The sequence below is a fragment of the Cytobacillus solani genome, assembly GCF_001420595.1.
Lineage (GTDB): Bacteria > Bacillota > Bacilli > Bacillales > Cytobacillaceae > Cytobacillus > Cytobacillus solani.
In genome coordinates this window covers 2,567,415-2,682,757 of sequence record NZ_LJIX01000006.1, presented here as the reverse complement: position 1 = coordinate 2,682,757, position 115,343 = coordinate 2,567,415, and the positions used below count along the sequence as shown (strand labels likewise).

The window sequence follows — 115,343 nt, the reverse complement described above, 5'->3', positions numbered from 1 at the left end:
TACGTACGAGGGGATCTATATGAATTGTGGAAAGAAGAATTGAAGGCAGCTGATAATCCTGTTCAGGCATGGGAGAACATTGTCACAAATCCTGAAAAGCGAAATAGATATGTGAAGGCAAGAGGGAAAGGGGGGTTTGTCCGTGGAAGCTGGAAGGAGCTTTGTCAATTAATTGCAGCGTCTACCATATATACAATCAAAAAATATGGACCTGACAGGATTGTCGGATTCAGTCCAATTCCAGCGATGTCGATGATTAGTTATTCTGGCGGAACAAGATTTCTATCACTAATTGGCGGAACGATTCTAAGTTTCTATGATTGGTATGCGGATTTGCCGCCAGCTTCTCCCCAAGTATGGGGCGATCAAACGGATGTTCCAGAGAGTGGTGATTGGTACAACACGAAATACTTCATTATCTGGGGGACAAATATCCCGCAAACGAGAACGCCAGACGCGCATTTTATGGTGGAATCCCGCTACAACGGTACGAAAGTTGTCGGAGTGAGTCCAGACTACGCTGAATACGATAAATTTGCCGATATCTGGCTGCCAGCAAAGCCTGGTACAGATGGGGCACTTGCTATGGCAATGACCCATGTCATTTTAAAGGAATTTTATGTAGATAAAGAAACACCATATTTTAATGATTATGCCAAGCAGTATACAGATCTTCCGTTTCTAGTCATTTTAGATAGGAAGGAAGGAGAATTTCGTTCCGACCGCTTTTTAAGAGCTTCCGATATTGAAACGAATCATGAGCTCGGTGAATGGAAAACAGTCGTTTGGGATGAAAAGACGAATCAAATGGTTATTCCTACAGGCAGTCAAGGCTTTCGCTGGGATAGCGGCAATAAGTGGAACCTTGATTTGAAGAGTGAAGACGGGCAAGAAATTAATCCAAAGCTTAGCTTCCTTAAAGATTCAGATCAAGTCGTCATGGTAGATTTCCCTTATTTTGCTGAAAAAGAAGGCGGAAAGGTCGGCCGAGGAGTACCTGTGAAGGTGATTACAGATCAGTTTGGCAATGAAATGACTGTTACAACTGTTTATGATTTAATGATGGCACATACAGGAATTAATCGTGGGCTTGAAGGTAATTATCCTGATGATTATAACGATCCAGATAAGCCGTATACACCCGCTTGGCAGGAGAGTATTACTGGTGTGAAGAAGGAACATGTCATTCAAGTTGCAAGAGAATTTGCCGCTAATGCCGAACAGACAAATGGAAAATCAATGATTGCGATGGGTGGCGGGACGAATCACTGGTTCCACAGTGATCAAATCTATCGTTCCATTTTAAATCTTATTTTATTGACAGGTTCTCAAGGGGTAAATGGGGGTGGCTGGGCTCATTATGTTGGACAAGAGAAGGTACGTCCAATTGAAGGCTTTTCCCAAATTGCCTTTGCAAATGATTGGGTAAAATCACCTCGGTTTATGAACGGTACATCATTTTTCTATTTTGCAACAGAGCAGTTTAGATATGAATATTTAGCTGATGGTGAGAAGAATGAGTGGGGTGGAAAATATAGCAATATGCATCCTGCTGATTTCAATGCAATGTCAGCACGGTTAGGCTGGCTGCCAAGTTTCCCACAGTGGACACAGAATTCACTAGAAGTGATGAAGGAAGCACGGGAAAAATATAAAGACGATGACCAAGCGATTATAAAGGATGTTGCTAAACAAATTTCGGATGGAAAAATAAATTATGCAATCGAAAACCCAAATGATCCACGGAACTTTCCTCACATTTTCTTTAACTGGCGCTCAAACCTTCTTGGAGACAGTGGAAAAGGACATGAATATTTTGTTAAGCATTTAATTGGTGCTGATGACTCAGTCCTGACAGATACGGAAAATTCTTGGCAGCCAGAGAAGATTAAAATTGATGAAAAGCCACCTGAAGGAAAGACCGATTTATTTATTGCAATGGATTTTCGGATGACAAGCTCGGGGCTGTTTTCCGATATTATTTTACCAGCTGCAACATGGTACGAGAAATTTGATATTAGTACGACAGACCTCCATCCATTTGTTCATCCTTTTAATGCGGCAATCTCACCGCCATGGGAAACCAAGAGCGATTGGGATGCTTTTAGAGAAATTACGAAGGAATTTTCCGAGCTTGCTAAGGTGCATCTTCCTGCACAGGAAGATCTAGTGATGTCCCCGTTGGCGCATGATACGGTCAATGAAATTGCACAGCCGATGGGTAAAGTGAAGGATTGGCGAAATGGGGAAGTGGAAGCGATTCCTGGGAAAACGATGTCAAATTTGAACATCGTCAAACGTGATTACCCTAATGTATACAATATGTGGACTACGGTCGGGCCAAATATTCGAAATGGGTACGGAACAAAAGGCGTAAAGGTGAATGGAGAGAAGGCATATCAAGAATTATTAAATCGTCTTGGTGTTTCTAAGCGTGAGGGGGTTGGCAAAGGACATCCAGATCTTTATTCGGATAAACAAGCAATTAATGCTATTCTCCTCATGTCAGGTGCCACAAATGGAAAAAGAGCTGTTGAAGGCTGGAAGTCCATGGAGGAAAAGACTGGGAAAAAGCTTGGTCATATCTCAGAGGCGCGTGAAGAGGAAGATTATACTTTAGATGCCTTAAGTGTTCAGCCTCTTCAAACGATATCAACCCCGGTTTGGAGCGGACTAGAAAATGATAATCGACGCTATTCACCGTTTACAGTGAATAAGGAATACAATATTCCTTGGCATACACTGACAGGCCGCCAAAGCTTTTATATTGATCATGAAGTGATGCTGGATTATGGCGAAGGGCTTCCATTATATTTGCCACCTGTAAATTTATCGCCATTTTTAAAAGGGGAAAAAGAAGTGGAGAACAAAGGGAAATCCTTAACACTCCGCTACATGACGCCACACCAAAAATGGGGCATTCATACAATGTTTACTGATACAAATCAAATGGTTCAGCTATTCCGCGGCTGGCAGGTTGTATGGCTAAATGAAAAGGACGCTGCTTCCGCAGGAATTAAAGACAATGATTGGATTGAAGTATATAACCGAAATGGTGTCGTAGCAGCAAGGGCAATCCTAACATACCGTCTTCCACGCGGTGTTGCCTACATGTATCATGCGCAGGATCGAACGATGGGAGTACCCGGAAACACGATCAACAAAAAACGCGGAGGTACTCATAATAGTGTGACACGAATTAATCCGAAGGCGACACATATGATTGGCGGGTATTCCCAGCTAAGCTATGGATTTAACTACTATGGCCCGACGGGAAGCAACCGAGACACAATGACCGTGATCCGTCCGTTGAAGGAGGTCGATTGGCTTGAGAATTAAAGCTCAAGTAGCGATGGTGATGCACCTGGATAAATGTATTGGCTGTCATACTTGTTCAGTGACATGCAAGAACACATGGACAAACCGCCCTGGCATGGAATATGTCTGGTATAACAATGTGGAAACTCGCCCAGGACCAGGCTACCCGAAGGAATGGGAAAATACAGACCGCTACAAAGGCGGATGGACGTTAAGAAATGGACAGCTGCATTTACGCGCAGGCGGACCTGTATCAAAGCTAGCAAATATTTTCTACAATCCGAATATGGCAACGATCGATGATTTTTACGAGCCATGGACATATGACTTTGAGCATCTTCATAAAGCTCCCAAAAAGGAGAATTTACCAGTTGCACGTCCTAAGTCAATGATTACCGGTAAATATATCGATAAGCCAGAATGGGGATCAAATTGGGATGATGACCTCGCAGGCGGCAGTGAAATTGTGCCGATGGATCCAAATGTGCAAAAGCTGCAGGAACATATTGCGATGGAATATGAGAAAACATTCATGATGTATTTGCCGCGGATATGCGAGCATTGCTTGAATCCATCCTGTGTTGCTTCTTGTCCATCGGGGGCGCTTTATAAAAGAGATGAAGACGGGATTGTCCTTGTAGATCAAGATGCTTGCCGAGGGTGGCGATTCTGCATGAACGGCTGCCCGTATCATAAGGTGTACTACAATTGGAATACACATAAAGCAGAGAAATGTAATTTCTGTTATCCAAGAACTGAAGCGGGGCTTCCGACAGTTTGTTCAGAAACATGTGTGGGACGGATTCGTTATATAGGTGTTGTGCTATATGATGCGGATCGTGTAAAGGAAGCGGCATCTGTTGAAGATCCTAAGGATTTATATGAGGCACAACTATCAGTTTTCCTCGATCCTAATGATCCAGATGTGATTGAAAAAGCGCGTGAAGCAGGCATTAATGAGAGTTGGATCAAAAGTGCGCAGGAGTCACCAATTTATAAAATGGCCATGAAGTGGAAGATTGCTTTGCCGCTCCATCCTGAATATCGCACACTCCCAATGGTTTGGTACGTTCCGCCGCTTAGTCCAATTATGAATCATATTACAAATGAGCAAGATTTAAGCATGGATGGCTATATTCCTGCGGTAGATGATATGAGGATTCCGATGGAATATTTAGCTTCGTTATTATCAGCTGATGATACGAGTGTTATTCGCAGGGTTCTGCTAAAGATGGCTGCGATGCGCGTTCATATGCGAGCGAAAACGGTCGGAGGTATGGATGAAATGAAGGCGAGCAAGCTGCTTCAGGAAGCTGGAACAACTATGGAAGAATTAGAAGATATGGCACGTTTACTAGGCGTAGCAAAATACAATGAACGGTTCGTTATTCCGACTGGAAGACGTGAAATGGATGATAACTTACATTATCGTCAAGGAGCATGCAGTATCGAAGGGTTAGCGCCTGCTGAAGGCATGGTGACGTATCCGTATGAAAGAAGTGATCTTGGATGAAAGAAGAACTAGCAGAAATACTTGTTGTTACTTCACGCTTCCTGGATTATCCTGATCAACAGTTTTATCAGGAATGTTCAAGCTTGGATACTTACTTAAATACTTTCATCACTGCTGAAGAAATGCAAAAGGAAATGTATCAGCGGTTAAAACCACTTTTTTCCTTAGGATTAAAGGATTTACAGGAACTCTATGTGGAGACCTTTGATTATAAGGAGAAAACGGGATTGTATTTAACAGCTCAAGAATTAGGTGATAGCAGAAGACGCGGGGATGCGTTAATTCGCTTACAAAAATTAATTGCTGATTTAGGATTTGAAAAGGTAGGAATAGAATTGACGGACTATATTCCGATGCTGATGGAGCTACTGGCTGTAGCTCCTGAAAACGAGGAAATTCGCCACTTAAAACGGAGACTTGCTTATGCGATCCATCGAATCTTTTCACAGGTTTCAAGCAGCAACCCATACTTTCAAATTTTTGATTCATTAATGACTCATGTCTTTGAGGCACCGAGTTCAGAAGAGATTGCTCGATTGCTCAACGAACGGGAGGAAGCCGATTTAGATGAACTGCCTTACCCGATGCTCTATCGCTAATCGCTGTAATCATATGAATGAAATCTATTAAGGAGGACAGACATGGGATTTTTTTGGTGGGGGATTTTTCCTTATATTGTCGGTACGATTTTAGTCGTTGCTTCTGTTTATCGCTTTGTCTTTCGCGGGACAAGCTGGCATGCACCATCTACAGAAATTTTTGAAAAAAAATGGTTAAGGATCGGTTCATTGCTTTTTCATTGGGGAATACTCTTAGCCTTTATAGGGCATGTAATGGGAGTTTTGATCCCGATTGAATTTTATGAGTCAATTGGTGTGACTGACCATCTTTATCATTTTGGAGCAATTGCAGGTGGAGGAATTGCGGGTCTAATGGTTGTTATTGGTTTGATTATCCTGCTGATTCGTAAGTTTTCAAACCCAAGAGTGAAAGTGCATGCATCATTTGCTGACTATTTTACAGTAATCTGGCTAATTGTCGTTGCTGGTTTAGGTACGTATATGACTCTTGTTTATAATACGACGGTTGTGGCATATGAATATCGGGTAACAATTGGTCCTTGGTTCAGAAGCCTATTTACCCTCCAGCCTGAGTATGAGCTGATGACTGGAGTACCATTATTGTTCCAATTACATGTGTTATCGTCATTCATCTTATTTGCAGCTATTCCTTTTACACAGCTGATCCATATGTTTAGTTTTCCGGGCCGTTATCCTGCTCGTGCACCACAGCAGTATCGGGCACGTGACGGATATAAGAACAGCCGTCCGTAAAAAAATCACTTTCCGTTTTGGAAAGTGATTTTTTTTAATGCTTTTTATTAAATTGAGAGCAACTGCGAAGTTTTATCGAGCATTTCTTAAAATTTATCGTGTCATCATAGATTGATTAAGCATTTTTATTGATTGGTAATATCACTAAACATAGCCACATGCTTTTTTGGATGACCGGAATCGTCCTTAAGTGTACTGATCGTTAGCCATTCTAAATAGGTTTCGCCATTTTTTCGTTTGTTCCAGATTTCTCCTTGCCAATACCCAAATTCATCAATTTCTTTCCACATATGTTTGTAAAATTCCTTATCATGCTTACCCGAATGCAAGATATTTGGTGTTTTGCCGACAGCTTCATCCAGTGTGAAACCAGTCACTTTTGTAAAAGCTGGATTAACCTGCTGAATAATACCATTTAAATCAGTGACCATTATTCCTTGACCAGTGCTTTCCACAATTTGATTGGCAAGACTCAATTTGTCTTGGTAATAAAGCCAAACAACAAGAATTGTACTTGCTAATGCAAATTCAGATAGGGACATGAACCCAATGGCATAGTGACCAGTCCAATTGTGCAAAATGGTTAAAATGATTGGAGGGAAGAAGCCTCCTAGTCCACCCATTGCAGATACGATTCCATTGACAATACCTGCTTGCTTTGAAAAATAAAGCGGGACAAGCTTGAAAATAACTCCATTTCCTATACCAGCACAAATAGCTACTGCCAAGCAGCCAACTGTGTAAATGGGAAGGGAGGGTGTAAAGGATAATAAGAATCCAGCAAAGGTAAGGCCAGAAAAGACAACTACTAAAATTAAAAAGGAATTAAACTTGTCACCTAACCATCCCCCAATAGGACGGAGAAAAGTTGCTAGAGCGATAAAACCTGCTGTTCTAAAGCCTGCATCCACTTTCTCTAATCCAAAATGGTTAACTAGAAAGTTTGGAAGGTAAATCGTAAACGCAACAAATGATCCAAATGTAATGAAATAAAATAGGCTAAGCAGCCAAAGCTTTGGATTTTTATATACACTTTTAAATTGCTGTGAAAAAACAGCATGAACTTTTTTCTCTTTGCGGTCGCCAAGTGTGAAGTTTAATAGTGCCACTAAAATTAATAAGATGATATAAAATTGAATCGTTAATCTCCAGCCAAATGAATCAGCAAGAACGGGTGCTAAAAACGATGTTAGAGCCGTCCCAATATTACCCGCCCCATAAATACCATTTACAAAGCCGTGCTTTTCCTTCGGATAATATTTAGGAAGAGAGGTGACTCCTACTGAAAAGACGGCACCTCCAATTCCGACGAGCAAACCGCCAAGAATCAACATGAAAAATGAATTGGCTAAACTAATGATAATGACAGGCAAGATAAGGATGATAAAACTAATCGTAAAGATTATTCTTGCTCCATATCTGTTTGTCCAGAATCCAATTGGTATTCGAAGGAGTGATCCCAGAATAACAGGTGTAGCTGTTACTAAGGTCATTTGATTGGCTGTAAGTGTAATATCAGCAGAAATGTAGGGCATTAAAGATGAGAGAATGACCCAGACCATAAAGCCAAGAACAAGGCTGGATGTTTGTAATGTTAACTGGAAATTTCCTTTCTGCATGATAAGCTCCTTTCTATTCAATACTATTTGTAGTTTGTGTTTATAGACGCTTTTCATACTTATAACCGTTTTACCCATATAATACACATAAAATAAAAAAATGCTTACTCCACAGTCGGAATAAGCAAAGATGTTTAAAATGTATTATAGACATTTTCACATTCAACAGCTAATGGCTCGTAAAAACAATGCAGTTTAAATCGACCAACGAGTGGTTGGTTGTACCAAGTAGGTGGACAATCCCCGGGAGGACGGAAATACCATAAAGCATATTTTGCTGGCCAAGGCCTTTCTCCTCTTACTGCACGACGAGCTAAACGTCTCTCACTTTCCCTTGGTCTTTGATAAAAATATCCTTTTTGAACTGCTTCAAATGCATGTGGCTGATAGACCATATCTGGAATCGTCCTTAAACCTTTGAAATCAGAACAATTTGCTCGTATTCTGTTTATTCCTACTGCGCCAACAAGCATCATCCCTTGAACTCCTTCACCTTCAGCCTCAGCCCGAAGCAATCTTGCTAACAAATCAATATCTGCTTGTTTATGTGCGACAACTGCCATTTAATCACCACCATTGATGTTATACAGTTAGCATATTGTCGAGGATACAAAATGATGTTTGTCTAAGAACTAGTTCTTCAAAATAGCTGCTTCTAGTTCGATCTCTACATTTCCTTTTAATGCACGTGAAATCATACATGAAGTTTCAGCTTTCTGAGCAAGCTTTAGCGCAAGCTCAGAGTCCTCGTCAGTCGCATCTTTTTTAAGAACAATGACTGGACGGTGAATAATTTTTTTATAGGTAATAATGCCTTTAGTCACATCAACAACACCAACCGACTCCATCGTTAAATCAACTTTTTCCAGTTTGCTTCGCTCCATCATTGCAGCTAACGTAATGATGTAACAAGTCGCTGCAGCTCCAAGCAGCATTTCATCTGGATTTGTTCCTATTCCCGGTCCATCCATTTCAGGTGGGATGGAAACCTTTGTTTTCAATTGTCCTGATTCAATATCACCAACATCATTGCGCAAACCAGGCCAATGAGCCTTTAAATGAAATAGATGTTCTGCCATGTAAATTCCTCCTTTTTTTAACTATAAACGATTTTCAAAAAAACTTCGCTTTATAAAGTATTCTTTAATCTACTGCGAATATCAATATTATGCATGAAAGAGCGATTCATGTTAATCTAGTATTCTAATAGATTTTTTATAAGGAGTATTTCAACAATGAAATTTGTTTCATGGAATGTTAATGGACTTAGAGCCTGCGTGAAGAAGGGCTTTTTAGATTATTTTAATAAAATTGATGCAGATATTTTCTGTATTCAGGAGTCAAAGCTGCAGGAAGGGCAGATCGTGTTAGAGCTAGAAGGGTATCATCAATTTTGGAATTATGCGTTGAAAAAAGGATATTCAGGAACGGCTGTTTTTACGAAGAAAAAACCAATTTCTGTTAAGTATGGAGTAGGGGAAATAGAGAGTGAAAATGAAGGCAGAATTATTACGCTTGAGTTTGAAGACTTTTACCTAGTTAATGTGTATACACCGAATTCGCAGAGGGATCTAGCCCGACTCTCTTATCGATTGGAATGGGAAGAAGAGCTTCGAACATATCTTCAAGAGCTTGATCAATTAAAACCAGTTGTATATTGCGGGGATTTAAATGTCGCTCATAATGAGATAGATTTAAAAAATGCAAAATCTAATCATGGAAATTCTGGATTTACAACAGAAGAACGGGAGAAAATGACGACACTACTGAATTCTGGTTTTGTTGATTCTTTCAGATATGTTTATCCTGATGCTGAAGGTGCTTATACTTGGTGGTCCTATATGATGAAAGTAAGAGAGAGGAATATCGGCTGGCGGATTGATTATTTCATCGTTTCTGAACGATTAAAAAATTCGATACAAGCGGCTGAAATTCACAGTGAAGTCATGGGGAGTGACCACTGCCCTGTTGTATTGGAAATGGATATTTAGGAATTCGTCGTAAGCAAAAAGAAAAGACATCATATGGTGCCTTTTCTTTTTTTGTTTAATTTAAATACTAAAATTTAGTTTTGTGCATCTTTCAAGTGGGCCGTTTCTCATTATAAAATAGGATAAGACAATCAGAAGACAAGAAATGCCAGCTAAAATATGAACAAACGCAAGATGCTCGTTATTCACGAATTCGATGAATGGGATAATTTCCCCTAAAGCTATATAGGAGATGGCAAGGACGAGAAGAAATGTTGCACCGATCATTGTTCGTACTGTACCAAAGTAGAACCAGAAGCTGCTAACAAATAATCCGATACCGAAAAGAATGATCCCCCATAATAAATCGATCCAAGGATAAAGAAGGGGACTACCGCCTTTAACTAAATCGCCCATATGAATTAATGAAGTCGATATAATCCCCTGATTAGATAAATAATCAGTAAGGTAATAGAAAAAATTTAAGATGAATGTGGTCATTAGTAGAAATAATCCAATGTTTGCAATAGTGCTGAGTAAAAACTGTTTTCTCGTACCGCCTAAAGAAAGCGTGTATTTATATGCTTTTGTATAAGCTAAGAAAGGGTAGTATATATACAAGCTATAATAAGGTCCAAAGCTTGCGCCAATTGTAAAAGTATCGTGTGATGACAATATCTTGCCTATAATTAGATAGACAATGGATAGGACCACGGTGGCCCCAGTCAAAATATAAAATTGGATACGCAAATCTTCGAAAATGACACGAAATGGTCCTTTAAATGTATTCATTTACGTTTTGCCTCCTTATTTCTCTTTGTAATATTAACTAGATAGTCCTGTAGAGGTGCTTTCTCAATATTGATATTCATCTGGGCTGCCGTTGAAATCCATTCCTCATTGAACGGTTCATCTAACATGACACTTAGCTGATTGCCTAATTTGCGCTGTTCTAGGATTCTGCTTCGAGCGGTTAGAGGTTCAATTGAAGAGGCATCACCAGTTAATAAGATTCCGAGCATTTTCATATGCTCTGTCTCATCATAATGGGTAATCGTTTGTTTATCTACAATAGCAATTTTTTCACAAATCGGTTCTATTTCATCAATATGGTGGGAAGATAAAATAAATAAACGTGGATGCTCTTCATGCGTATCAAGCAGGGCATCGTAAAAAACCTTTCTCATATATGCATCGAGACCATTCGTCGGTTCATCCATGATTGTAATGGGGGACTTACTTGCTAATCCAATCACCATCGTTGTCATCGTCTGCATCCCTTTCGAAAAACTTTTTATTTTTTTTCTTCTTGGCAATTCGAACCTTTCAACGAGCTCTTCTGCTAAATCTTGATCCCAGTTCTCATTGAAATACGAAGCGAACCGAAGTGCATCGTTCACGTTCCAAAACTCAGAAAAGGGGTGATTTTCTTGCAAATAGCTAATATATTTCATGCCGTCGCTATTATTATAAGGTGAAAGATTTTTCACGAGTATTTGGCCTGTATCAGGTTTTTCTTGTCCGGAAAGCAATTTCATTAACGTTGTTTTCCCTGCACCATTTCTGCCCCATAAGCCGACAATGATTGGTTCTTCCTCAAGTAAATTGACATTTGTTAGCGCAGGTGTATGCCCATATGAAAATGATAAATCCTTTACATTAATCATTTGAGTCCTCCTTAATAAAATGAATAATCTCCTCTTCCGTTAAATGAATCCGCTTAGCTTCATCTAACATTGGCTGAATATACTGCTTATAAAAATCCTGTTTGCGTTTAGCAAGCAACATCTTTTTGGCACCTTCTGCAACAAACATACCAACACCCCTTTGTTTAAATACAAGGCCAGCATCAACAAGAATCGCTAAACCTTTTTGTGCAGTTGCTCGATTGATCTGATAGAACTTTGAAAGCTCAGTTGTCGAAACGACTTGATCTCCTTCTTTTAACTGTCCATCAACGATATCATCAGCAATCATATCTGCAATTTGCTGGAAAATTGGTTTTGAATCATCAAAAGTAGACTTCACATTTCTCTCCTTCTTTTCATTTATTGTTGATCGGTTGATTACTTGTGTAATCAACTATAACATAAATGGAACTAAATTGAAAACTTTTTTTACAGAAAAATAGAAATTGGGTGTGGAAGGTTGATTTAGGAGGAGGCAAGGTCTTTTTGCTTAAGGGGAATCGAATTTATTTTAGGAAAAGTAGGAAAGCTCACTCATGAATTCTTCTGGTTCCATGATGCGAATAGGCTGTTATTTTCCTGCTTCCGAGAGGTAAATAAATTTTCATGCGTTCACGATGGACGATATACAGACGCTTTTGTTTCGACAAATACTGGTTTTACTTTACTAGAGTGAAAGAGAACCCTTGCATAATGAACTCCACTATTTTAAAACAATAATAGTCGGTTAATTTTCAGAATAGTCATTGTATTAATGGTGAAAATATGTTAGGTTTTTATAAACGAAGTAAAAACTTCATAAAATTAAAATATAAAGTACAAACTGCGTTTCGGGGTGAAAAAAGAAAAGATTATTATGAAAAACGAGATGTTGCCACTTTTTTATTAAGTCAGGGGGAAGTTAGATTGAAAGAATATGTACAACTACTAAAACCGGAAATGAACGAACTATTTACACACTTACATCAAAATCCTGAACTTAGCTGGAAGGAATATAAGACAACGGAGCATTTAAAGAGTTTTTTAGAAGAAAAAGGCTTTCAAGTACAAACTTTCGCAGATTGTCCAGGACTTGTTGCAGAAGTGGGGGAAGGCAGCCCTTGTGTGGCATTAAGGGCAGATATGGATGCACTATGGCAGGAAGTGGACGGTAAATTTCAGGCGATACATTCCTGTGGTCATGATGCCCATATGACAATGGGGATGGGTGCAATTCTCCTTCTTCAAAAAATCGGTTTTCCAGCAAATGGGAAACTTAAATTTATCTTTCAGCCAGCTGAAGAAAAAGGCACCGGCGCATTGAAGATGATCGACCTAGGTGTAGTAGATGATGTGGATTATTTATACAGTGTCCATCTTAGACCGATTCAAGAGCTTCATAATGGGTATGCCTCTGCGGCTATTTATCATGGGGCAGCTAGATTTTTGACAGGAGAAATCATTGGGGAGGACGCACATGGAGCACGTCCCCACCTTGGTCAGAATGCGATTGAAATTGGTGCTTCACTTATTCATGAAATAAATAATATCCATTTAGATCCAATGGTGCCTCACTCAGCGAAAATGACGAAATTTCATGCAGGTAGTGACTCTGGGAATATTATTCCAGGAAAGGCAGCTTTTAGCCTAGATTTACGTGCGCAAACGAATGAAGTAATCAATGAATTGACTGAAAAAATCTTAAATATAACAGAATCCTTAGCAAAATTATATGGAGTAACAATTACATTAGAGACGGGAGCAAACGTTGCAGCAGCACACGTTAATCTGGAAGCAGTTAGTTTTATGGAAAAAGCCATCACCGAGGTGCTCGGAGAAGAACATTTGACCCCTCCGATTATTTCGAGCGGGGGCGAAGATTTCCATTTTTACACATTAAAGAAACCTCATATAAAAGCAACCATGCTTGGCTTGGGGTGTGATTTACAGCCAGGCCTTCATCATCCCAAAATGACCTTTAATATAGAAGCCATATACGCTGGAATGGAAATACTGGCAAAAACGCTCATACTCACTTTGGAAGAAAATCGTGAAAATCGAATGGAGGAGTCACGGTGAATTCGGAAATTGAGATTAGGATTTTAAAAACAGCAGCTGATATGAATCTTATTCAAAAATTGGAGCGTGAGATTTGGAATATGGATCCACTTCCGGTTCATCAAACCATCACGGCTTCGCAAAATGGCGGTCTGCTGCTTGGTGCATTTCTAGAAAATGAGCTGATTGGTTTCAGCTATGGTTTTGCAGGATTTCAAAAAGGCAAAGGATATTTATGTTCGCATATGCTTGGCATTGATCCGAAGCATCGAGATAAAGGAATTGGCGCTCTGTTAAAAGAGAACCAAAAAAGATTTGCATCAGAGCTTGGGTATGACTTAATTACTTGGACATTTGATCCGCTTGAAAGTAGAAATGCTTATTTAAATCTATCTAAATTACATGCTATTTGTTCCACTTATGTTGAAAATTGTTACGGGGAGATGGAAGATAACTTGAATAACGGACTTCCATCGGATCGATTAAAGGTAGAATGGTGGATTACTAGCTCACATGTTAAAGAACCAAATGTCATTGAATATAGGAAAAAGCATAGCCCTTTTCAGTGGCGAAAGACAGAGGAGGGTTTTCCGGAACTTGTACCATGTGAAGATATAGAGTTAATTCCTGAGAGTAGAGACGAACCGATCCTCGTCCCCATCCCGGCAAATTTTCAAACAATTAAAAAGCAGAATCATCAGCTTGCTTTGAATTGGCGCTTAACGATAAGAAAAGTTTTGCCATTACTATTTGCTAAAGATTATGCGATGGTTAGTTTATTGAAAGAAAAAAAGGAACTAGTCCATTATTATGTATTGGTTCCAAGAGAGAAACTCAAATTTTAATAATGGATAAAGGTGGTTATGATGGTGAAAGTGACAGAAGTTGTTTTACGTCAGATGAAAATGAGAATGAAATCCCCGTTTACAACAAGCTTTGGAACATTCCAGGATAAAGAATTTCTTTTACTAGAAGCGAAGGATGAAAACGGTCTAAGCGGATGGGGGGAATCTGTAGCCTTCCATTCCCCTTGGTATAATGAAGAAACGTTAAAAACGAATTGGCATATGCTTGAAGACTTTATTATTCCCCATCTATTAAATAAAGAAATCTCACACCCTGACGATGTGTCAGGCATGCTTTCAACCATACGGAAAAACAATATGGCAAAATCCACATTTGAAGGGGCTGTCTGGGAATTATATGCCAAGCAAAAGGGGATTCCCCTTGCAAAAGCACTCGGAGGATCGAAAAGCCAAATTGACGTTGGGATTAGCATTGGCATACAAAATACGTTCGATGACTTGCTGAGTCTTATTGAAGAATATGTAAATGAAGGCTACAAGCGAATGAAGGTGAAGATCAAGCCAGGCTGGGACGTAGAGGTTATGAGAGAGGTCAGAAAGCACTTTCCAAAGGTTCCTCTTATGGCTGATGCTAATTCTGCTTACCGACTGAAGGACATTTCTTTATTAAAACAACTGGATGAATTTGATCTTATGATGATTGAACAGCCGTTAGCCTCGGATGATATTATAAACCATGCTGTCCTGCAAAGAGAAATCAGTACGCCGATATGTTTAGATGAAAGCATTCATTCCTATGAAGATGCCAGAAAAGCAATTGAATTAGGCAGCTGCAAAATTATCAATATAAAAATTGGCCGAGTTGGTGGGTTAACAGAGGCAAAGAGAATTCATGATCTTTGTCAAGAACTTGGTATACCGGTATGGTGCGGCGGGATGCTTGAGGCTGGTATCGGACGTGCCCATAATATTGCTTTAACTACTCTTTCTAACTTTATCATGCCAGGTGATACAGCAGCATCCTCAAGATATTGGGAAAAGGATATAATTGAACCAGAAGTTGTGGTCGAAAACGGAATGATTACAATACCGGAAATGCCTGGTATCGGTTATGACCCCAATTTGGAAACGATTAAGCAATTTACTGTTTTTGAGAAGACGTATTCTTAATATCAAAGAGAAGGATAGAGAGGAATACTCTGCCGATCCTGGCTCTAGCTAATGAGATTTCTCCAGTCTTTGGTATGTTAATGTTCATTTTATAATTAGGAAAAATCTATAATACGGCAGTTGGCATGTTATATGCATTCACCGCAAGATTTGTAAAGAGAGAAAGCCAAAAGTTCAATTTATTCGTTACTGTATTTGTTTTTGCTGGTTTCGGTGCCAGCTTCATCGGCTTTATTACATTAGTCAGTACTGTTTATCCTCTAACAGGGTACTTAGGCTTTATCCATTCTTTATTCCTGGATAATGAAGATAAGAAAAGGGAAGCATATAGATTCTGAGATTAATATGACATAAAATAATATCAGTCCAAGGCTGTTCCAAGAAGGAATCTATGGACAGCCTTTTATGTTGTAATTTCTCCTGACTATCGGCTCTGAAACGCGACTTTTAGACCAAGACTAATATAGATGACTCCTACAATCCTGCTGCTCCAATGGCCAATCCAGGATATTCGCTTAACTAAGCGACTTAAAAGCTGTATACTCATTGCTACTATCGTTGTGTAAATTGCTCCTAATAGTACGAAGATCAATCCAAGAATCAAAAACTGTAGAAAAGATGAGCCTTGCTCCGGATGAACAAATTGCGGCAAGAATGACAGAAAAAATAGTGCTGTCTTTGGATTTAAAACTTCTATGAAGATTGCTTGGCTATAAGTATTTGACGTTTTCTTCTGAGAGTCATTTGGTAATTGAAGATCTGTTGGCTTTTCTAAAATCGCCCTTAACCCTAGGTAAATTAAGTAGACTGCTCCAATAATTTTTACGAAATTAAAAGCAAGTGATGAAGTCATCAATATGGCTGAGAGTCCAATTGCAGCAAATAGTGTATGAATAATATCCCCAGTGGCGATTCCAAGACCTGCAATAATTCCTGCTTTACGGCCACTTTGTGCTGTACGAGTGGCGATAAGTATAACGGCTGGACCGGGTATTAAAAATAAACCAATAACAATAACTATGAATGTACTTAACGTAGAAAGAGTGAACAATTTAATCTCCTCCAGTCGGTATTTCGAATGTTGGGAATATTGTATCAGTAAATTCTTGATTACGTAACCGATTATGATAAGCAAAAATTTATTTTTGAATAATCGAGAGTAGTATATATACTGAATTTGGTGTAGAAAGAATGTTTTACTTGAAAAATAGAAGGATGCGTAGTAATATGTACAAAGTGATCACAATTAATATAATATAACCTGTATAACCTCAAGAATATGGCTTGAGGGTCTCTACCAGGAACCTTAAAAATCCTGATTACAGAAAATGAATGAATCATTTTTTGTAATCTGGATTTTTTTGTTTTCTAAAAAAGACCTTCAAGCCTATTTCTTTTAGATTCCATTAGAAAGGATGAGTAATAGATTATGAATTTGAAAATCTTTATTTTAGCCTTATCCACTGTTGCAGTTGGGTTGGTTGAATTAGTCGTAGGCGGGATCTTGCCGACGATCGCTGATGATTTTAACATTTCATTAAGCGCTGCCGGACAGCTGATTACCGTGTTTGCTCTAATATATGCTATTGCCGGACCTGTTCTGCTTGTATTAACGAGTAAAGTAGAGCGTAAGAAACTATATCTAACTTCTTTATTTATCTTTTTCCTTGGTAATGTACTAACATATTTCAGTCCTAATTTTACCTTTATGATGATCGCAAGGGTGCTAACCGCAACAAGTACTGCATTAATCGTTGTACTTTCTCTAACGATTGCAGCGAAAGTTGTTGCTCCAGCTCACCGTGCAAAGGCTCTTGGGCTTATTTATATGGGAATTAGTTCGTCACTTGTGCTTGGTGTACCATTAGGTATCTTAATTTCAAATACATTTGGATGGCGTATCATATTCCTTGGAATCGCCGTATTATCAATTGGATCAATGGTGTTGATTTCCCTATTTTTGGAGCGTATTCCTGGGGAAAAAACGATTCCACTTACACAACAATTAAAAGCAGTTGCCAGTGCAAAACTTGGCAGTGCTCATCTGGCAACCTTATTTATGCTTGCCGGACATTATACACTTTATGCTTATTTCACGCCATTTTTGGAAACAAATCTTCATTTAAATTCGAATTGGATTAGTATTTGCTATTTTGTATTTGGAATCGCAGCTGTAAGTGGAGGAGCATTTGGTGGAACACTTTCTGATTGGATTGGTCCACATAAAAGTATTATCATTGTCATCAGTGCATTCGCTATCGTTTTAAGCTTATTGCCATTTACGACTTTCTCACTTGCCTTATTCATACCAGTGATGATGGTTTGGGCTGCATTAAGTTGGAGCCTCGCCCCACCGCAGCAAAGCTATTTGATTCAAACGGATCCTGTAACGTCAGACATCCAGCAAAGCTTTAATAATTCCGCATTGCAAATCGGGATTTCTCTAGGATCGGCAATTGGCGGAATCGTGTTAAACCAAACCGGCACCGTTTCAAGTACGGCCTGGTTTGGAAGTGTCATTGTTATTATCGCCTTACTATGTGCTGTATTTTCTTTGACAAGACCTACAATGGCAAGGGAAAACACAACTGCCGCCTAGACTTTCCTATCGTCTGATGTTAGATTAGAAGAATATGGATGGTGAAATACAACTCATGGAAAAAGTGCTTAATGACTACAAGCATATAGAGATCATGTATCTATTTACCAATGAGTCAGTTCTGGACTTTTACCCGAAATTTGGTTTTAAAAGAACAGATGAAACGCTTTATAGTGTAGAAGTGCAGCCGAGAAGGAATAGTAATCCACCTAAAATTCGAGATTTAATTTTTATTTACGAATGTACTAAAAGAAGGCAACCTTCATCTCATTTCGAAACGAAAGAGAATGAAGAACTGTATATGTTTTACGCAATGAAGGTCTTCGCAGAGGATGTGTACTACCTGGAGCAGGAATCGGCTATTGTTATCAACGAGACGGAAGGCACAACTCTTCATCTTTATGATGTGATCTCTAGTAAGCAAGTAAATCTAGAGAGGATAATAGATCAATTGAGTACAGATACGACATCGAAAGCAGTATTTCATTTTACACCCGATCTTGCTGGCGTTCATAAGGAGAAATCTGAAAACGAAAATGTTCTTTTTATTAGGAACACTGGCAATCTTGAATTTCCTATGTATTTTAAACATCCAATTACCGCACAGGCATAACAAAGTAATCTCTGAACTTGAAAATCTATAGATAGTTGTAAAAAGTTGTACCAAAATTTTCAATTTATTTTCTCCGCTGATAGTAAAAATCGGCTAACATTAGAGCAGGGGGGAAAATATGTTAGCTAATATTGGTGTACCTAGTTTAGTTCTAGTGGTTAATATTATTCTTTTGATTGTTGGCTTATTTATTCTGTATTTAGTAGTTTCAACAGCAGTCAGAACTGGTATTAACAAGTCTGTGGTTGGTCAATTAATCGAAAAAAAGTATGGAGTCGAAGAGAACAAAAAATCATTTCTTGATCGTGATTTAAATAATGATAAGTAGACCGGTTTATTAAGCTAGCTAAGCTAGCCTTGCTACACATAGAATCTAAGCTGCCATTATAGGTAGCTTTTTTTGAACCAAAATTAAAGAGTAGGTATTAAAAAGAGTAGGAATTATTTGTTTCTAATAATAAATAAATGTAGGAAATCAAGTGTTTGAAGATTTCCAATTTTACCTTTAACATTTAAGGGTAAAATATAAGGTTGTTCCATGAAGGATTAAAGAACTCGTTTGTTGAAGTTATTGTACTTAAGGGGAGGTCAATCATAAAGAGGATTAGAATTAGGGGACAAGGCAAGAGAAAAAATAAAAAAACATTCCCTTCATTATTACATAGATGAATTATCTCAAGTTAGAGAAAAGACCTTAACATTCCTTAAATCGAAAAAGGATATCTGGTTATTTGAAGAAAACTGCTGGGGGAATGGTGTTCCTTATAATAATTACTACCTCTGGTTTCACGTGATGGAAGATGAGATTAGCCATCGCGGTCAGATTAGAACCATTAAACGGTTACTTAAAAACGAGTTGATTTCATAGTTTAACTGTTAAGGGAAGAAAGGAAAAGAGGTAGTATTATGAAAAGTTATTATGCTATTTTCTTTTGTTTAGCAATCACATTACATAATCTAGAAGAAGCATTATGGCTCCCTCAATGGTCTCAAATAGGATTTTTTATACAAAAGCCTGTCACACCAAATGAATTTCATTTTGCAGTACTTATCATTACTTCACTTGCCTATTTAATTACTTTTCTTTATTTAAGTTTTCCTGATGCAAATCTATTAAAATGGGCATTTATTGGATTTTTGGGCTCTATGATTTTTAATGCCATTTTTCCACATTTGATTGCTACCATTTTTTTGAAAACTTATGCTCCGGGTCTTGTTACAGCCTTATTATTAAATATACCTATTAATACCGTCATCCTTTATAAATTACAAACGTCAAAGCATATTACGATAAAGGAAGTTCTGATTTCTACAATTGTTGTAGGAATTCTATTAATAGCAATGATTCCTCTTTTGTTTACACTTGGAAACAACATAATCAATTATTAATTTTATTTAAACTACATTAATGTTTAACAGAGCATAATAAAGATTAGAATAATTTTTAATATTTAAGAACGCGCCTTTTTTAAAAAGAATCATTTAATCGAGGAAGATTAACAAGAAAAATTGAATCCTTATGGTTATGATAGTATGGTGTTTGTGAAAGATTATTCGTTAAACTAACTTGGCAGGATATTTTTTAAATTATATTTAATGGGAGGTCAGACTATGAGAATAAAAGGTTTCGGTGGAATTTTTTTGAGATCAAAAGATATTGATGCATTAAAAAATTGGTATAAAGAAACACTAGGAATTTCGATGGGAGATTGGAATGGAACTGTCATCAAACCAGATGCTGACAACGAAACGATCTTTTCTTTCTTTAATGAAGAAAGTGATTATTTTCCTGAAGAACAATCTGTAATGTTAAATTTTCAAGTAGAAGAAATTGAAGCTTGGATGGAGCATTTCAACAGAATTGGAATACCTCTTCTTAAAGAGCCTGAAAAAAGCGAGTATGGAACATTTATTTGGATTTCTGATCCAGAAGGGAGATGGATTGAAATTTGGGAGAAAAAATCACTTAATTAAAAATTGATACACTATTCACTTCTTATGCTAACGTGGACGTTAATTAAAGAAGAATTAAATGTTTTTTAGTTTGAGAACTTTTTTTAGTTATTCAACAAAAGGTCGCGATTGATGAACAAGAAGTAAAGGAGTGTTTTTAGTCCCAGATGATGGGGAATCATACTTATTTTAAGAATTTAAACAGGCAGACAAAATTTCTGCCTGTTTTTTTAATGCCTATTATTTGTTAGAATTTTCTACTAAAATGAGTAAAGAATACTCTTTGATAAATTGGAGATTGGAGTTAAAGGATAGAATGGCTATAGTAATAAGATTTATCGTCGAAATTTTACTTAGTGTTTGGTAGATTAGTGGAATGCGGCTGTAAATAAAAGGATTTTAATGTAGAAAAAGCGAAATAAAAATAGATTATATATTTAATGGAGGGAAGGGAATGAATCAACCACTTTTGAAAGGGATGGAAGGTGTATTTATACCTGTCAAGGATCCTAAATTATCATCAAAATGGTATGAAGAAAATCTTGGATTTAAATTAATCTATCTTGAGGAAGAGGCTGCCGTGATGAAGATTGCGGAAGAGTCCCAAACGGTAGTATGTCTTGTGCGAACGAATAACCATCAGCCAATGAAATTTCCTGAAAATGACTTTGGTGTTGGTAAATACTATAACTTTATTCCTCGAGACATTGATGTGACATACAGAGTGTTACTTGAACAAGGTGTCAAAGTGAATCCGATTGGTGGAGAAGGATATACTAAGTTTTTCACTTTTTATGACCCTGACGGAAATCCATTAGGTGTATGCCAATGAATTGCACTGGTGTCTAAGTTATTTAGAATAAACAGCTCTCGTGAAATTTTAAAACTTTTGAGGTAGGGATTAGCATATGAGCTATCTAAAATTTTTTGTTATTCAAGCTGCTAGCATAATCTTACTCTTTTTTCTTGCTGCCCTACCGTTATACCTATACAACATGGACGGGAGGTTGATTTTTCAGCCTCTTGAAATTCCTAATGAAATTGCAAATTTCATTATTGGGTTATTTACTGGTGAATCTTATTTTTATATGCAAGGGGACAGAAGGAGATTTTTATTAAGTGATCTTTCGAGTTTCTTTCTCTCTTCTTACTTTTATTTATCAATATCATTGCTCATCGTTATCATATTATCCTTTATTCTTGGAATTTGGTTTTGGAAAAAAAGTGAGAAATGGGTTTATTCTGCTTTAGGTTTTATCGGGATTATTCCTGATTTTATCCTTGTGCTCTTACTTCAATTATTAATTACATATATTTATAAAAAAACAGGAGTTAAAGTATTAAAGGTAGCATCATTATCGATGGATGATCCAGCTATCTTTTTACCGATATTTACTCTTTCTATCTTGCCATTATTTTATTTGATTCGGACATTGAATGATAAAACATATGAGGTTTTAACAGAAGATTATATTTTAACAGCAAAAGCGAAAGGATTAACGAAAAGATATATTTATTTAAACCATGTAATTAGCAATGTCCTTCCTTTCTTAAAAGCTGATTTGTATAAAATTGTAGGAATATCACTTAGCAATCTTTTTATTATTGAGTATTTATATAATACAAGAGGATTGACTGAAATTCTATTCGAATATCCCAATAACTTTGGTTATCAATATAATTTAGTTGTGATTACACTTTTGTCTTTCTTTGTATTATACATTGTAACTCTATTGACAATTATACTTTTTATCTTCTTAGTAGAGAGGATTTTTATAAATGGGTAGATTGAATGTAAAGTTAATCATTGGCCTCATTATGATCAGTTTTTTCTTGCTGATCGCTGTCTTTGGTCCTATTTTTGCTCCTTATAAAGTAGATGAACTAGCAGAAGTAAAATATAACTCTACAGAAGAAGGAAGAACGCTATCCGCTCCTCCATTTCCTCCTTCTAAGGAACATCTCTTTGGAACAGACCAATGGGGGTATGATATTCTGACACTGCTATTGTATGGTGCGAAATATACTATTTTTACAGTAATTATCGTAGCTTTATTAAGAGTGATAATTGGGGGTTCTCTTGGTATTTTTGTTGCATTAAATCAGAATTCTCTAAACTTTCCAGCGAAAAGTGCTAAGTTGAAAATCAATATATTTAGCGGGTTTCCAGTCTTTATTATTCTTTATTTCATTTTAATCAGGATCAATATTGAGCCAGTTTTGAGCCCACTCACATTAAGTGCTATAGTTGGCACCTTAATGGTTATTTTGGGTGTGATAGGTGTTTATGAAAACGTCTACAGCAAAACAATGGAATTGCAAAAAAAATTATATATTACTGCTTCCCAATCGTTGGGAGGGAACAAAATACATATTGCGAAACAACATATTCTTCCTAGCCTTAAAAGTCAAATGTACATTATTTTTATGAATGAAGTAATACAAGTTCTTCATTTGATTGGTCAATTAGGGATCTTCAATTTGTTTTTTGGCGGTACTTTCATTCGGATGGATCCGCCTGTCTTTATTTCGATTACCAAAGAATGGGCTGGGCTAATTGGACAGTTCCGCTCAACCATATATTATTATCAATGGATACTTTTCTTTCCATTGATAAGTTATTTATTATTGCTATTTTCTTTATATTTAGTTTCACAAGGGATCATTCAACAAGAAAAAGTAAATCAGAGGAAGAATCCAATATTATAGTAAGAATTCTTTTTCTATAAGAATCTCGTAAATATACTATGTATTTACAGTTAGTTTAATCAAGATTTACTTTTAATAAATGGTATAAAGTGGTTTTGGATGCAATTTAAAAATAATAAATTAGACAAAAATAATACTGAGAATTTTATGTCATTAACTAGTTTGCAACAAGAAATGATAAATTAATTTTTTGATTATGCCTATTTGATTATAGCTTCGAGGGGGTTTATTAAAGAAAATGAATGAAAAAACATATTTAAGTATAGAAGAGATTATTTCATTACCAACCTTATCAGGTACAAATATAAGTGGTGATGGCAAAAACGTAGCATTTGTCAAGAAGACAGCTAACTGGAAAGACAATAAATATAGGAATCATGTATGGATATATGAAAAAGATAAGGGGCAGTGTTACCCATTAACAACTAGGGATATAGATAGTACATATCCATTATGGTCTCCAGATTCTAGAGATATCGCATACCTTAGCCCAGTTGGTGACGGGGATAATAAGAAAAATCAGATCTTTGTTAAGTCAATAGATGGTTATAGTGGGGTTCAAATTACTGATGAGAAAGAAGGGGTCAGTAAATTCAAATGGGAGCCAACTGGCAAGGGTTTTTATTATGTTGCACAGTCAAAAGAATCTGAGGCGATAAAGAAACGTAAGGAACTATATGGAGATTTCCATCATATAGGTAAGGAATACCAGAATGATTGTTTATATTACATTGAAATAGAAAAAGTGATACAAAATGATAAATATCAACACCAAGAAAGTTTTGATAGAGCTGGTGAAGATAAAGATGACCACGAAAATAGCGTTGTTTATCAACTAACTGATGGTAATGATTTTCATATCCTAGAATTTGATATTTCAAATGATGGGAATAAGGTTGTATTTATGGCTACACCAAGCCCAAATATGGGAGATTATATAAATGGAGATCTATACATACTAGATATTAAAGCTGGAGAGCTACAAAAGATGAATATAGATAAGTTGTTGGGAGGGAGCATTTGCATTTCTCCTGAAGGTAGCAAAATTTGTTATTCAGCAAGTATAAGGGAGAAGGATTACTATAAGACCCATATACAAGACAGTACACTAGAGATATATGATATTAATAATGGAGAGCTAATTCAGCATTTAACAGATTTTGATAGTACGGTTATTCCATTACGGTGGACAGCTAAAGGAATTTTAATTAGATGGCAGAATAAAACTAATTATCATATTGGGTTGTTATCTGAGAATGGCACTGTGGAAATGTTAAGCGAAAAAGTAGATAGCTTCATAATGGATGCTTCTATAACAAGGGATGGAAATCATATATCCTATAATATGGCTATAACAAATGAAACCTTTGAAATCTATTTAGACGATAAAAAAATAACGAATGAAAATAGCTTTTTCAAAGGAAAGCTTATAAGTAACAGGGAAGTAATCTCATGGCAAAGTAGTGATGGTCTTGAAATAGAGGGAGTTTTAACAACCCCAGTAGAGTTTGACGCAAATAAAAAATATCCCTTATTAGTGGTAATCCATGGTGGTCCGGCTTGGGCATCCTTTCCAATATTTTCAGACTGTTTTAATGAGAAATATCCTATTGAACAGTTTATCGAAAAAGGCTTTATCGTTTTAGAACCAAACTATAGGGGGAGTTCTGGGTATGGGAATGAATTCTTAAAAGCAAACTATAGGAAATTGGGAATTGCTGACTACGATGATGTTATATCTGGAGTGGATAAACTAGTTGACAGAGGGATTGCAGATAAAGATAGAGTAGGCGTTATGGGATGGAGCAACGGTGGATATATATCAGCTTTCTGTTCTACATTTAGTAGTAGATTTAAAGCTATTTCAGTTGGAGGTGGAATTACTAATTGGAGTACCCATTATGTAAATACAGATATCCCTTACTTTATTAGGATGTATTTAGGAAATAATCCATGGAATGATCCAGAGATATATACTAAAACATCACCAATGACATATATTAAATCAGCCTGTACTCCCACTTTAATCCAACATGGTGAAAAGGATGCAAGAATTCCAACTCCAAATGCATATGAGCTATATCAAGGATTAAGGGATATGGAAGTTGATACAGAATTAATTATATTTAAAGGAATGGCATATAGTTCTGACCATCCAGGAATGAATGTGGCTATTATGAAGCAAAATTTGATGTGGTTTTCACACTATATTCTTGGAGAAAGTAAGAAAGATTTTAGGGTTTTATGATTAATAAATAGATATCCTCACAGGATACATTAGGATGAAACAGTCTTCATAAGGAAGCTTTTTTTCTTATTCCACTAAATTATCTGTAGTCTACTTGACCTTATAATTTCTGTCTAACTTAGTGTAGCCGATCCAAAGGTTTGGTATAAAAAGAAGGACTTGAAATAAAGAAATTGAAGAGCGGGACAACTAATGGGATATTATATACTATCTTTTTAATGATTCTTTATTAAAACAAATTTGTTGTAAAACAACCAATCATACTTTCTACGGAGGTGCACAATGATATATATTGAAACATCAAGATTGCATTTACGCGACTGGGAAGAAACTGATTTAGAGCCATTTAGGCGATTAAATAGGGATGTAAAAGTTATGAAGTATTTTCCTAAAACCTTATCAGCCGAAGAAACAAATAAGTTTTATCAATCAATTGTATCTGAATTTAACGAATGCGGATTTGGGTTATATGCCGTAGAGGAAAAGGAAAATAAAGAATTTATGGGGTTTATAGGATTCCATAGGGCAATATTCGAGGCTGATTTTACACCATGTATAGAAATTGGCTGGCGACTAAAAAAAGAAGCATGGGGAAAAGGATATGCAACAGAGGGTGCCGGAGCATGTTTGCACTACGGATTTAATGAATTGGGGTTTCGTGATGTATACAGTTTTACAGCAGAAATTAATAAGCCTTCGATAAATGTAATGAAAAAAATCGGTTTGAGTTTTATAAATAATTTTGATCATCCCAAAGTTGAAAAGAATAGTCCATTAAATAAGCATGTTCTATATTATATAAATCAATAAAACTGCTGAAATTTAAATATATTATTTTAACTTTTAAACTCAATCGTATGGCACATATGGCATATTGGCCGAATCAATGAAATGACTATGAATAAATTGGTCGCAAATGATCAGCAAATTCTTTTCACTGACAGCTGGCAAGAAAAAATGAATAATGAATTCTCTCATTCAGATAATGATATGACCTTTGAAGACATTGCTAAGTTAAGTGCAACAATCAATTTTGATTCATTTCTTGCATATAGGGAAGCTGTAGGAAGGCAAACACGGAACATCATTTCTAAAATGGTTGTTGGTCAATTTAAAATGAAGGTTGACCATAGCGGTATTAAACGATTGTTTGATGAAAATGCAGTTTTACTAGAATCACAATGGTTAGCCGAGTACTTGAGTAAAAAAACGATTGCCGGATTAATAAGCTGAAATTGAAATGATAATCACAAGTCAATGGCAATATATATGAGAATACATACCGTTAATGCCTACAGACTCCGCAATCCTAATAAAGGACTTTTTCCCTGAAAGGAATGTTAAGGATATGCTTCTACCAGGTATTGGATATGGTAGAAATGCGAAGGTTTTCATTGAAAACGGTATAAAAGTTACAGGTATTGAGATTTCAAAAACAGCAATTGATTTGGCAAGGGAAAATGGGCTTGATAGTAGAATTTTTCATGGTTCAGTAACTGACATGCCTTTTGATGATAAACTTTACAATGGTATATTCTCCCATGATTCACTTATTGAATAAGCATGAGAGAGAAGTTTATTAAAGATTGCTATAATCACTTAAAGCCAAATGGATATATGATTTTTACGACTGTTTCAAAAAAAGCCCCAATGTTTGGTAAGGGCAAACTATTGGATAAAAGACTATTTTGAGATAATGGAAGTTGTAAAAATGTTTTTTATGATTCTGACTCCATCAAACAAGAATTTGGACTGATAGAGATCTCAGAAATTGACGAGCAAAGTAAGGACATGAAAAATAAACCTCCAATGAATTTTATAATGATAAAATGTAAAAAAAGATAATAGGTCTTCCTTCTTCTATTTTATGAACAAAATCAGGATTAGCCTATCTATAACCTGGGATATCATCCTTAATTTCAGACCATTTATATGTAAAGGCTAATATAAATTCCGAAGGTCATGGTTACAACTAAAGTCGTAGGAAGTTTGGGACTTTTCTATGAAGTTATTTATTTGTCTAAATGATAACCTTAATTTCAAGGAGGTCTTAAAATGATACTAGGATTATATGAAGCACATTTACCAGTAAGTGATTTAAAACGTTCAATTGAATATTACAAAGGACTTGGTTTGGAATTATCCCATAGTCATGATGACAGCTTGGCGTTCTTATGGATTGAAAAGAATAAAAGTTGGTTGGGGCTATGGGAAACAAACAAAGTTGAACTTGAATATCACCCTTCTATAAAGCACATAGCTTTTCAAGTTTCTTTAAATGGGTTAAAAAATTCTGTTGCTTGGTTGAATGAAAAAGGATATGAACCCAGAGAGGCATTTGGCTTTAAACCAGTTGAACCATTTGTAATGGCACATAATGGCATGGCTCATGCCAAAATCCACTTTAATGACCCAGATGGGAACAGTTTAGAATTTATATGTAAACTTGAAAACCCTAAAAATATGTCAAAGCGTATGTATTTAAGTGAATGGGAACAGTTAAACGAATTAAATTAGTACCCCATCGCCAATTTCTTATTAACAAATGCTTTTTAGGAATAAAAGTGTAGTCTACATACAGTAAAAGGAACTACCGTAGGGCGCAACCCTTGTACAAGGAATTTTGTTTATTAGTTATGATTTGAACAGGGTCTGAATCCATGAAGGCCTTGTGTAATAATATGCAGCTTATTCTAAAAAATGGCGCTATCCTGGAACTGGTATGCTCCCCTTATAGTAGACACATTTAAAAAGGCGCATTAATCTGTCTACTAGGAGGGGGTATTTTTTATGGAGAAAAAAGCAGAGACTTATGATATATCGTTTAAGAAAAAAGCGTTGGATTTATATCATCAAAAGAAGAATTATTCAGCTGTTTCCAGAGAATTAAACATTCATCGAAAAAACATACAACGGTGGGTTAAACAGTTTAATGTAGATGGAATTGTGGCCTTAGAGAGAAACGCAGAAGAAAAAGTGGGTCTGGTAAAGTCTCTTCATCTACTATTGAAAATCCTCAAAAGAAAATAAAGCGATTAGAAGCTGAGAACGAACTATTAAAAAAGCTTTTAAAGATGTGAAAGGGGGACTTGATTTAGAACCTAGTATTCTATTTCAAATCATTGATGATTTATCAAATCATTCTATACAACTGCTTTGCCATCTGGCTAAAGTATCAAGAAGTGGATACTACAATTGGGTAAAGCGTAAAGCATTTCCTTCGGAAAGGCAGATAGAGGATGAGATGCTAAAGCAGAAAATAATAGAATGCCATCAGAAATATAAGGGCATCTATGGCTATAGAAGAATACAAATTTGGTTAAAGAGGACCTATGATATTCACATTAATCACAAAAAAGTTCAACGGATACTAAGTGAACTAGGTATTAAAGCCATTATCAGGAAGAAACGAATTTATTACGGAAAGAAAGAACCCTATCTTATTTCGAATAATTATTTAAATAGAGCTTTTTACGCTTCTCGCCCTAATGAAAAGTGGGTAACTGATATTACGTACCTCATTTTCAATGGACAGAAACTATACTTGTCTGCCATCAAAGACCTATATAATAACGAAGTTGTTGCGTACCAAATTAGTAGACGCAATGATTATAAAATAGTCTTGGATACTCTAAAAAAAGCCATAAAAGGAAGGAATGTAAAGGGAATCCTTCTCCATAGTGATCAAGGATACCAATACACGTCCCATAACTATAATCAGCTACTTACAAGAAATAAAATGAAAGCTAGTATGTCTAGAAAGGGCAACTGTTGGGATAACGCTAGTATGGAAAATTTCTTTAGTCATTTAAAAACAGAATGTTTTAACCTGCATTCTTTTAAAACTTCACAAGAGGTTAGAAGGGCTATTAAAGACTACATTCTCTTTTATAACCACGAAAGGTTTCAAAACAAGCTAAACAACCTGACTCCTATCGAATATAGAAGTTAGGCTTTTTAACTGCGCTTATTTTTTGTGTCTACTTGACAGGGGTCAGATCAGAACAATGATTAGCGCTCCTTTTTCATTTTTGGGCCAAATAGTTGAATAAGACATTATAAGATAAACCCGAAAGAATTGTTTCTGTTGTAAAATATGGAGAGATAAAAAAGGGGAGATTTAAGTGCATATTAGAAACTCAGCAAAAGCTATTATCATTAAGGATGCCAAGATTTTACTAACAAAAAATCAAGATAATGAGGGGTACTTTTATCTTTTCCCTGGTGGAGGACAAGAACACGGAGAAACACTTCATAACGCTTTAATAAGAGAGTGTATTGAAGAGGTTGGACAGCAAATAGAAATCGGAGAACTTCTCCATATTCGTGAGTATATTGGTAAAAACCACGAGCATTCTTCATTTGATTTTAATGTTCACCAAGTTGAATATTATTTTGTTTGTAGACTCAAAAATGAAATGAATAACTACATAAAACCTACTAAACCTGATAGCTACCAAGTTGGGATTGAATGGATACATATTAATGATTTGCTTCAATACAGATTATATCTAAAAGAGTTTAGAAAATATATAGTGAAACATTTTTTTGATGAAAAATCTCCAGTTTATTTAGGGGATATTAATTGAAACCTTGTTCCACCACGGGTACTTTCTTGTAATAAGGATCAGTGCTTTTTTAATTTTAACGCCATTTAATGGAGTGTGAGTCTTTTAAGTTGTTAACTCTCATAATAAAATAGGCTGACGAGTTGTATTTGTAACTTATCAGCTTTTATATTAAAATCTTTCTAATGTAATATCCATGTTTATACTGAAAGCAGCCTTATTGCCGTCGGCTGCTGTAATCATTAAAGAAGAGGGGCCAGCTTTTTCAGTTTCACCTGCAATATATATCCCATTCACTGTTGTTCGTCCAGCGCCGTCTGTGATAATTCCACCTTTTTCATCCACTAGGCAATTTAATTGTTCAGCAAATTGATTCGGTCGGTAAAAACTTGGAACAACAAAGCCACCACTTCGTAGGATGTTTTCACCTGATTCTAATTCAATGCTTTCTAAATGACCATTATCTCCATGTAATTTTTTAATAACTTCACCAAAAACTTTAATCTTTTTACTCGCAAAGTCATTTCGCACTTTATTGGATAGTTGATGACCATTTGTAAAAACAATTAAATCTTTTGACCAATTAAAAACCAATTTAGTCATATGAATAATGTGTTCATCATCTTCTGCAATGATAGCTAACGGCTGGTCTCTCAGCTCCCAACCATCACAATAAGGACAGCTGAATAGACTTTTACCGTAATATTGTTTAATCTGTGATAAGGGGAATTCTTCTTGAATACCTGTGGCTAACATAATTTTTTCTGCTATAAATGATCTATTGTTCGATGTATTGACTAAAAATACATCATTTTTGACATCTTTAATTACCTCCGTAACTGTCTCATTCCAAATTGATACAGAAGGATAAGATTCTAAATCTTTAGTTGCTATATCTTTAAATTCTTGCGGTTTAATTCCATCCCTTGTTAAAAACCCATGTGACTCATGAGTTACACGATTTCGATTTGTTCCATTATCAAATAGGGCAACCTTTCTACGCGCTCTCCCTAAAGTTAAGGTTGCACTTAATCCGGCTGGCCCTGCACCAATTACAATACAATCATATTTATCCATCAATTATTATCCTCTCTTATCTATAATGCATATTATAGAGTTTTAATATCTGTAATTTAGATATAAGACATTATGATTAATATAGATGTTTTTATTCATTTTGTTAACCAGATCTACTATTCTTTTATGATTCTAGTCGTTACTAATGTTAACTTAAAATGACAATTCTTATTACGGACTTAATATATCTATAATATCCACTTTAGTATTTAATGTCAAATACTAAGATTATTCAATAGACAGCTGCAATTCTGCTGCAAGAATTACACTCTTTCTTTATGTTAAAGTTCAGATTGTGTAATAACTTAGGTAAGTAATGCCTTATATACCTATATATCAAATAGTAAACAGGATTTTGGAGCTAGTATAGAAGTATGGACACATTTTAGTTAAGTCCTTATCCTAGAAATTAAGAGAGGACGTGTCCGTTATGAAACAAAAACGTTACAATCAAGAATTCAAAGAAACGATTGTTGAACTTTATCGTGCTGGTACTCCCGTCAACCAGCTTGCTAGCGAATATGGTGTCTCAGAAGTAACTATTTATAAATGGATTAAAGTGCATTCTCCTATTGGGGGAAATGAGTCATTAACACCCGCTGAAATCGCAGCTATTCAAAAAGAAAATTTACGTTTAAAACAAGAGGTAGAAATATTAAAAAAGGCTATGACCATATTCGCGAAAAAGTAATGGATCAAGAAATTATCGAACATATCAATGAAGAAAAGGCACACTATCCTGTTCAAACCATGTGTCGTGTATTAAAGTTGCCTAAAAGTACTTATTATCAAGCTGCCCATAAAATGCCTTCGGCCTATCAAATAGAAAATGAGGAAATAACCAAACGTATCCGAGAAATCCATAAAGCAAGTAAGGGTCGTTATGGAGCTCCTAAAATTCATTACTTATTGCGTAAAGAAGGATTTCAGGTGAGCATCAAACGTGTACAACGCTTAATGAAACAGGCTGGAGTTCGTTCTATTATTGTTAAAAAATATCGTCCTGCATCATTTTAAAGTCTTATAGAAGAACGTGAAAACAGATTAGAGCAGGATTTTCAAACAACCTCTATTAATGAGAAATGGGTAGCTGATATTACATATATTCACACACATAAAGATGGCTGGTGTTACTTAGCTTCAGTGCTAGACCTTCATTCTAAGAAAATCGTAGGATATAACTTTGCCCGACAAATGACGGTTGAATTGGTTACACAAGCACTAGACAATGCCATTCAAAATCAAGACCCTAATGAAGGGGTTATTTTGCATACGGATTTAGGCACACAATATACGAGTGAAGCATTCCAAAAGCAGTTAAAGCAACATGGATTCATTCAATCGTTTAGTCGAAAAGGTTGTCCGTATGACAATGCATGTATGGAATCATTTCATGCAACATTGAAAAAAGAAGAGGTTTATAGGAACCGATATCTGGACTTTGAAACTGCAAAAGTAGCCTTATTTACTTACATTGAAAGCTGGTACAACCGAAAGCGAATTCATGGCGCAATAAACTATTTAATACCAGATGAAGTAGAAACATTATGCCGAGCAGCATAAGGAATGGGACTTAACTTTTTTATGTCCAAGATATTGACTTAGATCCATTTCTTAATGCAACTATAGAAATTATAAATAGGATCATAAAAAACATTAGGACTGGTTTACTGTAATGGTGATATGTTTTAAAAGTTTTTTTAGAGAAGAACTGTCAATTCATGAGATTCAAGTAGCTATGGATAACGGAGAAATAACTTCAAAAGAATTAGTTATGTATTATTTGTATAGAATTGCAAAGTATGACCAGAATGGACCAAAAATTAATTCCATGCTTGAAATAAATCCTGAAGCGATATTTATTGCAGAAGGACTAGATAATGAAAGGAAATTAAAAGGCGTTAGGGGGCCATTACACGGCATTCCGGTTGTCCTGAAAGACAATATAGAAACAAAGGATTCCATGCATACGAGGCGGGAACCATTGCATTAGAAAACCATTTAGCTAGACAGGATGCATTTATTGTGAAAAAACTTCGTGAGGCAGGAGCTGTTATATTAGGTAAGGCAAACATGACAGAATTAGCAAATGGAATGTCTAGTGAAATGTGGGCAGGATACAGTTCAAGAGGCGGACAAACATTAAACCCATATGGGGATCCAACACTTTTTGTTGGTGGTTCAAGTTCAGGGTTCGCAGTGGCAGTTGCTTCGAATTTTTCAGTTTTATCGGTAGGAACTGAAACGGATGCCTCCATTCTCAGTCCTGCAATTCAAAACTCAGTCGTTGGCATTAAACCCACTGTTGGTTTAATAAGCCGCAGTGGTATTATCCCTTTTACATATTCTCAGGATACAGCAGGACCGTACCTTTCAGTTAAAGAACTATATTTTTCGAATTTTTTCTTTCCTTCTCTTGAAACAGTTATATTAGGAAATTGGGATCTATGTTTTCCTGTATATAGTAAGAAAAAAGACGGATTTAAGAAGTGTAAGGAGATTATTGAACGAAATCAATTATTTATTAGAGAGTAATCTCCTTAATAAAGTACGAATTTAGAAATGAATACTTTAAATGATGTTCTCTGGAACTATTGTTTTTCTATTCAAGAAAAGGGGCGTTTTTCTGAAATAAGGAAAGCGTCTTTCTTCATGAAAAGGGCCAGATTGTTAAACAACGCCTTTTAAGAAAAATGGGTATCTATGTTAATGTTTAGAAGAGATTGTGGAGAAATGTACTTAAAGTAAAGTACAGTTAGTACAATAAGCAATTATTTATCGAACAATTATTTCAATAGAAAAAAGGGATATGTGGAATTTATAGAATACTTTTAATCAGCTTATAAAATTTTGTAGTCAGGAGTTAATTTAATTGGAACTTATGCACGAAGGATGCAGATCCTTCAAATCATTACTACCAGAGTTTTTAACTACTTTAGTAGCTAAGGGAGAAGATTCATGACTCATAATGAGGTTGCTGAAATATGCGAAGCTTATTTACTTCCACTAGTATCAGAGTTGTATGAGTTGGAAGGTTATGAAACAAGTCTAATTAATGCTCATGCAGGAGGGCGGAATGTCGTTTATAACTGTGAGAAAGAGGGCGCTAGTGCAAAAATACTCAGAATCACCTATTTAAATGACAGGAGCCGAGAGGATCTGTTGGGCGAAGTTGAATATATCCAATATTTATTCGAGCATGGCGGTAATGTCTCGAATGTGATCAGCTCCAGGAAGGGAAATCTAGTGGAAGAGATCACTCATAATAATCACACCTTTTTTGTCTGCCTGTTCGAAAAGGCTAGGGGAAAAAGGCTGGTTGAAAATCATTATCAATATCGCGAAGGAGTTCCTATTACGGAATACTATTATAACTGCGGTAAAGTTCTGGGTAAGCTGCACCAATTGTCGAAAGGCTATGCTCCCGTCCATCGCCGGTATAGTTTCTTTGATAAATACAATGTAGAGTATATCGATAAACTGATACCTGGTACGTTATCACTGCTTAAGGAGAAGATGGTAGAGCTCCTTAAAACTTTAGAACGATTGGACAAGAACTCTGAGACTTTCGGGATGGTACATTTTGATTATAGTGATGGTAATTATATGATTGACTTTGATACCGGACAAATCACTGTATTTGATTTCGATAATTCATGTTTTTGTTGGTATATGTATGACTTGGCAAATCTCTGGACACTCGGAATGGGCTGGATACAATTTGAGCCAGACGCCGGTAAACGAAAAAACTTTATGAATGATTATTTCAGAACAGTACTCGTGGGATACACATCCGAGACCAAAATCGAAGATTCGATGTTGGATAAATTGTCTTTATTCATCCAAATAATCCTCATAGAGAATATTGTAGATGCATTCGAGGTAATGCGGAACAACGGTGAAGAGACGAAGTGTGATGAGAGGCTGGCATATTGCATAAAATGCCTTGAAGATGATATCCCGTATTTTGGGTTTTTCCATGAAGTTTTCACATGTGAAGAACCATTTGAGTATGAGGCACGAAATATTTAGTCTTTTTGTAGCAGCCTTTGATTTGAATATTTTTTCAAAATGGATTCTTTTTATTTATCATAAAATGCCGGTTTATAAGGTGTGTTTGTACAAACTTTATTTTAAAGCGACATGAGCGCTTTTTTCTTTTTAAAGTAACAGAAAGAGTTTAATGAGGAATTATATTTCCGATAGAGGTGATGGTTTGATGTTTGATCAATCCCCATATGTTTGTCGTGTGGAATGGGGTAAACGAGGTGCAAGAGAAGCAGCTGAACGTGGCGATATTATTATAATCGTTGATGTTCTAAGTTTTTCAACAACAGTTATATCTGCTTTAAACAATGGAGCAATAATATATCCTTATCCTCCTAATTTAGACGGGAAAGAATACGCTGACAAATTGGGGGCTGAATATATTTTAGGAAGAGCAGAGGCAGCTAAAATAGGAAAACCCACATTATCACCAGTTTCCTTTAATAAAGAACATACAAAAAGGAAGTATGTTTTGTCTTCACTTAATGGTGCATTTTGCACCTGGGTTGCATCTAAGGTTCCCGCACTATTGATTGGTTCTTTACTGAATGCCTCATCAGTGGCATTAGTTGCAAATCAATTAAGATTACAAACTCAAGCAAATATTACTGTCGTCCCTTGTGGTGAACAATGGAGTAACGTAAGAGAATTTGAAGATACTCTTCGACCATCAATTGAAGATTATTTAGGTGCTGGTGCTATTCTATCTTACTTAGAAGGGGAAAAATCACCCGAAGCAGAAGTTTGTATTGGTGCATTCCATAATACAAAACAAAAAATAGATGCATTGATTTGGGAAGGTGGAAGTGGAAGAGAACTGCGTGAACGAGGATTTGAAGCTGATGTAAAGCATAGTAGTCAATTAAATGTTTATCAAACAGTGCCAATATTACATAAAGATCATTTTGTGGTTTCATCATGACAAAGTCTTTCTTCAAACAAACCTGCGCTTAAATGAAATATTATGAAATAATGTATTTAAGCTAGCGGGCAGTTGTCACGAAGAAGGAATATTGGTTTATAGTGAAGAATAGGGAAGAATTATAATGTTGTGGGGAGTGAGAAAATGATGAACAATAATGAAATTATAGGTTCTAAAAATATCCCTTTTAGATTGATTGAGCAAAAAGAAGAAACAACTAACTTAGTTATTGTGTTACCAGGAGCGGGTTACACAACACAAGCTCCATTGTTACACTTTACATCTGGGTTATTTTACAATAAAGGTTTTGATGTATTACACATTAACTATATATTTAGTAGGCAAGAAATGTCTGTTCTAAATGAAAGGGATTTTGCAAGAGATGTACAACTAGCAATCGACAACGCAATTAAGGACAAGAAATACAGTAATTATTATGTAGTGGCTAAATCAATCGGAACTAAAGCTTTGAGTTATCTGCTCGATCATACAATGTTGAAAGATGCTAAAGTAGTATGGTTGACTCCATTACTACAAAATGATGTCGTATTTAATGCAATGGTTAACAGTGATCATAAAGGACTTTGTATTTTTGGAGAAAAAGATCATTTTTGTTTTATTGTGGAACGCTTTGAAAAATTGAAAACTAATCAAAATCTTATATTAAAAGTGGTTGATGGTGGAAATCACAGTTTAGAGCTTGATAAAGAACCCATAACATCTATTGAAATATTAAAAAGTGTAATTTCTGATATAAATGAATTTTAAAACTAACGGGGGCGAAGGGGTATTGCTGTTTTTTGTTGAAGCAATTCAACTATCGGTCAGGTTAATTCAAGTAGAGAATAGTACTATTTATGTTGAATATGTCCTTTTTATTAATTGGCGAGATTGTGGAAAAATTTATGTTAAAATTAAATCAGATTAAAAAGTGATTGGAGATTAAAACATGGGGTTATTCATGGGAATTATTCGTATTGTACTACCTGTCGTAATAGTGGGAGGGATTGCAGTGTTTGTAGTTAAAAGGCTCAAACATAAATATGACCAAGGGAACCTAGGTAAGAATAAATCAAAGGGCGCTCAAGATTTATTAGATAGTTTAATACCACTGGGAATGCTTTTTGGTAGTGCTATCGGTGTAATTTTTAACATGTTTTTCTCAACCTCTCTACTTTTTACAGTTAGTTTAGGAGCTGGAATAGGCTTATTATTTGGATGTGTTGCTTATGGAATTTACAGTAAGAAAAGAACCAATCATTCATAAATAGCTACCTTCCAGAAACTGGAGCTTTCCTAGAGTTAAGGATTAGCGCTTATTTTCATTTAATGGCCATATAATGGAATAATTTCAAGTAATTCTACCATTTATGAATATGACCGATAAAATATCAGTTCAGCTTTACCTAATAGGATAACCATGCCAATAATGAACTCTAAGGTGGTTGCTTTTTTTATCAAAATACACTAAAATAGATAAAATTAATCAGTGAGAAAGGAGGCAAAAAGTAATGGAAACTGTTTTCAGAAGTATAGCACTAGAAGTAAAGTCATTTTTACAATTAGGAGATTTACGTACCACGGGATTAGTCTGTCCTTTTTTAAGTAAACTTCATATGGAAAACAGTTTCCGGAAACTTTTTGTCTTTTTATTTTAGGTTTATAGAAGACAATATAATTGTTAGTGCATTCTGAATAAAACTAAACAATTACTAGATGCCGGTTTTCGCCGGTGTCTTTTTTTGTTCTAAAGGAGAAAAGATTGAGTTGAGTATGTATACAAGGCCTCTTATTGGATGAGAGGTATGAAAAGTTAGCTAGAAAGATGTCGTTAGAAAGGGTGAGGCCAGTGCTTAAAAAACTTAGGCAATATAGAAACGTTTCAGTGTTCCAGGCGCTTCTGAATTGAATTTTAAAAAATTTAGAAGCGAGGAATCTCTATATGGAAAATCAAAGAATATTAAACAAATCATTTCTTTTCATATTTATTAGCAACTTTTTAATTTTTATTGGATTTGAAATGTTGCTTCCTATTTTACCGGCTTATATGATTAGCCTTGATGCGTCACCCATTCAAATAGGTTTAGTGACAACGTTATTCACGATAGGAGCTGTATTAATCAGACCTTTTGTGGGATACTTTCTAATTGATAACAAACGGAAAGCTTTAGCCATCGGTGCTAGTGCATTATTAATGATAATTACCCTTGTTTATCCTTTTCTTAACATTATTTGGATGTTGCTATTGTTACGATTTTTTCATGGTACTGCATGGGGCGTATCAACAACTGTCAATAGTACAATAGCAGTCGACTCGATTCCTAAGTCACGCTTAGGAGAAGGATTAGGGTATTTCTCTATTTCAACAACAGTCGGGGCGATTATTGCACAGAGTTTAGGTATCTTTATATATGGCTTTTATTCTTTTGACATTGTAATTTGGTCATCAGTTATACTAAGCCTATTAGCGTTCATTGCACTTTTATTCGTAAATTCGCACGCCCCGATAAAGAAAGAGAAAGAACCATTTCGTTTTTTTGAAATGATTTTTGAAAAAAGCGTATGGTTCCCAGCATTACTGACGGTCATTACAACACTTGGTTTTGGAGCGATTATTACGTTCTTAGTTGTTTTTGGAGAACAACAGAACTTGGATAATGTTTTTCTGTTTTTTCTTGTCAATGCGACAGTCTCAACTTTGCTACGTCCGTATACAGGAAAATGGTATGATAGAAAAGGACCTTGGTCTATTATCATAGTGTCTGCCATTTTAGGATTTTTATCTTTAGTTGTGTTGTCTTTTGCAACTAACGATTTTCATCTTATTATCGCGGCGATTTTATTTGGAGCAGGTTATGGAACGGTTATGCCATGTCTACAAACACTGGCGGTTCAAAATGTAAGTGAAGAAAAAAGTGGCGCAGCTAACGCAACCTTTTTTTCTAGCTTCGACGTCGGTGTTGGAGTTAGCGCATTCATATTCGGTATTTTAGCTGAATGGATTAGTTTAGAGATGATTTTTCGGATTGCTAGTTTTAGCTTTCTTGTTGTTGCTGTTTTAGTCTATAAGGATTATTTAAATAAAAAAAATAAATAGACTTAAAAACGAATCCACTACTTCTGTGATACTATGAGGTGGATTTGTTTTTATAACTTAAATCACACAAATCTTCATCAGGCAAAATTATATATTGAAGATTGTAGACTTGTTGTTAAAAACTTTTTACGAATGAAATTATTAACTTTTGATCTTCAACAATCGGGAGTGCTCATAATGAACCGAGCAATTTAATGAGCTATGGTTCTGCTTGTTTTTCACTTTAGTTCATTAACCAAAGAATTTTCGATAGAAAGGAAACTGGAAGTGCTCAAAACATTAGGGTTAAAAATTCTTGATGGGACACCAAATTACTATGTTATTGAGGACATCGGAAGGATATCCTCAATAATACACTTTGAAAAACTTCTGCAAGAGATGATGGAATATGTAACAGAGAAGGGGACTCAATCTGTATCAATCGTCTTAAACGAAAAAGAGGCTGTGAACACTGATTATCTTGATCTACTTGAAGATTTCGATTTTTGGCAGCAGGAAACACAATATTTTTATAAACGAGATCTGTCTTCTTTTAAAGAACACAGAGGGATACTAGAAAAGGTTGGGGTTCAACACTTCACACACTTTCCTTGCACTTTCTTAAAAAATTGGAGCTACTTATTATATAGGGGCAACTGGACATAAAAATATTCCTATGCAGCGCATCTTTCAGGCGAATGGTTGTCAATTGTTCGAAAAGAAATTCACCTATAGATTGAAAGGACATTCTATTTGAACTGCTGTAGAATCAAACCTGGCTTTTTCCGCATAATTGTAATTGCTTTCGATCATCTCACTAAATTTTAAAACTTCAGCAATAGGGCGTAATTCTGTAGTAAGAATTACGCTCTTTTTTTATATAGGCTCTGTTAAAGGTAATTGTTGATATTTGATTACTCCTCGAATTCTTAGTATAATTATCGAAAGAACATACATTCGGTGAGGTGAGAAGGTTGAGTAAAGCGTTCAATAATCTACTAAAACATATCGATGGTTTGTCGCACACAGAAAAAGAACGTATTTTTCAATGGGTTAAACGCTATGTTGAACCTTCTTCATCTGTTGGTGGTCGTCTTATCAATGAAATGAGGGAAACTCGTTTCAACGAAGGATTTGAATGCCCTCATTGTGCTTCTGAACACGTTGTTAGGTTTGGAAAATATAATGGTCGCCAACGCTACCGTTGTAAGTGTTGCAGTAAGACATTCACAGACACAACCAATACTGTTCTTTACCGAACAAGAAAAGGCAATGAATGGATTACATTTGTGGATTGTATGTTCAAAGGTTATTCGCTACGAAAATCTGCCGAAATCGTAGGGGTTACTTGGGTTACACTTTTTTATTGGAGACACAAACTATTAAGTGCCTTGAAACAATTGGATTTTGAGCAATTTGAAGGTATCGTTGAAGTTGACGAAACCTATTTCTTATACTCTGAAAAAGGTAAGCGATGCATTTCTGACCGCAAACCTCGTAAGCGTGGAGGAAAATCTAAACATAGAGGAATTAGCCACGAACAGGTCTGCGTACTTGTTGCCAGAGACCGAACCAAGGCAACCGTCTCCAAAGTCGCTTGTATGGGTCGTGTTGTGAAAACTAAGGTCGATAATATGATTGGCTCTAAACTATCGACTGAAAATGTACTTGTAACAGACGCTTGGAGAGCTTATAAAACCTACGCAAGGGAAAAAGGAATAGAACATTATCGAATTAGATCAAATGATGGAAAGCACGTTATTAAAGGCTTATACCACATTCAGAATGTAAATGGACTTCATTCTCGGATGAAACAGTGGTTAGACCGCTTTAAAGGTGTGGCTACAAAATATCTCGATAATTACCTGTCTTGGTTTTTGTTCATTGATAGTCGTAGTAATGAAAGCACTAAACACAATATCAAAGAATTCTTGTTATCATCATTTGTATTTGAAATGACAGATACTTATGATACCTTACGTTTGTCTAAATTCAATATATAAAGGTTGGGGAAGTAGGATGAATGCTAATAAGAACATTTCACAGAGCTTAAAGATAAGACCTTTAACTATAAATGATTATAAAACTGTCTTAAAATGGAGCAAGGATGACTCTTTTTGCTCAGCTAATGGATGGGACTTAAATAGAAGTCCTGAAGAACTATATAGTTGGTGGCTCAAATGTGTTAATAATGTAGCTGAAGATTTTATCAGAATGGGAATAGAGCTTAACGAGAAATTAATTGGATATGCAGATTTAGCCTGTATTAAAGATAATACTGCTGAGTTAGGTATTGCAATTGGCGAAAGTGGGTTGTGGGGTAAAGGGCTTGGATATAATTCTGCCATATGTATGATGGAGTATGCCTCAAAGAAATTAGGAATTACAACTTTTAACGCAGAAACACACGAAGCCAATGTTCGTTCACGAAAAATGCTTCAAAAGATAGGATTTAAAGAAATTAGTAGATTAGGTAGCGAAGAATATTTAGGGATGAACAGCCAACTAATACAATACAAACTAAATTTATAACGGGGAAAACTCAGTTTAGAGGTTCCCCCATATTTCTTTCTAAAATCAACATTAAAATTTAACAGAGCCTTTATATAAAGGGCCATTTAATGGAGGAAGAATCTCAAGGAAAATTAAATACTTATGGTATCAATAGTATGGTTTTTATGAAAACATGTACTAAAACTTGAGGATGGTTAGTTTAATAAAATTAATTTATTTAGTAATATATAGAAAATCGGAGTGTGATTAAAGAAAAATTTTAAGAGGTGATACAGTAATAATGACTACAAATAAAAAATCAAGTGAAAGAATGAAGTTGAATGGTCCCGAGCAGGTAGCAGAATTTATGAACAACCTTGAACATCCACTTAAAGAAGAAATAGAAGAAGTTCGACATATCATTTTAAGTACTGATGATAAAATTACTGAACATATTAAATGGAATGCCCCTAGCTTCTGTTTTGAAGGTGAAGATCGAATTACATTTAATCTTCATGGAAAAGGATATATTCGACTTGTATTTCATTGTGGTGCTAAGGTAAAAGACCGAATGAACAATGAACCTCTAATTGTAGATCATAGTAGTATATTAGAATGGAAAGCAGCCGATAGAGCTATAATGAAATTTACTGATAAAAATGACGTTAAAGCTAAAGAAGAAAAACTTAGAGAAGTGATAACCATGTGGCTTAAAGTTATTTAAGATGGGTGATGCCTCTTCTTCCACTAACGGGTAGCTTTAGTTTAAGAGGGTATAAGTGATTTTAGGAATGATGAAATATTTTGGAATGCTATTAATTGGCGCGTTTGTTCAAGAACGCGTCTTTTATATTAAGGGTTTTAATGGAGGAAGAACCTCAAGATTATTGAATCCTTATGGTAATGATAGTATGGAGTTTGTGCAAGATTGTAATTAAATTATCGAACACATTTGTTCAATAACTGTTGCTTATTTAAAGTAATAATATTAATATTTCAATATACATAGAAATTCTATATACATAAAATAACTAAGTATTAATAAATTAATTTAATCTATTTTGAAAAGGGGGAGAGCTATGAAATAAATAAAGTTTTTTGTAGAACTTATTAGATTAATAAATAAAAATCTCCATTAATAAATAAACAATGAATTCTTAGGAGGCTTTATATGCGAAACATTCCGACACATATTGCAATTATGATGGATGGAAATGGTAGATGGGGAAAAAGTAGAGGACTAACCAGAAGTCAAGGTCATTTTGCTGGTTCCAAAGCAATGGAAAATATTATTGATGCCTCTTTAGAAATAGGAATAAGAATATTAACGTTATATGCGTTTTCTACCGAAAATTGGACACGGCCAAAAGAAGAAGTAAATTATCTTATGGATTTACCTGCAAGGTATTTAAATGAAAAATTACCTGAGTTTATGAGAAAGGGTATAAAAGTTATCATATCGGGTGAAATTGATGGCTTACCAATACATACTAGAGAAGCAGTAAAAGCAGCTGTAAGTAAAACATCAAATAATAGTAAACTAACCATAAATTTCGCTTTAAATTATGGAGGCAGAAATGAAATATTATTTGCAGTTAAATCTATAGTTAAAGATTTTAATAATGCTAAAATAACACCAGAAGATATTAGTGAGAATATTTTAGAAAATTATCTTTATACAAGCGGACTTGCAGACCCAGATATCATTATTCGTACCGGAGGTGAAAAGAGAATTAGCAACTTTTTATTATGGCAAGCTTCAAAGTCTGAAATTTGGTTTACTGATACTTTTTTCCCCGATTTCAACAAACAAATGCTCATTCAAGCAATAAATGAGGTTAATCAAAGAAAGTTGCTTAATAGGAATTAAATCATAGTTGCTATGGTAGCTTTTTCTAAATTAGTTAACAACGAGCAAATTAAGAATTGGTTGCGGGATAATACAGATCAAAAACGAGTTGTAAACTTAAATTATGAACATAGCGATTATATATGGATCCTCCAGAGTAAATTCGTGTTGGAAATAAGAACTTAGTTATGTGAGGAAGCATTATATTAAAAAATTTCCGGAGGGATAATATGAGAACTTTCATATATATGGTAAGACATGGAGATTCACCAAAAGAAGGAAATGATAGAACAAGATGCTTAACTGAAAAAGGAAAATTAGACGCTCAAAGAATAGCAGATGCTTTAAAGGATGAAGGGATTAACACTGTTATCTCAAGTTCATACACTCGTTCAATTTTAACTATTGAGCAGTTAGCTACACAAATAGGACAAGAAGTTTTAGTGTTTGAAGACTTAAAAGAGAGAATTTTTTCTGATGAGGAAAAGAGAATACCTGATAAAGAATTAATTCCTTTATTGGAAAAATCGTATTTAGACCCAAATTTTGCTTTAGATGGTGGAGAATCAAATACCGATTGTCAAAAAAGAGCTATAACAGTTTTAAAAGAGATATTAAATACTTATAAGGGGCAAAAAGTAGTAATTGGCACTCACGGAGCAGTCATGACCCTGATGATGGGGTACTATGATTTAAACTATGATTTGACTTTTTTACATAGTACATCTAAACCTGATATTTATAGAATGGAGTTTAATGGACAGGAATTAGTTGAGGTTAATAGACTATGGGAAATATCATAGTATAAATATTAAACACATTTCTCTGTAATCTTTAGGTTGTTTAATCTTCAATATCGGAGTATCGTCATTTACACAATATAAATATTATTGACAAGCACTTTTAATGAGATATAATATTTTAAAAATAAAGAAAACACTGTGAATAATAGTAGTATGGAGTCAAAGTTGTTCAGAGAGCTATCGGTTGCTGAGAAGGTAGTCAACAAAACTCCCTAAGTCGCTTATGAGTGGTCAGACTGAAATTAAGTAGGTTTGAACGGATAGACTTCGTTAACATGTAACAAGATTATTTGTTTTTAACAATAGACAAATTAATTAGAGTGGTACCGCGTTAGGTTAAGCCTATCGTCTCTATGGAGACGATGGGCTTTTTATATTTATTAAAAAGGAGGGTTAATGAGCTTTCCAGGCTTATTAAAAGGTACATTAAGACTAAAAACAGGAGTGATAAATGATGAAATTCGATAAAATGTATTATTCAATTCATACTGACAGGTTATATTTGAGGCTATTTGAAAAGAATGATGCAGATAAGGTTAGAGAATTATGTAATAATTTCAATATTTATAAAAGTACACTTTACTTGCCATATCCATATACTTTAAACGATGCATTGGTATGGATGGAAAACCATAAGAAAAACTTCGATGAAGATCATTCATATGAGTTTGCTATCACCGATAAAGAAAGAGGAGATATATTAGGAGCAATTTCATTATCTAATAATCAAAAGTTTAAAAATGGAGAAATCGCTTATTGGATTGGTGAAGAATATTGGAGTAAGGGTTATGGTACAGAAGCTGCGAAAGCATTAATAAATTTTGCATTTATAGAAAAGAAATTACATAAGGTATTTGCACGTTATTTTAAATCCAATCCAGCGTCAGGTAGAATTATGGAAAAGATCGGTATGAAACAGGAGGGTTTATTGAAAGATCAGGTAGTAAAAGATGGAAAATATGAAGACTTAATTTATTACGGAATAATAAATCCGTATGAAAGTGACAAAGAACAAACTTAATAGATGTGCTATAAATTTAACAATATCTTGGGTAATTAGATTATGAATTAGTACACATTTGTTTAGCCAATGTTAATGATATTAGTTTATTTAGATCAATGTTTTTATTTGAAAGAAAAGCTCAACAAAAAAATATAAATAGGTTATTCTGCTCTATATATAGTTATTTTATTTTTAAACAAGGAAAAAAACGTTAGAAAACGAATTATAAATATATTGATAATCATGTTTTTTCGAAAGGAGATTAAAGATGAAAGAACGACATATTATTCTATTCAAGCAATTAGAAGCTTACCGAGAAGAAACTCTCCATTGTCTGAAAGATATAAGTGCAGAAGCAGCGGAAATAGTCCCAAATAATTTCAAAAATAATATTAGATGGAATATGGGGCATATTTATCTGGATCAATACCTATGGATTGAGGCTTTAACAAAGAAGAAAACACAGGTCCCAGATATTTTTCGCAATTGGTTTAGTTATGGAACAACGCCGGCTCATTTTTCAGCGGAAACCCCTTCTTATAAAGAACTTAAAAAATTGCTGAAAGAACAACCGGCAAAATTGAAGGAGAACTATGGACATGTTTTAGAAGAAGAGTATCCTCCTACTGAAATGGGTATACGAACAATCGAGCAGGTGTTAATTCGAACGATCTTCCATGAAGGAATGCATTTACAAGCCATTAACGATATTAAAAAGTGTTTATAATAGAAAGAAGAGATTGAACAATGAAAGTAATTTATTTTTCTCAGCTGCCATTGGCAGCTTTTTTTAAATTTTTTGGTACGAAGGATTAATTAAAAACGAAGATACTTTGAAAACCGAAACGAATAATGAGGAACCAATTGAAGCTATCATTCAATATAGAACAGAATTTAGTTATCCATTTTTCATAGATTTATATTGAACTAAACGGGTGCGCTTTTTAAACAAGAAATAATTGATTTTTAGGTTCAAGGATAATCTGAGTTATTCGATTAATGGCCGCATTTCTGAGCAAGAAATGCGCTCTTTTTAATGAATTGGGCAAGATTCTTGGACACCGTCATTAATGATAATTGGATATTTATGGTAAAAAATAAAATGGTTACGGAATACATAAAAGCTAACGGGCAGTTGAAGAAGAAACTTTTGATAGGAATTACCGTCTATATAATAAAGGGGAGAATGTGATGATACAAAGATTATTTTATGTTTTGATTACATTAAATTTATTTACTATTACAGGATGCTCTAATAATGGAGAAACAACAAAAGTAACAATTGACAGTATTGATGCCGAAGAAGTTTTAACATTAGATCCTGATGCTGATATTTTTCAGTATGATGGAGTAATCTACAAGACTGATATTGACTGGGTCGAAGAACTAACTTTAACAAAAGACGTTCAAATCGGTAAAATAAAATCAAGAAATGATGCTAATACAGTCTTCAAAGATGAAATGTCGAATAAACTTCCTATTGGTGCAAAGATATACTCTGCCAAGGATAGAGGAGATATTTTAATCGTTGAATCCAATGGAGAAATTTTGAAATACCTTGCAATCGTTGAAGGGTAATCAATTTATATATTCTTCAATAATCGGGAGCAATTCTGCAGGAATTACGCACTTCTTTATGTAAATGGACATAATCTTGAATGATTGGAAGATAATAGAAAGAAAATTAAAATATTTCAAGGAATTACAATTAAGTAATTGATTTTTAATGAATAAGTTGATATAATTTTCACAATATTATGGAAGGGAGTGAGAATACGCAATGACAAATTTCATGAAGATAACCTTGGAAATTAAATTTATTGCCTCTCACTCATACGGTTTAAATTAGTTAGAAGTTGGTTGATTTGACCTATGATTAGAGCTTGGGCAATTCAAAGCACAGGCTTTTGTTATGAATTAAACATTTTAAGCCACAGGGTTATGTAAAATAATTCTGTGGTTTTTTTGTTTGATTTAAATATCAAAAATTTAATTCCAGTTGGTATTTTCAAAATTTTAATGGATGTAAACAAATGAATTTACAAACACTCGATTGGATGATTTTTTTAAACTCATTTTGAAAGCTATCAAAAACAGTTATTTGAATTACACAGATTAAGTACAAATAGACGATATTGAGAAAAAAATTGAACAAGAACTGATGCTATTTTGGTAATAAGGAGTTGTCTGTTTTATGTTAAAATTAAAATACCTTTTTGACAATGTGAATTTAGCAGAAATGTTATTGGGAAATTGGGAATATGATAAAGAATCTATTGATTTATTTAAATATTATAGAATATCTTCAAATGCTATTTATCCTTTTCAAGCCCGAGGCAAGACACAAATGTTAAGATTTTCTCCAAAATCTGAGAAGTGGCAGGATAATATTCTAGCAGAACTTGAGTTTATTACTTATCTGCGTACTAAAAAGTATGGCGTTTTAGAAACAGTTGTGTCAAAAAATGGGGAAGAACTTGTTGAAGCACAAACTCCATGGGGCGATTACTTTGCTTCTGTATTTAAACGTGTGGCAGGTGTACAGCTTAACAAGACCGATTTAAGTGATAGCATCATCTTCAATTATGGAAAAGCATTAGGAAAACTTCATCAGTTATCTAGTGAGTATAATCCAATTAAAAACAAGCGATGGTCATACAGTGACGTGTTAAATTGGATTCAAACTGTTCTAATTGACTTTCCAAATGAAACATCAGCTTTAATGGAAACAAAATTACTGCAAGACTATTTTGACTCTATTCCTATCACCAAAAACAATTTTGGACTGATTCATTATGATTTTGAATATGATAATGTATTCTATGATGAAAAGTCTCAATCTTGTAACATTATTGATTTTGACGATGCCATGTATCACTGGTATGCAGTAGATATTGAGCAAGCTCTATATAGCTTGCAAGATTGTATTCCAGCTGAAATGTTTCAGCAAAAACAACAATGCTTTTTGGACGGATATCGTACCGAATATGAACTTTCAGCTGATATGATGTCTTTATTACCAGCTTGTAGACGTTTTGCTAATTTATATGGTTATGTTCGTGTATTAAGATCTGTAGAGGAAAAGTGGGAAAATGAACCTGAATGGTTAGTAAATTTGAGAGAGAAATTGAAAGAGGCTATGAAAAATGAATCTTCTTGTTTTGGATTGGATATTTAATTTTAGGAGTTTGCGAATAGTTTAAAGTCTTATTCAAGAATAGGGCGCAATTCTATTATTAGAATTACTATCTTTTATAAAAAGGACAAAATGTTAAGTAAAACCTAGATTTTTAAACGTTTTTATTGTTATATTTTATAGCTAGTAAGTATCTTACATTAAATATTAAACAATTATATTTTTAACCCCGTCCTAATTTTAGAACGGGGTTAGCCTTGATTAAGGATAATATTAAATATATTTTCCACTCTGGGGTGGAAGTGATGTTTTGGATAATGAAATAATTCTCCATCTAATCAACTCCTACATGTCGATTGGTATTTTATATAATTTTTTTTATATTTATATCAATCATTTGATTCTTGTTATTGTTGCCGAACTTACTAGGAACAAAATTGAAAACAGTTAAAGTATAGAAGGAAGATAAATTGCAAAAGATAACCCTTAAGACATACAAAATGGTGGGGTTGGGTTGAAGTATGACAGTTGAAGAAGGCATGAAACAAACGGAAAATGCATACGAACTGCTAATTAAAGTGAATAATTTAATGTCCGAAGCAGTCGTTAACGCTTATATGTTTACATGGGAATGGTGGTTTGGGGTTGGATTATTTATTATTCCATGGATAGTTTGGTTTCTGTTTAGAGATAAGGAAAGTACGGGTCGGCTTCTAATTGGAGGCTTTGTAACCATCATTATATCACTAATTATTGATCTTATAGCCTTGGCTTATGGGCTGTGGTCTTACCCGATGAAATTTTCACCAATAGCTCCACTATTATTTCTCCCTTATCATTTTGCTTTAGATCCGGTTGCAATCATGTTTGTTATTCAAATTAAACCAAGAACTAATCCACTTTTAAAAGGTTTAATATTTGCTGCAATTGCAGCCTTCGGGGGTATGAATTTTTTTGCAATGATTGATTATTACAATCCAAAAGGATGGTCCACGATTTATGACTTTTTTATTTTTCTATCCACTTTCTTAATAGCGTATGGGTTCAGCAACATGGATAGTTTTAAAAAATTAACAGATCGCTCTTGAATGATGGGAAGTTATTCTAAAAGAGCCTTCGTTTTGTTCAGTATTGGATGGCATTTCTGCAATATTTAAGATCTAATATAGTCTAGTATATGACTACGCTCTTTCGTTAAATGGTGCTTTCCTAGTATAAGGATTGGCGCTCCAATAGTATGGTATTTCGCAACGTCATTAAGTTTATGTTATAAAAAAACACCTCCGAAATTGGATGGTGTAAAAGTAAAAAAATGCATGTAACTATCGTTCATCGTTAGAGCTTAATCGAGTTTCCTCTTTTACTAGTAAGGATGTCAAACAGGTCAACATATCATTAATATCAATTTCACGAATGGTCAATGCTGGATAAAAACGAAGAAGATTAGCCCTCCAACTCGAACCAACCAAAAACCCTGATTGAAACAGATTCCGATGAATTCCTGATAAATGTTCTGTGCCAAGAGTATCATTAAACTCTGCAACAAGCATCATTCCAACACCTCTAACTTCCTGAATCAAATGACTGACATTAGATATTTCAATCAATTTACGTTTGAATTGTTCACCCAACAATGCACTTTTATTTATTAATTGTTCCTGCTGAAGAACTTTAATCACTTCAAGAGCAACTGCACTACCCAAGGCATCATTTTGATGTGATTGTGCGTAAACGAAGCCTGTGCCGTATACTCTTTTAGCAATATTACTGGAAAGTACAGCTACACTAACCGGGTAACCATTTCCTATACCCTTACCAATAGCCACCATATCTGGAACAATGTCGTAATGCTCGAAACCAAACCAGCGACCAGTACGGCCAATGCCAGTAGTCACTTCATTAGCAATAATTATTCCTTCTTGTCCCTTTATCCTCTTAACAATATTTTTTATAAGTCCTTTTGGAGGTAATTTGGCCATTCCTGATGTATTACCTGGCTCAAATACGAACCCTCCTATGTCATCAAATGGGATTTTTTTTAATATTTCGCAGTCAGGATTACATGTTTCTACAAAAGTGCAACCCTTACATAGGCTCAAGTCAAAAGAAAACCATTCATTGTCTGCTTTTTTGCTAGCAGACCCAAGTGCACTTAAATATGACCCTGACATGGTAAGTAATAGAGGCTTTGCCATGATCCTTTTGGCCATTTGAACGACTAGTTCGACAGCTTCACTCCCTGAGCTAAGGAAAATACATTTTCCATTAGGAAGTGATGTAATACCAAGTATTTTTTCTGCAGCTTCTTCGACGATTCTGCTTTTATACTGATACCCAAGATGCATTATATTCTGTAACTGCTCATAGATTACACCATTAATATGTGGATGACTATGTCCAAGAACGGTACTCCATACTCCTGCTTCGAAATCAATAATCTTGTTACCTTGTTCATCGTATAAGTAGCAGTTTTCTCCCCTCACAATGTATGTATCATACACCTCATATCCAGTAGAGTTAAATACATATCTCATTTCTACACCGCCTTTTATGGTTAATAATTCCATTAGAATTTATAATTACCTTTTGTAAATTATGAATAATTCTTGAATTATTTTTTTACTGAAGGAACAGTGTTCATGGGCATTTAATGCTGCCCATGAAAATCGCAAATTAAATCCGCCTTTAAGGTTTGCTGGTTTATGCCAGCTTTTTATTTCCGTATGGAATAGTTGATGAAACTATACCGTAATATCTACCATAATCGGGCGATAGAGTTGAATACCTTGTGGATCGGAAACGGCTAATTATTATCGACTATCGGAGCATGTAAGTGAAAAAGAAAAGTGATTGAGCTAGAATATTTGTAAGTACATTACATATGAAAGTAGGTAACAAAATGAAAACCGAAAAAGAAAAAATGTTGGATGGAGAAATGTATAATCCAGCTGATGCAGTCCTGTTGAAGGAACGTAAGGAAGCAAGACGAAAGGTTAGGATTTATAATCAAACTTTAGAAACTGAAGGAGAAAAGCGAACTGAATTATTAAAGGAATTACTCGGTTCAACTGGGGAAAACGTATATATGGAGCCAAATATACGCTTTGATTATGGTTATAATACACATGTAGGTGAAAACTTTTTTGCAAACTTTGATTGTACCATCTTAGATGTATGTGAAGTACGTTTTGGGGATAATTGTATGCTTGCGCCTGGGGTACAGATATATACTGCAGCACATCCACTTCATCCCATTGAACGTAATTCAGGTAAAGAATATGCAAAACCGATTGCTATTGGAAACAATGTGTGGATTGGTGGGAGCGCAGTAATAAATCCTGGAGTAACGGTTGGAAACAATGTCGTTATCGCTTCCGGTGCTGTAGTTACTAAAGATGTACCAGATAACGTTGTAGTTGGTGGTAATCCAGCAAAAATCATAAAATATATTGAAATATAATTTTCACTTTAAGATCTGGCTGCCAAATCAGGCAGCTTTTTCTTATTGAACTATCGGAGCAGTTTTGTTTAGGAAATTTGTGAAGGTGAAGTATTGCTCTTAAACTTTCGGGGGGTTGTAGTGAAAGGGAAATAATGGATTTTATGATAAAGATCATATTGTGTCATTCATTAAACGGTGCAATTCCAAAAATTGCACTCTATTTTTATTAAAAGGGGTATTTAATAGAATAAGGCCTTATGAAAGTAATAAAATTCAAATTATTACGGAACGAAAAGACAGATTGAATACTAAAAGCAAAGGAGGTGGAAGAATAGTTCTAACAATTTCTTTGCTTTTAGTGCTATTACTTTGAATTATTACTTATTTTTTTTACAACTTTTGCCGGCACTCCTGCAACAACAGTGTTTTCTGGAATATCCTTAGTCACCATAGCTCCTGCTGCAACAACAGAGTTGTCGCCAATCGAAACGCCAGGTAGTATAGTTGAGTTTGACCCAATCCACACATTTTTGCCAATTATGTCTGGAGAGGGGGATGTCGTGTTTCTTGTTTCTAATGATAAACCATGATTAAGTGTTGCAATCGTGACATTCATACCGATCATTGAACAGTCTCCAATAGTGATTCCACCTCTATCTTGGAAGGAACACCCTGTGTTTAAAAACACGTTTTTTCCGATGGAGATATTTTTGCCAAAGTCATATCCAAAACATGGCTAATCTTTGTGAATTGGAAGCTGAAATGGATTGGGTTGAATCGACAGTAATCTGTATGGAATATCTTGAAAGTAATTATTTATTTTTTTCGATGATGTTGGCGAGTGAAGGAGCAAGATATTTTCGCAGCAGGTTTGTTCAACATAATATCGAAGAGTTCAAAAAAGACGTGGATGTGACTAAAGGCAAAAATCTCGGTCAAAACGAAGAGATAGTTGCCGAATTTGTTGCAAATGCTTACGTAGGTGTAGTGGAATGGTGGTTAAAAAATGACATGCCCTATCCACCACAGGAAATGGCAGAAAAAGTGGGGGATTTATTAGACAGGATTATATAGATTGATCGCATAAAAAATCTCTCATATGTATTATAGAATGAAGAGGATAATGTGACTTTGGTCTTCAATAAATATGGTGTATGTGAAGGGTTGCTCATAAACGATCGGGGAGTTAGTTAAGGAAAAATAAGCAAATTTTCATCCGTGTTTCTATTATCGTTGTTCTATTATTTTACACTTTCCTGTAACAGTATTATGTTAGAGACACAAAATAATAATGTAAGTGAATGTAAGTTTTATGAACGGTATGGGTTCATTATTGGTGGATTTGACAAACTTGTCTACAAAGGCATCAATTAGCTAACTGAAGAAGTTGCGATATTTTGGTATTTAATATTTGAATAGTCCCTTAGCGATGGAGTCGTTACGATTAGGATAACGATCTTTCATATGTGGCGCTTTTCCTAAGTTAGAAGGCGTCTATTTTATATGTCCATACACGTTAAGGGAATAGATTTTGTTACGGTAAAGTTTGATTCTGAGAATTTATACTTATATTAAAAGGTGCGATACTTCAATAACGAAGTATCGTTTTTCGTATTTAACTATATGACAGCATTAGTTGAATATCCAAATACCGATCAGGCTGTTTTTTATTATTCAACAAACAGGGCAGAATTTTGGAATAAAATAGGCGTTTTTCTAATTTATTATTGACTAAACGTTCAGTCAATAATAAAATTAATTTGAATTATAAAATATTGACGAGATGAGGTGTTCGAGTGGATTTATATTATGAGGTTAAAGGACGTGGAAAACCTCTGGTTCTTATTCATAGTGGTGGTTCAGATATCCGTGACTGGACTTATATTGCTCCAGTTTTGTCAAAACATTTTTTGGTGATTACCTTTGATGGCAGGGGTGCCGGAAAGTCTCCTTCTCTCTTACAGCCTGTTAATTATGTTGAGGATTTAAGAATGCTCTTGGAACACCTGAAGATAGAGAATGCAGTAATTATTGGGCATTCCATGGGTGGCCAAATAGCTACTGAATTTTCGCTAACTTACCCGGATAAAGTATCTGAGCTTATATTAATTGCTCCTGGACTAACAGGATTTAATTACTCAAAAGAATTTCAAAATAGTATGAAAGAAGTTAGTGAAGCTGCACCGAATGTTGAAAAGATGGTTCAATTAGCGCTTGCTGTACCAACCAACCGCATTGTGATGAACAGCACACATCGTGAATTAATGATTGATATGATTCGCCAACATATAATAAATACATTTGAGTGGCAATCCTTTGAGATCATTTGGTCTGATCCACCTTCTATAGAAAGGCTTGGAAGTATTAAAGCGAATACGCTTTTCATAATTGGAACAGAGGATATTCCGGATAATTATGCGGTTGCTGAATCGTTCAAGCTGGTTCCTAACATAGAATTTACTGAAATTGCAGGAGCCGACCATATGGTGACATTAACACATCCGGAACAAGTGTCTCAATCGATAATCAAATTTTTAAAGGGATGAAGTGCTATGCCACGAACAGTAGAAGAAAACGAGCGTATTCGTCATTTATCCAAGGAGAAAATCCTTGAAACTGCGATGGGGTTATTTATAAAAAAAGGCTATCATACAACTTCAATAAGTGAAGTCGCCTCACACGCTGGTGTCTCTAAAGGTTTGCTTTACAATTATTTTAAAGGGAAAGAGGAACTTCTTGCATATATGATCAGTTCTAGAGTTACTGGAGTAAGTGAAGTTATGAGTAATGCAATAAGATTTGAAAGACCTGAAGACCAACTAAAATATATTATTGAACATGCACTAGATCATGTTTATGAAAATCCGGCAGAGTTTCGGTTTTATTTAAATTTGCAAACACAGCCGGAGGAAGATGAGCTATTAAATAAATACAGTAAAGTGCTTATAGAAGAAAATGCAAATCAGTTTGAAATTCAATGCAAGATTTTTGAAAAGTTAGGAATCGAAGAGCCAAGAAAACGGTCATTGTATTTTTCATCCACCCTTCACGGGGTCATGCTAATGATAATCTCCTACCCTAAAAATTTCCCTTTAAATGAAATAAAGAAGCAGATAGTTAGGGAGTTCTGCTAACAACCATAACTGCAGTTGTTGATCTCAAGAAGTCACATAACTAATCGAGATAATTATTGGACACGAGCCTATAACATCTCTTTTGAAAACAACTTACTAAAAGAGGACATTTTAACTAACGGGTAGCGATACTTCGATTACGAAGCATCGCTTTTCTTATTTAACTATAGAGGCAGGTTGTACAAGAAGCATTATTAAGAGTTATTTGAGATATTTTAGACAGACTCTTTTATATTCGTTTAAGAAAGTGGGAAGAGAAATCATGATTAAAATGATGGAGTGTTTTAACAATGTGATTAAATGATTTCTCCATCACACTTTTTCACTCCCTGTTTCTATATGATAAATATTCTAAAAATCTTTTGGACGCAAGGGAAAGTGATTTTTGTTCTCTTGTGGCAATACCAATATTTCTAAAAGCAGGAACTTCAAGCTCTTTCGCGATAATTTTGTGAGGGATACGCTGTAAAATCAATTCTGGTAATATACTAATTCCTAGCCCGTTTTCCACCATAGACATAATTGCATAGTCATCCCATGTTGTAAAATTAATTTGTGGTGAAATTTGGTGCTTCTCGAAAATTTCAGAGATTTCTGCTTTTGCACCCTTTTCCAATAGCATAAACGGACTGTTCAATAGTTCGTTGATTGGAAACTTTTTGCAATTAGCGAGTGGATGATTTTGCGGAATCACTACCAGCAAACGGTCTTGCTCCAAAAATGTAGTTTCAAGCTCTGCTTTTGACGGCAGTCGCACAAATCCGAAGTCAACACGTCCATTTTGAATCCAGCTTTCAATTTCTGTATAATCACCAAGCAGAAGTTCAAAGTCAATCTTTGGGTAATCCTTCTTGAAAATTCTAATAATGTTAGGGAGCCAATGGGTTGCTACGCTGGAAAATGTCCCAATTCGAATCATCCCGGACTGCATATCGTGTAAGTCTTCGATCTGTGTCATTAAGATTTCATGTTCAATACAGATACGCTTTAATTGGGGAAGTAACTTTAAACCATCCGAGGTTAAACTGATTCCTGCACGTCCTCTTTCGAAAAGGGAAACCTCCCATTCCGTTTCTAAATCGTTAATCATACGGCTGATCCCAGATTGTGTATAGTCCAAGCTTTGTGCAGCTTTTGTAAAGCTACCGTATTCTACTGCTTTGACAAATGCCATATATTTTTGGATATTCAAATCTCATTCCTCCATCCATCCGGTTTCGTCATGCGTTTCATGAAAAACATTCGTTTTTGTAATAGATGTGAATATGATATGTTATTACTATTAAAAATTCAAGTTGGGAAAAGAGAAGGTGGTTAAAGATGATATTTGTGAGTGAAGTTATGGAAAAAGAATTAGACATCTATAAGTCTCCGCTACAAGAAATGGTCTACGAATCATTGACAAAGTTTCAGCTTTCATTTGAACGAGTGAATACAGATGAAGCAATTTCATCTGCGAACTACAAGCTGTTTCGCAGATTCGAGGGAGTAGACATTGAAATCTAAAATTCAGTTTATATTATCAATGATTATTTTTGGAACAATTGGTTTAGTTGTTCGATACATTAATTTGTCTTCGAGCGAAAGAGCTTTACTAAGCAGTTTCATAGGTTTCTTATTTTTACTGTTAATATTCATTATGATTAAGAAAAGAATATCGTGGAATTTAGTTAAATCGAATGCTTTATTCTTGATTCTTTCAGGAATTGCATTGGGAGGAAATTGGATATTTCTTTACCAATCGTATGACCATACGACAATTGCCAATGCAACGCTAGGTTATTACTTTGCACCTGTGTTTGTGATGATTCTTTCTCCCTTTGTACTTCGTGAACAATTATCCATTAAAAAAATTGTGTGTATTGGTGTTGCGCTCATAGGTATGTTAATGATTGTAGGAGAAGGCATCAGCGCATCTAGATCTGATGATATACTTGGGCTTTCCTTTGGATTAATCGCAGCAGCATTTTACGCCGCGTTATTGCTTTTAAATAAATTTATTATAGATATGGAAAAGTTAGAGCTGACTATCATTCAGCTTGGAATAACTACTTTGCTCCTAATGCCATATGTTTTCTTGACTTCTGGCTTTGGTATCTTTGAAGTATCAAGTTCTTCCATTCCTTTTATTTTCATTTTAGGGATCATCAATACTGGGATTGGATTTTGGTTGTTTTTCGCTGGTATGGAGAATTTAAAAGGACAGAATATAGCTATGCTAAGTTACGTGGATCCATTTGTAGCTATATTGATTTCTGCAATTATATTGCAAGAGCAATTGACAATTGTTCAAATGCTTGGTGGTGCATTGCTACTAGGCTCTACATTTGTTAGTGAAGTTAGATCAATCAATCTTCTAAAACATTTAATGAAAACACGAGCCGAATAATGATAAAAACAGTGCGGACCATTTGATTCCCATTGTTTTGCATTTTAAAGTGTTTTTAGATTAAGAGTTTAATATAAAGTATAATTAAATAATCTTTTCCATACCCTACAGAACGATAGACAATACTTAACTTTTTTACAGGGTGAAGAATTGTATTTAATGTTACGAGTTGCGTTAATCTAAAAGGATTGACGCTTTTTTCATATAGTGAATTGTACGAATAAAGGGGTTTAGTGAAATAAGAAGGGATTTCTTAAGGTTTTGTAGAAGTGGTAAGTTTATGGGAAAATATTAAATATCGGGTAGGAAAGGATCGGTTACTTTTGGCAAGGTTTATAGAAGATTTAGCTGGGGTAAGTTATGATTTCTATAAATTTATTTTCACAAGTGTATGTTACCTTTTGGCTGGGATGTTCATTGTTGGTGTTCCACTTTATCCAATAGCTGTCGCATTTACAATGTTTGATTAACGGCTTCGTTTTTTCAAAAAAGGAAAGACGATTTTTTATTATGGAAGCAGAATACTTACACAAGACAATCGGAAAATTTAAAAGTAGCATAAGTCTAAAGTGGTTTTGGATAGTTTATCTTACTTTTTTATCAGGTTCTCAATCTTTTATGGAGTGGAAGTATATTAAAAACTCAAAACAATATATTACCACACTTATTTTTCTAATTTTAGGATTAATTATTATTTATAATATTGAACACATTTTTTCAATATTAGGCTGGAATTAGTTGTTGAACTTTTTAGACATCAAAAGAGTGGTCTTATAGTACGGGGGTGGTTACAATAGGAATGAAACAAAAGGCTATCAAAACAGTTAAAACCTGAGTTGGAATTATTCAAGGTGATAGTTTGTAAGAAAATATACTCTAGCTAACTTGTTCAAGAGTTGAAGATCAAGGAAGGATTAACATCTTTTTCTTGGCAATGGAGCTTCTTAGTGCAATAAGAACTTTACAGTTAGGAATAGAAGTAATTAGAAGTAATTTTCATTTTTATAGGAAGGTCGGAGTAAAATGAGGAAAGTAGTTACATATTTTGCAGGTGGATTCCTTGTTATTTTAGCAATTATTATAAGTTTTCAAATAGATAAGGATAAATCAGAATTAAGCTTAGAAGCAGTGTTGGGTAACTCAATTTTTAATGCATGGGATAGTCTTAATGAAATTGTTGAAGATTCAACAGAAGAAATTTCAATTGAATCTATAAAAGTGATGAATGAAAATCTAATTTCAATAGAAGCTTATGCGAATGTTATTGATAGAATTGTGGCTGAAGATTTACTTTTACCTATTGTGAGTAAATTATTGAATATAGGAAAAGAAATTGAGGAAAATCATGATAAAAACGGAGAATTTACTGAAGTAGATATAGAAAAATACAAAGTAATTGTAAATGAAGCAAAAAATGTTATTGAGCAAATATACATAGTCTACTATGTTCCTGATTCTGAGGGAAAAGTAAAATTAGAAATTGAGAACTTTAGGGAATTGGCAAATATCAACGAGCGGTTGAATGTTTATGATTTTGAATAATAATCTCTATTTCACAAATGGATTCCTTTTATTAAAAAGCTACTAATTGAATGGTAGGTGGATATAATGAAAAAAAACAAATTTATCATAGGCTTTTTTACAGGATATATTGTCTGTATGTTAATAATCTATTTTATCTTTGATTACTTTTCATGGTCATTTGTCGTCGGCTCATTAACAGGAATAGCCTTATTTGGAATTATAATTAACGTTGTAAGCAAGAAAAGTATATAGGTATTCATTTCAAAAATATTAAATTTAGATGAATTAAAATAAATTGTGATTCAACAAATGATAAGAGTCATGTAATCCCAGAAAAACTTGGTTTTGTATCAGAAGGTACTTTTATGAATGATGATCTTTCCGCAGATGGTAGCAAGCTAACTGACACTTATATTTTATTTGGCTATAAAGTGAAGGATTTCTGTCAGGTGAGCGGATCCAAGAAGGATTAGCTCATTTTTTATAGAACATATTATTCGAACAGGTGTAATCAATAAGATTTATTGGGTTGATAAGTAAAAAGTTGTAAGGAGGATAGTTATGGTTTATATCGCTCTCCTTCGGGGGATAAATGTCGGTGGAAAAAATAAAATTGACATGAAGTTGCTTAAACAAACATTTGAACAAGCCGGGATGAATGATGTGGTGACATATATCAATACAGGTAATATTATTTTTTCATACAAAGGTACATCAAAAACTGAACTATCACGTATTTTGGAAGAAGCGATACAAGGTGATTTCAGATTACAAATAAAAGTAGTAGTTCGAAGTATCGATGATATTAGAGGAATCATTAACGCTATTCCTGACACTTGGAAAAATGACAAAGACATGAAAAGTGATGTCATGTTTTTATGGGATGAAATTGATGATGAATCTGTACTTATGAATTTAATCATTAAACCAAATATTGACACGGTGATATATGTTCCTGGTGCGATTTTATGGTCTGTTGACAAGAAAAATGTAACCAAAAGTGGTATGTTAAAAATAATTGGATCAAAGTTATACAAACAGGTTACGGTAAGAAATGTTAACACCGCTCGTAAGATATATGAACTCATGCAAATTCAAGTTTGTTAGTTCTCCCGATGTTAATTGTACAATAGGTTCTAAATGTAGCAGCAAAACTTTTAAGTTATAGAAAGAGTTAAGTAATGAAGATTGTCATACAGGCAGTCGTTTTTTGTGTTAACAACGGTGAGTAGCCTGTAGTAAGCTGAAAATAAAGTGATAGAGCATTATAAGAATCTCCGTCAAATATCAGGACATCCTATTGTTAGGAGGGATGTTCTTGGGATCTCGTATTTTATTACTGCTAATTTTCTTGTTTTTTCATATATCAATAAAGGTAAATGCAGAAGCCACCCTTACTGCAGCATTTATTCGTGACAATCAACTATGGATTAAAAAAGGAGAACAAGAAATTCAAATTACTAAGAATCGGTATGTATATTCCCCGAAATGGTCCTATGACGGTCGATTTATAGCTTATATTGATGGAGATGAACATGGTGAAAAATCGGATTTATTCATATATGATACGAAAACAAAAGAAAGTTACCAGCCTTATACAAGAGTCGAATCAACTGACTTTAAATGGTCACCGATTAAAAATCAATTAGCCTATATAAATCATGGGGTATTAAACGTAACGAAAGAAAAGAATGGTCGCCCAGAAGGGTTTGTTAATGTTTCATTAGGTGTAAGTGGGTTTGAATGGTTTCCGAATGGGAAAGAATTTATCGTTTCCTCACAAGCAAGTTTACGACCTTCCGGATGGGGTCCAATCCCACTTTATAAAATTCCAGTCAATGCGAATCTTGCAAAAGATAAAATGAAGCTATTTTATACCATTCAAACAAATGAAACGGATTTGTTTGCGATTTATGCTGACCAATTCAAGTGGAGTTTCGATGGAAAATGGGTAAGTTTTATCGCTGTGCCTACAGCTTCCTGGTCCATGGATAGTAATACATTATGTGTTCTTTCTAATATCGGAATCCCATTTCAAACTGTAGGAAAAATGCTAGGATACGAAGATTGGATGAAGTGGGCTCCATCAGTAAATCAGCTAGCATATATTTCAGGAGAAGGAAGATTTTTCGTTGAAAACAAGAACACTACCATTGCCGACATGCCAACAGCTATACAACAAAAAGAATATACGCCTAAAGGGTATGTAGACCTTGATTTAGAATGGTTCTCATCAGATAAGGTAGTTGTTGCACGAGCGATAGAAAACAAGGAGTGGAAGGAAGGACCTGTTCCAACGATGTTAACAGCCCTATACGCCATTAATATAAGAACAGAAGACCAAAAACAAATTTCCTTTCCAAAGAATAATGAAATAGATGAAGATCCCCAAGTGATTGGCTCTCTTCTTACTTGGTTTCGCAAAAAGGAAAAAGATTTTCACGGTGACGTTTGGGTGAAGGATGGTTTAAGTGGTCAAGAGCATAAGTGGCTTAAGAATGTTGAAAACGCTCCTATCTTTTTTACGCCAAAAGAGTGATATTGAAAAAGTGTTAATTAATTTCTTAAATGGATTATCGAACAAGTTAAGAAGTCAAAAGCTTTTCAGGTTCGATAATATTGAGTACGATGAATTTTTAACATTTTGGAATGAATAAATGGGGATTAAAGAACAAGATTATACTGTACAAATAACCTGAGTTATACGAAATGAATCATATGAACCTTAATTGGTAAGAAAATTCACTGATGAAGGAAACATCATCTAAAAATTCAACAATCATACATCGGATGAATATATTGCGAGTAATATCTATATGGGCGGTGGTGAGAAATGAATAAAGAAATGGAACTGCTGCTGACGGGGACAGGGTTTTTGGTGGCGGGAACGTTTTTCTCCGCTGTTGGAGCAACTAAAGTATTCGTGACTAGGGAAGATGATGGTCTTGCATATGTTGTGAAAGGAAATACGATTGAAAGTATTAGAAATAGTCTGCAGGCGATTGCACGTGAAAAATTATTAGAAGATCGAGAAGCAAATGAAAAGGAGCTTTTAGCAATTATCGGCTGCTGGTTTCAAGCGGGAGGAAATGCTGCGAATGCAATTGCATATGAAATGATTTTAAACCGAGTTGAAGAAAAGGCTGGTTTTCAACTGAATGCGATTGGCAGCGGAATTCAAGCGGTCGGTGGTTCGTTTGAGGCATATGGTGTACAGGATGAGGGAAAAGGGGTTGTTCTTGGTGCTGCGCTCATTTCGCTAGGCTCCCTGTTCGATGCTATTTCCAATCTATATATTCTTCGAGAAAAGGAAGATACGGGCAACGCAATTGCAATGGCAGGAACATACATTGAATTTACTGGTTCACTGGTTGCTTTGGCCGCCTTGACACAGTTAATACAAGCAGAAGCAGCAGAGAAAGAGACTAAACGCTATCAATACTCACATTCTTCCATTTGTTTGTCAGATTCATAGTTTTTTCAAGCTTTGGAAGTAGAAATATAAAGATATCGAAGTAGGGATAGTAATGAGAACTATATTGATAATTTGGCTGGAGGAATTTATGATTCTGTCAATTGATACTCACAAGTAGGAGTGCAACTTTATGTTATTGCAGTAGAACAGTGAAGACTTTTGGTTCAAGGATTATTCACAGCCCTTGTATTAATTGTATACAATGGAGAAGCAGTAATAAACTATTTTTCTAATGGTGCGGTATGCTGGGAATCTTCTAATGATGAACTTGATGGAATTTATGTATATGTAAAGTGAGTATTTATCTTAAGATATTACAAAATACTCAAAGCACAGGTAGAAAACCTGTGTTTTTTATTTCAGAAGGCAGTTTTAAAGAAAAATTCTGAATCGTAATTTTCAGTCTATTATCATCGTTTTGTTATTTTTCAACTATTGAGTATTTTTTAAGCATTTATTATCCTATTCATAGTATTTCGGTCATTTTTATCTAATAGAAAAATTGGAGGATATGAAAGTGAAACTTAGAAAAGTATTAAAGTGGGTATCATTTCTAATTCTATTTTTAATCTTGTTTATTTTTGTTAATAACACTGCCATCTTTACAAAGGAGCGTGATGGAAAACCTATTCTTTTAGCCCATCGTGGCTTGGCACAAACCTTTAATATGGAAGGAATAACAGGTGAAACCTGTACTGCGGAGCAAATTTATGAGCCGGAACATCCATATATTGAAAACACCATCTCTTCCATGAAAGCTGCTTTTGATGCTGGTGCAGATATTGTAGAAATAGATGTGCATGTGACGAAAGATGGGGAGTTTGCGATTTTCCATGATTGGACCCTCGATTGTAGAACTGATGGTACGGGAACAACAAGAGATTATACAATGGATGAGCTGAAACAATTAGATGTTGGTTATGGGTATACGGCCGATAATGGGAAAACATATCCTTTTCGTGGGAAAGGCGTAGGGCTAATGCCTACGCTTGATGAAGTTCTATCTAAGTTTCCAGAGAAGTCCTTTCTAATCCATATTAAAAGCAACGACGGAAATGAAGGAAAACAATTAGCTCTGTACCTCTCTAAATACTTAGATGATAGGTTAAGTAAACTTTCCGTTTATGGTGGAAACAAACCAATAGCTGCCTTTAAGGAAAAACTTCCAAATATGCGTGTCATGTCCAAGGAAACATTGAAGAGTTGTTTGCTACCTTATATAGCAGTGGGGTGGATTGGGCATGTTCCATCGTCGTGTAAAAATACTCAATTACATATTCCAGAAAAATATGCTCCTTTTTTATGGGGATTTCCAGACAAGTTTCTTAATCGAATGGATCAAGTGAATACAAGGGTCATCCTTGTTGGGGGAGACGGCGGGTGGTCAGAAGGTTTTGATACAGAACAAGATCTGGATCGTCTTCCGGAAAATTATAATGGTGGGATTTGGACCAATCGAATTGATGTGATTGCTCCTTTCTATAATGAATAAACGCAATTGAACATAAATTCTGAGTAGGTATCCGGAGATCTTTTTTCTTTTGGACTAAGGCTGCTGTTTAATGGATGAAGCAGGTGAAACATTTTTATATTCGTAACGACCAATTATTTAAAGGGGAAGCGTATGAGGAAATTTGTGATTAAGAGCAGACTTGTTAATCTAAGAAGGGAGCGCTCTTTTTAGTAGAATTCATTTAAATAACGAGCAGAATAGATCAAAAGGTATTTTTCTTTATTAGGCGAATTTTTTCTTTGAAACTTTTACAAGAATTGTATAGGCTATTTCAAAAGTAGGGGTGAAACTTTGGCTAGAAATAAGGAGTTGTTAGGGATTGTCAAGGAAATCCGCCGGTTTCCTGTAAAGTCAATTTTAGGAGAGTCTTTATCATCAGTCTCAATAGACAAGAGAGGTCTCTTAGGTGACCGTTTGTGGGCAATAAAAAACCAGAATGGAAAATTTGGGAGTGGTAAGTCAACACGTCGTTTCCAGCAAATGGATGGGTTATTTAAATTTAGTGCAAAATATGAAGGGTCTATTCCAATCCTAACTATGCCAGATGGAACAGATTTTCGTGGTGATAACAATGCTGTCAATGAGGCATTGACTAAGTTTCTCGGATTCCAAGTAACCTTGGAAAGAGAAGAATTAATATCTCATTTTGATGAGGGGCCAATAAGTATCATTACAACTTCTGCTTTACGTTTATTAAGTCAAGAATTAGGAGAGCTAGTTGACTCTCGTCGTTTTCGAGCAAATCTTTTAATTGATACAGAACTAATGGGACATCTCGAAGATGATTGGGTGAACCGACTAATCAAAGTTGGACCAAATGTAACCTTGAGAATTGTTGCCCCTCTTCAAAGATGTGTTATGGTGAACAATTCTCAAGAGGAACTAAAACAGGATGTTCGGGTACTCCGAAATTTGGTAAATTATCATGGTGCCATGTTTGGGGTTTGGGCAAACGTTGAAGTTAACGGTGAGATACATGTGGGAGATGAAGCATTCTTTGAATAAGATCATAATTTTACTAATATAGTAGAACACTTGAATAAGATTGGTTGAAATGGAGAAGTATGGTTGACGTATCAACGAATTTCTCTTAATTAAAAGGGCTATTAAGAACCAGATGAAAATGTAAAAGAATCAAACTTAAGAAATGACCACACTTTTTGTTCATTCAAACGCCTATTTGGATTCTTTAAAATGACTTTTTTCTTTGAGGATCTATATTCTCACCTTTTAAATTAATCATGCCTTATTTGTCATGTTTTACGGATAGTATAGTTTATACCTTATGATTTTATTAACAAGGTGAATTCTACAAAATAAAAGGAGATAAAATTATGGATATGAAAGAAAGACCTAGAAGAATCATTTTAGATTTAGCAGTTTCTTTAGATGGATTTATTGAAGGGCCGAGAGGAGAAGTCGACTGGTGTATTATGGACTCTGAAATGGGGTTTATTGATTTTTTAAATCATATTGATACAATTTTTTATGGGAGAAAAAGCTATGATTTATGGGGGCAATATACTCCAAAAAATGAGGTCTCTGATACTGAAAAAGAAATTTGGAAATCAGTTCATGGCAAAGAAAAATTTATGTTTTCAAAAACTGAAAAAAGGGATGGCCATAAAGTAACAGTCATAAATGATAATATTATTGAACAAGTAAATAAATTAAAAAATAAGCCTGGTAAAGACATCTGGCTTTATGGAGGGGCAAGCCTAATTACATCTTTTTTAAGATTTGGTCTCGTTGATGAATTTAGGTTATCCGTTCACCCAGTTATTTTAGGGGAAGGAAAACCTTTGTTTATTGACATAAAGAAGAGATTGAATTTAAGACTGGTAGATACAAAAAGATTTTCCTCTGGTGTTGTTCAACTTTGCTATCATCTAAAAAAAGAGTAAATGTTACGTATCATGATATGTTTAATTCATGGTGAAAACATATTTCTTCTCCAAATTATAAGAGATTTTGCGAAATAAGAATCATAAAAAACAAAGATCTATTATTAATATTAAAGATTGATTTTAATGAACAAAATAAAAATATTATAGAATAATAATCTATTAAAAGGGGGTGATGGAATGATTTTAGAATCTGTTATGCTGCAAGTTAAAGATGGTATGGAAGAGGATTATGAGGAGGCATTTCGTGAAGCTTCAAAAATCATTTCTTCAATGAAAGGGTACATATCTCACGAATTACAAAGATGTATGGAAGTTAAAGGAAAATATTTATTGCTGGTTAAGTGGGAAACTTTAGAAGACCATACAGTGGGTTTTAGACAATCTAAAGAGTATCAAGAATGGAAAAAGCAACTACATCATTTCTATGACCCATTTCCAACAGTCGAACATTTTGAGAATGTTGTTCTTTAGAAGGTTATCGTACTATCGGAGTGCTTGAGGTGAAGCATGGATATTGCTGCGATATCACTTTTTCTAATGTCATAAACGGGACAGCATTCCTGTAATAACTGAAAATGAGATTTGTACGAAAAATGACCTCTTGATAAGATGAATATGTCCTGAGCTGGCCAGCTAAATAGGACAAAACATCATTCGGAGGTCATACAATGAATTATAACCAAAATCATAAAATAGCTCAAATTACTTCTAAAACCTTGATAATTGGAATTGATATTGCCAAACATCATCATGTAGCTAGAGCACAAGATTATCGAGGAATAGAACTTGGTTCTACTTGCTTTTTTGATAATACACAAGAAGGTTTTAGCACCTTTATGGAGTGGATTAATCAATTAAAAGAGATCTATAAAATGGAATCTGTTATAACTGGAATGGAGCCTACAGGACATTATTGGCTAAACTTAGCTCATATTTTAAAAGAAAAACATATTAAGTTCGTGACGGTTAATCCCCTACATGTCAAGCATAGTAAGGAATTAGATGATAACTCGCCAACTAAAAATGATGTAAAAGACGCAAAAGTCATTGCACAGCTAGTCAAAGATGGTAGATACGCTGAACCAACCATACCACAAGGTGTTTTCGCAGAACTTCGTGTGGCTAAAAATTACGTGATCTATTAAGTATAGACTTACAGATCGTGCAAGGACAGGTCCATAACTGGATTGATCGCTACTTTCCAGAGTTCTTTGACGTTTTTAAAAGTTGGGAAGGAAAGGCAGCTCTTCACTTACTAAAATTTGATGCGTTACCTCATGAATTAGTGAAATACTCAGACGAAGAATTACTCATCTATTTAAGGCAAGAAGTGAAACGAAGTATAGGGATGAAGAAGATTCAAGCTCTAAAAGAAGCTGCCAATCGCTCGATTGGTATACGTCAGGGTGTCATGATGGCCAAAATGGAACTAAGAACATTAATTCAAAAATATGAACTCATTCAAGCCAAGTTCGAAGAACTTGATCATTCACTGGATACCTTACTTCAAGATATACCAGGAGTGAACCAGATGTTAGAGATTACAGGAATTGGACGAGATACAGTGGCAGGTTTTTACGCTGAAGTAGGTGATTTAAGTGAATATAATCATCCTCGTCAAATAACCAAATTAGCTGGACTCAGCCTAAAAGAAAATACATCAGGTAAGCATAAAGGGAAGACCAAGATTACGAAACGTGGTCGGAAGAAATTACGGGCATTATTATTTCGCGCATCTATGATCCTAGTAGCGAAGAATAAAGCCTTTAAAGCTCTTCATCATTACTACACAACGAGATCAGAAAATCCGTTGAAAAAGATGCAGTCTTTAATAGCTTTATGTAATAAACTCATACGAATTCTCTTTTCTATTGGCAAGAAACAGTTTGTGTTTCAGGAAGAAAAGATGTTGAAGGATATTCCCCATATGCATTCATTTATCGATGTACAAATAGCAGCTTAATATTCTATAAAATTTACTTTTAATCAATAGATTTGAAAGATTGAGCAAACAAAATCAGCATAGGATTAGTCGGCAAAGCAACTAACGTAAGGACATAGATCCTGTGGGCCAGCATGACCGACATCCACCTTATGGAAAGGTTGAACGAAGGAATGTAGGAGCGAAGACTCTGTGAGACTTGGGAGGGTTGACCCCCATAAGATATGTGGACATCCATTGGTGCGTACATACCTATTCTTCCAACTTTTTGAAAATAAACGAAAGTTGGCTAGTTTCTTACGCTCTTTTTCTTCATAAACTGCATATTTGTTTTCTTTTCATACTCATCAAATCTATTATCTTTAACAAGTTGTATAGGAATATTAAGAAAAACGGCGAATACAAGAGATAATTGTTTGTTTATTGAGGGAGTTTAGTTGAATAAGAAAAAGTGAAAAATAAAAAATTACGGGGCTTATAAATTTAACTAGTGTGTTGATCCAATGAGGATTAATGCACTTTTTTGCTGAAATTCAGTTTATATTTTAATAATGGCACCACTATAATAATGTGACTATAACTTGTTAAAATTTCAGGATATGATTCCTTTTTCACGCAACCGTAAAGTTGCTTATGTTTGACAAGCAACCATAGAGTTGCTTATACTTAATATATGAATGGGGACAAAGACGCTATATTCAAAGCACTTGGCGACTCGACTCGGAGGCTTATTTTAGACGAACTGTCTGAACGCAACGAGCTGACGTTGTATGAACTTACGGTACGTCTCATTATGAAGTACAACCTTTCCATTTCGCGACAAGCGATAGCTAAACATCTTTCTGCATTAGAAAATGCAGGACTTGTAATTTCAAAACGAAAGGGAAAATATCGAGTAATTATATTCAACAATGAACCACTTAAAAATTTGCTGAAAGGATGGATAGAGTAATTTTATAAAATCAGAACAGGAATTCTAACTAATGGGTGGGTTATTTTTCTTGCAGCTAGAATGTAAAACAGCACAATAAGTCACAATTATCGAAGGGGAAATTACAGAATGAAAATCATTGTTACCAGTATATTCGTAGAAGACCAAGATAAGGCTCTAGAATTTTATTCGGAAATGCTTGGATTTGTAAAAAAGCATGACGTTCCCACTGGAGAATTTAGGTGGATAACGCTAGTTTCTCCCGAGGAACAAAAAGGTCCCGAGCTTTTACTTGAACCGAATAAGCATCCAGCGGCAAAAGAGTATCAAGAGAAGTTATTTGCTGAAGGCATCCCAGTAACAATGTTTGGGGTTGCAGATATTCACGCAGAGTACAAAAGATTAGAAGATAAAGGCGTAAGGTTTACTATGGAACCGACAAAAATGGGCGATGTCACAATAGCTGTCTTCGACGATACATGCGGCAACCTTATTCAGATAATTCAGGAGTAACTTTATAACGAAATATCCTAGATCTAACGAATTTATTGGTATTCTTTAAGTTCGGTGAAATTTTTTTATCAAAGAATAAAAAAATTTATGTGAACCCTGTCCCTATTTTTAGGATGGGGTTATCAATATTACAGTCAAAAAATAAATGAGATTGGTTTCATTTTACAAGAATGAATGATTGAAAATAAGTTAACTTAAACTTACGGGTGAGATACTTAAATAACGAAGTATCGCTTTTTCTTATTCAACTTTAGAGGCAGGTTTGTTTTAATAAAAAAATATGATTTCATTAAAATTATTGAATAATTGGATATTATTACAATATTTTATGGAGGAAAAATTATGAAGACTATAGGGCTAATTGGTGGAATGAGCTGGGAATCGTCGGTTGAATATTACCGAATCATAAATGAAGAGGTAAAAAAAAGATTGGGTGGATTACATTCGGCAAAATGTCTTCTATACAGCGTTAATTTTGAAGAGGTCGAACGTTTCCAGGCAGAAGGTAAGTGGGAGGAAGCGGTTAATCTATTAGGGGATGTAGCTCATGCTTTAGAAAAAGGAGGGGCAGATTTTATTGTTATTTGTACAAATACGATGCATAAAGTAATAGAGTATATTGAAGGAAAAATAAATATACCTATTTTACATATTGCCGAAGCAACTGCTAATCAAATAAAAAAATCAAAACTGAATACTGTAGGATTATTAGGTACTAAGTACACAATGGAGCAAGACTTTTATAAATCACGAATTGAGTCAAATGGTATAAAGGTTTTAGTACCAAATAATACTGAACGAGAGATAGTAAACAAGGTTATATATGAAGAGTTGTGTTTAGGTAATATCCAGTCATCATCAAGAGATTATTACAAAATGGTTATTAAGAATTTAATTAATAATGGCGCTGAAGGAATAATATTAGGATGTACTGAAATAGGATTATTAGTAAAACAAGAAGATTCAGAAGTTCTATTATTTGATACAACATTAATCCATGCGATTGAAACAGTTAATCTAGCATTAGAGAACTAATTTGAAGACATTTTTCATTCGAGGCACCTTTCTTAAATCTTTTTAAATAAACAGGGCGTTAATCTAAGAAGGATTAACGCTATTATTGTTGAGGTTCTTGAACCAAGAGGGCAGAATAGTTTCAGAAGAAAAATTGGAAGTGAAAAACTAAAGGAGAGAAACATGACTGCAAAATTTGTTCACCATATTTGTATCCAAACAAATAATTACGAAGAATCCTTAAATTTTTATAGGGATATTCTTGGTTTTGAATTAATAGCAGAATTTCCTAATTTTCATAATCGTTATTATAACTCTTGGTTAAAATTGGGTGAATTCTATATAGAGCTTCAAACTGGTAAAATAGGTGAGAATCTTAATAGTGTTAACCCAAACACAACGGGGATCATTCATTTTTGTCTTTGGGTAGATGACTTAGTTAAAGAAGTCCAAACTATTAAACAATTGGGTTATAATTTTATACTGAAAAATGGTGAAGAAATTTATCAAGTGGAAAATGGCTGTTTGTGTAAATTGATTGCACCTGAAGGTACAATAGTTGAATTAAGGGATAACAGAGGAATATAACAAATACTATAGAAGTTCTAAGAAATTGATTAGAAATTTACCGATTTGTTCATGGTGGAAGTACAGTGCAAGAAAAAGAGTAATGAAAGACAATTTTTCTGTTATTGGTACTGATGATATTCTGTAATAAAAACGATTTTGCTAATCCATTTAAATAGGTGCGATACTTCAAAAAAGGATTGCTTTTTTATAGTAGTAATGAAGCAGGGGTGTTTATCAAGCATGAGTATTTAAAGGGGGATTATATATGAGTGGCATGCTTAATTTTGGCAGCCTCATGCTAGGACTAATTGCATGGATATTACCTATTGTTAATCTTACACGATATAAAAAGCATGACTCAAGAAATAGGTTTGTTCTTTCTATTTTGAGCATTAGTGCTTGTGCTATTTCGCTCTGTTTTCAGATTTTCTATATCTATCATCTGGTTAAGATTGAGGATTGGTCTGCTCTTATGGACACATCGAGTGCTGTGGTATTGGCAGCAGCAATTCTTCTAATCGTAACCATCATATTAAATGTAATTACTCTGATTGTAAATCGTGATAAAGCAGCCAAGTAGGTTGTCAAAATTCCAGTTGGTATATCATAATGTAAATGAATTAATTCACACAGAATTTATTATGTTTTGAGGATTGTGTAAGGATGTACTTTATGATCGAATTCGTTTATTATTCATCAAAGCATATAGTTGAGGAAATAAAAAATTCAATACCTTGTATTAAAAGAGCATTTCTTTGTATTAAAGAATGCTTTTTATTTTTCTTTAAAATAAAAATAATATTTACATAACGATAAGAATATAATTAAAAATAATAATTTTTTATTGAAAATCGATAAATTATCTGCTAAAATCAAATTGAAAATAAATCAGTGAGGTGCTTTTTATGAAACAAGTGTCAACACTCTTTTTAAAGATAGCAGTTATTCTTATTGGAATACCAATTCTTGCTATGTGCATTTTTTTGGTCCCTGAGATAGGGAATATTGCTGCAGAATTGCTTCCAAAGTTTGCTTATATCAAATATCTCGTTTTCATCGTATTTTATGCTTCAGCGATCCCTTTTTACTTTGCTTTGTATCAGGCTTTTAAACTTCTGCGTTATATTGACAAAAATATGGCCTTCTCGCAAATGTCTGTAAATGCTTTAAAGAAAATCAAATACTGTGCAATCACAATCAGTAGTTTACATGTACTAGTCTTGCCGCTTTTCTATCTGTTTGCAGAGATAGACGACGCTCCAGGTGTTATTTTTATCGGCTTGGTTGTACCTTTTGCATCGCTGGTTATCGCAGTTTTTGCAGCTGTACTCCAAAAACTTTTACAAGAAGCAATTGATATAAAATCAGAAAATGACTTAACGGTCTGAGGTGATTAACATGGCAATAATAATTAATATTGATGTAATGCTAGCTAAAAGAAAAATGAGTGTAACAGAACTTTCGCAAGAGGTTGGAATAACAATGGCTAACCTTTCTATATTGAAAAATGGAAAGGCAAAAGCGATCCGATTGACAACTTTAGAAGCAATTTGTAAGGCTTTAGACTGTCAGCCTGGAGATATTTTAGAATACCGAATGGATGAAGACACACAGGATTAGTAGAATGGGGATATTTCACATTAAAAGGAAAAGAAGATTTCCTTTTCCGTTATTTCATAAGAGGGAGAGCTATTCATGAATTTAACCATGCACAAAGGAAGACAGAAAAGCATGAGAGCAATAAAACAGCTCGTTCATTTTGGGTGGGAACAGGCTTTATCCTGTTTGTTTCCTGTCGTTATTTTTGCTTCGTTGGCTTTAACAAAGTTCTTGCCGCTTCCCTTCCTGCCTCGGTATGACTGGCTGCTTATCATTTGTCTTCTGATGCAGTGGTGGATGGTACATTCTAGGCTTGAAACACGAGACGAACTAAAAGTTATTACATTGTTTCACCTTATTGGTCTTGCTCTTGAACTTTTTAAGGTACACATGGGCTCCTGGTCTTATCCAGAGCAAGGATATTTCAAAATTTTTGGAGTGCCTTTGTATAGCGGATTCATGTACGCAAGTGTAGCGAGTTATCTTTGTCAGGCGTGGAGGAGATTGAAGGTTGACCTGGTAAAATGGCCGCCGTTTTTGCTAGTTGTCCCTCTAGCAGCTGCAATTTACTTAAATTTTTTCACCCACCATTATTGGATTGACGTTCGCTGGTGGTTATCTGGATTAGTCATTATTGTCTTTTGGAAATCTTGGGTCACATATGAGGTTGGTGGAATTCGTTACCGTATGCCACTTGCACTTTCCTTCGTGCTCATCGGATTTTTTATATGGATCGCCGAAAATATCGCAACATTCTTTGGGGCCTGGGAATATCCAAACCAAGCCGATGCATGGAGTCTCGTTCACTTAGGAAAGGTGAGTTCATGGCTCTTACTAGTGATTGTTAGCTTTCTTATAGTAGCGACATTAAAGCAGGTTAAAGGGAAAAATTATCCTAAGATAGACTCTAGTCAATTCTTATAACTGTATATACCCTTGTTTAAAAAAGCCGGTTCCTTAGTATAGCAAGGAACCGGCTTTTTTAGGATGAAGTTCCACTTGCCGTTAGTAAAAAAGAAGGTGTATTTGATTGAATTGTAGAAATTGAAAAATATCGTAAAAAAGGAGGAATATATTATTTAAAGGGTATGCAACTCCTGATAAAAAAGTAATAATTAACAAAATGATTAAAATTTTGTAGTGGTATTTAAATATATCTTCTTCAATAATGTATATTGATATAATAAAATAATCATTAAATGCGGATAAGGATTAAAGTAAAATCTACTATAGTATTATAGTGATCATAGTTTTGGGAAGGGATATTAAATGGAGAGAGAAACTAGAACAGTGATGAATGAAAGCATTCCAACTTTTCAACTTGGGGATAAAATAATAGAAAGAAAGATACGGTACGACTCCGAAATAGTAGAATACAGTTGTCGGCTGTTACAAGCACAAAATCAAAATGTAGTGCTTTTCCATCTTATACAAGATTCCTTTACAATGATAGCAAACCAAACTAAATTAACTATTCCTACAGGTAGTTACACAATTGCCTGTTACTGGAAAGATCGTCCATATAATCTTTACATCTGGAGAGATAATAACGGGCATCACTTAGGTTGTTATTTTAATATTGTAAAGAACACTTATATAACCGATAAAAAGGTATCATTTGAGGATTTGATTATTGATATATTGGTTCTACCAAATGGAGAATACTTTATTTTAGACGAAGATGAATTACCTGAGCCATTAGAACAGTATGAGAATGGTTTTGTCTTAAAAGCTCTAAACTCATTAACGGAATCTATTGATATTCTTCTTCCTCAAATGATTTTAGAAGCTGAAAATACCTATAAACATGAAGGATTTCTTCCTTGGTTGAACAAGAAGAACATTAAAGAATAACCTTTTCATAATTGAATTTGTTAGAAACAGAGAAATATTACTGACATTGATGGAATGTTAAATAACAATTAGGTTATGTAGAAGGATATTTATTGCTGAAAAGTAAATCTATTGAATCCTTTTAAGAAAGAAATCGTATTAATATTAAACTCTTTGTTTTGTACGGATTTCTTTAAGGGGGGAGTTTATGGCTGAAACGATAATATTGGTGATTTTCATGATACCATTTTATGGTATCATGCTTTGGACTTATAAATTTCCTGAAGATAGTATATTGGCTGGAAAGAGATGGATGTATTCTAAAGACCCAGAAATCTCAAAAGCAGCGATCCGTTATACAAAATTCGCTTCAATAACAACGATGGTCGGATTACCTATCGTAATATTAAGTTTCATTTCAAAATTTTACTTTCTCAGATTGTCGATAATGGTATTTTTTTTAATGTTTATATTTGGCACACTTAAAATATTTACTGATGACAAAGATGAATAAATTAATAACATTTTTTTTGCAAAGGCAGAGTGAATTACCAAGATTTTTCCATATTACATAATTATATAAAGTAATGGATTAAATATAGAGAGGGTTATGATATGCCATGTGTACATGAATTTGGGATCATTGATAATTTCGACAATATGAAAAATTACAATGACTATACTCCACAGAAATACAGTTGTATTTCTGTAGATGATGACCTGATTAATAGTTTAAATGAAAAATTATCAATCATGAAAACGTACTTTCATTCATATAAACGTCCGGAATTTGGTTTAGCCTATTGGGGAATTACAATCATTCCACCTGAGTCATTATCATTATTTTATGATGTCGTTTTATCTTCAAGATACTTTAAGAAATCTGCAGAACTTCATGAACTGGCTGCAAAAATCATTCAGGCAACAGAAGAAAAGAAATATATGATACATTATGGGGTTTAATTAACTAAGTATAGATGATCCATAAGAGTAATGAGCAAAGAAAAAAGTACACTGCTTAAAAGCAATGTACTTTCTATTTGGAAGTTATTGATTAAAATAGCGGTATAGCTTTCTAATAATTTTACTGTCTATATCAATAAAATACTGATTATTTAAAGCATAATACAATTCCTCTATTTTGTTCAAAGAATTCATATAGGCATGTTTTAATTGATTTTTATCTAGTTTTGAGGTAAATGAAACATAGTCCTTATAAGATTCGGCACTTATATCCACCTCTAAATTTTTCGTACTGTTTAACCAGCGTTCAACGTTTTTTTCCTGTACTCTTATTAATTGTAATACATACTTTTGTACATGTGTAAGTACTTCTAGAGAACGTGCGAGCTCTCCTCTTTTCATCACGTTTACACCCATCAACCAAGCATTGACAAAATTATTGAAAGCGAAGTTCACATTTTCATTCGTCATTCTTTCTGGCACGGATCCACTTAATCCATCAAGTAAAGGCTTTAATCGTTCTGTAGAATCATAAAGATACATAGACTCAGTATCTGGAAAAACACCTGTTGGCTTGAAACTTTTTATAATATCCATTTCTGATTCAGGAAGAAAATGAAATTCCCCGCGGATCATATTTGAAAATATAGCTACTTCGGTCCCATGTTCATTGAAAAATAATAAATCAACAGCGTTTACCTCAGAAATCCAGTGTCTAGAGTTGAAACGATTTATTAAATCATCTGCAATAAATATATAAAACTCAACATCTGAATGCTGATCTCCTTCACCTTTGGTGAAAGATCCGTACATCATACAAGCTGAGACTGAATCATCTTGAATACATTTGTCTTTAACAATATTAATGATTTTATTTTGAACAAACATACCTAAAACTCCTTATCGTATTTTTCTTTTTAGATAAGGTTTTTATCAACAATTGGACAACATGAGCAGCACATGTGCAATGCTCCTTCCATTCTAAATTACTATCAGTATATCATAATTCTCAGGTTGTTTTATGCGTGAATGTGATGAGATAAAATTGGATCCTGTAATATGGAGGAATTATAGATTTACTATTATTACATTTATGCACTTTTGCGAACGAATTTATTATGAACTAAATTATTGTGGCCAATGAGAAGAAAGTCTGATGTCAGTGCAAGTTCAGACAGGATCGAGAGAAAAAAGCCTGGTCGAGTCTGAAGTCAGTCCAAGTTCAGACAGGATCAAGAGAAAAAAGCCCGATCGAGTCCGAAGTCAGTCCAAGTTCAGACAAGAACAAGAAAAAATAGCACCATCGAGTCCAAAGTCTGCACAAGTTCAGACTGAACTAATAGAAAAGAGCCCGATGAAGTCAAAAGTCTAATTAAATTACCATAACATGTATTAATTACCTCAGGAGAAATGATATATGTACCCGAAGTAACTTATTCGATATGGAAGTGCTAGCGTCAAATTATAGAAGGAATTATTAATAGAAGAAGAGAATAGCAAATTACACATGTAAAAAATAACTAAAGAGAGAAGGACAGTCAAAACCTTCAGATAGCAGCCAGAAATTGTTTTTGTAATTGTAGGATTAGTATGTATTTCTTTCTCAATATTTATGTTTTCACCAGGAAGTGCAGAAATCATTTCGAATTTATTAAATAGGGATTAATAGAAAATCGAAGCAATAATCGATTAGTATTTGTTCAATCGTTTTCAAGGATATTAAAAGATGCCTCTTTGTATACAAAACAGACTATATATGCCTCTATGAAATGGAAACAAAAGTGCTGCGATGCTTCAATAACGAAGGGTCGCTTTTCTTATGGAATCAATGAAACAATACAGAAAAACAATCTTTTAAAAAAGAGATGCAAAAAACACAACTTTTATTTAGCATTTACGCCTAAGCAGTGAACTTTCAAGAAAAGGAGGGTTGAATTTTGTCTGAGTTTAGAAAAAAGGAAATAACGAATTGGTATGACCATCATAGTAAATCAATATTAAGTTTTATTTTATTGATGGTTAAGGATTATCAGCAAGCAGAAGATTTAACTCATGATACATTTGTTAAAGCGTATTTATTTTATGATACTTTTAAACAGCATTCTAGTGAAAAAACATGGCTATTCAGCATCGCACATAACGTAACTGTAGATTTTTTAAGAAGGCAAAAAACTAGCTTATTCTTTAAAGAAAAAATTCTTTCTCACAAGGACAATCACCCATTGCCAGAAGAGATCATTCAAATAAAAGAGGAATCATATGAACTTTATAAAGCATTAGGAGAACTTAAAGATACATATAGAAAAGTAATCATATTAAGAAAGATCAAGGGCTTTTCAATAGAAGATACATCAAAGATATTAGGCTGGTCGGAGAGTAAAGTGAAATCAATGCTTTTCAGAGCCATTCCTGCACTAAAAAAACAATTAATAAAGGAGGGGTATTGGAATGAAAAGACAAGTTGAAGATAACGATTTCGATGTTTCTTTAAAGAAATTAAATACCGATTTAAAGTGGAAAACAAAGCGAAAACAAGAATTGAGAAACCGAATTATCACTGATATTGATTCTTTGGAGACCAAAGAGAATAGCAAAAACTTTTTTCTATCAACTCGTAAAAAAAGAAAGGTGATCAGGAGTCTATCATATACTGGCATTGCTTTGCTAATAGGGTTTGGTTTATTTATCGGCTCTGCATTTATTTCCCCTGCAATCGCAGAGGTAGCAGCAAAAATTCCATACTTAAATAAGATATTTCATTCAGAACCTATAAATCGGACGATATGGAAGGAATTAGAGGAAAGAGGTTACCATCTATCTGGGGTAGGTGGAAATGCCAGATATCTTCACATATCCATTGATGGATCCGAACAATATTATCAGGATGTTCGTGATGAGGTAAAAGAAATTGCAGCAAATATATTAAAAGAAAAAGATTATGATGGATACAAAATAGAAGTGGAAAGACATGTAAATCGAGTTCCATCGATTTCAGAGCGGGATCAAGCCATATCAGAAGCCTTGGAAGAAAGTTATAATCATTTAATTGAATTGCAATTTAATGTTCTTGCCCAAGGGTATTCCTACTCTGCGCCTAACTCTGAGAAAGTAATTGTCCACATTGATATTCCGAACACTGAAAAAAGGATAGAAGAACTAAAGAATGTCGTCAATGAATGTTTAAAGGCAAAGAATATTGACTCATACTCAATAAAGATTAATAAAATAAATCTTTCCCAAAAAGAAAAAGAAGCCAGGTGGAATGAAATATTCCAAGTGATTATTGAAGGATTAACTGCAAAAAAGGAATATAAAGTAACTGGATTTGCTTACTCCTTTCATCCAGCACCTCTTCAAATTATTATTAAAACATCAATAAATGCTTCTGAAAAAGATGCAGACGAAAAAGTACGTATCATAGAGAGGACGATCAATGAATTCCTAAATTCTGAGGAAATTCAAAGTAAGATTGGCGGGGATCAATATAAAATTATTATTAGAGGCAAGGATAAACAAAGAATAAATTAGATATGTAACTAATAACAAAGTTTATGGAAGTTGCGCTGTAGAATTACATTGCTTTGTAAAAATATAGATAGTTTATTGCAAACCTTTTTTGTGGAAATTTGCGATTCTTCGTTTAGAAGGGTCGCATTTTTTTTACGCTTATTTAGGCAGGACTTTTTTTCGTGATCAGAAAAAAATATCTTAGCCCTTTATTGCCAAATTAATAACAAAATATTGTATTCAAATGAAGTATTTTTATAGATAAATGCTAATACAATTTTAGTGGTGGTTTTTTATCTTGGGTAAGGGGTGACATCGTGATGAATGCTAACTCACAAGATTTGAATAGGGAAATGAATGCTGAAATGTTTGTTACACGATCTTTAGATGAAATTCGATTCTGGTCTAGAATCATGAAAGAACATTCATTGTTTCTCAGGTTAGGGTTTCGATGTGACGATACACAATTAATCGAGGAAGCAAATCAATATTATCGATTGTTTGAACAAATTGAACAGCGATCTTATTCATTTACTAATCAAACGGACCCAGAACAAATAAAACGATTTAATTCAGAAGTTCAACAAGCTGCTACGGGTATATTTGCTTTTAAACGAAAAATATTAGGGTTAATTCTGACATGTAAATTGCCGGGTGCAAATAATTTTCCTTTGTTGGTTGATCATACAAGCCGAGAGGCGAATTATTTTAGAAAACGATTAATTGAATTAAATGAGGGGAAGCTGAAGCCGCTAGCGGATGCAATTATTAAAGAAAATGTTTTTTTCTTAAGAATAATGGCAGATCATGCAAAGTTTATTGGACATCTGCTGGATCCATCGGAAAGAAAGTTAGTTGATATGGCTCGAAACTTTAGCAATGATTTCGATACATTAGTTTTTCAAGCTAGAGATTTAGATTCAATGAGACCACAATCTCAAACAGTTCCTCTGTTAGATCAATTCCTTGATGAAAACCGCGTATCCGTCGTATCACTACGTGACTTTAAGAAAACTGCAAGAGACTTAATCGAAGAATGTAAAATCAAAAGTATCATTCATCCACTTTTAGCAGATCATGTTTTCCGTGAGGCAGAAAGATTTCTTGAAATTATAGATATGTTTGAATCTCATCTTACAGGGGGAAAACCCAAACATAGATAAGAAGTATTATCGAGCCCTCCTGTTTTTCTTTACGTTTCATTATTGTTACACAGAAAATATTCCTAGCTAACAAAATAAAGAGGTACGAATTGGGAGGAATCACATTGCTTTCGCATAGTGATTCTTTTTATTTAAGAACAGGTATTCATAAATTTTACGAGGCAAGGGGTGCTAAATTACTAAAATCTAAAAAAATAAATATATAGGGGAAAGAATTAACTCTTATAGTATATCAATGGAAAGGTTTGAATCATATCCTTTCAAAATAAAAGTGTGTAAGTTCTTTCATTGAGAAAGTGGGTTTAGTGTGTTATCAACCAATCATAGGGCAATAGCTTTGTACAAAAGTATGGGATTTGTAGAGGAAGGCAGAAAAATTAAAGAAGTTAAGTTTGACGAGGACACATATGCAGATGACATTCTAATGTATAAATTCGTTTAATCCATTTTAATAAACAGGGAGAATAGGTGAGTTAAAGAAAGCAGGGGATTTTTTCCCCTGCTTTTTGCAGTTATTTCGATTGCTTAAAAATTTACACAAGTAACAAGAAACTGGGGTCAGTTCCCTTGCTTTTTATTTTTCCTTTGTCATTTTGATAAGCGTAATAATGTCCTTTGAAACTTCATTATAAGGAACGGTGTCTGCTTTTATATCGTTTTTTATCTTTTCAATCAGCTCAACCGCTGCTGGATTCGTTACCGTTAGTGTTTGTACATTGCCATTAAAGACCTTGTTCATAAAACTCTTAGCTTTAATGAGGTTATCGTCCTCTTCTTGAGCGGCTGTAGTATTAGCTGTATCTTTTTTATTTAAGTCTTTTCTAGACATTCCATCGACACCATTCAGTGTATGCTCCTGCATAGCGTCGTATTGAGTAGAAGTCACCTCAGGAGTTGCACGTGCAAGGATGACAGTATCATCAAGAACAAACACCTTTATGCCTGTAATACCTTCACCGCCCAATCTTGATTCAAGATGAGAAGAAATCCCGCCATCATGCAACCCAGAGCTTCCTATTAAGCTGTATACATTTGTTCCTGTTCCATGAGAGGTTCCGCCATGTTCATCCGTTGTTTGCCTTTTTGCCCCGTTTTCACTAGGAATAACTAAGCCATCATTTAAATTTCTTGTTGTTACACTTTTATCATAGACATTTGTTCCTGATGATCCATGTTTGGCATGCTGTCCTTCCTCCGCTTTAACAGTTTCATCCATTCCATTTTGTTGACCTGCACATGCGGAGAGGAAAAAAACCCCGCTAAGGATCGCTGTATTTTTCCAAATTTTTTTCATAATCTTCCACCTCAAAAAATTAGATTTAGTGTTATCATGCCCAACTTTTTTTTATGTATGAATGAATTTTTTTGGGGCAATCTAACCTTAAAATGTAGGAGGTGGATTTTATGCCAGAAAACACCAAACAACAGGATAAGAATGAATCTCTCACACGGCGCAGATTTCTCAAGAGTTCTGGGATAGCACTTGGCGGATTGGCTGTAGGTGGTGCATTAGGCAGTTTAATCCCATTTAAGGAAAAAACAAGTGTTGAAAATGTAAAGAGTGACAAGAAGACTGAAAACTATAATTTAGCATTAATGTATTTTACTCAAGAGCAATTCAGAATGGTGGAAGCTGCAACCGAGCGTATTTTCCCTGCCGACGATAATGGTCCGGGGGCTAAAGAGTTAGGTGTAGCCTACTTTATTGATCACCAGTTAAGTGGAGATTGGGGCTTTAATTCGAGAGAATACATGCAGCCTCCCTTTTTCAAAGGTGAAAAGGTCCAAGGATATCAAGGTCGAATAAGAAGACGTGAAATATTTGATATTGGATTACGAGAACTTCAAAACTATAGTTTAACGAAATATAAAAAAAATTTTATTGACCTGAGCGATGAGGAACAAGACGATGTTTTAACTGATTTTGCAGAGGACAAGGTAAACCTAACAACGATTTCCGCAAGCGGATTTTTTACTATGTTAAGGAGCGGCACATTAGAAGGGGCTTATAGTGATCCATTATATAGCGGGAACCGTAATATGGAAGGCTGGAAAATGCGGAATTACCCAGGCAGTCAAATGGCCTATACGGATGTCATTGATAAAAAATTTACTGTTATTCCGCCAGTAAGTTTAAAGGATCATCTAGGACATTAATTGCACCTAGAAAGAGCTGTATGAAATTGACTAAGAATGAGGTGTAAGAAGTGGCAAAAAAATTACCAAAGGTTGATGTTGTCATCGTTGGCGTTGGCTGGGCGGGCGGAATTATTGCAGCTGAGCTAACAAAACAAGGCTTAAATTGCGTCGGCTTAGAAAGAGGAAAGGAACGAAAAACAGAGGATTATTTTATGGTGCATGATGAGCTTCGTTATGCACTAAGGTACGAGATGATGCAGGATCTATCGAAGGAGACGATTACCTTCCGCGGAAATGAAAAAATCCGTGCGCTGCCAATGCGGCAATATGGATCCTTTTTATTAGGGGATGGTCTAGGAGGAGCCGGTGTCCATTGGAATGGGCAAACATATCGCTTTCTTCCCTATGATTTTGAGATTCGCAGCAAAACAATTGAAAGATACGGTGAAAAAAAGATTCCAAAGGATATGACCATACAAGATTGGGGCATTACCTATGATGAATTGGAGCCATATTTTGATAAATTTGAAAAAATGGCTGGCATTTCAGGGGAAGAAAACCCACTTGGAGGGAAAAGGTCAAATCCATATCCAACCCCACCGATGAAAACAACACCAGTTCTTGAAAAATTTAAAAAAGCTGCGACAAATTTAAAGCTTCATCCATACAATCGGCCATCTGCAAATCTTTCTGAAGCTTATACAAATCCGGACGGTGTATCGCGTGCGGCTTGTCAATATTGTGCTTATTGTGAGCGGTTTGGGTGTGAATATGGGGCAAAAGCAGATCCTGTAGTTACCGTTCTTCCAGTAGCAAAAAAGACAGGGAAGTTTGAAATTCGCACACATTCCAATGTTCGACGGGTATTGAAGACTGGAAATAAGGCAACCGGAGTTTTATATGTAGATACAACAACCGGAGAAGAAATTGAACAGCCCGCAGATATTGTTGTGTTAACAAGCTATGTATTTAATAATGTGCGCTTACTGTTACAATCAGGCATCGGCCGTCCATATGACCCAAAGACCGGGACGGGGGTCATTGGAAAAAATTATGCTTACCAGGTTCAAAAAGGTAGTGCAACGGGTTTCTTTGAAAAGGAAGAATTTAATACCTTTGCTGGTGCAGGTTCGCTTGGTATGGTGATCGATGATTATAACGGAGATAACTTTGATCATTCCAAACTGAATTTTATTCATGGAGGCTCCATTGCCATATCTCAAACAGGTTTGAGGCCAATTTCAAATAACAAGGTTCCTAAAGGTACTCCGTCATGGGGGAAGGAATTTAAAGAGAATTCGATTAAATATGCAAATCGTACACTATCCGTAGGAGGACAAGGGTCAAGCATGCCCTTTAAGCATCATTATTTGGATCTGGATCCAACATATAAGGATGAATTTGGAGATCCGCTTATTCGGATTACATACGATTTTGAGGAACAGGATCGCCAACTAGCTAAGTATTTAAATGAACGATGTGTAGAAATCATGAAAGAAATGGGAGCAGACCAGATTGATTCGATGAATGAGCTAGGTCCTTACGATATAACCACGTATCAATCCACTCATAATACAGGCGGTGTCATTATGGGAGCAGATCCTAATACTTCTGCCGTTAATAATTATATGCAAATGTGGGATGCTGAAAACGTCTTTGTCATCGGTGCAACAGCATTTGCCCATAATGGCGGCTATAATCCAACCGGCACGGTCGGGGCATTATCTTATCGGGCAGCTGAGGGTATTCTGTCCTATAAACAAAAAGGCGGTATCCTAGCATAAAAGACGAAACGAGGGGCAAATATGTTATCAAATATAGGTATCCCTGGCTTACTATTGATTCTAATCATAGCACTAATTGTCTTTGGTCCAAAAAAACTTCCAGAAATCGGATCTGCTTTTGGAAAAACATTATCTGAATTCAAACGGACGGCTACCTCGATCATCGATGATGAAGAGGAAAGTCTTAAAACAAGTAAAAAAGAAAATTCATAAGCGATTAATGAATTCATTTTGTTATGACTTTACGCAAATTAGAAAGCACCCTAAAGGGGTGTTTTTTTGTTTAGGACAACCATGTTATTGTCCTAAAGGATAGAAACAAAGGAAAATATTTGCTTTTATTCAAAATTATTAGCTATAATTAGTACTAGATACTATAACTAACTTCTAAAAAGGATCTGAGGTGTAATTGATGATAGGGGCAAGAATTACAGCAATAGGGACATTTGTCCCCGAAAAAAAATTAACAAATTTTGAGCTAGAACAAATGGTCGAAACGAATAATGAATGGATTATACAAAGAACAGGCATTCATGAACGCAGAATAACCCGTCCAGATGAATTTACAAGTGATATATGTGTATCTGCTGTAAAGGATTTGATGTACAGATTCAATAAAAAAGTTGAAGATGTAGACATGATTATAGTAGCAACAAGTACACCAGATTTTCCATTCCCCTCAGTTTCAAGTATCATCCAAAATCAGTTAAAAATTTCTCAAACAGGAGCAATCGATTTAAGTGCAGCTTGCGCTGGATTTGTATATGCATTGCATACTGCTCACAGCTTAATTTCCAGTGGTCTTCACAAAAAGGTATTAGTGATTGGTGCAGATACACTTTCGAAAATTACTGATTATACAGATAGAAGTACATGTATTTTATTTGGTGATGGAGCTGGTGCAGTGTTAGTTGAAAGAGATGAAGAATCAAAAAGCTTCACTGGATTCCATCTTGGAAGTGATGGGAGCGGCTCCCAGCATGTATACCGCTCTGGGTTATCAAAAAAGGTTAATGGAATTGAATTAATTGATACCCAATTTCTTGTACAGAATGGGAGAGAAGTTTTTCGTTGGGTTGTTAGGAATATTCCCGATAGTGTTAGGATGATTTTGGAAAAAACACAAATGAGTATAGATCAAATTGATTGGTTTATCCCTCATAGTGCTAACTTAAGGTTGATTGAACCGATTTGTGAAAAATTAGAATACCCTATAGAAAAAACACTTTACAGTTTAGTCAACTTTGGAAATACGTCTGCAGCAACCATTCCATTAGCTCTTGATTTAGGAATTCGTACTGGAAAAGTTAAAAATGGAGATCGAGTGTTAATGTATGGTTTTGGATCTGGTTTGGTTCACGCGGGACAACTTTTAGAAATCAATTTAGATGAGCAAAAGAATACACCTAGACCTCTTTGATATTATTTTTAGTCTATAAAAACATTGTGTATTCACAAAGCTTTCACTTCCTTCGATAATATTTATAGTTTATGGACATTTTATTATTATTGGGGGTGAATATTTTGACAGAAAAGGACTTTCAAAATGTTAGTTTAGGCGGAAAGATAGTAAAGGAAAAGGGAAATGGTGGAGATCAAATTCACGGGCACGAGAAAGAAAATAAAAATGGAAAATTTAATACGAATCCCAAAGTTGATTTAAAGTAATAATTATTGAACCAGTTGACCTTTTAGTTAACTGGTTTTCATTTGTTCAAAGTTGATGATAGATTTGATTGGAAAATAGAGCCGAAAATGCTAATAAAATAAATAATTGAAATATGTTTTTTCAAAAAGTTATTGACTAGAGTAAATATAAGTAATAAAATTATTTTGAATTAAAGATATTTTAAATAAAGATATTGTTTTATACATAGTTCTTGAAGATTAACCTTCTTTATACGAATTATTTTATAAGAAATAACAAACTTTTATTACGAGGAGAATGGAAATGGATTTTGTAAATTTGGTACAGGATAGACGATCAGCGAGTAACTTTTTAACAGATCAAGTAATTGAACAGAAAGAATTAAATGAAATTTTTGAATTAGTAAAGCTTGGTCCATCGGCCTTTAATTTACAGCATACAAGATATGTAACTGTTGTAGACCCTGATTTGAAAGAAAAAGTTAGGAAAGCAGCAAATGGACAGTATAAGGTTTCAAGTGCTTCTGCAGTTATTTTTGTAGTTGGTGATAAAAAAGCTTATCAGCAGGCTCCTGAAATTTATGAAGGATTACAGCTATTAGGAATAGTAAATAAGCAAGAATATGATCATATGGTTAATGATACAGTCTCATTCTATGAAACAAGGGGCGAAGTATTTCAACGAGACGAGGCTATCAGAAATGCATCGCTATCAGCCATGCTATTTATGTTAGCTGCTAAGGAAAAAGGGTGGGATACATGTCCGATGATTGGATTTAATCAAGAGGAGATAAGGGGTTTATTGAAGATCGATGAACAATATGAGGTTGTTTTGATGATTACAATCGGGAAAGAAAAGGTTTCAAGCAGAAAACCTAGAGGCTATCGAAAGCCTGTTAGTGAATTCGTCACTTACATCTAAAATTCTAGATTTTAATAAGGAGTGAAAAATAATGAAAAAACAAACGATGGGGATCCACCATATAACAGCAATTGTTGGCCACCCGCAAGAAAATGTAGATTTTTATGCAGCGGTACTAGGACTGCGCTTAGTAAAAAGAACAGTAAACTTTGATGATCCGGGTACATATCATCTTTATTTCGGTAATAATGAAGGAAAACCCGGAACGATAATTACATTTTTTCCTTGGCCAAATGCTTACAAAGGAAAAATCGGAGATGGGCAAGTTGGAGTCACTTCATATGTAGTCCCAATTGGTGCAATGGAATTTTGGGAAAAGAGATTAGAAAAGTTCAATATTCTATATACTAAAACAGAGCGTTTTGGAGAGAAATATTTACAATTTGATGATCCACATGGACTTCACCTGGAAATTGTTGAACGAGAAGGTGGGGAAGAGAATACTTGGGCTTTCGGAGATGTGAAACCAGATGTTGCAATTAAAGGCTTTGGCGGAGCAACGCTTTTCTCAAAACAGCCTGAACAAACAGCTGAAGCACTAGAGAAAGTCATGGGACTCAAGCGAATAGGGAAAGAAAATGATCTTGTCCGTTATCAATCTACAAGTGAGATTGGAAATATTATTGATTTAAAATTGTCGACAGCTGGCCGAAGTCAAATGGGTGTTGGAACAGTCCATCATATTGCATGGAGAGCAAGTAGCGACCAAGATCAATTAGAGTGGAAGAAATATGTTGAAGGCTTTGGCTATGGGGTTACACCTGTGAAAGACAGAAATTACTTTAATGCCGTTTACTTTAGAGAACATGGAGAAATTTTATTTGAGATTGCTACAGATCCTCCAGGATTTGCTCATGATGAACCGGAAGAAACAATGGGTGAACAATTAATGTTGCCTAGCCAATATGAGCCACATAGAGAAAAAATTGAAGAAATTATCCTTCCTATTGAAGTGAGAGAGTTAGATTAAATATAAACAATCGTATATTTAGGAAATGAAATTTTTACATCCCATTAAGCGGAAAAAGTGATGCCCAAGATTTAATTACAGTAAGTGAATCTGGAAAGTTAATTGTTTTTAAACCATAACTAGAATGTTAAAAAGCAACATCTTTAAAATAGATGTTGCTTTTAATGTATTTACAATTGTTTAACCATAATAATATGTGGACCAATAGGGGGATAGTCAAAAACTTCCCCATGAACTTCAAAACCTAATTTAGAATAATATGCTTGTACTGTTGTTCTTCCTTTGCACCATAGCAGGTCAAAGCCTTGCGATTTAATTGAATTTTCCGCATAGGAAATAAGCGATCTCCCTGCACCTAACTTTCGAAACTCCTCGAGAGTTGCCATCCCTCTTAGCCGATACTGCATTTCCGTTTGAAAATCAGGATTTTTCTCGATACAAAATGATCCAACACTTATTAGTATTTTTTGATAAAAGACTCCAACATGAAAGGCACCATTCCCGTGGTCAGTGTCATATTTGCAGTCCTCGATCGTTTGGTGGGGGCGCAATACGGAATGTCTAATAATGTACGTCAACTCTGGCTCTATTTCTCTAATTTCAATCATGCTGTACCTCCCGCTTATTTACATGAATGATAGGAACTTTGTATTAAATAATTCTAGGTTCATTCTATTAATCCTGCTTAAATAAAAAGCTGTATTTATTAAAGGGTAAAGGTTTGTTTCTTATTTTGAGTAAACTATAATATAAGTAATTACTTTTATGTGTTTTGGGTTTTTAATAACAATTTAAAGTGAGGATAAAATGAATAAAGGACCGGATGAACAAAAACAAGTCGTATTACAAGTCGGAGCTGTACTTAAAAAACTCCGTAAAGAAAAGAAATGGAGTCTTGAAGATTTATCGGAATTATCGGGAGTAAGTAAGCTAACTCTAGGAAACATTGAGCGCGGAGAAACAAACCCAACTATAGGAATGTTATGGAAGATTTCGAAAAGCTTATCGATTCCACTCATGTCATTATTTTCTAATGAGGATAGTAGTGTGAATCTGTCCCGTGCTGGAAAAGGATTAAGAATTTCTGGAGAGGAGAAAAACTGGGCAATTGAGCCAATTTTTCAACATACGAATAATGAAATGGAAATGTATCGGGCTTATTTACAACCAAATAGCTCATACTATCCAGAAAAACATCACCAGAATACGACAGAATTAGCAACAGTCATGTCAGGGACCATTTTAATTCAAGTTAATAATGAATCCTACATTTTAAACCAATATGATTCAATTAGTTTCCGTGCAGATGGGGAACATTCTTATACTAATGATTCAAACGAAGTTGTAGTTCTCCATATCATATTAAAATATAGCGTTTAATCATTATATTACATTGTAAACGTTGATTAGCCCTCTATCAATATAAAGGATAGGGGGTTATTCTTTTGAAATTCATAGAATCGGGATGAGAATATAAAAACATAGACAATTTACAAATGATATATTATAGTATACAAAAAACATGTTAAAATATATTTTGCTTTACGACTATCAACTGGAATACTGAAAATGATACTTTATTAAATATAAAGTAGAGGCACAGAGATATTCCATGTAACTGGAGGAAACACCATGAATACAACAAATCAAGCAACGATCGAACAGGAAATAAAGACAGCCCCAAATGGCCGTAAATCATCAGCCTTTTGGGTAATGATCATAGGAATCATATTTGTTGCAACTAATTTACGTTCACCTTTAACTTCGGTAGGGCCATTAGTAGGTTTTATTAGGGATTCAATGCATATTTCAAATACTTTGGCAGGAATGATTACGACATTGCCATTACTTGCTTTTGCATTTTTCTCACCTATTGTCCCTAGGTTAGGACGAAAATTTGGAATGGAACCTATTGTTCTAGCATCCCTCATTATTCTTACACTTGGAATTATCTTGCGTTCTCTTTCTGGAGTAGCAACCTTATATATTGGTACAGCTGTCATAGGTTTAGCTATTTCCGTTTGTAACGTATTGTTGCCAAGTCTTATAAAAAGAGAGTTCCCGACAAAAATTGGCTTAATGACGGGTGTGTATTCCATTTCTATGAACCTACTTGGAGCAATTGCCTCTGGTATTAGTGTACCAATTGCCATTCATTTAGGATTTGGCTGGCAAGGTGCATTGGGAATATGGGGTTTTTTAAGTTTTGTATCCATTTTAACTTGGCTGCCGCAAATGAAACGTCGAAATCGGAATGCAGCCAATATTCATATAAAAACAGATGACAGTAGAGTAAATGTATGGACTTCCGCAATAGCTTGGCAAGTATCATTGTTTATGGGATTACAGTCCATGTTGTTTTACGTCCTTATCGCGTGGCTGCCTGAAATTTTAAAGGTACAAGGAATAAGTTCAGATCGATCTGGCTGGTTGCTTACTATTATGCAGCTAGCTTTGCTCCCATTTACATTTATCGTTCCCGTCATCGCTGGACGAATGTCCAGTCAACGTTCCTTAGTTACCATTACGTCAGGTTTATTATTAGCTGGAACGCTAGGATTGCTATACGGCAGTTCAAGTTTAATTGTTTTGTGGGTGATATTATTTGGTATTGGCGGGGGCTTTGCCTTTAGTTTAGCAATGATGTTCTTTAGCTTGCGTACAAAAAATTCACATCAAGCAGCAGAGCTTTCTGGAATGGCACAATCAGTCGGTTACCTGCTTGCAGCTATTGGTCCAACGCTCTTTGGATATATACATGATGCAACCAGTAGCTGGACGATCCCACTTCTTATCTTGGTTGGTGCTTCAGTTTTGCTCTTAATATGCGGACTAGGTGCTGCTAGAGATCGATTTATCGGTAAATAATATAAAAAATTTATTCATTAATTATTTGCTGTTTATCTATAAATATGATAAATTAATTGGAAATTAGAGGTGGATAAAATGTTTACTTTAAGAAAGTTAATTTCATTGTCTCAATTACATCATCATATTGATTAGCCTTGCTATACGATTTTAAAAGAATCGCTAATAGGAAGGCTATTTATCATTAAACCGTATTTGATTAAGTTCAACACTTACATCAAGTGCGGTTTTTTATTTTCAAAAAAATAGTGGAGGGTTCTGAAAATGAGAAAAATGAATATTCAAAATGTAAAGGGTACACAAGATTACTTGCCAAATGCTGAAATGGTAAGGAAGGAAATTACAAAAATATTAGAAGAGACGTTTGTCCAATACGGCTGCAAGCCTCTGGAAACACCCATTTTGAATTATACTGAATTACTTGCTTCAAAGTATGGCGGAGGAGCTGAAATTTTAGAGGAAATGTATACATTATCAGATAGAGGAGAAAGAGACCTTGCTTTAAGATATGATCTCACAATCCCTTTTGCAAAGGTTGTTGCAATGAATCCGGCAATTAGGATGCCCTTTAAGCGATATGAAATTGGGAAAGTATTTCGAGATGGTCCCATAAAGGCTGGTAGGTTCCGCGAGTTTACTCAATGTGACGTTGATATTGTTGGAGTCGAGTCTCAAATAGCAGAGGCAGAATTAATGAAAATGGCATTAGATGCTTTTAAAAAACTTGAATTGAATGTAATCATTCAATATAACAATCGAAAATTATTGACTGGAATGCTCGAATTCTTTGAAACAGATAATAAACAGATCAATAAAGTAGTACTAATACTTGATAAACTTGAAAAAGTAGGATTAGAAGCTGTACTTTCTGAGCTCACTAAACTAGGATTACAAGCTTCAACTATTAAATTGATCGAACAATTTTTGATTGATAAAAATAATAAAAATTATAGCTACTTTGAGCCAGCCTCCAAAAAAAATGATCTTGTTAAACAAGGACTAGAAGAGTTAAAGGAATTAGATATGTATTTGGAATATCTTGATATTAATGGACAATGTGTATTTAATCCATTTTTAGCAAGGGGGTTAGAAATATATACTGGTACTATTTATGAAATTTTTTTAGCAGATCAATTAATAAAGTCTAGTATTGGAAGTGGCGGAAGATATGACAATGCAATCGGAGGACTGATGGGGACGAATGAAAGCTTTTCTACAGTTGGAATATCGTTCGGATTAGATGTTATTTATTCCGCTATTACGTCATCGGGCAATATTTTTCTGGAAAATTCGAATGTGGATTTTTATATCATCCCATTAAATACAAAGAAAGAATCGTTACTGCTGGCAAGTTATTTAAGGACTAAAGGTTATAATGTTGAGTTAGAGTTGGGTAATAAGAAGATTAGTAAAGCACTTGATAAAGCAAACAAGGAAAAAGTTCGTAACGTCATTATAATCGGTGAAGATGAAGTCAAAAATAATCAATTTAAAATAAAAGATATGGGATCTGGTGAAGAAAAAAATGAAGATTTTATGTTTAAAAAATAGGTATATTGATCGGAAACTTCATTAATGTTAAAAGTGATCCTGTAGGGAGATTTTTTTTACAACCAACAACTATATTATTTTTGTAATCATTTCGACAAGATTTTTTGGTTTGTTAGGTTAAGTGTCATAAATTTAATAGTAGAAAAATTTTTTTGGGAGTCATACTATAGAGGTATGACTTTTTTATCCAAGAAAGATATGGTTAGCTAAATAAAAAGACCACATAAATATTCTTCTAAACTTGGGTTATAAAAATATATTTGAAGGAAGGTTGATCCATAATGGATACACAAATAACAACAAAGTTTAAAATAAATAAATCTGCAAAAGAGGTGTTTGAAGCGATAGTTGATCCAGTGGAAATAGGAAACTTTTGGTTTTCTTCAAGTTCTGAGAGATGGGAACAAGGAAGAATGATTACTTTGAAATATGATGAATACGGAGCGGAAGGAATTATACATGTTTTAGAAGTAGATCCAAACAAGAATATCGTGTTTACATGGGGAGCAGAACATGATGAAGAAACGGTGGTAACAATTACATTAAATGAGTTAGATAAGATGAGTACAACTATAGAAGTATGCGAATCAGGTTTTAAAAAAGAGGATCCTGAACTAGTAAATAAAATGGTAGGTCAAAAGGGAGGTTGGGTATATATGTTATCTTGTTTAAAGAGTTACTTAGAGAATGATGTTAATAATTTGAGGGCTTCCATGCTCAATTAAGTATCGATAGAATATGAAGAATAATATCATGAAAAAGAATGATTAAATTTTAACATTGGAATTATATTTTAATTAGCAGGCTTGTTGTAGAAAAAATGAAAAAAGCCTAAATTCTTAAAAGTAAGCAAGAAACCAGGCTTTTAATTGATTTGGATTTCCTAACATTCATTAATATTGATTTAACTGATCTTAACCTGAACAATCGAGTTTATTATGTGTATGGAATCCCATTCTCCTGAAGAAAACAAGGTGATGGGGTATTTTTTTGGAAAAAGTGTGCTGTTAATCTGGTCTGGTGTCAATCCATCAGTATGGAGCTTGATTACCTTTTCTTGGAGATCTAACAAATAATCTAGCTTTTTTTGTAAAGCAGTTCGCCCATTCTCTAAGTAGCCAGCATGGCTGCAAAACACATCATCAAAGTTATAGGTTAATATTTTATTCAGAGATTCAATGATCGTTGGAATACTTTCTTCACGTAAAATGACCTTTGTCTTTTCCTGGCAATACAAATCACCTGTGAATAGTTGACCGGTTTCACGATTTAAAAAAGCTAAGTGGTCAATTGAATGACCAGGTGTTTCAATGACGTCCCATATTGCATTTCGGGATGAAAAGGTTTTTCCGATTGCCATTGCATAGAATGGACTTCGTTTCCCCCAAAATAATTTTCGATACATGGGATAATCTGGCTTCTTTTTACAGTAATCAAGCATTTTATCACTCATATTAATAGGTAACTGGAGTTCTTTATGTAAAATGGCAGCACAGCCTGTATGGTCCTCATGAAAATGCGTGACCACCACTTGATTAATATCCTGTTGTTTAAAAAATGACATAAATTGCTGTTCTAATGATTTTGCTCCCGTATCAATTAAAACACCATCAACAACGAAACAATGAACATTTAAATGTACCCCTCGAAATGCTACTGTACCGTTTCCGATTTGAACCCCATTTATTGTCTGCTGTTTAAAATTTCTCTTTAATAACAAAAATGAAACCTCCCCATAACCTCCCTTTTGATAAATTCTAACGCAAAATGAACGAAAATTCATTATTATTTAAAAATATTGGTAAAATTATGAAGTGTTGGACTTTAGCGATTGTCCGTATTTTCGCTGAACTAGAACTTTTGCAGCAAAATCAAACAGTGATTATTAGAAATAATAGAATTCTCTTGATATTTTTTTTTATTTATTTTAAGATCAATTACAGTCTTTAAAGGTCTTTAATGTATTTATAAAGGAGAGAAGTGATGAAATACTCAAGAGCCACAAATTATGCATTACACACTATGGTTTATTTAACTTTACAACCAAAGGGAAAAACGATTGGTGTAGAACAATTAGCCAAAATTCAAAATCTCTCACCAACTTATCTATCTAAGATTTTAACAAAACTTGTGAAAGCAGGATTAATTGAATCCATCCCTGGTGTAAAGGGTGGATATAGCATTGTAAGACAGTCTAATGAAATCACTTTTTTAGATGTTATACATGCAATTGAAGGAAAGACATCTTTGTTTAATTGTTCTTTTGATCATGAAGATTTACAAAATGGAGATTGCTTAATTGAAAATGTAATGATCGAGGCAGAAAAAAAGATGAAAGAAGAATTAAACAGCAGATTAATTCTTGATATTGCAAACCAAATCAATAAAGAAACATTATAATAATGACTCTTTTTTATAATATTTATAATATTAAAAGTCTGTAAATAGGCGATTGGAAGAAGGGGAATCACTTAGGAAGCAGCAATCAGGGAGACAAAAGAAGAATCGGGCATAGAAATTGAAGTGACCAAATTTTGTGGTATTTTTCAAAACTTTGATCGATCAATCTGTAATACATTGTTTTTGGGTAAAATGGTAACTTGGAAGAATTTTAGACAAAGAATAGAATACTGTTTGGATGATCGTTATCAGCCCTTTTATGTAGAGTTTACTGGAAGCGGTAATGAGAGTTAATCTCCCCAGCTTATGATCAAAAAATAAAGAAATCTAGATAATAAATTTATTATTATTAATTATTTGATTCTAAATGGATGATCATTCGTAAAAGCTAGATCAGCGGGAGGAAAGAAAAGCGCCAAATAAAATATTTAATTCCAATGTGCTTTATGAAAATGAGTATTTTTTATTAATGATATTTTTTGGGATGATACAAAAAAATTGTGGAGGACTGAAAGTGAAACAAAACAATATCAAAATTATAAAATATATTCCTAAGTATGCAAAACAAACGGTGGAAATGTGGCGAGAATGCAAGGAACTGGCGATTGGTCAGAAAGAAACTCATAGTTTTGACAATCACTTATATTTTTTAAATCATATATTAACTGATCATTTTCAAGTAGACTTAGCGCTTATCGATGAAAAAGTTGTTGGAATGATTGCATATAATGATAGAGAAATAAATCAACTCTACATACATATAGAGTTTCAAGGTATTGGTATCGGCCAAACCTTGTTGGATAGAGTAAAAGCACAATCAAGTGGAAGATTAACATTGTACACATTCGAAGTAAATGAAAAAGCTCAACGATTCTACGAAAAGCATGGATTTGAAATGATAGGCAGAGGGTATGAAAATGAAGAAAACTTACCTGATATTCAATATGAGTGGTCAGCTAAATAATGCATCTTGGATATAACTAGGGGATTTGAATTACAAATAAAAATGATCGAAACTGAAATTAAAACAATATGGATGGCACATAGTATCCCAGGAATGGCTATAGCACTTGTTAATGAGGTTTTATCACATCAATTGATTAAAAAAATTGAACACTAAATCTTGTAACAATACCGTAATATTTGTAAAATTCAATTTTAACCAATATAATTTAGCGGGTACTGCTGATGCATCCTGCTTGATGAATGAAAGCAAAACGGCCGCATGTACTTGCAGCCGTTTTATTTTGGAACAAGTACGTACTTGGTTTATGGTTAAAGATGATCGCCCTTGTCTAAGCTTTACATATACAATTTATCATTTTTGATTACACTATGAGTTTTCCAAAAAGCAATCGGATCACTCCCTGAATAGAACAATAACATTGGCAAGTTTGCCAGACTTTCTATGCACGATGTATGGTACAATGCGATAAAAAGTAGAATAACACAATCGGAAGGATGGTAATCATGAGTGAATCTAATCAGGAATATATCGTAATCTCGGCTGCAAGGGAAAACAATCTCAAGAATGTATCCTTACGTATTCCCAAGCGGAAGATCACAATCTTCACGGGGGTATCTGGATCAGGCAAGTCTTCCATTGTATTTGATACAATTGCCGCTGAATCCACGAGATTGCTGAATGAGAACTTTAGCATGTTTGTGCGTAATTTCCTGCCCCGCTATCCGCAGCCAGATGCGGACGCGATCGAGAATCTAAGCATGGCTGTTATTGTAGATCAGAAGCGGCTGGGTGGTGGTTCCCATTCCACGATGGGCACGATTACCGATATCTCTCCTATTCTCCGCCTTCTCTTCTCCCGAGCGGGTCAGCCCTATATTGGTCAAGCGAACATGTTCTCGTTTAACGATCCTCAAGGCATGTGTCCCGAATGTAACGGGATCGGTAGGAAATTAGGAGTAGACATGAGCATGGCGCTGGATAAGTCAAAGTCGTTGAATGAAGGGGCAATTATGCTGCCTGACTATAAGGTGAGCGGATGGGATTGGTCGATGATCGTGCAATCAGGTTTCTTCAATCCTGACAAGAAGGTGAGCGATTATTCGGATGAAGAACTGAAACAGCTACTGTATGGCAAAGCAAGAAAAGTGAAGATGGATTTCGCAGGGAAGGCAACGAATATTACAGTAGAAGGAATTATCGAGAAGTTCACTAACAAATACATCAAGCGGGATGTGAAGACCAAATCCGAGCGTACACAAAAAGCTGTTGCGCCGTACATCTCTGAGGGTCCATGCCCCAGCTGCCACGGAGCAAGGCTCAGTCAGGCTGCGCTTAGCTGCAAAATTAATGGACTCAACATTGCGGAGATGTCGTCCATGGAGGTCGGACAGCTCATCCGCGTCGTTCGGGAGATTGTCGACGCGACGGCCGCTCCAGTTGTCAAGTCGCTAATGGAGCGGCTGCAGCATTTGGTAGATATCGGACTAGACTACTTAACTCTTGACCGTGAGACTGATACATTGTCTGGAGGAGAGTCGCAGCGCGTAAAGATGGTAAAGCATCTGAGCGGAAGCCTAGTGGATGTCACTTACATCTTTGATGAGCCTAGCGTTGGGTTGCATCCCCGTGATGTACACAGGTTAAATGAATTGCTTCAAAAGCTGCGCGACAAGGGCAATACTGTGATTGTTGTCGAGCATGATCCCGACGTGATCAAGTTGGCGGATCATATCATCGACGTCGGACCCCATGCAGGCAGCCGTGGCGGCACCATTGTGTATGAAGGAAGCTTTCAAGGTTTGCTGGAGGCAGGTACTTTGACAGGCACTCATATGAGGAGGCCGCTTCAGTTGAAGCATGATTGCAGGAAACCATCCGGCAAGCTGTCTGTCAAGGATGCAACAATGCACAACCTCAGGAATGTGAGTGTAGATATTCCAACTGGAGTGCTGACAGTTGTTACGGGTGTTGCCGGTTCGGGCAAGAGTACGCTGATTAACAAAGTATTCCTTGGCCAGCATCCGGATGCGATCGTCATTGACCAATCAGCGGTAGGAGTGTCAACACGCTCGAATCCCGCAACCTACACGGGTATTATGGATGATGTGCGCAAGGCATTTGCTTCCGAGAACAAGGTCAATCAAGGCTTGTTCAGCTTCAACTCCAAGGGGGCTTGCGAGAACTGCCAAGGGCTGGGTGTAGTGTATACAGACCTTGCATTCCTCGACAGTGTAAAGCTGCCATGCGAGGTATGCGATGGAAGACGGTTCAAAGAAGAGGTGCTCGCATACAAGCTGAACGGCAAGTCAATTGCAGAAGTGCTGGAGATGACTGTGGAGCAGGCTTTGAATTACTTTCAGCTGAAAGAGGTCGTGCGCAAGCTCCAAGCGTTAAGTGATGTGGGGCTGGATTATATTACACTTGGTCAGCCACTCAGCACGCTCTCAGGCGGTGAATGCCAGCGCATCAAATTAGCAAGTGAGTTGCATAAAAAGGGCAGCATCTACGTGATGGACGAGCCTACGACTGGCCTTCATATGTCAGATATTGGTCACCTTCTTGAGATCATGAAACGGCTTGTGGAGGCGGGTAATACGGTAATCGTTATCGAGCACAACCTTGATGTTATCAGCCAAGCGGATTGGATCATCGATATGGGACCGGACGGAGGCAGCAAAGGTGGCCAGGTGGTGTTCGAAGGCACACCTTCGCAGATTATCAATAAGGAGCAGTCGATCACAGGAAAATATCTAAACTAATGCAATAATTTCTACTTTTGAAATGGATGGGATTCATAACTTATTTATCAAGTGGTTTTTTAAATATACAAATAAGTATTGCAATTTATATAAGAATGGCTATAATGATTTAAAATACTTCTTAAAAATCAATGACAAAGAGAGTAGTTTTTTGTAACGGCAAAGCGAGTCAGGGATGGTGGAAGCCTGATCACGGAGCAAAAAGTGAACCGCACTTTGGAGATGCTTTCCTGAATACACGTCTTAGGGGAAGTCGGGGTGAACCCCGTTATCAAATAGAGTGGTTTTTATAAAACAAGTAGAGTGGTACCGCGGGTTAATAGGAATCCCGTCTCTTTTTCTTAGGAAAAAGAGACGGGATTTTTTTATTTTGAGGAGGAAAGAGAAATGGATTATAAAATGGCATTGGCAGATGTTCTATACGATCAATTAAAAGATCATTTAAAGAAAAGTAAGTTACTGAATATGATTGAAATACCTAAATTTGCGAATATGGGTGATTTAGCCTTTCCTTGTTTTGAATTGGCTAATATTTACCGTAAGTCACCACAGAACATAGCACTTGAACTCGTACAAAACGTAGAGCTGTCAAACTGTTTCCAGAATGCAGTAGCAGCTAGTGGCTATATCAATGTATTTTTAAATAAAAGTGAAGTATCCTCACGAATTATTCAGGAAGTCATCTCAAGAAAAGAAAAGTATGGAGATATAAACATTGGCAATCAGAACGTTATAACAATTGATTTTTCATCCCCAAACATTGCAAAACCTTTTTCAATGGGACATTTACGTTCCACAGTAATTGGGAACGCACTTGCACTCTTGTCTGAAAAATGTGGGTATAAGCCAATTAGAATAAATCACTTAGGTGATTGGGGCACGCAGTTTGGAAAGTTAATTGTAGCCTATAAAAAGTGGGGTGAAGAGCAAAAGGTAAGACAAAATCCGATCAAAGAGCTGTTAAAATTGTATATTCAATTCCATGAAGAGGCTGAACAGGATACTGATTTAAATGATCAAGGGAGACTGTGGTTTAAGAGGCTAGAAGAAGGAAACGAAGAAGCTTTAGAATTATGGAAATGGTTTAGAGATGAATCATTGAAAGAGTTTTCGAAAATATATACATTATTAGGTGTGAACTTTGATTCAACTCATGGCGAGGCTTTTTACAATGATAAAATGGAGCAAGTAGTTCACCTGCTTGACGATATGCAGTTATTAAAAGAATCAGAAGGAGCAAAAATAGTAGAAATAAACAATGATTCACCTCCTTGTTTAATTAAGAAAAAAGATGGAACCACTCTCTACGCAACCCGTGATTTAGCAGCAGCAATTTATCGGCAAAATCATTACGGATTTGTTAAGTCACTATATGTTGTAGGGAATGAGCAAACACTCCATTTTAAGCAATTATTCGAAGTATTAATGAGAATGGGTTATACATGGCATGAAGGACTTATGCATATTCCTTTTGGAATGATGTTAAAGGATGGTAAGAAAATGTCAACAAGAAAAGGAAAAGTTGTATTATTGGAGCAAGTCTTAATTGATGCGATTAATATAGCCAAGAAAAACATTATTATGAAGAATCCAGAGCTGGAATATAAAGATACGGTTGCTCGTCAGGTTGGCGTCGGTGCCGTCATATTCCATGATTTAAAAAACGATCGATTAAATAATATTGAATTTTCTATTGAAGATATGTTGAGATTTGAAGGAGAAACCGGTCCATATGTTCAATATACACATGCACGTGCATCTTCCATATTGAAAAAGGGGAAATATGAGGAAAGTAATGAGAAGTTTGCCGACATTACCGATGATGAAGCATGGTCAATAATAAAGAATCTCATGGCTTTTCCAGTCGTAATTAAGCGTGCCTTTAATGAATATGATCCATCACAAATTGCCAAATATGTACTCGAACTTTCCAAGGCATTTAATAAATACTATGGATCAGTTCGCATTTTAGATGATCATGAGCGAAAACAAGCAAGATTATCACTCGTTTTCGCAGTTCAAATTGTTCTAAAAGAGGGCTTACGACTATTAGGAATTGAAGCACCAAAAGAAATGTAAACGTAACTAAAGAAAATAACTAAGTTATCAAAACAATCATATTCTATGATAAAATGGAAAAATAAGGCGTGTGAATTGTATGATTTGGTTTCTCATCCTTTTTGTTCTTATGATATTCACATTTGCTTCATTTATAGATAGGAGACATATAAAAATAATAATCATCCTCAGTTACTAATCAATCCACATGCAATGCCAGGAGACCGATCAAACGATATGTGGGGGATAATAAGGACACAGGTGAATTCAATAACTGAGACAATTTTCACTTAATAGAAGAGGAGTTTTCCATTGAACCGATCCTTTTATGCTTTATTAGTCAGTCAAACTTCAACGAATCTCGGATTTGCTTTATATACAATGGTTGTTGTATTACATCTTTATAATGAATCGGACTCTACTGCATTGTCAGCAGCGGTCACCTTAGTAAGTTTCATCGCAAGGATGGGTAGCGGGCTTATTTTGCCAGCCGTATCAGATCGATATAAGCCTACACATTTATTGATGTTTGCTCAGATAAGTCAACTCCTGTTGCTTGCGGGATTATTTATCCTTTTTCAAATAGAACTGACGACGACTATATTAGTAATTGTCTTTATGGTATTAGCTAGTATTTCATTTTTTAATGGATTTTTTTCTCCAATTAAAAGCACTTTAGTAAAATCGATTGTCCATGAAAGTACGAGGGTGAAGGCAAATAGCCTCATTTCCAGTGTGGATCAAACTTTTTTATTTGCAGGATGGACATTTGGCGGCGTGTTGCTTGCATTTTTTGGGAAAGATACAACCTTAGCCTTCACATTTGGACTACTAATCACTTCAATCGTCAGTTTATTATTAGTGAAGGTACAAAAGTCAGTTACTATTCAATCTCAAGACGGATTTTTAGCAAGAATCACGAGCGGATGGCAACATCTTTTTCAACATAAGGGGTTAAGAATCTTAGTTATCATGGATTTAATGGAAGCCTGGGTTGGAACGATATGGATAGGTGCTGTCACTTTAACCTTTGCAAAGGAAGCGTTAGGAAAAGGAGAAATGTGGTGGGGATATATTAATGGCGGGTATTATCTAGGTACTATTATAGGAGGTTTACTTGTCTTTCGATTTTCAAAATGGATGCAAGGTCGCTTAACTCTTTTTATGCTTGCAGGTTCTTTCTTATTTGGGCTGCTCACGTTTTTTTATGGATTTGTTTCTACCCCGTATCTAGCATTAGTGCTAGTTCTCTTAATGGGTCCAGCGTATCAATTAAGAGACTTAGCACAGGAGACGATGTTTCAAAATAGTATAGATGATCAAACATTGATAAAAATCCTAGCTGCACGATCAACGCTAGTCCAGCTTATTTTTATTTTATCGGTTATTGGAATTGGCGTTTTAACAGACCTAATCGGTGTTCGATTAGTTTACATTTTGTCGGGGAGTTTATTACTGTTTTCAGCTATTTATGGATTTTATTATCTCCATATTCAAGGGAATGGAGCATCTTTAGAGTCTAACAAGGTAAAAGCTTCTTAAGTCAAATTGTTTAATTTATGTATGGAAAACGGGTATATTAGATCAATTCGTAAGCGAAATCACGGTTGATTGTGAATGAACAAAGAATGCTTGGATAATTTCCAAGCATTTTCTGTTATATTTGTTTGATATTCCTGTTTACGTTTTAACGGTAGCTATGAGTGAATTATTTTTAGTAGACGTACAAAAATCTTCTAACATTTAATCACAATCTTTTTTTATAAGTATGGTAAACTAGAATTGTGTAAATTCTGAATTTTGACTTTTAAAGGGTGGTTTATATGAGATTACAAGGGAAAACAGCTGTTATTACTGGTGGTGCAAGTGGCATAGGTTTAGAAGCTGTTAAGCTTTTTGCTAGAGAAGGGGCAAATGTAGCAATTGTCGATTATAATGATAAAGCGGGAAAAGAACAAGAAAATGGACATAACATTTTATTTTTCCAAGCCGATGTGGCTAATCGTGAAAGTGTTGATCACGTGATCCGAGATGTAATAGAGGTATTTGGTAAAATCGATATTTTAATTAATAATGCAGGAATTACAAGGGATGCAACTTTACAAAAAATGACGATAGAGGATTTTCAAAAAGTGATTGATGTAAATCTAACTGGTGTTTTTCATTGTACACAAGCAGTTCTTCCATACATGCTTGAGGCAGAAAAGGGGAAAATCATCAATACTTCCTCTGTTGCAGGGGTTGGAGGGAATTTTGGGCAAACCAATTATTCTGCAGCCAAAGCAGGTGTTATTGGATTAACGAAAACATGGGCAAAAGAATTAGGGAGAAAAGGAATAAATGTAAATGCAGTTGCACCAGGTTTTATCGAGACTGATATGATTAGCACGATTCCCGAACATATTCTTGTGCAAATAAAATTAATCACACCGAGTAGCCGGTTAGGGAAACCAGAAGATATTGCTAATGCTTATTTATTCCTCGCTTCAGATGAATCTGATTTTATTAATGGGCATGTATTAAGTGTTGATGGAGGAATGATGAAATAATTTAATTAGTTATAGGTATATAAGAGGGGGAAGAGCAATGATTAAAAAAATTGAGATTACTAATAAACGGAATGCTGAAAATGTAATGAACATTCAAATTCCATCATATGAGATAGAAGCTGAAATAATCGGCTATTTTGATATCCCGCCTTTAAAGGATTCGATCCCTGCATTAATGCATTGTGGAGAAACATTCATTGGATATTACATAAATGAAGAGTTAAGCGGTGTCCTTTCTTTTAAGTGTGAAAAGGACATCATTGATATTCACAGACTGATGGTACATCCATCCCATTTTCGAAAAGGAATTGCAAAGGGGCTCTTAGAGTATATCGAAAGAAATGCTATGGGGATTAAAACATTAATAGTGTCCACTGGTTCAAAAAATATACCAGCTATTCATTTCTATGAAAAATTCGGCTTTGTAAAAACGGGAGAAACTGTTATAAATAGCCAGTTATCTCTATCTTCTTTTATGAAAAAAATAAAATAGACTTATAAAGGAGCTGCATCTAAGCTCCTTTTTTGTACTATTTTGGACATTTTAGGTAAAATATAAAACAGCTTGACGTGAAACTAAAAGGTGTTATATTATTATAAGTGAAACCAAAAGGTGTTATATTTTCTACTTAGAGGAGCGTAAATATGTCAAATCAAAAAAAAGTAAAAGATATCGAACAAAAAGTAATTATTGAGGCGCCGATTCAAAAGGTGTGGGATAAAGTTGCAAATGCAGAAGGGATTGCTTCATGGTTTATGCCAAATGATTTTCAACCTGAGGTAGGTCATGAATTTCATATTCAATCACCATTTGGACCATCCCCATGCAAGGTGTTAGAACTAGATGTACCCAACCGACTCTCCTTTTCATGGGATAAAGATGGATGGATTGTTTCATTTATTTTGAAAGATTTGGGTGGTAAAACGGAGTTTACTCTCATTCATGGCGGATGGAAAGAAGTGGACGCTGTTGTACCAAAAGCGGGTGAACAAGCATCAGTTATTCGCGATCGTATGAATCAAGGCTGGGTTGGAATTACAGAGAAGCTTAAAAAGGTTGTTGAGAGCTAAGTGTCTCAAGCAGCACAAAACTATGATGTATTTCAAGCGATTGCTGATCCTACACGCAGAGAGGTTCTAAGGCTGCTTTCTCAAAAGGAAATGCCTATTTCAAAAATTACAGCACATTTTCCGATGACCCGTACAGCTATTGCCAAACATCTACATGTCCTATCAGAAGCAAAACTAGTTTATGGGCGAAAAGAAGGCAGAGAAAAAATTTATCAGTTGAATCCCGAGCCATTGGAAGAAGTTCAACACTGGCTATCATACTATGAGAAATTTTGGAACAACAAATTATCTATGCTTAAATATCTTGTTGAAAAAGAAGAGAAAAAAGAATGAACCTTAATTAGAGTGACCGACAAGGACAATTGTCGGTCTTTTTATTTATAAAATGGTTTTTTGAAGTGTATCAAGATACCTCGAGAATATATTTTGAATAGAGGAAAATACTATCAAAAAATCAGGCGAAGGAGATGTTATCTTGCAAACCATTAAGCCGATTAAACTAGGTACAACTAAAACAAGCCTTAAGGAAAAGCTAGGATCAGCAGAAATGGGCAAACTGTGGGCAACTTATATGGGGAACAGCATGTCAAAATGTATAATAAGCTACTATCTCCAACATGTGAAGGATCCTGATATTAGAACATTATTAGAAAATGCATTGAAATTATGTAATGAATTCATGAAAATAACAACTGAAATATTTAACAAGGAAAATTTCCCTATTCCAATTGGTTTTGGTAAAGATGATGTCAACCTAGGCGCCCCAAGATTGTTTGAAGATGAATTTTATGTGCATTATTTAAAATATACAGCAAAAGCTGGAATGAGTATTTATAATATTGCCATACCACTTGTATTTAGAAAGGATGTGAAGGAATTTTTTATTTATTGCATGAATTGCACAATTACTTTGATGGAGCAGATCAAAGAACTATTAATGAATAAGGGATTTATCATAAAGCCGCCTATTATTCCTGTTCCAGATAAAGCTGAATTTGTTGATAGCGATTTTTTAAATGGCTTTTTTGGACATGTGCGGCCATTGCATGCATTAGAAATTGCCCATTTCTATGATAATATTGAAAATAATGTAACAAGTAAAGCTCTTATTATGGCATTTGCACAAGTTGTTAAGGATGAGCAAATTAGAGAATTATTTGAAAAGGGAAGAGATTTAACAGCAAAAAATATTGAAAGTTACATGAAAGTACTGCATATGGAAAATTTGCCTGCACCATCATTTCTAGATGATTTAGTGACAAAATCTACTTTCTCTCCATTTTCGGATAAATTAATGTTATTTCATAAGGTGGATATGTTTTCAATGAAAATTAGAGCGTTTGGCAATTCAATAGCAGTAAATGGGAGACATGATATCGGTTTGCTTTATACGAAGTCATTTATGAAGATTGGAGTATTTGTTGAAAAAGCAGCAAAAATAATGATTGAGAAGGGTTGGATGGAGCAGCCTCCCTATGCTGTTGATCGAAAAAAATTAGCATCTGAATAGTAGGCTTCTCTAATGGCATCATCTTGTATTAAGTGCTATTGTAAAATCAAATGAGAAGACTATTAATTGGAATCTTTAGGTGAATAGAGAGAAAGCAGGTACGAAGGGTGAGGGCATTTGTATATAAAATTAAATCAGAAAATCATTACAGATATGTGTGGAATCGTCTCCTATAAACGAGGAGACGCTTTTTATCGTGCGAATAAAGTAAGTTTTGAACATCATGATTCAAATGGCTGCAAAGCAATCGTTGCTGGGAATGAAAACTTTTTTGTAACAATAAAAAAAGAAAAAAATAATGAGTACTTTACAGAATGCAGCTGTCCAAAGCTAGCTTCTTTCGATAAGGATTGTCAGCATATAGCAGCAGTATTGATTGCAATCTCGGAACATCAACGTAATAGAGCGATCCCTTCAAAAAAGCCCCAATCAGATTCAGGAAATAATCATGGGCTCACTGAAGAAATGATGTCCATTTTTAGTGACAAAATTGTCCGTTCAAGCGGTCATCAGAGACACTTTGAAAATAGACAAGTCATTGAAGCAGATTTTATTTGTAGACCTGTTTCTATTGATAAGAGCAACATATTATTAGGAATTGAAATAGCCATTGCTACAACTCAGGTGAAAAATATCCGTGAATTTTTAGTGAATATTAAAGAAGGAAGACCAAGCTTTCTTTCTAATGCATTTACATTTAATCCACATTATCATTGTTTTCATAGGGAATCAGATGCTGTAATCGGACAGCTAATTGAAGTTGTCAAAGTTGAAGACGTGTATAGAAAAAGTTTGTCAGACGAATTAAATAATAAAGTCAGCAATGAAATGTTACTAATACCGCCAACATCATGGGAGAAACTACTTCCTCTATTCACAAGAGCGCCTTCGATTAAACTATCCTATGACGGAACATTATATGAAGGATTTCGATTATCTGATAAAACATTGCCATTACAATTTCACTTTGAAGGAGCCGACGATAAAAGCTATATGTTAAGGATCAAGGGCTTGAATCAAATGATCATCCTTCATGCCTATCGTTCTGTTTTACTAAAAGGAAAGTTTACAGAGTTAAAAAGTGACGATTGTAACCGACTTTATGAACTGAAGAATATACTCGATGCATCCGGTACGAATCAAATTCCCATTCATCGAGACCAAATTGATTTTTTTATTGAAAAAGTAGTTCCTGGTCTGAAGAGATTAGGATATGTCCAAATAACGGAGTCAATTACAAAGCAGTATTTGAAGACACCTTTAATTGCTAAGCTGTATTTGGATCGTGTGAAGAATCGTTTACTTGCTGGACTAGAATTCCATTATGAACATATAGTCATCAACCCGTCCGATGAGCAAGAAGTACTGACGACATCTTTACTGATAAGAGATGATGCAAAAGAGGATGCCATTTTAAAACTGTTGGAAGACAGTTCATTTACGAAAACAGAAGGTGGATTCTTCCTGCATAATGAGGAACTAGAGTATGAATTTTTAACTCATATCCTCCCGAAATTACAAAAGCATGTCCAAGTTTATGCAACTACTGCAGTTAAGAATCGAATTTTCAGAGAGGCTGCACATCCTCAGGTCCGAGTTAAATTGAAAAAAGAACGAACCAACTGGCTTGAATTCAAATTTGAAATGAATGGTGTTTCTGAGAAAGAAATTCGGGAGCTTCTTTCCGCTTTGGAAGAGAAGCGAAAGTATTACCGTTTGCGAAACGGATCGCTGCTCTCATTAGAAACAAGGGAATATCAAGAAATTCAGCGTTTTCTTCATGCACTTCCTGTTCAAAATGAGGATCTTGAAAGTGGTTTAAATGTCCCCATTGTAAGAGGGATCCAACTTATCGACTCCATTGGAGATAGTAAACTATTGACGTTGGAGGAATCATTTAGACATTTTCTTGAAACATTAACTAATCCTGAGAGCTTCGATTTTCATGTTCCTGCTCATTTACAATCGAAATTACGTGACTACCAGAAGACTGGATTTAAATGGATGAAGGCACTTGCAAATTATGGATTTGGCGGAATTTTAGCTGATGATATGGGGCTTGGAAAGACAATACAAAGCATAGCATTTATTTTATCTGAGCTTCCAGTTATTCGTGAAAAGAAGCAACCGGCACTTATTGTTTGTCCATCCTCTTTAACATATAACTGGATGAATGAAATGATGAAATTTGCACCTGAGCTTCAAGCTGTTGTCATAGATGGGACGAAAACAGAAAGAGTTCAATTACAAAAAAATATACTAGGTTTGGATGTTGTCATTACCTCCTATCCGTTAGTGAGAAGGGACATCAAATGGGTAGAAAAACAATTCTTTCATACCGTATTTTTTGATGAGGCTCAATCATTTAAAAATCCGATCACACAAACAGCACGTGCCGTGAAAAAAATTCAGGCAAATCATCGCTTCGCATTAACAGGTACACCGATTGAGAATTCGATCGAAGAATTGTGGTCTATTTTTCATGTCGTTTTTCCTGAGCTGTTCCAGGGTTTAAAAGAATATAGTCATCTATCAAGAAAAACGATTGCCCGAAGAGTCCGACCATTTTTGTTGCGCAGAATGAAGGAGGATGTCCTGTCAGAGCTTCCTGATAAAATCGAGTCAACAGAATCAGCTGAGCTGCTGCCTGATCAAAAGCGGCTCTATGCAGCATATTTAGCAAAATTAAGACATGACACACTTAAGCATTTGAACAAAGATACTTTACGAAAAAATAAAATTAGAATACTGGCTGGATTGACAAGGTTAAGACAAATTTGCTGTCACCCTGCCTTGTTTGTTGACGACTATAAGGGAGATTCCGCAAAGTTTATTCAGCTTATGCAAATTATTGAGGAATCAAAGCTTTCAGGAAGAAGAGTCCTAATTTTTTCTCAGTTTACGAAAATGCTGGAACTCATCGGAAAAGAATTAGCCATTCGAGATATGCCGTTTTTTTATCTTGATGGACAAACGCCATCGGAGGAACGAGTAAAAACCTGCCATCGTTTTAATGAAGGAGAAAGGGACCTCTTTCTCATTTCCTTGAAAGCTGGTGGGACAGGGCTAAATTTGACAGGAGCAGATACTGTGATTCTTTATGATATTTGGTGGAATCCTGCAGTGGAAGAACAAGCAGCTGATAGAGCCCATCGTATTGGTCAGACAAATACAGTGCAGGTAATTAAGCTTATATCACGTGGTACGATTGAAGAGAAGATGAATGAGCTGCAAGAAAAAAAGAAAGATTTAATAGATGAGATTATTGATTCTGAGAAGAACACTGCATCTTTAACTGAAGCAGATATTCGAGAGATACTGAATATATAATCATTTAATAACCATACTACTTTAAGGGTGATACTATGTATAAACTATTGACTCACAATGATTTGGATGGAGTTGGATGTGGAATTTTGGCTAAGCTTGCCTTTGGCAATGATGTGAAGATTCGCTATAATTCCGTATCTGCTCTTAATCGGGAAGTAGAATGGTTTTTGGAAAATGATGAGAAAGAAACCTTTCTAATAATTACAGATTTATCAGTTAATGAAGAAAATGAAAAAAGACTAGAGTCATTTTATCAAAATAAAGGGAAAGTACAATTAATCGATCATCATAAAACATCCCTATCCTTGAATGATTATGAATGGGGTCATGTAGTTGTTGAAGATGAAGAGGGAAAATTAACTTCAGCTACATCTTTGTTATATGACTACTTAATCAAACACCAACAGTTGAATCCAACAAATACTGTAACAGAATTTGTTGAGCTAGTTAGACAGTACGATACTTGGGAATGGGAGAAGAACAACAATCATCATGCACGCCGGCTGAATGCACTTTTTTATCTTCTCTCTATCGAAGAATTTGAGGATAAGATGATTCAGCGATTGCAGTTGGATGATATTTTCTCCTTTGATGAATTTGAGAAGAAATTGCTTGATATGGAGGATGACAAGATTGAACGCTATATTCGCAGGAAAAGAAGAGAACTTGTTCAATCTCATATCGGTGATCATTTCGCAGGAATTGTGTATGCTGAGTCCTATCATTCAGAACTAGGAAATGAGCTAGGAAAGGAATATCCTCATCTTGACTATATTGCAATTATAAATATCGGTGGAAAAAGGTTAGGCTTTCGCACGATTCACGATCATATTGATTTATCCGAAGTGGCAGGAAAATACGGAGGCGGTGGACATGCAAAAGCATCGGGATGTACATTGACAGCTGAGACCTATAAACAATTTGTGATTGATACTTTCCATCTAGAGCCGCTGAGGGAGGATGCTAGACATAATCGATTTAATCTAAAACGCTCTACATTCGGGTCATTATACCAAGATCGAGAAGATAGTCTCTTTCTTCTATATCCTCTAAATGAACAAGAGTGGGCTATTACCGAAAATAAAGCACAGATTGAAATGCTTTTTGCCAGCTTTGAAGAAGGCGAAAGCTTTTTAAAAAGAAAGTTTGCTGTATGGCTAGTCAAAGATGATATATTCGTTCGTTATTTAATGAATGAAGTGAAAAATAGCTAAATTAAGATAAAACCAAGCGATCTTCAGTGACTGAGGATCGTTTTTTGTTAAATTCTTTTGTTTAAGAAATGTGATTATTATAATATTAATAAATTTTATAGTTGTCTGAAAACATTGCTCGTATTAAAGTAAGAGGATAATAAATATTTTGAGGTGATCAGATATGAACAGTCATGTAAAGGTCGAGCAAATAAAAACAAATACAGGAAGAATTAATGAGTTATCTGAGCTTTTAATAAAGGTAGTAGAACATGGTGCATCTGTTGGCTTTTTATCGCCGCTGTCTAACTTTGAAGCTTCAAAGTATTGGGAAAAAGTTTTAAACAATGAAGAGATTCTTTTATTTGCTGCAATTAAAGACAATCGAATTGTCGGAAGTGTTCAGTTGCATTTATGCACAAAACAGAATGGGATTCATCGAGCAGAAATTGCAAAGTTAATGACACATCCAAATTTCCAGCGAAGCGGAATAGGCAGACGACTAATGGAGAATGTAGAAGAACGAGCCAAACAAGAAGAGAGGTCATTATTAATGCTTGATACAAGAGAAGGTGACCCTTCTAACAGATTGTACAAGTCATTAGGATATGAACTGGCTGGAAGAATTCCTAATTATGCAAAATCTTCTAATGGTGAATGGGATGCATCGATTTTCTATTATAAGACCATGGACGATAAGCACTGTCCGAATAAAATATAATTTAATAGAGGAGAAGAAATATGCTGACAAAACTATATTTTGTACGTCATGCACACTCCATATATACGGCTGACGAGTGGAAAAGGCCGCTATCAGACAAAGGCTTTTTAGATGCAGATAAAGTAACAAAATTATTAGAAGCAGAAAAAGTCGATTATGTTATATCAAGTCCATACAAAAGAGCCATACAAACAGTTGAGGGAATTGCAAAATATATCGGGAAAGAAATTATAATCGAAGATGGTTTTAAAGAACGAATTTTATCAGTAGAACCTGTTGAGGATTTTGATTTGGCAGTTCAAAAAGTTTGGCATGAACCTTCATTTTCTTGGATAGGCGGAGAATCAAATCAAGCTGCGCAAACGAGAGGCATTCATGCTACCTTTCAAATATTAGATCGATTCGAAGGAAATAATATTGTCATTGGCACACATGGAAATATAATGGTTTTAATTATGAACTTTTTTGATGGAAAATATAATTTCGAGTTTTGGAAGGAACTTTCCATGCCAGACATATATACACTTGAATTTGATAATGGAAAACTGAGGGATGTTAAGAGATTATTTGATATATGAATTACTTTTTTAGTGAAAGTGAGAAAAAATGAGATGACAAATGAGGAAATAACTAAGGGAATACTTATTAACTATTCAGCGCGTATTAGTAAACAACGTCCGTTCATTGTGGCGTTTGACGGGTTAAGCGGGGCTGGAAAAACAACACTTGTACATAGGATTGATCGTGAATTAAGAAACAATGGCTGTAAGGTTGTTATTATACATATTGATGATCATATTGTTGAGAGAAATAAACGATATGATACAGGTTATGAGGAATGGTATGAATATTATTATCTTCAATGGGATGTGAATCTGCTCTCAACCGATTTATTTAGGAAACTGCATAATAACAAGAATAACCTTATACTTCCATTTTATAATCATTCGGAGGATACATTAACATTAAAGAAAATCTCTATCCCAAATGACTCGATCATTCTTATTGAAGGCATCTTCCTCCTGAGGAAAGAATGGAGGAGTTTTTATGACTACACAATTTTTCTGGATTGCCCTCGTGATGTAAGATATGAAAGAGTGCTAAAACGAGATTCATATATTGGAGATTACCAAGAGAGGCTAAATAAATATAAAAGAAGGTATTGGCCAGGAGAGGGATATTACCTAGAAGGTGATAATCCGATTGGACTAGCTGATCTGGTTATAGACTCTATTGAATAAAGAGGGTGGGAAAACTGGAATATTCATCGATTCATTTTACGGAAAGAATGTTGAGACTTATGAGAAAAGCAGAAAAGGCAGCAAACGAAGACAATGTGTTAATGCCTATTCATCTATTGATAGCAAGCCTTCAGGAAAAAACGGGTGTCCTCGGGGAGATTTCACTAAAATGTGAATTGCAACTATCTTCATTAAGAGAATTTGCTAGAAATGCGCAAGCAAATTCAACTGAGTTTCAAAAAAATAATGTTCTTTTTAATATTCCGGTATCTAAAGAGGTCCAGCTCGTTTTTCAAGAAGCAGTCGAATATATGAAAAACTATAATCAAGTGTTTGTAAATGAAGGGCATTTACTCAAAGCATTATTAACAACAAAAGTCATTGACCATTATTTATCAATTGAAGACAAAAATATCATTATGACCCTCGGTACGACCCCAAGAGATATGATTACTCATTTAGGTCAATTAAACTTTCCACATTCTGATTCAAACATTGTTCGGAAAGCAAATAAAAATGATTATTCTTGCTTATTACAATTTGTTGAAACAAATTTTTCATCTGAATGGTCGAAAACATTGAGGGATGGTTTTTTATTAACTGACCCTTCAATATATATTGCCGTTAGAGAAGAAGAAATTATAGGTTTTGCAGCCTTTGATGTGTATAAAAGGAGAAAATGCTATTTTGGTCCAATGGGCGTATCCAAATCGAATCGGATAAAGGGGGTGGGAACATTACTCCTGCATCATTGTTTAAGAGAGATGAAAGAAATCGGATATGAGTATGCCATTATCGGTGGAGCAGGTCCGATTGAGTTCTATGAAAAAGCTTGTCATGCAGTTGTTATACCTAATTATTGATCCAAAAAAGGAGTGTATCCATTATGTACGAACTAAAAACTAAAAAAACAGATAACAGTGTCATCGAATTTATTGAAGCAGTTGAAAGTCCCAAAAAACGTGAAGATGCCTACAAATTATTAGATATTTTTAAAGAAACTACTGGATTTGAAGCAAAAATGTGGGGACCAAGCATAATAGGATTTGGTTCTTATCATTATAAATATAATTCCGGTCATGAGGGTGATGCACCTCTTGTTGGTTTTTCACCAAGAAAAGCAAAAATTAGCCTTTACTTCGCACCAGGTGAAACGAAACGAGAACAATTGTTAAAGAGTTTCGGAAAACACACAACAGGAAAAGCCTGTGTATATATTAATAAAATCGAAGATATTGATGAAAATGTATTAAAAGAATTGATTATTGAATCAGTAAAATTTTTACGGGAGACCTATCCTGAAAAGTAAATGAAATCTGGCAATTTTCAAAGGGTGATCAAATGAACACTCATCTATTTTTATTTGGCGGGAGCCCGCCGTTTACAAATGTCCACTTTACAGAATGGGACGATGAGAGCCATTTAAGAAATGCAGTGAATAAATTACAAACTTCTTTTAATTATGAGATTGATGAGAAAACAGGTGCCTATTTTCAAAATGGTTATCTCGAAGCCACAGAAGGGAATGGTGTTTATTCAATAAAAAATGGCGTATTAGTTAAAATAAGCGAAAAAGCTTTTGAAATTAGGTGAATAAATGAAGTCTTGGAAAAATCCACTTTTATTGATAGCTGGGATTGGCATATCATATTTAGGCAACTGGATTTACTTAATTGCTCTAAATCTATCAATATTAAACTTAACAGGTTCAGCAGCTGCAGTGGCAGGGCTTTACATGATCAGACCCATTGCCGTATTAATAACAAATACTTGGTCAGGTAGTATCATTGACCGTGTGAATAAAAGAAAATTAATGATAATGGTTGATGTTATTCGGGGGGTATTTGTACTATGCATTCCATTTCTGGGCTCGCTTTGGGCTATCTATGCATTACTCTTATTGATTAATATTGCAGGTTCTTTTTTTGGTCCAAGTTCATCTGTTTATATGACTAAACTTGTTCCTGCTGAAAATAGAAAAAGATTCAATTCATTAATGAGCATGATCAGTTCAGGGGCATTTCTTGTCGGTCCTGCACTTTCTGGATTTCTAATTATGCTTGTGGGAACAAAGTTTTGTATTTTTATAAATGCAATTACATTTTTTATTTGTGCATTTTTTATTTACCTTTTACCGAATGTGGATGAGAAAGTAGAAAATAAAAGAGAACAGATCAATTGGCGAACGCTTATTCAGGATTGGTTAGTAATACGAGATTTTGCCAAATCAGCAAAATACTTTATTACTGTATACATATTATTTCAAAGTGCGATGATAGTAGGCTTTGCCCTTGATTCACAGGAAGCAACGTTCATTAAACAGTATTTACAGTTATCTGATCAGGATTATGGGTGGATTGTTAGCATTACAGGTCTTGGAGCATTGGCTGGTGGGTCTGTCGCTGCTTTTGCAGCAAAAAAGATTCAATTACGCTTATATTTAGGTGTAGGCATGTTTTTAACTGCAGTTGGCTATGTATTTTTTTATGCCTCCTTTAATTTCTTATCGGCAACATTGGCATTTATATTCTTAGGTTTTTTCATGGCCTTTGCAAATTCAGGCTATCAAACCTTTTTCCAAAACAATGTACCAGTCGAACTAATGGGGAGATTTGGAAGTATTGCAGAAATGGTACAGGGTATGATTCAAATTGGATTGACATTACTTCTCGGATTAACTGCTGATTGGTTTTCATTACAGGCAGTTTGTATTATTTTCTCAATCGTTAGTACAGGATTTGCTGGAATACTCTTAGCAACGGTCATGATTCCAGCAAAATCTATGTATTTCGAAGAGAATGTGAAAGTGAATTTGTAAAAAAGTATAGGAAAATAATGTTATTTATGATAGACTTTAAAAGTTCTTAAATATACAAATATTAAAATTTAGAACGATTGATTGGTAAAGGAGGCGTTCAATTATGTTAAATAAAATACTAGTTGTCGTTACGATTAAAAAGGGGAATCTGCCTAGTTAATGTAACTTTGCTATTCCCCTATATTTGAGAGGGGGAATTATCATGATTACAGAGAATATTAAACTCAAGGAATTAAATTCAGATAATTGGTATGAATGCTGCCTATTAGAGGTTTCTGAAAGTCAGAAGGCATTTCTTGAACCGAACGCGGTATCAATCGCACAATCTAAATTTGAACCAACTTTAAAACCATATGCGATATATCTTGAAGATAAAGTAGTAGGCTTTCTCATGTATAATACTGTGCTAGAAGAGCTAGATGGCTATTGGGTATACAGAATTATGGTTGATGAAAATTACCAAGGTAAGGGCATTGGCAAAAAGGCAACGGAGTTAATGATTGCAAAGATTGCTAAATTGCCGAATGCGGAGAAAATAATAGTAGGTTATCACCCGAGTAATTTAGGTGCACATTATTTGTATTCAAGCATAGGATTTATAGACAATGGCGACCGTTTTGGGAAGGAAATGGCGGTTGTAAAGTATATTAATAAATAAGATTTTTTAACAGGTTAAACAATATATTTCAAGGGTAAAATCATTTGATTTTACCCTTATTATTATCAAATATAAATCGTATGCTGCCCATTATTTTGGCGCAGCATTTTTTAATGAATAAAAAAACGAATTGGGCTTAACTTTTGAAACGTTTTACAAGACTCATTTGTCTAACAGGTAGATACTAGATGCGATTTGTGGAAGCGGTTCTGGTGAT

Annotated in this window: 115 protein-coding genes, 11 pseudogenes, 1 riboswitch and 2 other annotated features (1 of these 129 only partly in view); of the genes and pseudogenes, 111 read left to right on the top strand and 15 right to left on the bottom strand. The window is 34.9% G+C overall.

Annotated features, from left to right (window positions below):
- The 4 genes in view from AN957_RS15220 to narI are tightly spaced (at most 42 nt apart) and all read left to right on the top strand, a layout consistent with a single transcriptional unit that may run on beyond the window.
- Positions 1-3,339: the 3' portion of a nitrate reductase subunit alpha gene (locus AN957_RS15220; RefSeq protein ID WP_056684960.1), read on the top strand. It extends 345 nt beyond the left edge of the window; the window shows 3,339 of its 3,684 coding nt (coding positions 346-3,684); its start codon lies off the left edge, out of view; the stop codon is at positions 3,337-3,339.
- Positions 3,329-4,831, top strand: a complete 1,503-nt coding sequence (gene narH, locus AN957_RS15215; protein WP_053476302.1) for a nitrate reductase subunit beta — start codon at positions 3,329-3,331, stop codon at positions 4,829-4,831. The genes AN957_RS15220 and narH overlap by 11 nt, the downstream gene beginning before the upstream one ends.
- Entirely contained in the window at positions 4,828-5,430 is a 603-nt protein-coding gene (gene narJ, locus AN957_RS15210; RefSeq protein WP_053476301.1) for a nitrate reductase molybdenum cofactor assembly chaperone, read from the top strand. Before narH ends, narJ begins: the two co-directional genes overlap by 4 nt.
- A gap of 42 nt (positions 5,431-5,472) precedes the next feature.
- Positions 5,473-6,165 carry a respiratory nitrate reductase subunit gamma gene (narI, locus tag AN957_RS15205; RefSeq protein ID WP_053476300.1) on the top strand — a complete coding sequence of 231 codons (693 nt, stop codon included), beginning with the start codon at positions 5,473-5,475 and terminating at the stop codon, positions 6,163-6,165.
- Between the two features lie 125 nt (positions 6,166-6,290).
- Here the strand turns inward: narI and AN957_RS15200 are convergent, their stop codons facing one another.
- From AN957_RS15200 to AN957_RS15190, 3 genes are all read right to left on the bottom strand, one after another.
- Positions 6,291-7,784 carry a nitrate/nitrite transporter gene (locus tag AN957_RS15200; RefSeq protein WP_053476299.1) on the bottom strand — a complete coding sequence of 498 codons (1,494 nt, stop codon included), beginning with the start codon at positions 7,782-7,784 and terminating at the stop codon, positions 6,291-6,293.
- Positions 7,785-7,918: 134 nt separating this feature from the next.
- The gene (locus AN957_RS15195; RefSeq protein WP_053476298.1) at positions 7,919-8,347 is read right to left on the bottom strand and encodes a cell wall hydrolase; all 429 of its coding nucleotides are present in this window, start codon (positions 8,345-8,347) and stop codon (positions 7,919-7,921) included.
- A 69-nt stretch (positions 8,348-8,416) separates the two neighbouring features.
- Positions 8,417-8,863, bottom strand: a complete 447-nt coding sequence (locus tag AN957_RS15190; RefSeq protein WP_053476297.1) for an OsmC family protein — start codon at positions 8,861-8,863, stop codon at positions 8,417-8,419.
- Between the two features lie 156 nt (positions 8,864-9,019).
- Here AN957_RS15190 and AN957_RS15185 point away from each other — a divergent pair, with 156 nt between their 5' ends.
- Positions 9,020-9,775, top strand: a complete 756-nt coding sequence (locus tag AN957_RS15185; protein ID WP_053476296.1) for an exodeoxyribonuclease III — start codon at positions 9,020-9,022, stop codon at positions 9,773-9,775.
- Positions 9,776-9,835: 60 nt separating this feature from the next.
- On the opposite strand, the gene AN957_RS15180 is transcribed toward AN957_RS15185, so the two are convergent.
- Genes AN957_RS15180 through AN957_RS15170 form a run of 3 tightly spaced genes read right to left on the bottom strand, consistent with a single transcriptional unit; the run spans position 9,836 to position 11,782 of the window.
- Positions 9,836-10,546 (bottom strand): hypothetical protein, encoded by a 711-nt coding sequence (locus AN957_RS15180; RefSeq protein ID WP_053476295.1) that lies wholly within the window; start codon positions 10,544-10,546, stop codon positions 9,836-9,838.
- Positions 10,543-11,421, bottom strand: a complete 879-nt coding sequence (locus AN957_RS15175; protein ID WP_053476294.1) for an ATP-binding cassette domain-containing protein — start codon at positions 11,419-11,421, stop codon at positions 10,543-10,545. The genes AN957_RS15180 and AN957_RS15175 overlap by 4 nt, the downstream gene beginning before the upstream one ends.
- Positions 11,414-11,782, bottom strand: coding sequence for a GntR family transcriptional regulator (locus AN957_RS15170; protein WP_053476293.1), 369 nt, complete (start codon positions 11,780-11,782; stop codon positions 11,414-11,416). The genes AN957_RS15175 and AN957_RS15170 overlap by 8 nt, the downstream gene beginning before the upstream one ends.
- Positions 11,783-12,348: 566 nt before the next feature.
- Between AN957_RS15170 and AN957_RS15165 the strand changes: the two genes are divergently transcribed.
- The 3 genes from AN957_RS15165 to menC are packed head-to-tail and all read left to right on the top strand — an operon-like array spanning position 12,349 to position 15,455.
- A complete protein-coding gene (locus AN957_RS15165) occupies positions 12,349-13,500 on the top strand; it encodes a M20 peptidase aminoacylase family protein (RefSeq protein ID WP_053477549.1) in 1,152 nt (383 codons plus the stop codon).
- The gene (locus AN957_RS15160) at positions 13,497-14,324 is read left to right on the top strand and encodes a GNAT family N-acetyltransferase (protein ID WP_231690082.1); all 828 of its coding nucleotides are present in this window, start codon (positions 13,497-13,499) and stop codon (positions 14,322-14,324) included. The genes AN957_RS15165 and AN957_RS15160 overlap by 4 nt, the downstream gene beginning before the upstream one ends.
- Positions 14,325-14,348: 24 nt before the next feature.
- Entirely contained in the window at positions 14,349-15,455 is a 1,107-nt protein-coding gene (menC, locus tag AN957_RS15155; protein WP_056687201.1) for an o-succinylbenzoate synthase, read from the top strand.
- Positions 15,456-15,879: 424 nt separating this feature from the next.
- On the opposite strand, the gene AN957_RS15145 is transcribed toward menC, so the two are convergent.
- A complete protein-coding gene (locus AN957_RS15145; protein WP_056684954.1) occupies positions 15,880-16,506 on the bottom strand; it encodes a LysE family translocator in 627 nt (208 codons plus the stop codon).
- 190 nt (positions 16,507-16,696) lie between these two features.
- A riboswitch (purine riboswitch) is annotated at positions 16,697-16,797 on the top strand.
- Positions 16,798-16,884: 87 nt separating this feature from the next.
- Here AN957_RS15145 and AN957_RS15140 point away from each other — a divergent pair.
- The 17 genes and pseudogenes from AN957_RS15140 (at position 16,885) to AN957_RS15065 (ending at position 30,166) form a co-directional block, all read left to right on the top strand.
- Positions 16,885-18,054, top strand: a complete 1,170-nt coding sequence (locus AN957_RS15140) for an MFS transporter (protein ID WP_053476290.1) — start codon at positions 16,885-16,887, stop codon at positions 18,052-18,054.
- Positions 18,055-18,109: 55 nt separating this feature from the next.
- Positions 18,110-18,667: a hypothetical protein gene (locus AN957_RS15135; protein ID WP_053476289.1), complete on the top strand. Its 558-nt coding sequence runs from the start codon at positions 18,110-18,112 to the stop codon at positions 18,665-18,667.
- A gap of 118 nt (positions 18,668-18,785) precedes the next feature.
- Entirely contained in the window at positions 18,786-18,995 is a 210-nt protein-coding gene (locus tag AN957_RS15130; RefSeq protein WP_056684951.1) for a hypothetical protein, read from the top strand.
- A 276-nt stretch (positions 18,996-19,271) separates the two neighbouring features.
- Positions 19,272-19,535: pseudogene (locus AN957_RS26960) on the top strand (hypothetical protein); the annotation flags it as partial.
- Between the two features lie 38 nt (positions 19,536-19,573).
- Positions 19,574-20,056, top strand: a complete 483-nt coding sequence (locus AN957_RS15125) for an HXXEE domain-containing protein (RefSeq protein WP_053476287.1) — start codon at positions 19,574-19,576, stop codon at positions 20,054-20,056.
- A gap of 222 nt (positions 20,057-20,278) precedes the next feature.
- Positions 20,279-20,641: a VOC family protein gene (locus AN957_RS15120; RefSeq protein WP_056684948.1), complete on the top strand. Its 363-nt coding sequence runs from the start codon at positions 20,279-20,281 to the stop codon at positions 20,639-20,641.
- Between the two features lie 433 nt (positions 20,642-21,074).
- Positions 21,075-21,452, top strand: coding sequence for a VOC family protein (locus tag AN957_RS15115; protein WP_056684945.1), 378 nt, complete (start codon positions 21,075-21,077; stop codon positions 21,450-21,452).
- A gap of 175 nt (positions 21,453-21,627) precedes the next feature.
- Positions 21,628-22,407 (top strand): ABC transporter permease subunit, encoded by a 780-nt coding sequence (locus AN957_RS15110; RefSeq protein ID WP_245637791.1) that lies wholly within the window; start codon positions 21,628-21,630, stop codon positions 22,405-22,407.
- Positions 22,400-23,329: an ABC transporter permease gene (locus AN957_RS15105; RefSeq protein ID WP_053476283.1), complete on the top strand. Its 930-nt coding sequence runs from the start codon at positions 22,400-22,402 to the stop codon at positions 23,327-23,329. Before AN957_RS15110 ends, AN957_RS15105 begins: the two co-directional genes overlap by 8 nt.
- 238 nt (positions 23,330-23,567) lie before the next feature.
- On the top strand, positions 23,568-25,577 hold the full coding sequence (locus AN957_RS15100) for a S9 family peptidase (RefSeq protein ID WP_053476282.1): 2,010 nt from the start codon (positions 23,568-23,570) through the stop codon (positions 25,575-25,577).
- Between the two features lie 282 nt (positions 25,578-25,859).
- Entirely contained in the window at positions 25,860-26,387 is a 528-nt protein-coding gene (locus AN957_RS15095) for a GNAT family N-acetyltransferase (protein WP_053476281.1), read from the top strand.
- Between the two features lie 87 nt (positions 26,388-26,474).
- A complete protein-coding gene (locus tag AN957_RS15090; RefSeq protein ID WP_053476280.1) occupies positions 26,475-26,810 on the top strand; it encodes a hypothetical protein in 336 nt (111 codons plus the stop codon).
- Positions 26,811-26,865: 55 nt separating this feature from the next.
- Positions 26,866-27,422 (top strand): annotated as a pseudogene (locus tag AN957_RS15085) (class I SAM-dependent methyltransferase).
- 210 nt (positions 27,423-27,632) lie between these two features.
- Positions 27,633-28,094 carry a VOC family protein gene (locus AN957_RS15080; RefSeq protein ID WP_053476279.1) on the top strand — a complete coding sequence of 154 codons (462 nt, stop codon included), beginning with the start codon at positions 27,633-27,635 and terminating at the stop codon, positions 28,092-28,094.
- A 273-nt stretch (positions 28,095-28,367) separates the two neighbouring features.
- Positions 28,368-28,607 (top strand): helix-turn-helix domain-containing protein, encoded by a 240-nt coding sequence (locus tag AN957_RS15075; protein ID WP_231690080.1) that lies wholly within the window; start codon positions 28,368-28,370, stop codon positions 28,605-28,607.
- A 46-nt stretch (positions 28,608-28,653) separates the two neighbouring features.
- Positions 28,654-29,529 (top strand): IS3 family transposase, encoded by an 876-nt coding sequence (locus tag AN957_RS15070; RefSeq protein WP_172797643.1) that lies wholly within the window; start codon positions 28,654-28,656, stop codon positions 29,527-29,529.
- 172 nt (positions 29,530-29,701) lie between these two features.
- Complete coding sequence (locus tag AN957_RS15065; RefSeq protein ID WP_056684941.1) at positions 29,702-30,166, top strand: NUDIX domain-containing protein; 465 nt, start codon at positions 29,702-29,704, stop codon at positions 30,164-30,166.
- Between the two features lie 150 nt (positions 30,167-30,316).
- Here the strand turns inward: AN957_RS15065 and AN957_RS15060 are convergent, their stop codons facing one another.
- On the bottom strand, positions 30,317-31,222 hold the full coding sequence (locus AN957_RS15060) for an NAD(P)/FAD-dependent oxidoreductase (protein ID WP_056684937.1): 906 nt from the start codon (positions 31,220-31,222) through the stop codon (positions 30,317-30,319).
- A 430-nt stretch (positions 31,223-31,652) separates the two neighbouring features.
- Between AN957_RS15060 and AN957_RS15050 the strand changes: the two are divergent.
- The 19 genes and pseudogenes from AN957_RS15050 to AN957_RS14965 all read left to right on the top strand — a co-directional run bounded on the left by AN957_RS15050 (position 31,653) and on the right by AN957_RS14965 (position 49,639).
- Positions 31,653-32,785, top strand: a pseudogene (locus AN957_RS15050) (IS3 family transposase).
- A 112-nt stretch (positions 32,786-32,897) separates the two neighbouring features.
- Positions 32,898-33,592 (top strand): annotated as a pseudogene (locus AN957_RS15045) (amidase family protein); the annotation flags it as partial.
- Positions 33,593-34,180: 588 nt separating this feature from the next.
- On the top strand, positions 34,181-35,254 hold the full coding sequence (locus AN957_RS15040) for a phosphotransferase enzyme family protein (protein ID WP_172797642.1): 1,074 nt from the start codon (positions 34,181-34,183) through the stop codon (positions 35,252-35,254).
- 187 nt (positions 35,255-35,441) lie between these two features.
- On the top strand, positions 35,442-36,191 hold the full coding sequence (locus AN957_RS15035) for a 2-phosphosulfolactate phosphatase (protein WP_053476278.1): 750 nt from the start codon (positions 35,442-35,444) through the stop codon (positions 36,189-36,191).
- 147 nt (positions 36,192-36,338) lie between these two features.
- Positions 36,339-36,959: an alpha/beta family hydrolase gene (locus AN957_RS15030; protein WP_053477546.1), complete on the top strand. Its 621-nt coding sequence runs from the start codon at positions 36,339-36,341 to the stop codon at positions 36,957-36,959.
- Positions 36,960-37,152: 193 nt separating this feature from the next.
- Complete coding sequence (locus tag AN957_RS15025) at positions 37,153-37,458, top strand: hypothetical protein (protein WP_053477545.1); 306 nt, start codon at positions 37,153-37,155, stop codon at positions 37,456-37,458.
- A gap of 675 nt (positions 37,459-38,133) precedes the next feature.
- A complete protein-coding gene (locus tag AN957_RS15020) occupies positions 38,134-39,288 on the top strand; it encodes an MFS transporter (protein WP_056684934.1) in 1,155 nt (384 codons plus the stop codon).
- 267 nt (positions 39,289-39,555) lie between these two features.
- Positions 39,556-39,933 carry a hypothetical protein gene (locus AN957_RS15015; protein ID WP_156341148.1) on the top strand — a complete coding sequence of 126 codons (378 nt, stop codon included), beginning with the start codon at positions 39,556-39,558 and terminating at the stop codon, positions 39,931-39,933.
- Between the two features lie 308 nt (positions 39,934-40,241).
- Positions 40,242-41,270, top strand: a complete 1,029-nt coding sequence (locus AN957_RS15010; RefSeq protein ID WP_053476897.1) for an IS1595-like element ISBko1 family transposase — start codon at positions 40,242-40,244, stop codon at positions 41,268-41,270.
- A 16-nt stretch (positions 41,271-41,286) separates the two neighbouring features.
- Positions 41,287-41,799: a GNAT family N-acetyltransferase gene (locus AN957_RS15005; protein ID WP_053476898.1), complete on the top strand. Its 513-nt coding sequence runs from the start codon at positions 41,287-41,289 to the stop codon at positions 41,797-41,799.
- Positions 41,800-42,061: 262 nt separating this feature from the next.
- Positions 42,062-42,484, top strand: a complete 423-nt coding sequence (locus tag AN957_RS15000) for a DUF1801 domain-containing protein (RefSeq protein ID WP_082446599.1) — start codon at positions 42,062-42,064, stop codon at positions 42,482-42,484.
- A gap of 55 nt (positions 42,485-42,539) precedes the next feature.
- Positions 42,540-42,698, top strand: coding sequence for a hypothetical protein (locus tag AN957_RS27790; protein ID WP_156319121.1), 159 nt, complete (start codon positions 42,540-42,542; stop codon positions 42,696-42,698).
- 233 nt (positions 42,699-42,931) lie between these two features.
- Positions 42,932-43,630: an undecaprenyl pyrophosphate synthase gene (locus AN957_RS14995; RefSeq protein ID WP_056684928.1), complete on the top strand. Its 699-nt coding sequence runs from the start codon at positions 42,932-42,934 to the stop codon at positions 43,628-43,630.
- A gap of 209 nt (positions 43,631-43,839) precedes the next feature.
- The gene (locus AN957_RS14990) at positions 43,840-44,412 is read left to right on the top strand and encodes a histidine phosphatase family protein (protein ID WP_056684925.1); all 573 of its coding nucleotides are present in this window, start codon (positions 43,840-43,842) and stop codon (positions 44,410-44,412) included.
- A 129-nt stretch (positions 44,413-44,541) separates the two neighbouring features.
- Positions 44,542-44,768 (top strand) — a binding site (T-box leader).
- A gap of 98 nt (positions 44,769-44,866) precedes the next feature.
- Complete coding sequence (locus AN957_RS14985) at positions 44,867-45,433, top strand: GNAT family N-acetyltransferase (RefSeq protein WP_056684922.1); 567 nt, start codon at positions 44,867-44,869, stop codon at positions 45,431-45,433.
- 250 nt (positions 45,434-45,683) lie between these two features.
- Positions 45,684-46,142 carry a DinB family protein gene (locus AN957_RS14980; RefSeq protein WP_056684919.1) on the top strand — a complete coding sequence of 153 codons (459 nt, stop codon included), beginning with the start codon at positions 45,684-45,686 and terminating at the stop codon, positions 46,140-46,142.
- Positions 46,143-46,606: 464 nt separating this feature from the next.
- Positions 46,607-46,993 (top strand): hypothetical protein, encoded by a 387-nt coding sequence (locus AN957_RS14975; protein WP_245637790.1) that lies wholly within the window; start codon positions 46,607-46,609, stop codon positions 46,991-46,993.
- 616 nt (positions 46,994-47,609) lie between these two features.
- Positions 47,610-48,593, top strand: coding sequence for a phosphotransferase enzyme family protein (locus AN957_RS14970; RefSeq protein ID WP_056684912.1), 984 nt, complete (start codon positions 47,610-47,612; stop codon positions 48,591-48,593).
- Between the two features lie 479 nt (positions 48,594-49,072).
- Positions 49,073-49,639 carry a CBO0543 family protein gene (locus tag AN957_RS14965; RefSeq protein ID WP_053476269.1) on the top strand — a complete coding sequence of 189 codons (567 nt, stop codon included), beginning with the start codon at positions 49,073-49,075 and terminating at the stop codon, positions 49,637-49,639.
- 234 nt (positions 49,640-49,873) lie between these two features.
- Here the strand turns inward: AN957_RS14965 and AN957_RS14960 are convergent, their stop codons facing one another.
- Complete coding sequence (locus tag AN957_RS14960) at positions 49,874-51,085, bottom strand: class-III pyridoxal-phosphate-dependent aminotransferase (RefSeq protein ID WP_056684909.1); 1,212 nt, start codon at positions 51,083-51,085, stop codon at positions 49,874-49,876.
- A gap of 365 nt (positions 51,086-51,450) precedes the next feature.
- Here AN957_RS14960 and AN957_RS14955 point away from each other — a divergent pair, with 365 nt between their 5' ends.
- Complete coding sequence (locus tag AN957_RS14955) at positions 51,451-52,011, top strand: sugar O-acetyltransferase (protein WP_056684906.1); 561 nt, start codon at positions 51,451-51,453, stop codon at positions 52,009-52,011.
- Positions 52,012-52,357: 346 nt separating this feature from the next.
- Here the strand turns inward: AN957_RS14955 and AN957_RS14950 are convergent.
- Positions 52,358-52,729: pseudogene (locus AN957_RS14950) on the bottom strand (DapH/DapD/GlmU-related protein); the annotation flags it as partial.
- Between AN957_RS14950 and AN957_RS14945 the strand changes: the two are divergent.
- The 4 genes and pseudogenes from AN957_RS14945 to AN957_RS14935 form a co-directional block, all read left to right on the top strand.
- Positions 52,708-53,067, top strand: a pseudogene (locus AN957_RS14945) (TetR-like C-terminal domain-containing protein); the annotation flags it as partial. The pseudogenes AN957_RS14950 and AN957_RS14945 overlap by 22 nt on opposite strands.
- 192 nt (positions 53,068-53,259) lie before the next feature.
- A pseudogene (locus AN957_RS27785) lies at positions 53,260-53,367 on the top strand (GNAT family N-acetyltransferase); the annotation flags it as partial.
- A 422-nt stretch (positions 53,368-53,789) separates the two neighbouring features.
- Positions 53,790-54,539 carry an alpha/beta fold hydrolase gene (locus AN957_RS14940; RefSeq protein ID WP_056684902.1) on the top strand — a complete coding sequence of 250 codons (750 nt, stop codon included), beginning with the start codon at positions 53,790-53,792 and terminating at the stop codon, positions 54,537-54,539.
- 6 nt (positions 54,540-54,545) lie between these two features.
- Complete coding sequence (locus AN957_RS14935; protein ID WP_053476265.1) at positions 54,546-55,127, top strand: TetR/AcrR family transcriptional regulator; 582 nt, start codon at positions 54,546-54,548, stop codon at positions 55,125-55,127.
- 322 nt (positions 55,128-55,449) lie between these two features.
- Here AN957_RS14935 and AN957_RS14930 read toward each other — a convergent pair whose 3' ends face one another.
- Complete coding sequence (locus AN957_RS14930; RefSeq protein ID WP_056684899.1) at positions 55,450-56,319, bottom strand: LysR family transcriptional regulator; 870 nt, start codon at positions 56,317-56,319, stop codon at positions 55,450-55,452.
- 128 nt (positions 56,320-56,447) lie between these two features.
- Between AN957_RS14930 and AN957_RS14925 the strand changes: the two genes are divergently transcribed.
- The 26 genes and pseudogenes from AN957_RS14925 (at position 56,448) to AN957_RS14810 (ending at position 75,300) form a co-directional block, all read left to right on the top strand.
- Complete coding sequence (locus AN957_RS14925) at positions 56,448-56,633, top strand: hypothetical protein (RefSeq protein ID WP_053476263.1); 186 nt, start codon at positions 56,448-56,450, stop codon at positions 56,631-56,633.
- Entirely contained in the window at positions 56,623-57,516 is an 894-nt protein-coding gene (locus AN957_RS14920; protein ID WP_056684895.1) for a DMT family transporter, read from the top strand. Before AN957_RS14925 ends, AN957_RS14920 begins: the two co-directional genes overlap by 11 nt.
- 269 nt (positions 57,517-57,785) lie before the next feature.
- The gene (locus tag AN957_RS14915) at positions 57,786-57,986 is read left to right on the top strand and encodes a hypothetical protein (RefSeq protein ID WP_056684892.1); all 201 of its coding nucleotides are present in this window, start codon (positions 57,786-57,788) and stop codon (positions 57,984-57,986) included.
- Positions 57,987-58,026: 40 nt separating this feature from the next.
- A complete protein-coding gene (locus AN957_RS29195) occupies positions 58,027-58,254 on the top strand; it encodes a DUF4181 domain-containing protein (protein WP_056684889.1) in 228 nt (75 codons plus the stop codon).
- Positions 58,255-58,539: 285 nt separating this feature from the next.
- Positions 58,540-59,058, top strand: coding sequence for a hypothetical protein (locus tag AN957_RS14905; RefSeq protein WP_053476259.1), 519 nt, complete (start codon positions 58,540-58,542; stop codon positions 59,056-59,058).
- Between the two features lie 66 nt (positions 59,059-59,124).
- Positions 59,125-59,292: a hypothetical protein gene (locus tag AN957_RS27780; protein ID WP_156319120.1), complete on the top strand. Its 168-nt coding sequence runs from the start codon at positions 59,125-59,127 to the stop codon at positions 59,290-59,292.
- A 32-nt stretch (positions 59,293-59,324) separates the two neighbouring features.
- A pseudogene (locus AN957_RS26955) lies at positions 59,325-59,513 on the top strand (hypothetical protein); the annotation flags it as partial.
- Between the two features lie 88 nt (positions 59,514-59,601).
- Positions 59,602-60,147: a DUF1697 domain-containing protein gene (locus tag AN957_RS14900; RefSeq protein ID WP_056684887.1), complete on the top strand. Its 546-nt coding sequence runs from the start codon at positions 59,602-59,604 to the stop codon at positions 60,145-60,147.
- Positions 60,148-60,358: 211 nt separating this feature from the next.
- Positions 60,359-61,579: a translocation protein TolB gene (locus AN957_RS14895; protein WP_142108809.1), complete on the top strand. Its 1,221-nt coding sequence runs from the start codon at positions 60,359-60,361 to the stop codon at positions 61,577-61,579.
- Positions 61,580-61,873: 294 nt separating this feature from the next.
- Positions 61,874-62,515 (top strand): DUF6944 family repetitive protein, encoded by a 642-nt coding sequence (locus tag AN957_RS14890; RefSeq protein ID WP_056684880.1) that lies wholly within the window; start codon positions 61,874-61,876, stop codon positions 62,513-62,515.
- Between the two features lie 511 nt (positions 62,516-63,026).
- Positions 63,027-64,007 (top strand): glycerophosphodiester phosphodiesterase family protein, encoded by a 981-nt coding sequence (locus AN957_RS14885; protein WP_056684877.1) that lies wholly within the window; start codon positions 63,027-63,029, stop codon positions 64,005-64,007.
- A gap of 312 nt (positions 64,008-64,319) precedes the next feature.
- Positions 64,320-65,033: an MOSC domain-containing protein gene (locus AN957_RS14880; protein ID WP_056684874.1), complete on the top strand. Its 714-nt coding sequence runs from the start codon at positions 64,320-64,322 to the stop codon at positions 65,031-65,033.
- Between the two features lie 329 nt (positions 65,034-65,362).
- The gene (locus tag AN957_RS14875; protein ID WP_056684872.1) at positions 65,363-65,932 is read left to right on the top strand and encodes a dihydrofolate reductase family protein; all 570 of its coding nucleotides are present in this window, start codon (positions 65,363-65,365) and stop codon (positions 65,930-65,932) included.
- Positions 65,933-66,112: 180 nt separating this feature from the next.
- Complete coding sequence (locus AN957_RS14870) at positions 66,113-66,406, top strand: antibiotic biosynthesis monooxygenase family protein (RefSeq protein ID WP_056684870.1); 294 nt, start codon at positions 66,113-66,115, stop codon at positions 66,404-66,406.
- A 197-nt stretch (positions 66,407-66,603) separates the two neighbouring features.
- Positions 66,604-67,898, top strand: a pseudogene (locus tag AN957_RS14865) (IS110 family RNA-guided transposase).
- 652 nt (positions 67,899-68,550) lie between these two features.
- The gene (locus AN957_RS14860) at positions 68,551-68,829 is read left to right on the top strand and encodes an ArsR/SmtB family transcription factor (RefSeq protein WP_053476253.1); all 279 of its coding nucleotides are present in this window, start codon (positions 68,551-68,553) and stop codon (positions 68,827-68,829) included.
- 108 nt (positions 68,830-68,937) lie between these two features.
- A complete protein-coding gene (locus AN957_RS14855) occupies positions 68,938-69,321 on the top strand; it encodes a VOC family protein (RefSeq protein WP_053476252.1) in 384 nt (127 codons plus the stop codon).
- A gap of 342 nt (positions 69,322-69,663) precedes the next feature.
- Positions 69,664-70,356 carry an aspartate/glutamate racemase family protein gene (locus AN957_RS14850; RefSeq protein WP_056684866.1) on the top strand — a complete coding sequence of 231 codons (693 nt, stop codon included), beginning with the start codon at positions 69,664-69,666 and terminating at the stop codon, positions 70,354-70,356.
- Positions 70,357-70,518: 162 nt separating this feature from the next.
- The gene (locus tag AN957_RS14845; RefSeq protein ID WP_053476250.1) at positions 70,519-70,923 is read left to right on the top strand and encodes a VOC family protein; all 405 of its coding nucleotides are present in this window, start codon (positions 70,519-70,521) and stop codon (positions 70,921-70,923) included.
- Positions 70,924-71,170: 247 nt separating this feature from the next.
- Complete coding sequence (locus AN957_RS14840) at positions 71,171-71,485, top strand: hypothetical protein (protein WP_056684863.1); 315 nt, start codon at positions 71,171-71,173, stop codon at positions 71,483-71,485.
- Positions 71,486-71,810: 325 nt separating this feature from the next.
- A complete protein-coding gene (locus AN957_RS14835; protein WP_056684860.1) occupies positions 71,811-72,293 on the top strand; it encodes a DUF2975 domain-containing protein in 483 nt (160 codons plus the stop codon).
- A gap of 10 nt (positions 72,294-72,303) precedes the next feature.
- Entirely contained in the window at positions 72,304-72,525 is a 222-nt protein-coding gene (locus AN957_RS14830; RefSeq protein ID WP_053476247.1) for a helix-turn-helix domain-containing protein, read from the top strand.
- 111 nt (positions 72,526-72,636) lie between these two features.
- Complete coding sequence (locus tag AN957_RS14825; RefSeq protein WP_156319149.1) at positions 72,637-73,428, top strand: DUF817 domain-containing protein; 792 nt, start codon at positions 72,637-72,639, stop codon at positions 73,426-73,428.
- A 345-nt stretch (positions 73,429-73,773) separates the two neighbouring features.
- The gene (locus AN957_RS14820; protein WP_380000828.1) at positions 73,774-74,358 is read left to right on the top strand and encodes a ribonuclease FAU-1 family protein; all 585 of its coding nucleotides are present in this window, start codon (positions 73,774-73,776) and stop codon (positions 74,356-74,358) included.
- Between the two features lie 187 nt (positions 74,359-74,545).
- A complete protein-coding gene (locus AN957_RS28240; RefSeq protein ID WP_075209159.1) occupies positions 74,546-74,851 on the top strand; it encodes a hypothetical protein in 306 nt (101 codons plus the stop codon).
- Positions 74,852-74,952: 101 nt separating this feature from the next.
- Positions 74,953-75,300 carry a hypothetical protein gene (locus AN957_RS14810; protein WP_053476245.1) on the top strand — a complete coding sequence of 116 codons (348 nt, stop codon included), beginning with the start codon at positions 74,953-74,955 and terminating at the stop codon, positions 75,298-75,300.
- 84 nt (positions 75,301-75,384) lie between these two features.
- Here the strand turns inward: AN957_RS14810 and AN957_RS14805 are convergent, their stop codons facing one another.
- The gene (locus AN957_RS14805) at positions 75,385-76,188 is read right to left on the bottom strand and encodes a hypothetical protein (protein WP_053476244.1); all 804 of its coding nucleotides are present in this window, start codon (positions 76,186-76,188) and stop codon (positions 75,385-75,387) included.
- Between the two features lie 1,049 nt (positions 76,189-77,237).
- On the opposite strand from AN957_RS14805, the gene AN957_RS14795 reads away from it, so the two are divergent.
- The 4 genes and pseudogenes from AN957_RS14795 to AN957_RS28575 all read left to right on the top strand — a co-directional run.
- On the top strand, positions 77,238-77,765 hold the full coding sequence (locus tag AN957_RS14795) for an RNA polymerase sigma factor (RefSeq protein ID WP_053476242.1): 528 nt from the start codon (positions 77,238-77,240) through the stop codon (positions 77,763-77,765).
- Entirely contained in the window at positions 77,749-78,828 is a 1,080-nt protein-coding gene (locus AN957_RS14790; protein ID WP_053476241.1) for a DUF4030 domain-containing protein, read from the top strand. The genes AN957_RS14795 and AN957_RS14790 overlap by 17 nt, the downstream gene beginning before the upstream one ends.
- 299 nt (positions 78,829-79,127) lie before the next feature.
- Positions 79,128-79,970 (top strand): DUF2935 domain-containing protein, encoded by an 843-nt coding sequence (locus tag AN957_RS14785; RefSeq protein ID WP_053476240.1) that lies wholly within the window; start codon positions 79,128-79,130, stop codon positions 79,968-79,970.
- A gap of 307 nt (positions 79,971-80,277) precedes the next feature.
- A pseudogene (locus tag AN957_RS28575) lies at positions 80,278-80,412 on the top strand (N-acetyltransferase family protein); the annotation flags it as partial.
- Between the two features lie 132 nt (positions 80,413-80,544).
- Here AN957_RS28575 and AN957_RS14780 read toward each other — a convergent pair.
- Entirely contained in the window at positions 80,545-81,264 is a 720-nt protein-coding gene (locus AN957_RS14780; RefSeq protein ID WP_056684858.1) for a hypothetical protein, read from the bottom strand.
- A 110-nt stretch (positions 81,265-81,374) separates the two neighbouring features.
- Between AN957_RS14780 and AN957_RS14775 the strand changes: the two genes are divergently transcribed.
- The 7 genes from AN957_RS14775 to AN957_RS14750 all read left to right on the top strand — a co-directional run bounded on the left by AN957_RS14775 (position 81,375) and on the right by AN957_RS14750 (position 87,432).
- Complete coding sequence (locus tag AN957_RS14775; protein WP_053476238.1) at positions 81,375-82,127, top strand: gluconate 2-dehydrogenase subunit 3 family protein; 753 nt, start codon at positions 81,375-81,377, stop codon at positions 82,125-82,127.
- A gap of 50 nt (positions 82,128-82,177) precedes the next feature.
- Entirely contained in the window at positions 82,178-83,893 is a 1,716-nt protein-coding gene (locus AN957_RS14770; RefSeq protein WP_053476237.1) for a GMC family oxidoreductase, read from the top strand.
- Between the two features lie 21 nt (positions 83,894-83,914).
- A complete protein-coding gene (tatA, locus tag AN957_RS14765; RefSeq protein ID WP_053476236.1) occupies positions 83,915-84,106 on the top strand; it encodes a twin-arginine translocase TatA/TatE family subunit in 192 nt (63 codons plus the stop codon).
- Positions 84,107-84,305: 199 nt separating this feature from the next.
- Positions 84,306-85,313, top strand: coding sequence for a ketoacyl-ACP synthase III (locus AN957_RS14760; RefSeq protein ID WP_053476235.1), 1,008 nt, complete (start codon positions 84,306-84,308; stop codon positions 85,311-85,313).
- Positions 85,314-85,417: 104 nt separating this feature from the next.
- Entirely contained in the window at positions 85,418-85,561 is a 144-nt protein-coding gene (locus AN957_RS27775; RefSeq protein ID WP_172797603.1) for a hypothetical protein, read from the top strand.
- Between the two features lie 283 nt (positions 85,562-85,844).
- The gene (locus AN957_RS14755; RefSeq protein ID WP_380000820.1) at positions 85,845-86,462 is read left to right on the top strand and encodes a nitroreductase family protein; all 618 of its coding nucleotides are present in this window, start codon (positions 85,845-85,847) and stop codon (positions 86,460-86,462) included.
- 31 nt (positions 86,463-86,493) lie between these two features.
- A complete protein-coding gene (locus tag AN957_RS14750) occupies positions 86,494-87,432 on the top strand; it encodes a ring-cleaving dioxygenase (RefSeq protein WP_053476233.1) in 939 nt (312 codons plus the stop codon).
- A gap of 170 nt (positions 87,433-87,602) precedes the next feature.
- On the opposite strand, the gene AN957_RS14745 is transcribed toward AN957_RS14750, so the two are convergent.
- Positions 87,603-88,040 (bottom strand): GNAT family N-acetyltransferase, encoded by a 438-nt coding sequence (locus AN957_RS14745; RefSeq protein ID WP_053476232.1) that lies wholly within the window; start codon positions 88,038-88,040, stop codon positions 87,603-87,605.
- Positions 88,041-88,239: 199 nt separating this feature from the next.
- On the opposite strand from AN957_RS14745, the gene AN957_RS14740 reads away from it, so the two are divergent.
- The 4 genes from AN957_RS14740 (at position 88,240) to AN957_RS14725 (ending at position 92,576) form a co-directional block, all read left to right on the top strand.
- Complete coding sequence (locus AN957_RS14740) at positions 88,240-88,812, top strand: helix-turn-helix domain-containing protein (protein WP_053476231.1); 573 nt, start codon at positions 88,240-88,242, stop codon at positions 88,810-88,812.
- A gap of 252 nt (positions 88,813-89,064) precedes the next feature.
- Positions 89,065-90,300, top strand: coding sequence for a CynX/NimT family MFS transporter (locus tag AN957_RS14735; protein ID WP_053476230.1), 1,236 nt, complete (start codon positions 89,065-89,067; stop codon positions 90,298-90,300).
- Positions 90,301-90,564: 264 nt separating this feature from the next.
- The gene (locus AN957_RS14730; RefSeq protein ID WP_056684855.1) at positions 90,565-91,851 is read left to right on the top strand and encodes a histidine--tRNA ligase; all 1,287 of its coding nucleotides are present in this window, start codon (positions 90,565-90,567) and stop codon (positions 91,849-91,851) included.
- A 281-nt stretch (positions 91,852-92,132) separates the two neighbouring features.
- Positions 92,133-92,576, top strand: coding sequence for an SRPBCC family protein (locus AN957_RS14725; protein ID WP_053476228.1), 444 nt, complete (start codon positions 92,133-92,135; stop codon positions 92,574-92,576).
- A 179-nt stretch (positions 92,577-92,755) separates the two neighbouring features.
- Here AN957_RS14725 and AN957_RS14720 read toward each other — a convergent pair whose 3' ends face one another.
- Positions 92,756-93,571: an MBL fold metallo-hydrolase gene (locus AN957_RS14720; RefSeq protein WP_053476227.1), complete on the bottom strand. Its 816-nt coding sequence runs from the start codon at positions 93,569-93,571 to the stop codon at positions 92,756-92,758.
- Between the two features lie 263 nt (positions 93,572-93,834).
- Between AN957_RS14720 and AN957_RS14715 the strand changes: the two genes are divergently transcribed.
- The 21 genes and pseudogenes from AN957_RS14715 to AN957_RS14620 all read left to right on the top strand — a co-directional run bounded on the left by AN957_RS14715 (position 93,835) and on the right by AN957_RS14620 (position 115,126).
- Positions 93,835-94,251: an Rrf2 family transcriptional regulator gene (locus AN957_RS14715; RefSeq protein WP_053476226.1), complete on the top strand. Its 417-nt coding sequence runs from the start codon at positions 93,835-93,837 to the stop codon at positions 94,249-94,251.
- Between the two features lie 49 nt (positions 94,252-94,300).
- Positions 94,301-94,545 (top strand): annotated as a pseudogene (locus tag AN957_RS28570) (NUDIX domain-containing protein); the annotation flags it as partial.
- 190 nt (positions 94,546-94,735) lie between these two features.
- Complete coding sequence (locus AN957_RS14710) at positions 94,736-95,215, top strand: GNAT family N-acetyltransferase (RefSeq protein WP_380000813.1); 480 nt, start codon at positions 94,736-94,738, stop codon at positions 95,213-95,215.
- 506 nt (positions 95,216-95,721) lie between these two features.
- On the top strand, positions 95,722-97,977 hold the full coding sequence (locus AN957_RS14705; RefSeq protein ID WP_056684848.1) for an ATP-binding cassette domain-containing protein: 2,256 nt from the start codon (positions 95,722-95,724) through the stop codon (positions 97,975-97,977).
- A gap of 122 nt (positions 97,978-98,099) precedes the next feature.
- Positions 98,100-98,316 (top strand) — a binding site (T-box leader).
- Positions 98,317-98,364: 48 nt separating this feature from the next.
- A complete protein-coding gene (gene argS / locus AN957_RS14700) occupies positions 98,365-100,056 on the top strand; it encodes an arginine--tRNA ligase (RefSeq protein ID WP_053476224.1) in 1,692 nt (563 codons plus the stop codon).
- Between the two features lie 291 nt (positions 100,057-100,347).
- Positions 100,348-101,577 (top strand): MFS transporter, encoded by a 1,230-nt coding sequence (locus AN957_RS14695; RefSeq protein ID WP_056684846.1) that lies wholly within the window; start codon positions 100,348-100,350, stop codon positions 101,575-101,577.
- 281 nt (positions 101,578-101,858) lie between these two features.
- Positions 101,859-102,584, top strand: a complete 726-nt coding sequence (locus tag AN957_RS14690; protein ID WP_056684842.1) for a beta-ketoacyl-ACP reductase — start codon at positions 101,859-101,861, stop codon at positions 102,582-102,584.
- Positions 102,585-102,621: 37 nt separating this feature from the next.
- A complete protein-coding gene (locus AN957_RS14685) occupies positions 102,622-103,077 on the top strand; it encodes a GNAT family N-acetyltransferase (protein WP_053476221.1) in 456 nt (151 codons plus the stop codon).
- Between the two features lie 152 nt (positions 103,078-103,229).
- Complete coding sequence (locus AN957_RS14680; RefSeq protein WP_056684840.1) at positions 103,230-103,655, top strand: SRPBCC family protein; 426 nt, start codon at positions 103,230-103,232, stop codon at positions 103,653-103,655.
- The gene (locus AN957_RS14675; RefSeq protein WP_053476219.1) at positions 103,656-103,988 is read left to right on the top strand and encodes an ArsR/SmtB family transcription factor; all 333 of its coding nucleotides are present in this window, start codon (positions 103,656-103,658) and stop codon (positions 103,986-103,988) included. It abuts the gene before it with no gap.
- A gap of 142 nt (positions 103,989-104,130) precedes the next feature.
- Entirely contained in the window at positions 104,131-105,165 is a 1,035-nt protein-coding gene (locus AN957_RS14670) for a DUF3231 family protein (RefSeq protein ID WP_053476218.1), read from the top strand.
- A 117-nt stretch (positions 105,166-105,282) separates the two neighbouring features.
- Positions 105,283-108,495, top strand: coding sequence for a DEAD/DEAH box helicase (locus AN957_RS14665; protein WP_056684838.1), 3,213 nt, complete (start codon positions 105,283-105,285; stop codon positions 108,493-108,495).
- 35 nt (positions 108,496-108,530) lie between these two features.
- The gene (locus tag AN957_RS14660) at positions 108,531-109,709 is read left to right on the top strand and encodes a DHH family phosphoesterase (RefSeq protein ID WP_056684836.1); all 1,179 of its coding nucleotides are present in this window, start codon (positions 108,531-108,533) and stop codon (positions 109,707-109,709) included.
- A 163-nt stretch (positions 109,710-109,872) separates the two neighbouring features.
- Entirely contained in the window at positions 109,873-110,409 is a 537-nt protein-coding gene (locus AN957_RS14655) for a GNAT family N-acetyltransferase (protein WP_053476215.1), read from the top strand.
- A 20-nt stretch (positions 110,410-110,429) separates the two neighbouring features.
- Positions 110,430-110,987 carry a histidine phosphatase family protein gene (locus AN957_RS14650; protein WP_056684833.1) on the top strand — a complete coding sequence of 186 codons (558 nt, stop codon included), beginning with the start codon at positions 110,430-110,432 and terminating at the stop codon, positions 110,985-110,987.
- A 33-nt stretch (positions 110,988-111,020) separates the two neighbouring features.
- Positions 111,021-111,650 carry a kinase gene (locus tag AN957_RS14645; RefSeq protein WP_056684830.1) on the top strand — a complete coding sequence of 210 codons (630 nt, stop codon included), beginning with the start codon at positions 111,021-111,023 and terminating at the stop codon, positions 111,648-111,650.
- Positions 111,651-111,697: 47 nt separating this feature from the next.
- On the top strand, positions 111,698-112,513 hold the full coding sequence (locus tag AN957_RS14640; protein ID WP_483772894.1) for a GNAT family N-acetyltransferase: 816 nt from the start codon (positions 111,698-111,700) through the stop codon (positions 112,511-112,513).
- Between the two features lie 23 nt (positions 112,514-112,536).
- Entirely contained in the window at positions 112,537-112,959 is a 423-nt protein-coding gene (locus AN957_RS14635; protein WP_056684827.1) for a DUF1801 domain-containing protein, read from the top strand.
- A 32-nt stretch (positions 112,960-112,991) separates the two neighbouring features.
- Complete coding sequence (locus AN957_RS14630) at positions 112,992-113,243, top strand: hypothetical protein (RefSeq protein ID WP_056684824.1); 252 nt, start codon at positions 112,992-112,994, stop codon at positions 113,241-113,243.
- 4 nt (positions 113,244-113,247) lie between these two features.
- Positions 113,248-114,468, top strand: a complete 1,221-nt coding sequence (locus AN957_RS14625; protein ID WP_056684821.1) for an MFS transporter — start codon at positions 113,248-113,250, stop codon at positions 114,466-114,468.
- A 202-nt stretch (positions 114,469-114,670) separates the two neighbouring features.
- Positions 114,671-115,126 carry a GNAT family N-acetyltransferase gene (locus AN957_RS14620; RefSeq protein WP_056684818.1) on the top strand — a complete coding sequence of 152 codons (456 nt, stop codon included), beginning with the start codon at positions 114,671-114,673 and terminating at the stop codon, positions 115,124-115,126.
- Positions 115,127-115,343: the final 217 nt, after the last annotated feature.

Excerpts from the sequence above, each read along its gene's own strand:
- AN957_RS14965 (WP_053476269.1), top strand. The coding sequence starts at position 49,073 with ATGACAGTTGAAGAAGGCATGAAACAAACGGAAAATGCATACGAACTG.
- AN957_RS14840 (WP_056684863.1), top strand. The coding sequence starts at position 71,171 with ATGAGTGGCATGCTTAATTTTGGCAGCCTCATGCTAGGACTAATTGCA.
- AN957_RS14890 (WP_056684880.1), top strand. The coding sequence starts at position 61,874 with ATGAATAAAGAAATGGAACTGCTGCTGACGGGGACAGGGTTTTTGGTG.
- AN957_RS15130 (WP_056684951.1), top strand. The coding sequence starts at position 18,786 with ATGTTAGCTAATATTGGTGTACCTAGTTTAGTTCTAGTGGTTAATATT.
- AN957_RS14655 (WP_053476215.1), top strand. The coding sequence starts at position 109,873 with ATGAACAGTCATGTAAAGGTCGAGCAAATAAAAACAAATACAGGAAGA.
- AN957_RS15180 (WP_053476295.1), bottom strand. The coding sequence starts at position 10,546 with ATGAATACATTTAAAGGACCATTTCGTGTCATTTTCGAAGATTTGCGT.
- AN957_RS14960 (WP_056684909.1), bottom strand. The coding sequence starts at position 51,085 with ATGAGATATGTATTTAACTCTACTGGATATGAGGTGTATGATACATAC.
- AN957_RS14650 (WP_056684833.1), top strand. The coding sequence starts at position 110,430 with ATGCTGACAAAACTATATTTTGTACGTCATGCACACTCCATATATACG.
- AN957_RS14905 (WP_053476259.1), top strand. The coding sequence starts at position 58,540 with ATGAGGAAAGTAGTTACATATTTTGCAGGTGGATTCCTTGTTATTTTA.
- AN957_RS14975 (WP_245637790.1), top strand. The coding sequence starts at position 46,607 with ATGATACAAAGATTATTTTATGTTTTGATTACATTAAATTTATTTACT.
- AN957_RS15175 (WP_053476294.1), bottom strand. The coding sequence starts at position 11,421 with ATGATTAATGTAAAGGATTTATCATTTTCATATGGGCATACACCTGCG.
- AN957_RS15025 (WP_053477545.1), top strand. The coding sequence starts at position 37,153 with ATGGGAATTATTCGTATTGTACTACCTGTCGTAATAGTGGGAGGGATT.
- AN957_RS14725 (WP_053476228.1), top strand. The coding sequence starts at position 92,133 with ATGGATACACAAATAACAACAAAGTTTAAAATAAATAAATCTGCAAAA.
- AN957_RS15080 (WP_053476279.1), top strand. The coding sequence starts at position 27,633 with ATGATACTAGGATTATATGAAGCACATTTACCAGTAAGTGATTTAAAA.
- AN957_RS14625 (WP_056684821.1), top strand. The coding sequence starts at position 113,248 with ATGAAGTCTTGGAAAAATCCACTTTTATTGATAGCTGGGATTGGCATA.
- AN957_RS14805 (WP_053476244.1), bottom strand. The coding sequence starts at position 76,188 with ATGTTTGTTCAAAATAAAATCATTAATATTGTTAAAGACAAATGTATT.
- AN957_RS14820 (WP_380000828.1), top strand. The coding sequence starts at position 73,774 with ATGGAGAGAGAAACTAGAACAGTGATGAATGAAAGCATTCCAACTTTT.
- AN957_RS14775 (WP_053476238.1), top strand. The coding sequence starts at position 81,375 with ATGCCAGAAAACACCAAACAACAGGATAAGAATGAATCTCTCACACGG.
- AN957_RS14985 (WP_056684922.1), top strand. The coding sequence starts at position 44,867 with ATGAAATTCGATAAAATGTATTATTCAATTCATACTGACAGGTTATAT.
- narI (WP_053476300.1), top strand. The coding sequence starts at position 5,473 with ATGGGATTTTTTTGGTGGGGGATTTTTCCTTATATTGTCGGTACGATT.
- AN957_RS29195 (WP_056684889.1), top strand. The coding sequence starts at position 58,027 with ATGGAAGCAGAATACTTACACAAGACAATCGGAAAATTTAAAAGTAGC.
- AN957_RS14730 (WP_056684855.1), top strand. The coding sequence starts at position 90,565 with ATGAGAAAAATGAATATTCAAAATGTAAAGGGTACACAAGATTACTTG.
- AN957_RS27780 (WP_156319120.1), top strand. The coding sequence starts at position 59,125 with ATGAAAAAAAACAAATTTATCATAGGCTTTTTTACAGGATATATTGTC.
- AN957_RS14830 (WP_053476247.1), top strand. The coding sequence starts at position 72,304 with ATGGCAATAATAATTAATATTGATGTAATGCTAGCTAAAAGAAAAATG.
- AN957_RS14980 (WP_056684919.1), top strand. The coding sequence starts at position 45,684 with ATGAAAGAACGACATATTATTCTATTCAAGCAATTAGAAGCTTACCGA.
- AN957_RS14745 (WP_053476232.1), bottom strand. The coding sequence starts at position 88,040 with ATGATTGAAATTAGAGAAATAGAGCCAGAGTTGACGTACATTATTAGA.
- AN957_RS14935 (WP_053476265.1), top strand. The coding sequence starts at position 54,546 with ATGCCACGAACAGTAGAAGAAAACGAGCGTATTCGTCATTTATCCAAG.
- AN957_RS14710 (WP_380000813.1), top strand. The coding sequence starts at position 94,736 with ATGATACAAAAAAATTGTGGAGGACTGAAAGTGAAACAAAACAATATC.
- AN957_RS14955 (WP_056684906.1), top strand. The coding sequence starts at position 51,451 with ATGAAAACCGAAAAAGAAAAAATGTTGGATGGAGAAATGTATAATCCA.
- AN957_RS15095 (WP_053476281.1), top strand. The coding sequence starts at position 25,860 with ATGATATATATTGAAACATCAAGATTGCATTTACGCGACTGGGAAGAA.
- AN957_RS15120 (WP_056684948.1), top strand. The coding sequence starts at position 20,279 with ATGAGAATAAAAGGTTTCGGTGGAATTTTTTTGAGATCAAAAGATATT.
- AN957_RS15005 (WP_053476898.1), top strand. The coding sequence starts at position 41,287 with ATGAATGCTAATAAGAACATTTCACAGAGCTTAAAGATAAGACCTTTA.
- AN957_RS15190 (WP_053476297.1), bottom strand. The coding sequence starts at position 8,863 with ATGGCAGAACATCTATTTCATTTAAAGGCTCATTGGCCTGGTTTGCGC.
- AN957_RS14925 (WP_053476263.1), top strand. The coding sequence starts at position 56,448 with ATGATATTTGTGAGTGAAGTTATGGAAAAAGAATTAGACATCTATAAG.
- AN957_RS14755 (WP_380000820.1), top strand. The coding sequence starts at position 85,845 with ATGGATTTTGTAAATTTGGTACAGGATAGACGATCAGCGAGTAACTTT.
- AN957_RS14875 (WP_056684872.1), top strand. The coding sequence starts at position 65,363 with ATGGATATGAAAGAAAGACCTAGAAGAATCATTTTAGATTTAGCAGTT.
- AN957_RS14750 (WP_053476233.1), top strand. The coding sequence starts at position 86,494 with ATGAAAAAACAAACGATGGGGATCCACCATATAACAGCAATTGTTGGC.
- AN957_RS15020 (WP_056684934.1), top strand. The coding sequence starts at position 38,134 with ATGGAAAATCAAAGAATATTAAACAAATCATTTCTTTTCATATTTATT.
- AN957_RS14635 (WP_056684827.1), top strand. The coding sequence starts at position 112,537 with ATGTACGAACTAAAAACTAAAAAAACAGATAACAGTGTCATCGAATTT.
- AN957_RS14870 (WP_056684870.1), top strand. The coding sequence starts at position 66,113 with ATGATTTTAGAATCTGTTATGCTGCAAGTTAAAGATGGTATGGAAGAG.
- AN957_RS15135 (WP_053476289.1), top strand. The coding sequence starts at position 18,110 with ATGGAAAAAGTGCTTAATGACTACAAGCATATAGAGATCATGTATCTA.
- tatA (WP_053476236.1), top strand. The coding sequence starts at position 83,915 with ATGTTATCAAATATAGGTATCCCTGGCTTACTATTGATTCTAATCATA.
- AN957_RS15195 (WP_053476298.1), bottom strand. The coding sequence starts at position 8,347 with ATGGCAGTTGTCGCACATAAACAAGCAGATATTGATTTGTTAGCAAGA.
- AN957_RS14715 (WP_053476226.1), top strand. The coding sequence starts at position 93,835 with ATGAAATACTCAAGAGCCACAAATTATGCATTACACACTATGGTTTAT.
- AN957_RS14760 (WP_053476235.1), top strand. The coding sequence starts at position 84,306 with ATGATAGGGGCAAGAATTACAGCAATAGGGACATTTGTCCCCGAAAAA.
- AN957_RS14680 (WP_056684840.1), top strand. The coding sequence starts at position 103,230 with ATGTCAAATCAAAAAAAAGTAAAAGATATCGAACAAAAAGTAATTATT.
- AN957_RS14740 (WP_053476231.1), top strand. The coding sequence starts at position 88,240 with ATGAATAAAGGACCGGATGAACAAAAACAAGTCGTATTACAAGTCGGA.
- AN957_RS14645 (WP_056684830.1), top strand. The coding sequence starts at position 111,021 with ATGACAAATGAGGAAATAACTAAGGGAATACTTATTAACTATTCAGCG.
- AN957_RS14845 (WP_053476250.1), top strand. The coding sequence starts at position 70,519 with ATGACTGCAAAATTTGTTCACCATATTTGTATCCAAACAAATAATTAC.
- AN957_RS14850 (WP_056684866.1), top strand. The coding sequence starts at position 69,664 with ATGAAGACTATAGGGCTAATTGGTGGAATGAGCTGGGAATCGTCGGTT.
- AN957_RS14785 (WP_053476240.1), top strand. The coding sequence starts at position 79,128 with ATGAATGCTAACTCACAAGATTTGAATAGGGAAATGAATGCTGAAATG.
- AN957_RS28240 (WP_075209159.1), top strand. The coding sequence starts at position 74,546 with ATGGCTGAAACGATAATATTGGTGATTTTCATGATACCATTTTATGGT.
- AN957_RS15100 (WP_053476282.1), top strand. The coding sequence starts at position 23,568 with ATGAATGAAAAAACATATTTAAGTATAGAAGAGATTATTTCATTACCA.
- AN957_RS14735 (WP_053476230.1), top strand. The coding sequence starts at position 89,065 with ATGAATACAACAAATCAAGCAACGATCGAACAGGAAATAAAGACAGCC.
- AN957_RS15090 (WP_053476280.1), top strand. The coding sequence starts at position 26,475 with ATGAATAAATTGGTCGCAAATGATCAGCAAATTCTTTTCACTGACAGC.
- AN957_RS14855 (WP_053476252.1), top strand. The coding sequence starts at position 68,938 with ATGAAAATCATTGTTACCAGTATATTCGTAGAAGACCAAGATAAGGCT.
- AN957_RS14705 (WP_056684848.1), top strand. The coding sequence starts at position 95,722 with ATGAGTGAATCTAATCAGGAATATATCGTAATCTCGGCTGCAAGGGAA.
- AN957_RS14970 (WP_056684912.1), top strand. The coding sequence starts at position 47,610 with ATGTTAAAATTAAAATACCTTTTTGACAATGTGAATTTAGCAGAAATG.
- AN957_RS14620 (WP_056684818.1), top strand. The coding sequence starts at position 114,671 with ATGATTACAGAGAATATTAAACTCAAGGAATTAAATTCAGATAATTGG.
- AN957_RS15030 (WP_053477546.1), top strand. The coding sequence starts at position 36,339 with ATGAACAATAATGAAATTATAGGTTCTAAAAATATCCCTTTTAGATTG.
- AN957_RS15115 (WP_056684945.1), top strand. The coding sequence starts at position 21,075 with ATGAATCAACCACTTTTGAAAGGGATGGAAGGTGTATTTATACCTGTC.
- AN957_RS15105 (WP_053476283.1), top strand. The coding sequence starts at position 22,400 with ATGGGTAGATTGAATGTAAAGTTAATCATTGGCCTCATTATGATCAGT.
- AN957_RS14995 (WP_056684928.1), top strand. The coding sequence starts at position 42,932 with ATGCGAAACATTCCGACACATATTGCAATTATGATGGATGGAAATGGT.
- AN957_RS14990 (WP_056684925.1), top strand. The coding sequence starts at position 43,840 with ATGAGAACTTTCATATATATGGTAAGACATGGAGATTCACCAAAAGAA.
- narJ (WP_053476301.1), top strand. The coding sequence starts at position 4,828 with ATGAAAGAAGAACTAGCAGAAATACTTGTTGTTACTTCACGCTTCCTG.
- AN957_RS14900 (WP_056684887.1), top strand. The coding sequence starts at position 59,602 with ATGGTTTATATCGCTCTCCTTCGGGGGATAAATGTCGGTGGAAAAAAT.
- AN957_RS15185 (WP_053476296.1), top strand. The coding sequence starts at position 9,020 with ATGAAATTTGTTTCATGGAATGTTAATGGACTTAGAGCCTGCGTGAAG.
- AN957_RS14685 (WP_053476221.1), top strand. The coding sequence starts at position 102,622 with ATGATTAAAAAAATTGAGATTACTAATAAACGGAATGCTGAAAATGTA.
- AN957_RS14860 (WP_053476253.1), top strand. The coding sequence starts at position 68,551 with ATGAATGGGGACAAAGACGCTATATTCAAAGCACTTGGCGACTCGACT.
- AN957_RS14790 (WP_053476241.1), top strand. The coding sequence starts at position 77,749 with ATGAAAAGACAAGTTGAAGATAACGATTTCGATGTTTCTTTAAAGAAA.
- AN957_RS15040 (WP_172797642.1), top strand. The coding sequence starts at position 34,181 with ATGACTCATAATGAGGTTGCTGAAATATGCGAAGCTTATTTACTTCCA.
- AN957_RS15000 (WP_082446599.1), top strand. The coding sequence starts at position 42,062 with ATGACTACAAATAAAAAATCAAGTGAAAGAATGAAGTTGAATGGTCCC.
- AN957_RS15125 (WP_053476287.1), top strand. The coding sequence starts at position 19,574 with ATGAAAAGTTATTATGCTATTTTCTTTTGTTTAGCAATCACATTACAT.
- AN957_RS14640 (WP_483772894.1), top strand. The coding sequence starts at position 111,698 with ATGTTGAGACTTATGAGAAAAGCAGAAAAGGCAGCAAACGAAGACAAT.
- AN957_RS15140 (WP_053476290.1), top strand. The coding sequence starts at position 16,885 with ATGAATTTGAAAATCTTTATTTTAGCCTTATCCACTGTTGCAGTTGGG.
- AN957_RS14810 (WP_053476245.1), top strand. The coding sequence starts at position 74,953 with ATGCCATGTGTACATGAATTTGGGATCATTGATAATTTCGACAATATG.
- AN957_RS15060 (WP_056684937.1), bottom strand. The coding sequence starts at position 31,222 with ATGGATAAATATGATTGTATTGTAATTGGTGCAGGGCCAGCCGGATTA.
- AN957_RS15035 (WP_053476278.1), top strand. The coding sequence starts at position 35,442 with ATGTTTGATCAATCCCCATATGTTTGTCGTGTGGAATGGGGTAAACGA.
- AN957_RS15075 (WP_231690080.1), top strand. The coding sequence starts at position 28,368 with ATGGAGAAAAAAGCAGAGACTTATGATATATCGTTTAAGAAAAAAGCG.
- AN957_RS15200 (WP_053476299.1), bottom strand. The coding sequence starts at position 7,784 with ATGCAGAAAGGAAATTTCCAGTTAACATTACAAACATCCAGCCTTGTT.
- AN957_RS14780 (WP_056684858.1), bottom strand. The coding sequence starts at position 81,264 with ATGAAAAAAATTTGGAAAAATACAGCGATCCTTAGCGGGGTTTTTTTC.
- AN957_RS14630 (WP_056684824.1), top strand. The coding sequence starts at position 112,992 with ATGAACACTCATCTATTTTTATTTGGCGGGAGCCCGCCGTTTACAAAT.
- AN957_RS14825 (WP_156319149.1), top strand. The coding sequence starts at position 72,637 with ATGAGAGCAATAAAACAGCTCGTTCATTTTGGGTGGGAACAGGCTTTA.
- argS (WP_053476224.1), top strand. The coding sequence starts at position 98,365 with ATGGATTATAAAATGGCATTGGCAGATGTTCTATACGATCAATTAAAA.
- AN957_RS14835 (WP_056684860.1), top strand. The coding sequence starts at position 71,811 with ATGAAACAAGTGTCAACACTCTTTTTAAAGATAGCAGTTATTCTTATT.
- AN957_RS14690 (WP_056684842.1), top strand. The coding sequence starts at position 101,859 with ATGAGATTACAAGGGAAAACAGCTGTTATTACTGGTGGTGCAAGTGGC.
- AN957_RS14885 (WP_056684877.1), top strand. The coding sequence starts at position 63,027 with ATGAAAGTGAAACTTAGAAAAGTATTAAAGTGGGTATCATTTCTAATT.
- AN957_RS14660 (WP_056684836.1), top strand. The coding sequence starts at position 108,531 with ATGTATAAACTATTGACTCACAATGATTTGGATGGAGTTGGATGTGGA.